Origin of the sequence: Bordetella genomosp. 9, from assembly GCF_002261425.1 — a bacterium.
GTDB lineage: Bacteria > Pseudomonadota > Gammaproteobacteria > Burkholderiales > Burkholderiaceae_B > Bordetella_C.
Window position 1 is genome coordinate 3594725 of record NZ_NEVJ01000003.1, and the last position, 112047, is coordinate 3706771.

Consider the following 112047-nt stretch of genomic DNA (forward strand, 5'->3'; position numbering starts at 1 on the left):
GCGTTGCAGCAATACGGGCAGCCGGTCGGGCGCCGCGGGATCGTCCACCACCAGGGCGTCGAGCGCCCCGTCCCGCGCCATGCCGCGCGTGCGCAGGCCGTTGCCATGCTGGTAGCCCCCCGCCGGCAGTGCAAGCAGCAGCTCGTGGACGTGCTCGCCATCCTGCCAGGCGACGCGGCTGATGCGGCCGCTGTCGTCGTAGGCGTAGGTCAGGTAACCGCCTTCCGGCAGATCGTGCCGGACGACGCGGCCGGCGTCATCCCGCCGATAGCCTTCGCGATACGCGTAGGCGGTATCGCCGGCCCGCAGCGCGGGGCGAAGCACGACGCGCGCGATCAGCCGCCTATTACCGTCGTGCCGCCGCGTCTCTCGCTCGTGGGGATGGACGATGCTGGCCGGTGTCGCGCCACGCCAGGTAATGACCGTGCGCAAGGCGCCCGCCGCCGAACGCATGATGACTTCGACAGGGCGGCCGTCGTCGTCATACGCATAGCGCCAGATGTCGCCGTTCGCATAGCGGCGTTCCGTCACGCGGCCCTGGCCGTCGTGGCGGCGCGTTTCCCGGCCCGTCGCGTCGGAAGACCAGGCGGCCAGGGGCGCGCGCGGATGGGCGGCATCGAAGGCCAGCGACAGCCCCGCCCAGCCCGAACGCGACGCGCGCAGGGTCAGCAGGCCGCCATCCGCGGCACGGATGAAACGCAGGTCGTTGAGCCGGGTCGCGTTTCCATGCGCATCGTATTCGGCATGCAGGCCCGGCGCCGCGCAGCCGGGGCAGCCCGCGCCGTCCACGCGTAGAAGCACCGGCCGCCCGCCACGGATGGCGGTGTGGAAGTCGGTCGCGCCGGCCGGTCCGCGTACGCGTGTCAGGCCGATGGTCCCGCTGGCCGACGGCGCGGCCGCATAGCCGATTTCCACGCGGTCGCGCGCCGACTCCGGCCCGCCGTGCGTCGACAGCACCGCGCGGCCCTGGGCGTCATAGGCCCAGCTGTGCGTGCGCAGCGGCGGCCTGTCCGGCGCCGTGCGCCACGAAATGCCGGTCAGCAGATAGGGCTCGCCGCTTTGCAAGGCAGGTTCATGCGCATATTCCCTGCGCCAGCCGGCGGGATGGTCGACCGCGGCAAGGCGGTACGCGCGGCGTCCGGGCGGAACGTCATGGGTGTAGACGTAGGCGCCATGGCGGCTGTCGATGCGGGCCAGGCGCGCACCCGCGCCGCCGCTTTCGTAAACGAAGCGCAATGCCTCGCCATGCCGATCGACGACCTGCGTGATGAGAGCGTCGTCGCCTTCGGCGCGCACGATGCGAACATGGTCGCCGCCGCGGTCGCCGATGCGCGTCAGCCGTCCGCGGCCGTCGAAGTCCAGCACGTGTCCGTTGGGCCAGTGCCAGCGCCAGGCCGCTGACGTTGGCGTGGACGTGGACGTGGACGTGGGCGTTGGCACGGTCGTTGTCGCTGTCGCGGTCACGTCCGGCGCGCCGCCAGTGCGTTCCAGGCGGCCCGTTCCCGGCGACATCGGCCGGCAGGCCACGGCGCAATCGAAATCGACGCGGCTGCCGTCGGCCTGCGCGATCTGCACCCGCGCGCCGCCGTCGCGCGCATGTAGACGCGTGTCGTAGGACAGCGTCCACCCGCGTCCCAGCGGCCCGCCGCGCGGGTCCATCGCGTTGTAGTGTCGGACGATCTCCAGGCCGATCCCGGCGCCCGCGCCGGGCAGGTCCACTTCACGCTGGTATTTGTTGCCGGAGACCAGGTGGATGGGATTGCCCGCGCCCAGGTTCAACGCCGGCGCGGCGCCGCCCTGGGTGGCCACGCCGCCCGCCGGGCAAGGCTGGCCCAGGCGCGATGCGGCGCACGCCCGCGCGGCGGCATCCGTGCCCGAGGCGAACGAGGCCGTCGGTGCGATCATCGATGCGGCCATCGACATGGTCACGGACGTGCCCATCAACGCGGCCCTTCCGGCAACCATCGACGCGCCCTTCAACGCGGCGATCGCCGCGGTTCCACCTCTACCCATGCCGGCCTCCTGCTGTTTCGGCAGGTCCAAGCATGCGATTGGCAGTCTCGTCGCGTTGGGGTAGTGTACGAATTCGTCTCTCGTATTCGTTCCTTCCGCTAGACCCTGGAATCACATCATGCTCATCTCGTTCCGCTCGAAAGCCGGCTCGGAAGTGCTCATGCTTTCGGACCATGCCGCACCGCTGCTGAAGGCAGCGGGAAAGTCCCTGCCCGATGGGTTCCCGGAGCGTGGCGTGTTCACGCCCGACCAGCTGCAGCTGGCGATCGCCGGCATCGAAAAGGCGGTGGCGCTGGCGCCCAAGAACCCGGAAGACCAGGACAAGGACAGCGATCCCGACGCACCCGCCGCGCATCCGATGTCACGGCCGGTCGGCCTGCAGCAGCGTGCCTATCCCTTGCTGGACCTGCTGAAGAAGGCGGCCGACAAGGGCGTGAACGTCACCTGGGAATCGGCCTCGTCCTGGTAGGCCACGGCACGAACGGCACGAACGGCACGAACGGCACAAGCGGCGCAGTCAAGCCGCACGGTACAAGCGGCACGGCACAAGGAGCCCCCATGCGCGCAGACGTTTCCATCCTCTACGATGCCCGCCGTGCCGTCCACCTGGTCGCCCAGGTGGACCCCACGCCCGAAGCCGCGGCGCGTGCGCGCGCATGGTTCGACGACCAATGGGAAGCCTTGGGCTGCGAACCCTTGCGGCCCAGCGGCAAGGTCCTGCTGCTGGACAAGATACTGGGGGTGGCGGACGCGCTGGGCTATGACCTGCTGGCCGTGGATTCCACGCGCGCCCAGGAATTCGCCCACCATGCGGCGCTGGCGCTGGGCCGACCGCGCATTACCGTCGATCTGCCCGGCCAGGCCGTGGGTTATTGACCCGCCTTGGCGACCCGCCTCAGCCCTGCGGCCGCAGCTTGTCGTGCATCCACTTGGCGATGCACAGCAGGCGGTGATCGTCGCCCTTGCGCCCGATCGCCTGCAAGCCCACGGGCAGCCCGTGCGGCCCCGTGGCGAAAGGCAGGTGCACGCAGGGCAGGCCGAACATGGTCCAGACCCGGCCGAACAGGGGATCGCCCGTGCCCTGGTCGGCAAAGGGCGCTTCGCCCGGCGCGCTGGGCGTGAGCAGCACGTCGAAGCGGTCGAACCACCCGCTGACACGGCCATAAAGATCCCGCGACCGCTGCAGGTTGGCCTGGTGGCGGGCCTCGTCGATCGTATCGCCGCCCTGCAGCAAGGCCAGCAGGCCGGGGCTGATCTGGCTGGCATGGCGCTCGCGTTCCAGGCCCAGCGAACGCGAGGCCTCGTACGTCATGATGTCGGATTGCAGTTGCACCAGCGCACAGCATTCCGGCGGCAGATCCACTTCCTGCACCACGGCGCGAGCGCGCGCCAGCGTTTCCGTGGCTTGCGCCATGGCGTCGCGGGTCTCGGGCAGCGTGTGGCGCCATTGCGGGGTGCGGTAGATGCCGATGCGCGGGGGGCCGTCATAGTCCAGCCGGCGCAATTCCGGTTTGTTCATCAGCACCGAGGCCACCAGCCCCGCGTCGCCCACGGTGCGCGTGAAACAGCCCACGGTATCCAGCGACGGCGCCAGGCTCTTGATGCCGTCGCGCGGAATGCTGCCGAAGGTCGGCTTGAATCCCACCACGCCGCAATAGGCGGCCGGCCGCACGATGGATGCCGCCGTCTGCGTGCCCAGCGCGAAGGGAACCATGTAATCGGCCACCGCGGCCGCCGATCCGCTCGATGAGCCACCGGGCGTATAGGCGGTGTTATGCGGGTTGCGCGTCAGCGGCGCCTGGAAGGTGGCGAATTCGGTGCTGACCGTTTTACCCGCGACCAAGGCGCCCGCCTGGCGGCAAAGCGTGACCGCGGCCGCATCGGCTTCGGGCCGGTGATCCTTGTAGATCGCCGATCCATAGGTGGTGGGGAATTCCTGCGTATCGAAGAGGTCCTTGACGCCGAACGGCAGGCCGTGCAGCGGACCCGTGATGGGGCCGTTGTCCAGCGCCTGCGCATGCTTCAAGGCCGCGTCCTTGTCCAACGCAGCCCATGCATGCACGCTGTCTTCGCGTTGTTCGATGCGCGCGAAGCAGGCGCGCAACAGTTGTACCGCGGACAATTCGCGCCGCTGCAACATGCGGACGGCATCCAGCGCCGTCAATCGATTCAAAACCATAGCCATTCAATAACTTCCTCGGCGCATGCCGTCCTCGCAACGGCGCGGCTGCGCATCCTCGCCCCAGCGCCGCGCCGAGCGACGGCTGTCCTTTCCCAGCAGCCATTGTGCCAGCCCCATGGGGCCAGACCATTCGTGTATTCCCGTGCCGCGGCGTTGAAAAGCGCGGTCGGGACGGGACGGCTTGCGGGAAGCTGAACAACCGCCGCGATCGCGGCGTCGGCCGCGCATGCGGCGCTGCGCTGCAATATGGGTGTCATACGCGGCGCCTAAAGTGAAAACGTTTTCAACAAGCAGAGATCGCCGCCCGTGGCCAGCAAACCCCTGCACCGGCCCTCGATTCTGGATATCGCGCGTGACGCCGGTGTGTCACCGGCGACGGTTTCGCGCGCCTTCAACCGGCCCGAGCTCCTGCGCCCCGATACCCTGCAGCGCATCGAAGAGGTCGCGCGGCAGTTCGGCTTCCGTCCCAACCGCGTGGGCAGCAGCCTGCGTTCGGGCAGCACCCGCACCATAGGCATGGCCTTGCCGACACTGTGCAATCCGGTCTTCGCGGAATGCTTCGAAGGCGCCGAGGCCTGGGCGCACGACAACGGCTACAGCATCATGGTCACGACCACGGGCTACGACGCGGCGCGCGAAGCGGCCGCCGTGCGCAGCCTGCTGGACCACCAGGTGGAAGGCGTGCTGCTGACCGTCACCAATGCCGCGCGCAGCACCATTCTGCGCGAGCTGGCGGAAGACGGCCTGCCCTACGTGCTGGCGTACAACGAATCGCCGTCCCATCCGTGCGTATCGGTGGACAACATGGCCGCGGCGCGCGATATGGTGCGCTGGCTGGCGGACACGGGCCACCGCCGCATCGCGCTGGTGACCGGACCGCTCTCCGCGTCCGACCGCGCGCGGCGGCGCCTGCAGGGCGCGCGAGCCTGCGCCCGCGAGCTGGGGCTGCCGCAGCCCGTCCATCTCTGCATGCCCCTGCATACGGCCGCGGATGCGGCCCTGTTGCGGGACGCCTTGCAGGCGCGTCCCGCGCCCACCGCGCTGTTCTGTTCCAACGACCTGCTGGCCGCCTCTGTCATCGCCGAATTGCGCGGCCTGGGGCTGCGGGTGCCGGAAGACCTGTCGGTATGCGGTTTCGACGGCATGCACTTCGCGGCGCTGATGGTGCCGCCGCTGACCACCGTGGAACAGCCCAGCCGCGATATCGGCGCGCACGCCTGCGCGCAACTGCTGGCGCGCCTGCGCGGCGAATCCGCCGCGTCGCTGCGTCTGCCGCACCGCTTGATTACCGGCCGCACCGTGGCGGCCGCTTCTTCCCGTCCTCCGATCAAGGAATAAAGACATGCCGCAACTGTTGAACAAGGCCTTGCGCGCCGCCGTCCTGGCCATGGGCCTGATGGGCGCCGCCGCGCAGGCGCAGAATGCCGTCTGCTACAACTGCCCGCCCGAATGGGCGGACTGGGGCACGCAGCTCAAGGCCATCAAGGAGAAGACCGGCATCCAGGTGCCCGGCGACAACAAGAACTCCGGCCAGGCGCTGGCGTCCATGGCCGCCGAACGCGCCAATCCGGTGGCCGACGTGGTGTACCTGGGCGTGACCTTCGGCATCCAGGCGGTGAAGGACGCTCTCGTGCAGGGCTACAAGCCCGCGCATTGGGACGACATTCCCGCCGGCATGAAGGACCCGGACGGCAAATGGTTCGCCATCCATTCGGGCACGCTGGGCTTCATGGTCAACGTGGATGCCCTGCGCGGCAAGCCGGTGCCGCAGTCCTGGCAGGACCTGCTCAAGCCGGAGTACCGGGGCATGGTCGGTTACCTGGACCCGGCGTCGGCCTTCGTCGGCTACGTCGGCGCGGTCGCGGTCAACCAGGCCCTGGGCGGCAGCCTGGACAACTTCGGGCCGGCCCTGGACTGGTTCAAGAAGATGCGCGCGAACGAGCCCATCGTGCCCAAGCAGACCGCCTACGCGCGCGTACTGTCGGGCGAGATCCCCATCCTGGTCGACTACGACTTCAACGCCTATCGCGCCAAGTACAAGGACGGCGCCAACGTGCAGTTCGTCATACCCAAGGAAGGCACCATCGCCGTGCCCTACGTGATGAGCCTGGTCGCCAACGCGCCGCACGCCGACAACGGCCGCAAGGTGCTGGATTTCACGCTGTCCGACCAGGGCCAGGCCATCTGGGCCAACGCCTATCTGCGTCCGGTCCGCGCCAGCGCGGTGTCGCCCGAAGCGCAGAAGAAATTCCTGCCCGCGTCGGAATACGCGCGCGCCGGCACCGTGGACTACGGCAAGATGGCCGCGGTGCAACGGGCGTTTTCCGAACGCTATGCCAAGGAAGTGAACTGACATGGCGCGCCGCGGCTGGATGATGTTCGCCGCGCCGGCCGCGGCCTTGTTCCTGGCGTTCTGGCTGCTGCCGATGGCGCGGCTGGCGGCCACCGGGTTCAGCGTGCGCGACGGCGCCAGCGCCTACTGGACCGTCATCACGCATGCGCAGTATTGGCGCAGCCTGTTCAACACGGCCGCGCTGTCGCTGGCGGCGTCGCTGGCCACGCTGGCGGTGGCCTTGCCGGTGGGGCGATTCCTGGCGGCGCATCCGCGCTTCGCGGGCCGCGGCCTGCTCATGGGCATGTTGACCTTCCCGCTGGCCTTTCCGGGCGTGGTGGTGGGCTTCCTGATCATCCTGCTGGCGGGCCGGCAGGGCGTGGCCAGCACCGTGTCGCGCTGGCTCACGGGCGAGCCGCTGGTGTTCGCCTATGGCATGGCCGGCTTGTTCCTGGGCTACCTGTATTTCTCCCTGCCGCGCACCATCGGCATGGTGACGGCGGCGGCGTCGCAGGTCGACCCCGCGATGCTGGAAGCGGCGGGCACGCTGGGCGCCGGCGCGTGGCGCCGGTTCATCGACGTCGAACTGCCCGCCTTGCGGCCCGCGCTGGCGGCCGCCGGCGCGATGTGCTTCGCCACCAGCATGGGGGCCTTCGGCACCGTCTTTACGCTGGGTACGCAGATCGACGTGCTGCCCGTCACCATCTACAACGAGTTCACCAACTACGCCAACATCCCCGTCGCCGCCGCGCTGTCCATCGTGCTGGGCGGCGTGACGTGGGCGATCCTGTACCTGGCGCACAGCCTGTCGGGCGAACGCGCTGGCGCGGCGGCATAGGCCGCGGCCATGGCACGGACCCGCTGCAACGTATCCCCATGAAAATGCACTTTCGCTCCGAGGATGCCCATGCGGCCATCCAAGCTTGAATCCCGCCTGGGGCTGGGCGCGACCCTGGTCGTCGCCGCGTTCCTGATCGGCCCCGTCGTCATGTCGGTGCTGGCCGGCCTGACCCGCAATGGCTTCGTCGGGCTGTCCAGCGGCCTGACGCTGCGCTGGGTGGCGCAGGTCTGGGACCTGTACGCCGACACCGTCTGGCGTTCGCTGGCGGTGGCGGTGGCGACGCTGGCGGTCTGCCTGGTCGTCGGCGTGCCCGCCGCCTGGGCGCTGAGCGCGCATCGCGGCCGCCTGGCGGGCGCTTTCGAAGCGCTGCTGACGCTGCCCGTGGCGGTGCCAGGCCTGGCGACCGCGCTGGCGCTGATCGTTTCCTGGGGCACCTATGGCGCGCTGCGCGGCAGCGTCGCCTTCATCGTGATCGGCCACGTGCTGTTCACGTTGCCTTTCATGGTGCGCGCCGCGCGCGCCAGCATGACGCTGGCCGGCCTGGCCGTGCTGGACGAGGCCGCCGCCACGCTGGGCGCCTCGCGCGCGCAGCGCTTCTTCCACATCGTCGTTCCGAACGCCATGCCCGGCATCCTGACGGGCGCGCTGACCGTGCTCACGCTGTCGGTGGGCGAATTCAACCTGACCTGGCTGCTGCACACGCCGCTGACCAAGACCTTGCCCGTCGGCCTGGCCGACAGCTATGCGTCCATGCGTCTGGAAGTGGGCTCCGCCTACACCCTGGTATTCCTGCTGATGATCATGCCCTTGCTGCTCGGCCTGCAATGGTTCGCCGGACGCGCCGCGTCCGCCGACGGTAAGGCCAGGCGCCGTCCGTCGCGCTTTTTCCCTGCACGCACAACGAAGGAAGCGCCATGACCGCGCCCGTCGCCATCACCCTGCGGCAATGCGCCAAGACCTGGCCCGACGGCACCCGCGCCCTGCATCCCGTCGACCTGGAAGTCCAGGGCGGCACCACGCTGGCGCTGCTCGGGCCTTCCGGCTGCGGCAAGACCACCCTGCTGCGCATGATGTGCGGGCTGGAGTCGCCCGATGCCGGCGGCCGCATCCGCTTCGACGGCGAGGACGTCACCGCCCAGCCGCCGCAGGCGCGCGGCGTCGGCGTGGTCTTCCAGAACTATGCGCTGTTTCCCAACATGACGGTGGCGGACAACGTGGGCTACGGGCTGCGCGTGCGCCGCCTGCCGACGGCCGCGCGCGATGCGCGCGTGCGGCAGATGCTGGACCTGGTGCGCCTGGGCGAATACGCCGGACGCCGCATCGGCCAGTTGTCCGGCGGCCAGCGGCAGCGGGTCGCGCTGGCGCGCGCGCTGGCCATCCAGCCACGCGTGCTGCTGCTGGACGAGCCCTTGACCGCGCTGGACGCCAAGCTGCGCGAACAGCTGCGCGTCGAGCTGGCGCAACTGCTGCGCGAGCTGGCGATCACCACCGTCATCGTCACGCATGACCAGGAAGAAGCCATGATGCTGGGCGACCGCATCGCCGTGATGTCGGCCGGCCGCCTGGAACAGACCGGCACCGCCGAAGCGCTGTACCGAGCGCCCGCCACCGCGTTCGTCGGCGGCTTCCTGGGCACGCTGTGCCGCGTCCGTGCCGGCCTGGACAACGGCCTGCTGGTGCCCGGCAACGCGGACCTTGCCTTCCGCCCGCAGGAAGCCGAACTGCAGGCCATGCGCGACGGCGCACCGGCTGGCGCTCCCGCCGATGCCCCTGCCAACGCCCTGGCCGGCACCATCGTCGCGCGCTTCTTCCTGGGCGCGGCCGTGCGCCTGGAGATCCGCCTGGACGACGGCCAGGCATTTCCCGTCTCGGCGCCCGCCGACAGCCCGCATGCGATCGGCGATCGCGTGGCCGTGCGGCTGCCGCGCCCCATGCAGGCTTGACCCACCGGCCTGACCTTGCCGGCCTGACTTCTTCCATCCCCACGCTACCCAGGACTTGCGTCGTACCGACATGCTCATTGCCCAGCTCAGCGATCTACATATCCGCCTGCCCGGCCAGAAGGCCTACCGCGTGGTGGCGACCGATGCCTATCTGCCGCCCGCCGTCGCCGCCGTCAACGCGCAGCGCCCGCGGCCCGACATCGTGATCATCTCCGGCGACCTGACCGATTTCGGCCGGCCGGCCGAATACGCGCATCTCAAGCACATGCTGGATGCGCTGGAAATGCCCTATCTGCTGCTGCCGGGCAACCACGACGACCGCGACGTGCTGGCCGAGGTCTTCGTCGAACATCCGTCGCTGCGCGGCTGCGACGGTTACGCGCAGTACGTGGTCGACGACTATCCCGTGCGCATCATCGTGCTGGACACGGTGGTGCCCGGCCAGAGCCATGGCGCGCTATGCGCGCGCCGGCTGTCCTGGCTGGCGGGACGCCTGGCCGAAGCGCCCGCGCGTCCGACGGTCGTGGCCATGCACCACCCGCCCTTCGCCACGGGCATCGGGCATATGGACGCCATCGGCTTGCTGCAGGGCGCCGACGAGCTGGCGCGCATCGTCGGCCGGCACGGCAATATCGAACGCATCGTGTGCGGCCACCTGCATCGCAGCATCTACCGCCGTTTCGCCGGCACCATCGCATCGACCTGCCCCAGTCCCGCCCACCAGGTCGCCCTGGACCTGCGGCCGGATGCGCCGTCGGCCTTCGTCATGGAGCCGCCGGCCTTCATGCTGCACGAGTGGCGTGAAGGCGGGCTGGTCAGCCACCTGGCGTACATCGGCGACTACGCCGGACCCTATCCCTTCCATGAGGACGGCGGCCTGATCGACGAATGATGCACACGGACGGCGGCTGAAACCGTCCCGTCATGTTCGCACTGCACAATGAAAAGGATTTCATTCGCAGCCACATTTGCAGTCAAAATAGGCCGGTCGCAGACGAGGACCGAGGGGAAATGGCAGCCATCGTTCTGGAACAGCTGACGAAGCGGTATACCGATACCGCGGCGGTCCGCGACATCGACCTCAATGTGCCCGAAGGCAGCTTCACGGTATTGCTGGGCCCGTCGGGCTGCGGCAAGTCCACGACGCTGCGCATGATTGCCGGCCTGGATACGCCCAGTTCCGGCCGCATCCTGATCGGCGGCCGCGACGTCACCCAGCTGCCGCCGGCGCAGCGGCGCATCGCCATGGTGTTCCAGTCGTATGCGCTGTTTCCGCACCTGAGCGTGCGCGAGAACATCCTGTTCGGACTGAAGGTGCGCAAGGAGCCGCGCGCCGACCACGCGCGCCGCCTGGCTCGCGTGGCGGAGCTGCTGGGCCTGGAAAAACTGCTGGACCGCAAGCCGTCGCAATTGTCCGGCGGCCAGCAGCAGCGCGTCGCGCTGGGCCGCGCGGTGATTTCCGAAGCGCCCGTGTGCCTGATGGACGAGCCCCTGTCGAACCTGGACGCCCAGCTGCGCCACGACATGCGCCGCGAAATCCGTACGCTGCAACGCCAGCTGGGCATCACCATGGTCTACGTCACGCACGACCAGACCGAGGCCATGAGCATGGCCGACCAGATCGTCCTGCTGCGCCACGGCGCGGTCGAACAGTGCGATACGCCCGATGGACTGTATGCGCGCCCCGCCACCGAATTCGCCGCGCGCTTCATCGGCACGCCGCCGATGAATTTGCTGACGCTGGATCGCGTCGGCGGCATGCATGTGGTGGCCGGCACCAACGAACCCGCGGTGCCCGGCGCGCCGGCCGATGCGGTGCGCCTGGGCGTGCGGCCGGAGCACATCCGGCTCGCGGCGCATGCATCGGATACGGTCGACCCGCTTCAGCGCGGCCGTCCGGCCATCGTGCAGGGCGTCGAGTACTTCGGCGCGGATTCCATCGTCACCTGCGCCGTCGGTGCCAATGCCGGCGTCGCCGTGCGCCTGACCGGCCATGCCACCGTCGCCGCCGGCGACCACGTGCACCTGCACTGGGCGCCGGATCGCCAGCATTTCTTCGGCCCCCAGGGCCTTGCCATTTCCTCCTGACCTTTACCCGGAAGCCACTATGCGACGCACCGTATTGAAAAGCCTTGCCGCCGTCATGGCCGGCGCGCTGTTCGCCTTGCCCGTCCACGCCCAGCAGCCCGTGGACGTGGAGTTCTACTATCCCGTCGCCGTCGGCGGTCCCATCACCAAGATCATCGACACCATGGTGGCGGACTTCCACAAGGAAAATCCGGACATCAACATCAAGCCCGTGTACGCGGGCACCTACCAGGATTCCATCGCCAAGGTGCTGACGGCGATGAAGGGCGGCCAGCCGCCCCAGCTGGCGGTGCTGCTGTCCACCGATATGTACACGCTGATCGACGAAGACGCCGTGGTGCCCATCGACGGCCTGGCCAACGATGCCGCCGGCAAAGCCTGGCTGGGCGGCTTCTATGACGCCTTCATGCAGAACAGCCGCACGGGTGGCCACGTGTGGGGCGTGCCCTTCCAGCGCTCCACCATCGTCATGTACTACAACAAGGATCTGTTCAAGGCGGCCGGCCTGGATCCCGAGCATCCCCCCGCCACCTGGCAGGAGCTGGTCGACGCTTCGGTCAAGCTGACCAGGAAGGATGCTTCCGGCAACGTCACGCAGTGGGGCCTGGAAATCCCGTCGGGCGGCGCGTTCGCCTACTGGCTGTTCCAGGCGCTCACCACGCCCAACGGCGCGATCCTGATGAACGAAGCCGGCAACCAGGTCATGCTGGACAAGCCCGCCGTGGTCGAAGCCGCGCAGTTCTGGCGCGACCTGTCGGCCAAGCATGGCGCGATGCCCACCGGCACCATAGACTGGGGCACCACGCCCAAGGATTTCCTGGAAAAGAAAGCCGCCATCGTGTGGACCACGACGGGCAACCTGACCAACATCCGTGCCAACGCCAGCTTTCCTTTCGGCGTCGCGATGATGCCGAAGAAGGTGCGCGGCGGCAGCCCCACCGGCGGCGGCAACTTCTATATCTTCAAGAGCGGCACGCCGGCCCAGCAGAAGGCCGCGCTGAAGTTCGCGCAATGGGCCACGTCGCCCGAGCGCGCGGCGGACTGGAGCATCGCCACCGGCTACGTCGCGGTCACGCCCGCCGCATGGGAAACCGCGAAGATGAAGCAGTATGCGCAACAGGTGCCGGCCGCCGCGGTGGCTCGCGACCAGCTGGCGGTCAGCGTGGCGGAGTTTTCCACGCATGAGAACCAGCGCGTCACCAAGGTGCTGAACGATGCGCTGCAGGCCATCCTCACGGGCGCCAAGCCGGCGCAGCAGGCGCTGAGCGACGCGCAGCGCGAGTCGGACCGCATCCTCAAGCCCTACCGGTGAAATCCGCCGCGCCCTCGATGAAGGCGGTCCACGCCTGGCTGCTCCTGCTGCCGGCGGTGGTGCTGCTGGCCGCCTTCACGCACTTCCCCGCGGTCGCCACCCTTTGGCACAGTTTCTTTTCCACGCCCAAGGGCCGGCGGCCGGCGGTATTCGTCGGCCTGGACAACTACCAGGCCATGCGCGACGACCCGGTGTTCTGGCAGGCCTTGTGGAACAACCTGTGGTACGCCCTGGGCACCGTGCCGGCCGCGATCGCGCTGGCGCTGGCGATGGCGCTGTGGGTGAACGGCAGGCTGCCGGGGCGCGGTTTCCTGCGTTTGTCGTATTTCACGCCCACCGTGCTGCCCATGGTGGCGGTCGCCAATATCTGGCTGTTCTTCTACACCCCGCAATACGGGCTGATCGCGCAGGTCATGCAGGCCTTCGGCCTGCCCGGCGTGAACTGGCTGGGCTCGCGCGAAACCGCCTTGCCCGCGCTGATGATGGTATCGGTGTGGAAGGAAGCGGGCTTTTTCATGATCTTCTACCTGGCCGCGCTGCAAGGCGTGTCGCCGTCGCTGCGCGAGGCCGCCATGCTCGAAGGCGCGTCGCGCTGGCAGTACTTCTGGCGCGTCCTCTGGCCGCTGCTCATGCCGACCACCTTGTTCGTCGCCGTCAACGCCCTGATCAATGCGTTCCGCCTGGTCGACCATGTGCTGGTGATGACGCGCGGCGGTCCCGACAACGCCAGTACCCTGCTGCTTTTCTATATCTACCAGGTCGGCTTCAGTTTCTGGGACACCGCCTACGCGGCGACCTTGACGGTGGTGCTGCTGGGCGTGCTCGGGCTGGCGGCGCTGCTCAAGTTCCGCTGGCTGGACAAGAGGACGCATTACCAATGAAGCGACTGGACACGGCCGGCGCGTGGCTGCTGGGCATCCTGTGGATACTGCCGCTGCTGTACGCCGCGTGGGCGGCCTTCCATCCGCCCGCCTATGCCACCCGCTTCCACCTGATGGCGCCGCTGACGCTGGAAAATTTCGCGCGCGCCTGGGATGCCGCGCCCTTTCCGCGCTACTTCCTGAATACCTTCATGCTGGTGACCATGGTGCTCGCCGCGCAGCTGGTGCTGTCGACCATGGCCGGCTATGCCTTCGCGCGCTTCCAGTTCCGCGGCCGTGACGCCTTGTTCCTGCTGGTGCTGCTGCAGTTGATGGTGATGCCCGACGTGCTGATCGTCGAAAACTACCGCACCATGAGCTGGCTGGGCATACGCGATACCGTCTTCGCCATCGGCCTGCCGTATTTCGCCTCGGCCTTCGGCATCTTCCTGCTGCGCCAGACCTTCAAGACCATCCCGCGCGAGCTCGAAGAAGCCGCCCGCGTGGAAGGCGCGAACGGCTGGCAGATATTGATGAAGGTCTATGTGCCGCTGGCGCGGCCCACGTATATCGCCTACGGCCTGGTGTCGGTCAGCTACCACTGGAACAACTTCCTGTGGCCGCTGATCATCACGAACTCGGTCAATACGCGTCCGCTGACGGTCGGCCTGCAGGTGTTTTCTTCCACCGACCAGGGCATAGACTGGTCGGTGATCACCGCGGCGACGCTGCTGTCCGCGGCGCCCCTGCTGATCGCCTTCCTGCTGTTCCAGCGCCAGTTCGTGCAGTCCTTCCTGCGCGCCGGCATCCGCTGAGCGGGCCGGCGCGCAGGCCGGTTACCGGTCAGGCGTCGGCCGTCTCGGTGACGGGGGCTTCCTCTTCGGCGGCCGCCTTCAGATGGCGGTTCACCGCGCACAGCACGGCCTTGAACGACGCGGTCACGATGTCCCGGTCCACGGCGACGCCGAAGCCGGTCGCCGATTCGCCCACGCGCACTTCGATATAGCTGGCGGCCCGGGTGTCCGACCCGGCGCCGATCGCGTGCTCGTGGTAATCCATCACGCGCGCCGGCATGCCCAGCGCCGCTACGAAGGCGGAAATGGCGCCGTTGCCTTCGCCGGTGATCGTGCGACGCACGCCATCGACCTCGACGTCCGCTTCCACCCGGAAGTGGCGCGATTCGGCGGCCGACGGATCGCCGACGATGCGATGGCCGATCAGCTTCCACGGCGCCTTCTGTTCCAGGTACTCCTGCTTGAAAATGTCGTAGACGTCCGTCGCGGTGACCTCACGGCCGGTCACGTCGGTGACACGCTGGATCGCGCGGCTGAATTCGATCTGCAGGCGGCGCGGCAACACCAGGCCGTGTTCCTGTTCGAGCAGATACGACACGCCGCCCTTGCCGGACTGGCTGTTGACGCGGATCACCGCGTCGTAGCTGCGGCCCAGGTCGGCCGGGTCGATGGGCAGGTAGGGCACTTCCCACACGCCGTCGGGCTGCTGTTGGGCGAGGCCCTTCTTGATGGCGTCCTGGTGCGAACCGGAAAACGCCGTGAACACCAGGTCGCCGGCGTAGGGATGGCGCGGATGCACGGGCAATTGGTTGCAGTACTCCGCGCAGCGGCGCACTTCGTCGATATCGGAAAAATCCAGGCCGGGATGGACGCCCTGCGTGTACAGGTTCAAGGCCAACGTGACCAGGTCGACGTTGCCGGTGCGCTCGCCGCTGCCGAACAGGCAGCCTTCGATGCGGTCCGCGCCCGCCATGACGGCGAACTCGGCGGCGGCCACGGCGGTGCCGCGGTCGTTATGCGGATGCACGCTCAGCACGATGCTGTCGCGGCGCGCCAGGTTCCGGTGCATCCATTCGATCTGGTCCGCATACAGATTGGGCGTGGTCGCCTCGATCGTGGCCGGCAGGTTGACGATCATCTTGTTGGACGGCGTGGGCTGCCATACGGCGCTGACCGCGTCGACCACTTCCAGCGCGAACTCGGGTTCGGTGGTGCTGAAGACTTCGGGCGAGTACTCGTAGCCCCATTGCGTTTCCGGGTGGCGCGCCACCGCCGCCTTCACCATCGCGGTACCGTTGGTGGCGATCTTGCGGATCTCTTCCTTGCTCATGTTGAAGACGATCTTGCGGAAGGCCGGGGCGACCGCGTTGTACAGGTGCACGATGGCGCGACGCGCGCCCGCGGCTGCTTCCGCCGTACGCTGGATCAGGTCTTCGCGCGATTGCGTCAACACGATGATGACCACGTCATCCGGAATGCGCTTTTCGTCGATCAGCTTGCGCACGAAGTCGAAATCCGTCTGCGACGCCGACGGAAAGCCCACTTCGATTTCCTTGAACCCGATCTTCACCAACTGCTCGAAGAAGCGCAGCTTGCGTTCCACGCTCATCGGCTCGATCAGGGACTGGTTGCCGTCGCGCAGGTCGGTGCTCATCCAGATCGGCGGCTGCGTAATGCGGCGGCTGGGCCAGGTGCGTTCGGCAAAGTCCTGCTTGAACGGTGCGAAGGGACGGTATTTCTGTGCGGGGTTGGCAAGCATCATCGGGTGACCTCTGGGCGGTAGCGCGAATCCCGGTGCGCGGCATCGTGCGGCGATATCGCTGCGGTGCCCGTCGGCGACGCCCGCATCGGCGGCGACACACTCGGACAGGCGGCCTGGACAGGCCAGCGGGATTCTTTATTTACGGGGAAAGACGTTGTGGCGCAACGGCTGCCGAACTGCCACGGGACGCTAGGCCCGGCAACCGATCAGTAGTTGTAGCGATAGCGCCAGCGCGCCGACAGTCCCTAGCGTGGAATGCAAACCGCCCATCGGCGCGTCGAAGCGTCCGGTGGTCATCGCGAGAGGGATGCGGTTAGCGGCCATGGGATGTGATGATGGGCAAGCCGTAAGTCAACCACATTTCGGTGGAAGACGCAAATGCGGGGCGCCGGGGGGGCGGAAGAGTCGACGCCCGGAATCAACCCGGGGCTCAACCCGGGCTTAACCTGGGGCTCAACCCGGGCTCAACGCCTATTTGATGGGTCCGATGCGCGGTTCGATGGGGCCATCGGCATCCGCGCCCGCCCGTACCGGCCGGCGGCGGTCGCCCAGCAGTTCCGTCCCCTGGGGCGCGGCGCGGTCCGGGCGGCCCAGGCCGGGACGGCCGTCACGGTCGGCGCGGTCGGCGCGGGTCACGGCATCGCCGCGGTCCAGGCGTCCGGGCACCGCCTGCGGGATGCCCAGCAGGGCTTCCTGCTCGCGTACCATGGCGATCTTGGCGATGCGTCCGTGGCGCACTTCCCACAGGGTGCGTTGCAAATCCCCAACAGTGAAGGGTTCGTCGCGGCTGCCCCAGCTCCAGCGCATGACGCCGAGAACTTCATCGCTGAGCTCGCCCGCCAGTTCCGCGAACGTGTCCGCCGGCACCGTCCGCAGGCGGGCGGCGTCCATGTTGGCGCGCAGCCAGGCCCGCACCGCGAAGAACACGAGCAGCGTCCAGATCAGCGCCACCGCCCACCACAGATAGGGATTGATGCGGTTCAACAGCTCTATCGTGGAGGCGCCCAGGGGGTGCAGGAACTGGTAATCCAGCGTGGCGCCGAAGGCCAGGATGCGCTGGGCCACCAGCAGCCAGATCACCACCGCCACGGCGATGACGACCGCCCGCAGCACCAGTCTGGGGGACGACAGTTTCAGCAGCGTCTGGCGAATCAGGCGGCTGTCCTGGCGGATGCGTTCGGGCGAAGTCAGATTCATCATGCAAAATATTGTACCTATGACTCGTCACGCCTTAGAACTCCGGCCCGGGCAACACCTTGCCCTGACCCCGCAGCTGCAGCAATCCATCCGGATGCTGCAGTTGTCGACGCTCGCCCTGGAAGCGGAGATTTCCCAGGCGCTGGACGAAAACCCGCTGCTGGAACGCGACGAAGAGCCGGCGGTCGAGGACATCGATCCCAACCGCGAGGAATCCGCGCATGACGACGACCCGGCGCCGGAACGCGAAACCGGGGTGGATGAAATGCCGGGCGCCAAGGGCGTCCATTCGGACGACGACGGCGATATGCCGGAGGCCGCGCGTGGCGAAACCCTGCGCGAACACCTGCTGGCGCAACTGGCGCTGACGCGGGCCAGCCACCGCGACGCGGCGCTGGTCGCGCTGCTGATCGACGAACTGGACGACAACGGCTACCTGGGATCGCCCCTGGAGGAAATCCTCAGCTGGCTGCCGGCGGAAATCGAAGCCGACGTCGACGAACTGCGCGCCGCGCTGCGGCTGCTGCAATCCTTCGACCCGCCCGGCATCGGCGCCCGCGACATGGCGGAGTGCCTGGCCCTGCAGCTGCGCGAACCGGACCTGGCCGCCTTGCCGGAAGCCGCCGACCCCGCGGTGCTGGCCTGGGCCCGCACGATATGCGCGGAGCACCTGCAATTGCTGGCGGCCAGCAACCCGGCCCGGCTGCGCGAAGTCCTGCCCTGCGACGACGCCACCGTGCGGGCGGCGCGCGCCCTGATTCTCAAGCTGGATCCCCGGCCCGGCCGCCGCTGGACCATTCCGGTCGCCGACTACGCCATCCCGGACGTCATCGTGCGCAAGACGCGCAAGGGCTGGCGGGTGGTGTTGAACAGCGCCGCCATGCCCCGCCTGCGCATCAACGGCGTCTACGCGCAGATGCTGGGCAACCAGCGGGAGGCCAGCCACGCCGCCCTGCATGCGCAGCTGCAGCAGGCCCGATGGATGATCCGCAACGTCGAACAGCGCTTCGATACCATCCTGCGGGTGGCGCAAGCCATCGTCGATCACCAATCGGCCTTCTTCAGCCAGGGCCCGTCCGCCATGCGGCCGTTGATTCTGAAGGACATCGCCGGCGAACTCGGCTTGCACGAATCCACGATTTCACGCGCCACGACGCAGAAGTACATGCTCACTCCGTTCGGCACGATGGAGCTCAAGGATTTCTTCGGTGCGGGCGTCGCCACCGACAGCGGCGACGCCGCTTCCGCGACGGCGGTGCAGGCCCACATCAAGCGCCTGGTGGCGGAGGAAAACCGCGCCAAGCCGCTTTCAGACAATCAGCTCATGCTGAAACTGGCCGAACAGGGGATCGTCATCGCACGCCGTACCGTGGCCAAATATCGTGAAGCCATGCGCATCGCGCCAGCGTCGGTACGCAAGGCCCAGGCATCACTGCGCTAGCCCGTCTGCCAAGTAGCCGCGTCCCCGCTTTTTGCAGTTGCCGTAATGCGAATAATTTTCGATAATAATTCCATGTACGTTTGTGTCTGCAACGCCATCACCGAACGCCAGGTCCGTGCCGCCGTGGACGGAGGCGCCGCCACGCTCGACGATCTTCAGTTCGAGCTGGGTGTCGCCACGTGCTGCGGAACGTGTGCGGCGACCGCCGCGGAATACCTGCCCGGCGGCCGCTGCTCCAGCGTCTGCGAAGTGCGCGCCCTGACCCATGCTGCGGCGGTTCCCATCGCCGATCAGAGCGGTTCGGCGGCCAATGGCTTTCCCATCCCGGTCGTAGCGGCTGCCTGAGCCGCGGGCAAGGCCGCCGCGCCGCGCTGCCTGTCGCAGAAGCGGCGCAGGATGGCGGCCATGTCATGCGCGCTGTCCGGCGCCTCCGCATGGGCGATCAGGGCCAGTTCCGTCGCGTCGATGGGCGGAAAGGCGTCGTCCAGGCTTGGGCAGGGTGCTTCCCAGCCCGCCATGCCGTGTTCGTCCAGCACCGACACGCCCAATCCCCCACGCAGCGCCGCCTGGATCCCGGGCAGGTTGGGGCTTTCGTACACGATGCGCCAACGCCGTCCGGCGCGCTCCAGGGCGTGGATGGCTCGTTCCCGATACAGGCAGCCCGCCGGCCGCATGACCAGCGGCACCGGATCGTCGCCGGCAGGCAAGGCGGCGCGCTCGCCCACCCAATGCAGCCGTTCCGGCCAGGCCGCGATGCCAGGTCCGCCATCCGGTTCCCGCTTCAGCAGCACCAGGTCCAGGTCGCCCTGGGCCAGGGCGGATCGCAGGCGGAAGCTCAGGTCGCAGCACACCGACAGGCGCACGTCGGGGCGCGAGCGCGCGAATGCGCCGACGATCTCGGTCAGCGCCGGCACCGCCAGGTCGTCGGGCAGCCCCAGGCGCACCGCCTCGGCGCGCGCCCCCTTGCCTACCGTGTCCGTCAGTTCGCTGGACAAGGCCAGGATACGGCGCGCGTAGCCCAGCAGGCGCTCGCCATCCTCGGTCAGCAGGGCCTTGCGGCCTTCACGGCGGAACAGCGCGCAGCCGAGCCTTTCCTCCAGCTTGCGGATCTGCTGGCTGACCGTGGACTGCGTGCGGTGCACGCGTTCGCTGGCCCGCGTGAAACCGCCCGCGTCGACGACCGATACGAAGCTGCGCAGGAGATCGATATCCGGCATGGGATTTTTCCATCGGTTTTTCGAATACTTTTGATGGAAATAAAGAATTTGTCAATGGATGCAGGGCGCAACACAATCCCGTCAACCGTTCCGTAGTCGGGTGACTGATTCGCCCTGGGTTCATGATGAAAACACTACAAGCTGTCTCCCCCGCTCCTCCCGCCTCGGCATCGCCCGTTGCGTGGGGGCCGATCGCCGTCTTCTGCCTACTGTGGAGCTCCGCCTTCGCCGCCGCCAAGATCGCGCTGCGCGACTGTCCGCCATTGACCTTGCTGACAGTGCGGTTCTTCATCGCGGCGGTGCTGATGATAGGGTTGGCCCGCCTCACCGGCGGCATGCAGCGCCTGCCGTGGCGGCAGTGGGCCATGCTGTGCCTGCTCGGCGTCCTCAACAATGCGGTGTACCTGGGGCTGAGCTGGACCGGCATGATGACGGTGTCCTCCGCGTTCGCCGCCGTGATCGTCAGCACCAATCCCTTGCTGATCGGCGCGCTGGCGGGGCCATTGCTGGGCGAGCGCGTGGGCTGGCGCAAGGTGGCCGGCTTGTGCCTGGGCCTGGCGGGCGTGGCGCTGGTGCTGCGTTCGCGCCTGACCGGCGGCCATGAAGACCTGCACGGCACGCTGCTGGTGGTCGCGGCGCTGGGCGCGCTGGTGGCGGGCACGCTGCTCTACAAACGCCATACGCCCGGCAGCAATATCTGGCTCGCCACCGGCGTGCAATCGCTGGCGGGCGGGCTGGCGCTGTTGCCCTTTGCCTGGATCTACGAAGCGCAGCTGCCGATCAACTACACGGCATCCTTGTTCTGGAGCATGGCCTACATGGTGATCGCCATCTCCATGGGCGGATTCGGCCTGTGGTTCCTGATTCTCTCGCGTTCCAGCGCCACGGCGGCCAGCGCATTGCATTTCCTGATGCCGCCGCTGGGGCTGCTGTTCGGCTGGGCGATACTGGCCGAGCCGGTCGCGGTCATGGACCTGGTCGGGATCGTGCCCATCGCGCTTGGAATCTGGATGGCGACGCGGCCGGCCCGGTCGGCCTGAGCGCATGCCGCGGGGGCTGGCGAGGCGCTGAGAGCGCCTTCGCCGCACGTCGATACGGCATGCCTGAACGCCCTACGTACGCCGACTCATTCTCATTGCGTTGCTGTTTCCGCTTACAGATACCGCTTGCAGCCCGATTTACCACATGCGCCTCAGGGGTATGCTGGCGCGCCACTGGATGGTAGTCTGCCGGGATTCAGCAAGGAGTCCATCATGCAAGGCGACAAAACCGTCATCCAATTCTTGAACAAGCAATTGACCAATGAGTTGACGGCCATCAACCAGTACTTCCTTCATGCGCGCATGTTGCGCCACTGGGGGCTGAACAAGCTGGGCAAACATGAATACGAAGAGTCCATCGGCGAAATGAAGCACGCCGACCGGCTCATCGAACGCATCTTCATGCTGGATGGTCTGCCGAACCTGCAAGACCTGCACAAGCTGCTGATCGGCGAAGACGTGCCGGAAATCCTGTCCTGTGACCTGAAGCTGGAGCAGGGCGCCCAGGCGACCGTCAAGGAAGCCATCGCGCATTGCGAGTCCGTGCGCGACTACGTGTCCCGCGATCTATTCCAGGACATCCTGGACGATACCGAGGAACACATCGACTACCTGGAAACGCAGATCGGCCTGGTCGATCAGGTGGGCCTGCAGAACTATCTGCAAAGCCAGATGGAAGTATCGGAGTAAGCCGTCTACGGACGGTGCGGGCATTCGGGGATGCTTCCCCATGCCTGATTCGGCGCGCAGTACTTATTGCGCGCATTCCACGCGCAGGTCGGACGCTCGAAGAAACCGGCGTCCGCGCATTGCGCCAGTTCACGACGCAGGGCATCCTGCCAACCCTTCTGGCCCGCGCCGGCTGACGCCTGCTGCTGCGGGGCCGGCATGTCCACCGATTGCACGATGGGCTGCTGGCTGACGTTGCGTGAGGCCTGGATCTGCGCGTATTGCTGCGCCGATTGTGCCGTCTGCGCCTGCTGGGTGGCCAGGTCCAGCGTCGTGACGTCGCTGCCCCCGGGCGGCAGGGCGGACTGGGTCGCGGCCGCGATCTGGCGCGCCTGGTCCATGGAAATGCTGTCGCGGGAAATCATGACCGATGGGTCTTTCACGGTGTCGAACAGCGACACCGTGGCGACCGTCCAGTTGGTGCCGGTCGGGCGATCAGGCACGCCCAGGGTACCGTCGATGCGGGGCTGCGGCGGCTGCGCCGTGTAGGGGCGGCCGTCCGCGTCCAGTATGGGTTCCTGATTCGAATCGGTTTCGTTGGGCGTACGCGTGGCGGTGGGCGCATGCGCCACCAACCAATCACCGAACTGGATGCCGCCCCACGCGGAAGCGGCCAGGGCCACCAGCAGTGTCGCGAACAATACTCGCCAAGACATTCTCAACCTCTTAAGCCTGGGCCTTGTCGCCGAACACCCGCCCGCCGTGCTCCCGCATCGCGTGGAACTTCACATCCGGATACAGTTCTTCCGCGACACGCAGCTGCGCGGGCGAGCCGATCAGAAACGCGGCCGCGTCCACCACATCATAGGCGATATGGGCTGCATTGGCATCCATGAACTTTCGCAGAGCACGGGGGTCTTCCGACGTAATCCATCGTGCCATGGTGTAACGCGATTGCATGAGCCTGGCGTCGACGCCGTACTCCGTTTTCAGGCGATGCTGCACCACTTCGAACTGCAACTGGCCGACCGCGCCCAGCAGCATCGCGCCGCCGGCCGCGACGGGACGGAACACCTGGATGGCGCCTTCTTCGCCCAGCTGCGCCAGCCCGGTGCGCAACTGCTTGGTGCGCAGGGGATCCTTGACTTCGACGGCCTGGAACAGCTCCGGCGCGAAGAACGGCAGGCCCGTGAACTGCAGGATTTCGCCTTCCGTCAGCACGTCGCCCAGTTGCAGCACGCCGTGGTTGGGGATGCCGATCACGTCGCCGGCATAGGCTTCGTCCAGCAGTTCGCGGCGCTGGGACAGGAAGGACACGACGTTGTTGGGCCGCATTTCCTTGTTGGTGCGGCAGACCTTCAGGCGCATGCCGCGTTCGAAGCGGCCGGAGCTGACGCGCACGAACGCCACGCGGTCGCGGTGCGCCGGGTCCATATTGGCCTGCACCTTGAACACGACGCCGGTAAAGCGCGGTTCGTCGGGCTGCACCACGCGTTGCAGGGCCGGGCGCGGGCCCGGCCGGGGCGCGAGCTCGACCAGCGCGTCCAGGACTTCCTGCACGCCGAAGTTGTTGATGGCAGAGCCGAAGAATACGGGCGTCTGCTTGCCGTCGAGAAAGGCTTGCGCGTCGAAGGCCGGCGCGGCCTCGGTGATCAGGCCGATTTCTTCATGCGCCTTGGCGAAGGCGTCGCCGAAGCGGTCGGCGATCGCCGGATTGTCCAGGCCCTGGATGAATTCGTCGTCGTCGTTGCGCCGTTCCTGGCCCGCACGGAAGATGCGCATGCGGTCCTGGCGGATATCGAAGACGCCGCCGAAGGTCTTGCCCATGCCGACCGGCCAGGAGAACGGCACCGCGTCCATGCCCAGGTGCGACTCGATTTCAGCCAGCAGTTCCAGGGGCTCGCGGACTTCGCGGTCCATCTTGTTGATGAAGGTGATGATGGGCGTGTTGCGCGCACGGCAGACCTGCAGCAGCCGCTTGGTTTGCGGCTCCACGCCGTTGGCGGCGTCGATCACCATCAACGCCGCGTCGACGGCCGTCAGCACGCGATAGGTATCTTCGGAAAAGTCCTGGTGGCCCGGGGTGTCCAGCAGGTTGATGACGCTGTCGCGGTACTCCATCTGCATGACCGACGAAGCGACCGAGATGCCGCGCTGCTTTTCGATTTCCATCCAGTCCGAAGAGGCGTGCCGGCTGGCCTTGCGCGCCTTCACGCTGCCGGCGATCTGGATCGCGCCCGCGAACAGCAGCAGCTTTTCGGTCAGCGTGGTCTTGCCGGCGTCGGGGTGCGAGATGATGGCGAAGGTACGTCGCCGCGCGACTTCTTTCTGGATATTCATATGCGGTGGATTTTACAGGCGCGCCTGGCGCAATGTTCGGTCTGGCCGGTGGTTACGGCGTCCGCCGGAAGCAGGCCAGCAGCAGCCCGGCCGCCATGAACAGGCTGCCGAAGGCGCGGTTCATCCATTTGATATGCGAGGGGTTGCGCAACAGGCGCAGGACCTTGGCGGCCAGCAGCGTGTAGAAGGCCATGGCCACGGTATCGGTCAACGCCATGGTGGCGGCAATCGCCGCGTACTGCGCCCCCATCGGCCGCGCGGCGTCGATGAACTGCGGCACGACCGCCAGCAGGAACACCGTGCCCTTGGGATTGCTCGCGTTGACCAGGAAGCCGCGCACGATCAGCGCGCACCGCGATTCCTGGACAGGCGGGACGCCATCCAGCGTCACCGGCGCCACCTGGGCGCGAAACTGCCGCCAACCCAGGTAGATCAGGTAGGCGACGCCCAGGTACTTGACCACGGCGAAAGCGGTTTCCGAGGTGGCCAGCAAGGTGCCCAGGCCGATGCCGACCACCGCCAGCTGGAACATGATGCCCAGGATCAGCCCGGCGGTATTCCAGTAGCCGCGCGCGAACCCATGGCGCAGCCCGGACGTCATGGCCGACAGCGCGCCGGCGCCGGGCGAAAAGGAAATCGCCAGCGAAGCCAGCAGGAAGGTCAACCAGGTGGATAGCAGCACGGATGTTCCTTTTCGGCGGCGGCGCGGTTGCGGGCCGCGCCGGAAACCCAGTCACCCATTACTTCGACAGCAGGGCCGAGCGGCGGCCGCTGCCCTGGCCCACGGCCGGGCGCGGCGCCGGCGCGCGCGCGGGCTGTCCGCCGGCGGAAGCGCCGGGACGGCCGCCATGCGCGCCACGCGGGCCGTTGCCGGCCGCCTGGCGATCGCCGGACGAGCCATGGCCACCATTGCCGCCGTTGGCGCTGCGCGCGCCGCCGGCCGAGCGATGTTCGCCATTGCCGTTGCCATTGCCGCGGCCCGTGCCGCCATTGCTGGCGCGGCGGTCGCCGTTGCCCGTCGGGCCCGAGGCTGACCGGCTCTGGCCGCTGGCGGCCCTGCCGCCGTCACGGCCACCGGCGTGCGCCTGTCCCGCCGAGCCGGTCGCCGTACGCCGCGCGCCGCCATTGGCGTCCGCGCCGCGTCCGCCGCCATTGCCCGGCCGCGCGCCGTTCCGGCCGCGGCCACCGCCGCGCGGACCGCGCGAATCGCGTTCGTCGTCGTCGTCCTCGGGTTCGCGCACGGCCGTGGGCGAAGGCTTCCAGCCCTGAACCTCAACGCGATCGATCGGCTTGCGGATCAGCTTTTCGATGGCCTTCAGCAGCTTGATTTCGCTCGGGTCGACCAGCGAGATCGCGGCGCCGGTCGCGCCCGCGCGGCCGGTCCGGCCGATGCGGTGCACGTAGTCTTCCGGCACATTGGGCAGTTCGAAATTCACCACCTGCGGCAGCTGGTCGATATCCAGGCCGCGCGCGGCGATGTCGGTGGCCACCAGCACGGCGACCGTGCCCGCCTTGAAGCCGGCCAGCGCGCGCGTGCGCGCCGCCTGGCTCTTGTTGCCATGGATGGCGGCGGCGCTCAGGCCGTCCTTGACGAGCTTTTCGGCCAGGCGGTTGGCGCCATGCTTGGTGCGCGTGAAGACCAGCACCTGGTGCCAGCCGCTTTCGCGGATGATGTGGCTGATCAGGTCGCGCTTGTGGTGCTGTTCCACCAGGTGCATGGTCTGGGTGACCAGCTCCGTGGCGGTGTTGCGGGGCGTGACCGAGACTTCGCCCGGATCGTTCAATACGCCGCGCGCCAGGGTGCGGATTTCCTCGGAGAACGTGGCGGAAAACAGCAGGTTCTGGCGCTGCTTCGGCAGCAGGGCCAGCACCTTGCGGATGTCGCGGATGAAGCCCATGTCCAGCATGCGGTCGGCTTCGTCCAGGACCAGGATTTCCACGCCCGACAGGTCGACGGTCTTCTGTCCCGCGTGATCCAGCAGGCGGCCCGGCGTGGCCACCAGGATGTCGAGCGGCTTTTTCAGCGCGGAGATCTGCGGATTGATGTTGACACCGCCGAACATCACCATGGACGTCAGCGGCGTGTGCTTGCCGTAGGTCTGCACGGATTCCTCGACCTGCGCCGTCAGTTCGCGCGTGGGCGTCAGGATTAGGCAGCGCGGGCGGCCGGGCTTGCGCAGCGCCGGCTTGGTCAGCATCAGGCGGTGCAGGATGGGCAGGGTGAAGCCGGCCGTCTTGCCGGTGCCGGTCTGGGCGGCCGCCAGCAGGTCGCCGCCTTGCAATACCAGCGGAATGGCCTGGGCCTGGATGGGGGTGGGCGCGGTGTAGCCGGTTTCGGCGATCGCGCGCAACAGGGAATCAGCCAACCCGAGGTCGGCGAAAGAGGTGATGACAGTCAAGTACAACTCCAGCGGCAGCCTGTCGCTCAAGTTGAGTGACTCCAATCCAGGCGGACGACAAGGAGGAAAAGGAAGCGGCCCGTGGGACGGTCCCAGGGGCGCAGCACGTCGGCGAATGCCGCATGGCGCGGTGTGCGGATTGGCACTGCACACGGGACGGATTGTACCTTACTCGCAAAATGGGGCCGGTATAGTCCTGTAACGCTTTTTCCGGCCCGGGCTTCGCGCGTGTTGGGGAAAGCCAGGGACGCCTACCTATAATCCCGCCTTTGTCCAGCAGAAGAACCAGCATCATGAAAAAAGCAATCGGCGTGGTCGTGGGCGTGGTGGTCGTGGTGGGCGCCGCCTGGACCGCGGGGGCCTGGTACACCGGCAAGCGTCTGGAAGACATCGCGCGCCAACAGGTTGCCGAAGGCAATACCAAGCTGCAGACGCTGTTCCCCGGCGGCAAGGTCGTGCTGACGCTGGAAAGCCTGGAGCGCCACGTGTTCTCCACCGACACGATGGTGCGCGTGCGGGTCCACAGCGATGCGCACGGCCAGACGCCCGCGCGCGAGGACCTGATCGACATCGCTTCCCACGTGGGGCACGGTCCTTTCCCCCTGCAACGGATCAAGCGCCTGCAATTGGCGCCCGTCATGGCGGCCGGCGAATTCCATCTGCAGGACAACGACACCGTGCACGCCTGGTACGCGCTGACCAAGGGTGTCGCGCCGGTGTCCGGCGACACCGTGGTGTCCTACGACCAGGCGGTATCCGGCACCCTGCGGGTCGAGCCGGTCAAGCTGGCGCGCGACGATGCCACGCTGGACTTCTCCGGCCTGTCCATGAACTACAGCCAGGACGCCGGCAAGCACGTGCGCGCCGACGGCGCCATCGACAGCGTGACCTTCAAGGCGCTGAAGGGCGAGGCGCCCGGCCAGGTCGAGGTCACCGGCGTGACGCTGAATTCGGATATGCGTCCGGGTCCCGCCGACCTGCAGGTGGGCAATACCGCGCTGGGCGTCAAGCGCATCGCGCTGACGCTGGCCGATGAGGCCCCCGTCGTACTGACCGGCTACAGCCAGCGCACCGAGATCGCGGAAGACAAGGGCCTGCTGGGCGTGCATGCGGCCTATGACGTCGCCATGATCAATGTGGGCGGACGGGACATCGGCACCGCCCAGATATCGGCGGGCGCGAAGAACCTGGCGCCGGACGCCATCAAGTCGCTGGCCAACCTGTATGGCCGCCTGTGGTCGCGCGCCATGGACCAGGCCCAGGCCAAGGGCGGTGCCGCCGACGCGCCGGCGCAGCCCGAGCTGAGCACGGAGGAACAGGCGCTGGCGCTGTCGGCGCGCGATGCGCTGCTGGCGGCCAAGCCCAACATCTACATCGATCCCATCCTGCTGAAGGGCGCGCACGGCGAAGCCCGTTTCACCCTGAACCTGGATCTGGCTAAGCCGGAAAAGGCCGATCTGCCCGTCGACGAGCGCATCGCGCAGACCCTGCGCAAGCTGGACGCGCGGCTCTCCGTCGCGCAACCCCTGATCGCCGACCTGCTGGCCGAAAACATGCAGCGCGACGGGATGGACGCGGCCGCCGCCAGCGCGCAGGCGCAGGCCTTGACGGCCATCATGGGCAAGGCGGCGGCGTCGTCCGGCTACGCGACCGTGCAGGGCTCGGACATCGTCTCGACCCTGCATTACGCCGACCGCATGGTCGACCTGAACGGCAACAAGATGCCGCTGGACCAGTTCGCGGGCATGGTGCTGCAGGGCGTGATGGGCATGATGGCGCAACCGGGCGCCGATGATCCCGACCAGGACGATCCCGACGCCGACGAGCCGGACGACGATGCGGCACCCGGCGCGGCCCCCGGCACTGCCATGCCGCGCTGACCCGGCGCACGATCCGGCGCACGATCCGAACGCGCGGTCAGTCCAGGCGTTGCGCCAGCGCGCCGACCACGGCCGCGCGGCGCGCGCTGTCCTGGAAACCCTTGGCGATGCCGCACCATTCGGGGCGGCTGCGCGCTTCCTTGATTTCGTCGGGCAGCGCAGCGTCGCGCCAGGGGTCCTGTTCGGTGCCGGCCAGCCGCACGGGATCGCGCGCGGCGTGGCCGCGCCGTTCCAGGGCGCGCAGCAGCGCGCGCTGCCGCACGGCCAGCAGGCGCAGCACCGCATCGTCGACGCTGAGTTCGCGTTCGCCGCGCAGCCTGCCGCCCAGCCGCTTGCCGAAACGCTCGATGCCTTGCCACATGCCGCCGGCGGCGGCGCCGATCAGCGCCGCCGTGCCCAGGCTGAGCCCGGCCAGCATCAGGTCGACGGCGGCGCCCGCCATCGCGCCGGTCGCCATGCCGATGCCGACCTCGACGCCGGCATCCTGCAGCGCGCGCGGATGGAACAGGTCCATGCCCCAGCGCTGGCCATCCAGCGGCAGCAGATCGCGCGCATAGTCGTCGGCGCGAAAGTTGTACAAGGCCAGCAGGGCATCGACGCAGGCCTGTTCGCGTTGCCGCGCGGTATCGCGCAGGCTGCGCGTGGCCGCTTCCACCGCCGCGTCGCCGGATCCGCAGGTCAGGCGCAGCGACGCGACGTCGACCAGTAATTCGGCGATCAGGCGCAAGGCCGCGGCATGGCGCTCGCGGCGTTCGCGCGCCAGCGTATCGGACAGGCCGTGCAATACATCCGCATGCCGATCGAGCAGCACCGCCAGGCGATCGTAAAGCTGCTGTTCGCCATCCAGCGGCGGCGCGACGGTGTCGAACTCCAGCAAGGCGTGCAGGCCCAGGCGCGCCATGGCGTCGCGCCATTGCGCCGCCCGATGCGCGGGCGCATGCACGAAGTTCAGCACCGGCAGCAAGGGCCGGCCGCAGGCGGCCAGCAGCGCCAATTCATCGCGATGCTTGCCCAGCACCGGATCGCGGGCGTCGATGACGTACAGCGCGGCGTCGCATTCCAGCATCTTTTCCAGCACGCGCGCTTCCTGTTCGAAGCGGCGATGCGCTTCCGGCGAGTCCAGGAACAGCCGTATGCGGTCGGGGCCGTCCAACCGGCGATCGCCGCAAAGGTGCTCGATGTATTCGAGCAGCGCGATGCTGTCTTCCATGCCGGGCGTATCGAACCACGCCAGCACCGCGCGGCCATCCAGCCGCAGCCGGGCGCCCTGCACCTGCCGCGTGGTGCCGGGACTGTCGGCGACGTCGCCGAAGCCCGGGTCGCGCGTCAAGGTACGCAGCAGCGAGGTCTTGCCGGTATTGGTGTGGCCGACGACGGCGATCTGCAACAGGTCAGCCATCCTCGCCTCCGAGCCAGTGCAGGGGCCGGTCGGCGTCGCGCATGATGGCGTCGGCGGACATGCCGGCTTCCAGCAGGCGCGCGCGCCACGTGGCGCCGCGGTCCGCCGGGGTGTCGGCGGCGCCGGGCGACCGCGGGGCCGCCATCAGCCAGATGCGCGTCTCACCCGCTTTGCCGGCGAGTTCCGCGATCAACGCCAGCGTGCCGCGGTCGGGCGTCTGCCGCGCGTCGCAGGCCAGCAGCAGCCGGCGCGCGGGCGCCTGCGTCATGGCGTCCAGCAGCGCGTGCCGTTGCTCGCGGCTATCCAGGTTGCCCGCAACACGCACCGGGTCCGGCAGGTCGGCCGGCGGCCACGGGCTGTCCTCCGGCAGCTCCAGCCCGGCCAGGACGTCGCGTCCGCCGGTGGCCGGCAAGGGCGCGGCGGCGATGCGGCGCGCCGGGATCACGGCCTGGCCGTCCACGGGTGACGGGCCTTCCCGGTCCAGCGTCTCGGCGGGCGGTTGCAGCCGGCCGCGCAGCGCGGCGTAGCCCGGCAGCGTCATATCGACACGCAGGCGGCGCGCGGCGGCCCGCAGGCGCAGCACGCTGACCAGCCAGGCGATGAGCCGCGGCAGGATGCCATAGACGGCCAGCAAGCCGACCAGCCACCAGGCCCATTGCGCCTGCGCCGCCGCCGGCAGCACGTGGGTGCCATCGCTCAGGCGGACGATGTCGGCATCCGGCAGCGCGAATCCCAGCTGGGCCGGCAACCAGCCCAAGGCCCGGGTCAGGTCGACGAAGGTGTCCGGCGCCAGCAGCGTGGTGGCCCAGGCGAAGCGATAGCGCGCGGTCGACAATACGGCCAGGGCGGTGGCCAGGGCCGCGGTCAGGCCGGCCAGCCAGAGCAGATGGCTGATCGCGCCGAACAGCCAGCGCGTCGCCCCGGCGCGCGCCATCAGGGCCATCAAGGCCTGTGGCGGCAGGGCCGCGTCCGGGCCGCGGGCCACTTTACGGGTCAGCCAGAGCCAGGCGCGTCCCAGTCCGCCGCCGGGTGTGGCATGCACGGCGAATGCGCCCAGCCACAACAGGAAAGTGAGCGCATGCAAGCCCAGCAAGGCCGCCGCCGCCCAGATGATGTTGACGACGCGCGTGCCGTCGCCCAGTGCGCTCCATGCCGTGGCCGCGCCGGTCAGCAATGCCAGCACGAGCAGCACGACGGCGGCGATGCCCGCCCCGCGCCGCCATGCGGCAATGCGCGCGTCCAGCTGTTCGCGGCGGGCGATCAGGCGCGCGCGGAGCAGCACGCGTTGTTCGATGGCGCCGTCGGCGCGGCGCGCCTGGCGCACCGGGTCCTGGTCTTCCAGCGGACCCCAATGCTCTTCGCGCAGGCGTACGGTTTCGGCCACCCACAGATCGGTGAACGTGGGCGCGGACTGCGTGGGCCGATCCTGGCCGGACGTGTTCAGTCCCGGCGGATGGACTCCCGGCGGATGGCGATACCCGGCGCGCGACTCTGGCGCCGCCATATCACTCCCGCGGCGCACCGCTCGCCGGGTCGGCGTCGCCGAACCATTGCCGCAGGCGAGCGTCCGCTTGCCGTTTGACGTCGTCGGTGATGTACACGGCGACCGTCGCCAGCGCCGCCGCCATGACGGCCAGGTCGTCCGTGTAGCCGGCCAGCGGCGCCAGATCGGGGATGGCGTCCAGCGGCAGGACGAAATAGCCCAGCGCGCCGTAGATCACCCTTTTTGCCCATTTGGGCGTGCCGGGGGCCTGCAGCGCATAGAACAGCCAAAGGGCTTTTTCCACGGCCTGGCGGCCGGCTCCCTTGGCGTGGCGTGTCAGCTTGCGCCAGAAGCGGGGCGGCGTATAGGCGGATTCGTAAGCGGGCTGCATGTCCACCATGATGTCCTCGGCAAGACGCCGCGGCGCTCCAGGGCGCCACGCGCGGGCCTTCGATTGTAGCCGTCCGCGCTGGCGCGGCCCCCGCGCGCGGGCCTCGCCATAAGATTTGCCGAAGATATTGATTTTTGCCTGAAGATGGCGCATAATTCGAAAGTTGTCGCGAATCGCCGGCTGGATCTCACACCAGTCAAACCCCGGGCAAACCAGAAATAGTACAGCCCCAGGCATTCCGACAGGCAAACCTGAACGGTTGGTACCGCACGGCGGTGGCTCGATTATCGAAGTCCCGCTGGCGCGATCATGCCGCTCGCGCAAACCCACCCCAGCTCGTGTCGTGGCAAGACAGCCACGCCGGTTCGCGCGCCGGGCCCGCTTCTTGCTCCCGGCGACCGCCTCGGTGTCCTCAGCCATCAGGCTGACGTCACCTGAACCAAACGCAGCAATGATTCGGTCATCACATTGGGCCACGATGTCGCTATTGCGAGATCGTACCCATGACCGGCTCAACGCCGCGTGCAGCTCATGCCATTCCAGGGCCGCAAGCCCGGGCGGCTCCGTCCTTGGAGGCATGCTTTTAGTTTTGGAAAATAATCAAAATGACGATTTCTACTCAACCTACTCTTCTGCCTCGCGCCGATCGTGCGCTGGACGGCACTCCCATCCATGTCGGCGACATCGTGCACCTGCGCCTCGCCGACGGTCCCGTCGTGAAGGCGCGCGTCATCTATAACGCGCCCCTCAACGGCGACACGACGTACACCACCGACTTGGTGACGCGCCGGGCGGAAAACGGCCGCACGCTGAAGCTGCGTTTCCGTTTCCGCCACGAACATGTGCATGACGTCGAACCCGTCTGCGGCAAGATCCGCGCGTCGGCCCCCCGGGCCGCGCTGCAAGCTTCCGCGCGATAACATGATGTCCTCCCGCTGCGCGCCGAACGCCCTCGCGCGCAGCGCCGCATAGCGTCTATGCGGTTTGTCGACCGGTCGCTCGATCGGTCCGGCTGTTTGTCCGTCTATCGGTTTGTCTGTTGGTCCGTTAATCCCCGCCCCCAGGAACCGCCCCCACGGCGTCGAGACCGAAGGAACTTGCGCGCGTGGTCCAGGCTGCCGCCGCGCCCTGAATCGTCCGATTCCCCGTGGCGCCGCACGGATACCGCCTTGGCACCGTGACGCCGCGTCCATCAAGACCAGGAGACGCGCACATGCTTCCCGGGCAGGCACATAGACCTTCTTCCACACCTGTCGCAGCCCCGGCGCCGGCCGCGGATCGCAATGTCGGGGTCACCGAAGGCGGACATACCTTCGTTGCCCAGGCCGCGCTCGCGCCGGATGGGTGCGCCGCCGCGCCGCATTCACGCGCCCGCGCGACGCTGGCACGCCGCGACGGCTGGAGCCCCTTTGCATTTGGCCGGCGCCTGCGTGGCCAGCAGGCCGCGCGTGGCGTGGTGCGCCACGCGGCGGGTTTGGGTGCTACCACGCCGGGCGCTACCACGCCAGCGGTGTCGCACGGCGATGCGCCATCTCCGGGATCGGGCGATGCGCCCGCGCCCCGTATGCCGCGCAGGGAGATCCGCCGGGACGCCCAGAAGGAAGCCGCATCGCTGCGCTTCGTTCCGCTGACGCAGGGCGCGCAGCTTCCGTCTTCGGCCTTCCCGCATGGGCGCGCCGGCCATGGCCCGATGATTGCCGCGGTGGCCCGGCACGACCCCCGCGCCGGGCCGTCCGTGGCTTCGTGGCCGCGGCGCCTGCTCTCCACGGTGAAATACCGCATCCGCTACTGGACCGCGCCGGGCGAACATCGCAAGGCATTGCGCATGGCCTATACGCGCGAAAAAGTCGTCGGCGCCACCTATGTGTTCCTCAACGCCATGCTTTCCGACGAGCCGCCAGACCGGCATTTTCTGGAACTGGAAAGACAGGTGCGGCGCCTGGACGGCCGCATGGGCGTGCATCCCGACATCAGCGAGGAAAGCGCGCGCGTGCTGCGCGACGCCGCTGAACGCACGGCCGCCACCCGCCGCAACGTCCGCGGCCGGATGCTGGCGCTGCAGCGCGAAGCATTGCTGCCCGCCGCGGCGGGATGGGTCGAGTACCGCCGCGCCGATGCCATCCTGCTGGCGCTGGAATCGCGCATCGTGATCGCCATTGCCCTGTATGGCGACGCCCTGCGCTGCATCGCCGCCATCGACGTCGACAACGACGCGGTCTGCGACGCCATCGGCGGCATCGTCGAAACCGTGCTCGCCAGGGAAGCGCAAACCGTCTGCCTGCAGCGCAGGCAATGGTTGCGATCGGCCGTCGACCGGCTACCCCAGCGCACGCTGGTGCGGCTGCAAACCGTGCTGTCCGGGCATGCCTGCGGCGGGGCCTACCAGGACTTCCGGGATGATCTGATGCAGTTCGTCGAAGCCAGGACGAGCGATTGTCGTCCAGTGGCTGGTGCCGGCTAGAGGAATCGAACCCCCGACCTTCGCATTACAAGTGCGCTGCTCTACCAACTGAGCTAAGCCGGCCCTGCGTCATGCCGTGGCGGTGCATGGCATGGCGCGAAGACGTGCATTGTATACGTGGCGCCAGGCGCCGTCAGAGCGCGCCGGCGCCCGCTTATTTGACGATGGTCAGATGCGGCCGGGGCGGCGGGGTATCGTCGTCCTTGCCGTCGGATTTGTCGCCCTGCGCGCCTTGCGCCGCGGCGCCTTCGATGGTGTCCGGACTGCCTTCGCGGCCAGGGCGTGGCGTGGCCGTGTCGTCGTCGTCCTGTACTTCGAACCCCATGCCGGCGCCGGTTTCGCGCGCATAGATGGCGCTGACCGCGCCCACCGGTACGGACACCATTTCGACCACGCCGTTGAACCGGGCCTGGAATTCGATGTACTCGTTGCCCAGCAACAGCTTGTTCGTCGCCAGGTTGCCGATGTTCAGCGTGATCTGCCCGTCCCGCACATGGGCGGGCGGCACCATGGTGCGGTCGTTGACCTGCACCACGACGTAGGGCGTGTAGCCGTTATCCGTGCACCACTCGTGCAGTGCGCGGATCAGATACGGTTTGGTCGATGATTCACCCATTGATGCCATCCTAGCGACGCATCACCTTCTCGGAAGGCGTGAGCGCTTCGATATAGGCCGGGCGCGAGAAGATGCGTTCCGCGTACTTCTGCAGCGGCGCGGCATTCTTCGGCAGCTCGATGCCGTAATGGTCCAGGCGCCACAGCAGGGGCGCGACGGCGACGTCCAGCATGGAGAACTCGTCGCCCAGCATGTACTTGTTCTTCAGCAGCATCGGCGCGAGCTGGGCCAGGCGATCGCGGATGTTCTGGCGGGCACGGTCCAGGCGCTTTTCGTCGGGCTTGGCGTTGCGGTCTTCCAGCACCGACACGTGGACGAACAGTTCCTTTTCGAAGTTGTACAGGAACAGGCGGGTACGCGCGCGCATCACCGGATCGGCGGGCATCAGCTGCGGATGCGGGAAGCGTTCGTCGATGTATTCGTTGATGATGTTCGACTCGTACAGCACCAGGTCGCGTTCGACCAGGATAGGCACCTGGCCGTAGGGGTTCATGACCGAAATGTCTTCCGGCTTGTTGTACAGGTCGATGTCCCGGATTTCAAAGTCCATGCCCTTTTCGAACAATACAAAACGGCAGCGCTGCGAAAACGGGCACGTGGTTCCGGAATAAAGCACCATCATGGCGGTAAGTCCTTGTATGAAAAGCGAAAGGCCAGCGCCGCCAATCTAGCAGGCGCTGGCCCCAATTGCCAGGGGGGGCGTCATGCCGGGGCATGCGCGGCCCGGCCCCTGTGGGGTTGTGCCGATTACCTCACGTGTTTCCAATAGGAAGCGTTCAGCCGCAGCGCCACGACCAGGAACAGGCCCAGGAAGAGCAGGACCCAGACGCCGAGTTCCTTGCGGAACTGGGCCACGGGTTCGGACATCCAGCCCAGGAAGGCGGTCAGGTCGGCGACGTCGTTGTCGAACTGTGCGGATTGCGCAGCGTTCGCAGCCTTGAAGGTGGCCGTGAAGCTTTCACCGCCGTGATAGCTCGCGACTTCATCCTTCTTGACCGTCGCATAGCCCTGGGGGTCGTACACGGTGGTAACGCGTTCCCAGCCGCCTTCCTCGCCCTTGCCTTCGGCACGGTGCATGGCGACGGTGGTCAGCTCGCGCGGACCCTGGCGTTCCCAGAGGACGTGAGGCATGCCCACATTGGGAAATACCAGGTTGTTCCAGCCCGTGGGCCGGCTTGTGTCGCGGTAGAACGAACGCAGGTAGGTGTAAATGTAGTCGATTCCGGGAGCGCCTGCAGTCTGGGACTTGGCACGGGCGATCACGGACAGGTCCGGCGGGGTCACGCCGAACCACTTCTTGGCGTCCTTGGGCGACATGGCGATGGTCATCAGGTCGCCTACTTTCTGGCCGGTGAACAGCAGGTTCTTCTTGATCTGCTCATCGGTCAGGCCGATGTCTGTCAACTTGTTGTACCGCATCGACCCGGCGGCATGGCAGTTCAGGCAATAGTTGACGAACAGCTTGGCGCCATTCTGCAGCGAAGCCACGTCGTTGACGCGGTTCGGCGCGGTTTCCAGGGGGTATCCGCCTTCCGAGGCCAAGGCGGTGGCGCACGTGAGCATCAACGCCACGGCACCCATCAGCTTCTTGATCATGGTCATTCCGTTATCTGTGCGGGGCTCAATGGGCGTGAAAGACGACGCGGTCGGGCACGGGCTTGAAACTGCCCAGCCGGCTCCATACGGGCATCAGGAAGAAGAATGCCAGGTAATAGAGCGTACCGATCTGCGAGGTCAGGTTCAGCGCCGGCGTGGGCGCCTGCGTGCCGACGTAGCCCAGGATCAGGAAGTCGACCATGAAGATGCCGTAGACCACCTTGTGCCAGCCCGGCCGGTAACGGATGGACTTGACCGGAGACTGGTCCAGCCACGGCAGGAAGAACAGGATCACCACCGTGCCGCCCATGGTCACCACGCCCCAGAACTTGGCGTCCAGCACGCGCAGCAGCACGGCCACGATGACCAGGATGACCGGCAGCACGATGCGGGCGATGCCGCGGCCGCGGCCCTTCAGGAATAGCGCCAGGGCGCCCAGCACCGCGGCGCCGGACAGCACCCAGGTGAAGTCGTCGGTGGTGGCCCGCAGCATGGAGTAGAACGGCGTGAAGTACCAGACCGGCGCGATGTGCGGCGGCGTCTTCAGCGAATCCGCGGGGATGAAGTTGTTGTACTCCAGGAAGAACCCGCCCATCTCGGGACCGAAGAACACGATGGCCGCGAAGACGATCAGGAAGCCAGCCACCCCGACGACGTCATGCACCGTGTAGTACGGGTGGAAAGGCACGCCGTCCAGCGGGCGGCCGTAGCGGTCTTTCGGGCCCTTCTTGATTTCCACGCCGTCCGGGTTGTTGGAGCCGACTTCGTGCAGCGCCACCAGGTGCGCCGCGACCAGCCCGATCAGGACCAGCGGGATCGCGATCACGTGGAAGGCGAAGAAGCGGTTCAGGGTGGCGTCGGACACCACGTAGTCGCCGCGGATCCAGATCGCCAGGTCAGGCCCGATGAACGGAATGGCGGAGAAAAGGTTCACGATGACCTGCGCGCCCCAGTACGACATCTGGCCCCAGGGCAGCAGATAGCCGAAGAAGGCTTCGCCCATCAGACAGAGGAAGATCGCCACGCCGAAGATCCACACCAGTTCGCGCGGCTTGCGATAGGACCCGTAGAGCAGCCCCCGCAGCATGTGCAGGTAGACCACCACGAAGAACATCGAGGCGCCGGTCGAGTGCATGTAGCGGATCAGCCAGCCGCCGGGCACTTCCCGCATGATGTATTCCACCGACTGGAACGCGCGTTCGGCGTCGGGCTTGTAGTGCATCACCAGGAAAATACCGGTCAGGATCTGCAGCACGAGCACCAGCAGGGCCAGCGATCCGAAGAAGTACCAGAAGTTGAAATTCTTGGGCGCGTAATACTCGGAGACGTGGGCTTTCCACGTTGCCGTAGCCGGAAAGCGCCGATCCACCCAACCCATGAAACCGGTCGATTCGACCGTCTTGTCGCCATCCATGAAGCAGCTCCTTTGCTAGTCGTGGCGTGTCTGTCTGATGCGTGCGCGCGGCGACGCCCTGTCAGGCCTTGTTGTCTTCATCAACCCCGACGATGATGCGGGTGTCCGATTGGTATTGGTATGGCGGCACTTCCAGGTTGTCGGGCGCGGGTACGTTCTTGAACACGCGGCCCGCCAGGTCGAAGCGGGAGCCATGGCAGGGGCAGAGGAAGCCGTCCACGCCCGGGGCGACATTATTCTGGCGATTGGGCGAGCATCCCAGATGGGTGCAGATGCCGACGCAGACGAACAGGTCTTCCTTGCGGGACCGGTAGCCGTTTTCGGCAAACTTGGGGGTATAGCCGGGCCGCTTGGAATCGGGATCGGCGAGCAGGCCGGGGTCTTTTTTGAGTTCTTCCAGCTGCTCGGGGGTGCGGCGCAGGATCCAGACAGGCTTGCCGCGCCATTCCACGGTCATCATCTGGCCGGGCTGCAGCTGGCTGATGTCCGCTTCGACCGGGGCGCCGGCGGCCCGGGCCTTGGCGGAGGGCGCGAACGTGCCCACGAACGGTACGGCGGTTGCTACACCGGCCACGCCACCCAGGGCACAGGCCGTAGTCACCCAAAATCGACGCGATGGGTCAGGGGGCAGGTTGACTGGTGCTGCGCCTTCGTCATCGTGATACATCGTAGTCTGACTCATCTTCCATCCTTGTTATGCCACTACTGCGGGTCTTGCCTGGGCCGTGTAGCGTCCCCCTCCAGGGGATGTGGAATAAGCAGTGGCCCTGTACCTGGCCTTGTTGCTCCCCGGCAAGCCGGGGTGTCTTGCTACCTCCGGCGGACCGGAGTGGTGATACTTGATGATACGTAACGTCTTCGCAACCGCGTATTATAGCCTTAGCCCAATCGGGGGCACATTCACAGAGGAGCGTGTATGAGTTTTCTGAAAGATTTCCGTGCCTTCGCCGTCAAGGGCAACGCCGTTGATCTTGCCGTCGGCGTAATCATCGGGGCGGCCTTCGGAAGAATCGTGGATTCTCTCGTGAAGGACATCGTGATGCCGATCATCAACTTCATCCTGGGAGGGGCGGTTGATTTTTCCAACAAGTTCATCGTGCTGTCGATGCCGCCGAACTACAACGGTCCGATGACGTATGCCGACCTGACCAAGGCCGGCGCCAATGTTTTCGCCTGGGGCAATTTCGTCACCATCGTCATCAACTTCGTCCTGCTGGCGTTCATCATCTTCTGGATGGTGAAGGCGGTGGCGCGTGCCCGCGCGAGCATGGAAACCAAGCACGAGCCCGCCGTGGCGGCCGCGGCGCCGGCCGACGTGCAGCTGCTGCAGGAAATACGCGACATCCTGAAACAGCAGCGCGGTCCGGTTGCCTGATCGCCGGCGGCCGGCCGGCCGGCGCCCGGTGCCGCGACGCGGCCGGACGCCGGCGACGGTTTCAGACAGGATTGTCTATATCGACGAAGTCCACCCGGATGCCGAAGCGGCTGGCGATGGCCTGGCCCAGCGCCTGGACGCCGTAGCGCTCCGTGGCGTGGTGGCCGGCGGCAAGGAAGGCGACGCCGGTTTCCCGCGCAAGGTGCACCGTCGGTTCGGAGATCTCACCCGTGATGTAGGCATCGGCGCCGGCGTCCGCGGCATCGGCCAGCATGCCCTGGGCGGCGCCCGTGCACCAGGCGACGCGGCGGATGGGGCGTGCCGGATCGCCGACGGCCTGCGGGTGGCGGCCCAGGCGCGCACCGACCTGCGCGGCCAGGTCGCCGAAGTTCGCGATGCCCGGCGCGCTGCCCAGCCAGACCAGGTTGTCCGGTCCGCAGGTGCGCGGCAGGCCATTCGCGTCGGCGTCCGGCGCCAGCCCCAGTACCCGCGCCAGCTGGGCGTTGTTGCCCAATTGCGGATGGGCGTCCAGCGGCAGGTGGAAGGCGAACAGATTCAGGTCATGCGCCAGGGCCAACGCCAGCCGCGTGCGGCGCGGCCCGCGTACGCGCGGGTCTTCGTTCTTCCAGAACCATCCGTGATGGACCAGCACGGTATCGGCGCCGCGTTCGATGGCGGCGCGCAACAAGGCCTCGGAGGCCGTGACCCCGGCGATAATATGGCGGATCGACGCCTTGCCTTCCACTTGCAGCCCGTTGGGACTGTAGTCGCGGAACCGGCCCGGCTGCAGGGTCTGGTCCAGCCAGGCGGCCAGTTCGCGGGAATCGATACTGTTCATTGCTTTACCCAAGAAAAATCATGCGTCGACTCTGGCTGATATTCGCCCAGGCCGTGACGGTCAGTCTTGCCATTCTATTCGTGGTCAGCACGCTGCGGCCCGACTGGCTGCGCCTGTCCGGACCCGATACGCGGCCGTCCTCCGCGCAGCGTCCGCAAGCCGGCGGCGACCGCGATACCGGACTGGCGGCCACGCCGCGCGCCGGCGATCTGACCTTCGCGCCGGCGGTGGTGCGGGCGGCCCCGGCCGTGGTGAACGTCTACACCGCCAAGCACGTCGACGTGCCCTTGATCCCCTTGCCCGACGACCCGGTCATCCGTGAGCTGCTGGGGCAACTGCCGGGGGTCAACCGCCGCCACGAATCGACCAGCCTGGGGTCCGGCGTGATCGTGCAGGACCGCTACGTACTGACCAACTACCACGTGGTCGAGGCCGCGGACGCCATCGAGATCGCGCTGGCCGACGGCCGCGAGGCGCGTGCCCAGGTGGTGGGCGCCGATCCCGAGACGGACCTGGCCGTGCTGAAGCTGCCCGACAGCATCGGCGCGGTGCCGGTGGCGACCTTGGGCAGCGACGCGCCCCTGAAAGTGGGCGATGTGGTGCTGGCCATCGGCAACCCCTTCGGCGTGGGCCAGACCACCACGCAGGGCATCGTATCGGCGCTCGGGCGCAGCAGCCTGGGCCTGAATACCTACGAGAACTTCATCCAGACCGACGCCGCGATCAACCCGGGCAATTCGGGCGGCGCGCTGATCGACCAGCATGGCAACGTGGTGGGCATCAACACGGCCATCTATTCGCAGTCCGGCGGATCGCTGGGCATAGGGTTCGCCGTTCCCATCGATACGGCGCGCTCGGTGATGGAAGAGATCATTCGTACCGGCTATGTCCGGCGCGGCTGGCTGGGCGTCGAGCCGCAGGACCTGACGCCGGACCTGGCGCGCGCCTTCAAGCTGACCAGTCCGCGCGGCGTGATCATCGCCGGCGTCATGCGCGACGGTCCGGCGGGCAAGGGGGGATTGCGCGTGGGCGACATCGTCCTGAGCATAGACGGCAACGATGTCCGCAATACGTCGTCGATGCTGGCCATGATCGCCCTGCTCCCGCCGGGCCAGGACGTCACCCTGGCGGTGCTGCGCGGCGGCCGGCAGCTGGATCTCAAGGTCACGATCGGCGTGCGTCCCCAGCGCCCCAGGTAGGACGGTCCGCCAGCAGGCGGACCAGGGCGACGACATGGCGCCGTTCGGTTTCCGAAAGCCTGGCCATCAGCATATGCAGTTCGGCGGCGTCGCCGCCGCATTCGGGGTGGTAATGATGCATGCCCGCACCGTCGCGCAGCCGCGGGCGGTCGGCCGCCGGCGCAAGGGCCAGGGGCGCCTGGTCGCCTTCGCTGAGCCAGACCATGGTGGTGTCCAGCGCACGGGCCAGGCGCGCGAGCGTGCCGAGGGCGGGCATGTAGCCCGTGTCGCGCGTCAGGATGCGATGGATGGAGGTTTGCGGTACGCCGGACAAGCGTGCCAGTTGCCGCTGGCTGCGGATCCCGCGCCAACGCATGAGGGTACGCAAGCGGTCAGCCATGGTCATCCGTGCAATGTACGATTGCAGTTCGGATGGCTCAAGGTGAATCGGTCCTGTTTCTGGCCCGTTTCTATTGGCGGGTCGTGGGCTGGCCCGGGTTGCGTTCCGCGATCGCGTTTTCGCTTTCGGGGTCGGCGGGGCTGTTCTTGGTGATCAGGCGTGCGCAGATCAGGCCCAGCTCGAACAGCAGGCACAGGGGCACGGCCAGCATGAACTGGCTGACCACGTCCGGCGGCGTGACCACCGCGGCGATGATGAAGGCGGCAACCACGACATAGCCGCGCGCGCTGCTGAGCTTCTTGACGTCGACAATGCCGGCCTTGACCAGCAGGACCACGGCGACAGGCACTTCGAACGTGACGCCGAAGGCCAGGAACATGGTCATCACGAAGCTGAGATAGGCTTCGATATCCGGCGCCGGCGTGATGGACTGCGGGGCGAAGGTGGTGATGAAGTGGAAGACCGTCCGGAACACGACGAAATAGCAGAACGCCATCCCGGCCAGGAACAGGAAGGTGCTGGAAATGATCAGCGGCAGCGCCAGACGCTTTTCGTGGCGGTACAGGCCGGGCGCGACGAAGGCCCAGGCCTGCCACAGCACCACGGGCAGCGCCAGGACGAACGCGGCCATCAGGGTGACCTTGACGGGCACCATGAAAGGCGTGATCACGCCGGTGGCGATCATGCGCGTGCCTTCGGGCAGGGCGCGCAACATGGGCTGCGCGAGCAGATCGTAGATCTTGGCGGCGCCGGGGAAAAAAAACAGGACGACGAAGATGACGCCGATGACGGCCACGGCACGCAGCAGCCGCGTGCGCAGCTCGACCAGGTGCGACATGAAGCTGTCTTCCTGCAGCTCTTCTTCTTGCGGTAGTTCCTGGCTCACGTTGTGCTACCGGTGGGCGATGTTGGGGACTTGGGCGCGCCGCCGGCGGCGGGCGTGCTGGATTCCTGCGGATGCGGCGCCGCGGCCGGCGCTGTCGCGACGGCGGGTGGCGTCGCCACAGGTGCCGTCGACGTGCTTGCCGGCGGCGGTGCGTCGGTGGCCGCGGCGGCGGCTGCATCGCTTGGCGTGGCGACGGCCGCAGCCGGTGTCGCGGGCGACGGGACCGCTGGCGGGGCGGCCGACGGGGTGACCGGCAGGCCGGCGACCGGCGTCGTGCCGGCGTGGTCCGGCAAGGCGGCAGGCGATTCGGCCGGCGTTCCGGTCGGCGTTTCGGTCGGCGATGCGGCCGCGGCGGCCCCGGGCTGCATGGACACGGCGCTGGTGGCGGCCTTGGCGGCTTCGTCCAGTTCCTGGCGCAGGGCCTGGGCCGGTTCGCGCAGCGACGATTCGGCATCGCGCAGGGAGGTATGCACCGACTGCGCGGCGGTTTCCATGTCGGTCTTGAACTTGCGCAGTTCGTCCAGCTCGATCTCGCGCCGGATATCGCTTTTCACGTCGTTGACGTAACGCTGCGCGCGGCCCAGCAGATGTCCTACCGTGCGTGCGACCTTGGGAAGGCGTTCCGGTCCGATGACGATCAGCGCAATCACGCCGATCACCATCAGTTCTGAGAAACTGACATCAAACATACGACGGCCATGAAAAAGAGAGGAGGCCTCTTGCGTCCGCCAACGGCACGCTGGCGCAAGACGGGCGTCGGACACGGCGGCGGATGGTCGAGCATCCAGGCGGCACCGCGCCGCCATGCCGCCAGCCGGGATCAGGAATGGGTTTTTTCCTTGGCCTGCACGTCGATGGTGTCGCCGGAAACGCGCTGCTGATGAGCGGGCTCGGCCGGGCTGCGGTCAGCCGGGTCGATCGGGTCGCCGTTGGCGTCCCGCATGCCTTCCTTGAAGCCCTTGACGGCGCCACCCAGGTCGCTGCCGAAGTTGCGCAGCTTCTTGGTACCGAATATCAAGGCCACGATGACCAGAACGATCAGCCAATGCCAGATGCTAAAACTGCCCATGACGGTTCTCCGTGTTCAAGCGTTCGGGGCTACGCGGCCTTTCCAGGGACGCGAACCGCCAATGATATGGAAATGCAGGTGCGGAACTTCCTGGCCGCCTTCCGCGCCGGAATTGGCGAGCAGGCGGAACCCGCCTTGCGCGCCCGGGTTGCAGCCGTTTTCGAGCGCCAGCCGCGGGGCCAATGCCATCATTCTACCCAACCAGCCGGCATCGTCCGCCGAGACGTCCTGCATGGACTCGATATGGCGTCGAGTGATGAGCAGCAGATGTACCGGCGCGGCGGGATTGATGTCGTGGAAAGCGACGAATTCGTCGTCTTCGTAGACCTTTTTCGCCGGGATTTCGCCGCGGCTGATTTTGCAGAAGATGCAGTTATCGCTCATGTATCTCGCTCCGTGTGCCGCAGGGCTGCTGTCAGTCGGCGGGCCGTGCGGCTTTTTCGGCCAGCCCCGACAGGCCTTCGCGGCGCGCGAGTTCCTGCAGGACATCCTCCGGCCGCAGATTGTAATGAGTCAACGCGACAAGGCAATGAAACCAGAGATCCGCGGTTTCGCTGACGATGCGGTCGGGTACCCCGTCCTTGGCGGCCATGACCAGCTCGGTGGCTTCTTCGCCGATCTTCTTCAGGAAGGCGTCGGGCGCCTTGGCCAGCAGTTTGGCGGCGTAGGAGGTCGACGGATCGCCGCCGCGGTCGGGCCGGCGGGTTTCCAGGGTGTCGGCGATGCGCGCCAGGACGGCGCCGCCGCGCGGGTCGATGTCGCTCATTTGTAGATCAGCTCCGGGTCCTTCAGGACCGGGTCGGTGGTTTCCCACCGGCGTTCGCCGCCCTGCTCGTCCAGGCGGCGGAAGAAGCAGCTGGCGCGGCCGGTGTGGCAGGCGATGCCGCCCTGCTGGTCGACCTTGAGCAGCACCACGTCGCCATCGCAGTCCAGGCGCAGTTCCTTGACCTGCTGGGCGTGGCCGGATTCCTCGCCCTTGCGCCACAGGCGCTTGCGCGAGCGCGACCAGTACACGGCACGGCCGGTGGCCGCGGTTTCGGCCAGCGCGTCACGGTTCATCCACGCCACCATCAGGATCTGGCCGGTTTCGGCGTCCTGCGCGATGGCGGGAATCAGGCCGTGCGCGTCGAAAGCGACGTCGCCCAGCCAGGCAGGTTCGTTGTTCGTATCAGTCATAGCGGCACCGCTTCGGGGGGAATCACAACCTTACTTCAATCCCGCGGTCGGACATGTATCGCTTGCATTCTCCCACGGTGTGCTCGCCGTAGTGGAAGATGCTGGCGGCGAGGACCGCGCTGGCGCGGCCCACGGTGACGCCGTCGGCCAGGTGCTGCAGCGTGCCCACGCCCCCCGAGGCGATGACCGGTACCGGCACCGCATCCGACACCGCGCGCGTGAGCGCCAGGTCGAAGCCGGATTTCGTGCCGTCCTTGTCCATGCTGGTCAACAGGATTTCGCCGGCGCCGTAGGCGGCCATGCGACGCGCCCATTCGATGGCGTCCAGGCCGGTGGCCTTGCGGCCGCCGTGGGTAAAGACTTCCCAGCGATCGCTGCCGTCTTCCGCCTTGACGCGGCGCGCGTCGATGGCGACCACGATGCATTGCGAGCCGTGGTAATCCGCGGCCGCGCGGACCAGTTCCGGATTGGCCACCGCCGCGCTGTTGATGCTGATCTTGTCGGCGCCCGCGTTCAGCAGCCGCTGGATGTCCGACACCTGCCGCACGCCGCCGCCGACGGTCAGCGGGATGAACACCTGCGAGGCCACCTGTTCGATGATGGGCAGGATCAGGTCGCGGCCGTCGCTGGTGGCGGTGATGTCCAGGAAGGTCAGTTCGTCGGCGCCCTGGTCGTCATAGCGGCGGGCGATCTCCACGGGGTCGCCCGCGTCGATCAGGTTGACGAAATTGACGCCCTTGACCACGCGGCCGGCGGTGACGTCCAGGCAGGGGATGATGCGCCGCGTCAGCGCATTGGGCCCGGCGCCGCCGGTCGGGGTAATACCATTCATGACTTGGCCAATTCGTCCGCGCGGGTCTGCGCGGCCTGGAAATTCAGGGCGCCTTCATAGATGCTGCGGCCCAGGATGGCGCCTTCCACGCCTTCTTCCTCGACGGCGCACAAGGCTTCGATATCCTGGATGCCGGCGATGCCGCCGGACGCGAAAATCGGGATGCGCACATGCTGCGCCAGGCGCACGGTGGCGTCGACGTTCACGCCCGACAGCATGCCGTCGCGGCCGATGTCGGTGTAGATGATGGCTTCGCAGCCGTAGTCCTCGAACTTGCTGGCCAGGTCCAGCACGTCGTGCCGGGTCAGCTTGCTCCAGCCGTCGGTGGCCACCTTGCCATCGCGGGCGTCCAGGCCCACGATGATGCTGCCCGGAAAGGCGCCACAGGCGTCATGCAGGAAGCCCGGGTTCTTGACCGCGGCGGTGCCGATGATGACGTAGGAAATGCCGTTGTCCAGGTAACGCTCGATGGTGTCCAGGTCGCGGATGCCGCCGCCGATCTGCACGGGGATTTCATCGCCGACCGCATCGACGATGGCGCGGATGCTGGCTTCGTTGCGGGGCTTGCCGGCCACCGCGCCGTTCAGGTCGACCAGATGCAGGCGCCGCGCGCCCTGTTCCAGCCAATGCGCGGCCATGGCCGCCGGGTCTTCGGAGAACACCGTTGCATCGTCCAGGTCACCCTGGCGCAGGCGGACGCAGCGTCCGTCTTTGAGGTCGATGGCGGGGATCAGCAGCATAGTGATAACGCGCGTAAAGGAATCGGTTGTTGGAAGGGCGAATCGGCGTGGGCGGGATCGCGCCGGCAGGCGGCGTCAGGGGCGCCAGTCGACGAAATTCCGGTACAGGCGCAGGCCGTGCTCGGCGCTTTTTTCTGGGTGGAACTGCACCGCGAAAATGTTAGCCGCCGCCACCGCGCAGGTAAAGGAACCGCCGTAATCGGTTTCCCCAACGGTCAGGGAGGGGTCCGCCGGTACGGCGTAATAACTATGAACGAAATAAAAATGGGTGCCGTCCGGAATACCTGCCCAGATTGGATGAGAGCGCGTTTGGCGCACTTTGTTCCAACCCATGTGCGGCACTTTCAGCCGTTCGTCGACGGCGGCGTCCTCGACCGGATCTTCGTAGGCGCCGATGGGCGACGCGTATTGCGGTCCGCTGAACCGATGCACCACACCGGGAAAGATGCCCAGGCAGATGGTCGGGCCTTCCTCGCTGGTGTCGAACAGCATCTGTTCGCCCACGCACACGCCCAACAGGGGTTTGCTGCGCGCGGCGCGCACGACGGCTTCGCGCAGGCCCGATTCGTTCAGGGTGCGCATGCAGTCCGCCATGGCGCCCTGGCCGGGGAAGACGACGCGGTCGGCCGCGTCGATGTCCGCCACGGTGTTGGAGATACGGATGTCGGCATCCGGGGCGGCGGCGGCGAGCGCCCGCGCCACGGAGTGGAAATTCCCCATGCCGTAGTCGACGATAGCGATGGAAGTCACGAGATTCTGCCTGCGGATGCGTAGTGATCGCGGGATTACAGCACGCCCTTGGTGGACGGGACGACGCCCTGGCTGCGCGGATCGCGCTCCATCGCCATGCGCAGGGCCCGGCCACAGGCCTTGAATACCGTTTCGCACTGGTGGTGGGCGTTCTTGCCGCGCAGATTGTCGATGTGCAGCGTGATCAGGGCATGGTTGACCAGCCCCTGGAAGAATTCGCGGGTCAGGTCGACGTCGAACTCGCCGATGCGCGCGCGGGTGAAGGGCACGTTGAACTCCAGGCCAGGCCGGCCGGAGAAGTCCACCACCACGCGCGAGAGCGCTTCATCCAGCGGCACGTAGGCATGGCCGTAGCGCAGGATGCCTTTCTTGTCGCCGATCGCGGCGGCAATGGCCTGGCCCAGCGTGATGCCGACGTCTTCCACCGTGTGGTGCGCATCGATGTGCAGGTCGCCATCGGCCTTGATGTCCAGGTCGATCAGGCCATGGCGGGCGATCTGGTCCAACATGTGGTCCAGGAAGGGAACGCCGGTATCGATGGTCTGGCGGCCGGTGCCGTCCAGGTTGACCGCCACACGGATGCGGGTTTCGTTGGTGTTGCGGGTAATGTCTGCGGTGCGCATGGTGATCGGTTTTCGCGTCGTGCTTGGCGGGATGGCGGAGTGCGGCGCGGTGGCTGTGGATCGTGGGAAAAGCGGAAAGTCGGGACGGACGTCAGGCAAGTATGTCGCGCAGGGCTGCCATCAGCGCGGCGTGCTCGTCGGGCGTGCCCAGCGAGATGCGCAGGCAATCGGCCAATGCCGGATCGCCGCCGCTGAAATCGCGAACCCGTATTCTGCGCGTTTTCAGGGCTTGATGCACGGCGTTGGCGCCCATCTTGCCGGAAAAGCGCACCAGAAGAAAGTTGGCGGACGAGGGATACACGGTTGTGCCGGGCAGGCTGGCCAGTTCCCGGGCCAGGTCGTCGCGCGACGCGCGCAGGCGGGCCGCCTGCTGATCCAGTACCGTTTTGTGGCGCAGGACCGCCAGCAGGACCGCTTCGGTCAGGACGTCGATGTTGTAGGGCGGCCGCAGCTTGTCGATCTGCGCGATCCAGGGCGCCGGGCCCGCCAGATAGCCGAAACGCAGGCCGGCCAGGCCGATCTTGGAGACCGTGCGCAGGACCACCGCGTTGGCCAGCGTGGCGGCGCGCGGCATCCAGGTGCCGTCGGCATAGGGCTGGTAGGCCTCGTCGATGACCACCAGCCCGGGCGCGGCGGCCAGGATCGCCTCGACGGCGGCGTCGGACCAGCGGCCGCCGGTGGGGTTGTTCGGGACCGCCAGGAAGACGACCTTCGGCTGCCGGGCCTGGATGGCGGCCAGCATGGCCGGCAGGTCCAGCTGGAAATCGGGCGTGAGCGGGACGCCGGCGAAGCGGGCGTGGTGAAAGCGCGCCGACAATTCGAACATCACGAAGGACGGCACCGGCGACAGCACCACGTCGCCCGGCTCGCAGCAGGCCTGCACGATCAGGCTGATCAGCTCGTCGGACCCGTTGCCGAACAGCAGCGCGGCGTCGTCCGGCACGCCGAAGGCCGCGCGCACCGCGGCGTCCAGCGCGTCATGGCCCGCGGCCGGATAGCGGTTCAGCGGCGTGGCGCGGGCGGCGGCGGCGACCGCGTCGCGCACCTGGTCGGGCAGGCCGTACGGGTTTTCCATCGCGTCCAGCTTGATGGCGTCTTCCGCGTGGCCCACGGCATAGGCGGACAGCGCCTGGATATCGGGCCGGATGGTGGTGGCGGCCCGCCCGGCGGCATTCATGCCTTGTCGAGCCGGTATTCGGCGCTGGCGGCGTGCGCCTGCAGGCCTTCGCCATAGGCCAGGTCGGCCGCGATCCGGCCCAGCGTCTGCGCGCCCTGGCGCGATACCTGGATCAGGCTGGAGCGCTTCTGGAAATCGTAGACGCCCAGCGGGGACGAAAAACGCGCCGTGCGCGAGGTCGGCAGCACGTGATTGGGGCCGGCGCAGTAATCGCCCAGCGATTCCGAGGCGTAGCGGCCCATGAAGATGGCGCCCGCGTGGCGGATCCGCTCCACCCACTTTTCCGGATCGTCGGTGGAGATTTCCAGGTGCTCGGGGGCGATGTCGTTGGCGATGTCGCAGGCTTCTTCCAGGTTGCGCACGTGGATCAGCGCGCCGCGCTTGCCCAGGCTTTCGCGCAGGATGGCCGCGCGCGGCATGGCGGGCAGCTGGCGGTCGATGGAGGCGGCGACTTCGTCCAGGTAGGCGGCGTCCGGGCACAGCAGGATGGCCTGGGCCAGCTCATCGTGCTCGGCCTGGGAAAACAGGTCCATGGCGATCCAGTCGGCGGGCGTCTTGCCGTCGCAGATGACCAGGATTTCGCTGGGGCCGGCGATCATGTCGATGCCGACCGTACCGAATACGCGGCGCTTGGCGGCGGCGACGTAGGCATTGCCCGGCCCGACGATCTTGTCCACGGCGGGGATGGTGGCGGTGCCGTAGGCCAGCGCGCCCACGGCCTGCGCGCCGCCGATGGCGAAGGCGCGATCGACGCCGGCGATGGCGGCGGCCGCCAGCACCATGGGATTGCGCAGGCCGTCGGGCGTGGGCGTGACCATGATCAGCTCAGGGACGCCGGCCACCTTGGCCGGGATGGCGTTCATCAGCACTGACGACGGGTAGGCGGCCTTGCCGCCGGGGACGTAAAGGCCGACGCGGTCCAGCGGCGTGATCTTCTGGCCCAGCATCGTGCCGTCGGCTTCGGTGTAGGTCCAGGTCTCGCCGCGCTGTTTCTCATGATAGGCGCGCACCCGCCGCGCGGCGGCTTCAAGCCCTTGGCGCTGGGCGGCCGGCAGCGACTGCAGCGCGGCCTGCCAGCTGTCGCGGGGAATTTCCAGCGCGGCCACGCCGTCGGCCTGCACGCGGTCGAAACGGCGCGTGTATTCCAGCAGCGCCGCATCGCCGCGATGCCGGACGTCCGCCAGGATGTCGGCCGCGGCGCGGTCGATGGATTCGTCCTGCGAGGCTTCGAAGGCCAGCAGCGCGGATAGGGCGGCTGCGAAACCGGAATCGCGGGAATCGAGGCGGTTGATGGTGCTCATGGCGTACCCCCTTCGAGGCGTATGGGTGCGGTGCTGGCGCGTTCGAAGGCGTCCAGCAGCGGCTGCAGGCGCGCGCCGCGCGTTTTCAGGGCCGCCTGGTTGACGACCAGCCGCGAGGAAATCGGCATGATGTCCTCCACGGCGACCAGGTTGTTGGCGCGCAGCGTGCCGCCGGAGGAGACCAGGTCGACGATGGCGTCGGCCAGGCCGACCAGGGGCGCCAGTTCCATCGAGCCGTACAGCTTGATCAGGTCCACGTAGACGCCCTTGGCGGCGAAGTGTTCGCGCGCCGCCTGGACATATTTTGTCGCCACGCGCAGGCGGCCGCCCTGCCGTACCGCGCTCTGGTAGTCGAAGCCGGCGCGCACCGCCACGCACAGGCGGCATTTGGCGATGTTCAGGTCGATCGGCTGGTAGATGCCGCCGGGGTGGGCCGCGGCGTGCTCGATCAGCACGTCCTTGCCGGCGATGCCGAAGTCCGCCGCGCCGTACTGCACATAGGTCGGCACGTCGGAGGCGCGCACGATGATCAGGCGCAGCCCGGGATCGCTGGTGGGGATGATCAGCTTGCGGGAATGCTCGGGGTTTTCCGCGACCTCGATGCCGGCTTCCGCCAGCAGGGGCAGGGTTTCCTCGAAAATGCGGCCCTTGGACAGCGCCAGCGTGAGCGGCGCGGAATCGGCGGACGGGCGGATGTCTGGCTGGTTCATTCGGAGGTCCTCAGGGCGCGGCGCGGCCCGGCACGCGTTCTATCTGGGCGCCCAGTTGCCGCAGCTTGCGTTCCATCTGCTGGTAGCCGCGGTCGAGATGATAAATGCGGTCGATCACGGTTTCGCCATCGGCCACAAGGCCGCCGATGACCAGGCTGGCCGAAGCGCGCAGGTCGGTGGCCATGACGGCGGCGCCGGACAGGCGCGGCACGCCGCGCACCACGGCGGTGTGGCCGTCGATGTCGATGTCCGCGCCCATGCGGATCAGTTCCTGCACGTGCATGTAGCGGTTTTCGAAGATGTTCTCGACGATGACGCCGGTGCCTTCGGCCACCGTGTCCAGCACCATGAACTGCGCCTGCATGTCGGTGGGGAAGCCGGGGTATTCATGCGTGCGCACGCTGACGGCCTTGGGGCGGCCCCGCGCCGTGGCGCGGATCCAGTCGGCGCCGCTTTCCATCGCCAGGCCGGCTTCCGACAGTTTGTCCAGGATGGCGCCCATGTGCGAGGCATCGGTGTGGCGCAGCGTGATCTCGCCGCCGGTGGCCGCGACGGCGCACAGGAAGGTGCCTGCTTCGATGCGGTCCGGGATGACGCTGTGCGACGCGCCGTGCAGGCGGTCGACGCCGTCGATCACGATGCGGTCGGTGCCGTGTCCCTGGATGCGCGCGCCCATCTTGATCAGCAGCTCGGCCAGGTCCACGACTTCGGGCTCGCGGGCGGCGTTTTCCAGTACGGTGCGGCCTTCCGCCAGCGTGGCGGCCATCAGCAGGTTTTCGGTGCCGGTGACGGTGACCATGTCGGTGCGGACGGACGCGCCCTTCAGCCGCTTGGCGCGGGCCACCACGAAGCCGTGCTCCAGCGCGATGTCGGCGCCCAGCGCGGCCAGGCCCTTGATGTGCTGGTCCACCGGCCGCTGGCCGATGGAGCAGCCGCCCGGCAGGCTGACCCGCGCTTCGCCGAAGCGGGCCAGCAAGGGGCCCAGCACCAGGATGGATGCGCGCATGGTCTTGACCAGCTCGTAGGGCGCTTCCAGTTTGTCGACCTGGTCGGCCTGCAGGGTGACGATGCCGTCGGACTGGCGTTCGGCGCGCACGCCGACCTGGCCCAGCAGGCGCAGCATGGTGGATATGTCGTTCAGTTCCGGCACGTTGCGCAGGGTCAGCGCGTCGGCCGTCAGCAGTCCGGCGCACAGGATGGGCAACGCCGCGTTCTTGGCGCCGGAGACGTCGACTTCGCCGTGCAGGGGCGCGCCGCCGGTGATGCGTAGCTTGTCCATTACTGCGCCGCCTTGTATTCGGTGGGCGTGAGGGTGCGCATGGACAGCGCATGGATTTCGGCTTTCATGCGGTCGCCCAGCGCGGCGTAGACCAGCTGATGCCGGGCGATCGGCCGCTTGCCTTCGAAGGCCGCGCTGACGATGACCGCGTCGAAATGCGAACCGTCGCCCTGCACTTCGATGTGTTCACAGGGCAGTCCGTCGACGATGTATTGGCGAACCTGCTCGGGTGTGGGCAACATGGGCTCAGTTCCTTAGTTTGTAGCCGCTGGCGAGCAGTCGGATTGCGTAGGTCGCCAGGGCCAGGAAGACGCAGCTGACCACCGCCAGGCTGCGCCAGGGCGACACGTCGGACACCGAGAAGAAGCCGTAGCGGAAGCCATCGATGGTATAGAAGATGGGATTCCAATGCGATACGCCCTGCCAGAACGGCGGCAGCGTATGGATCGAATAGAAAACGCCGGACAGGAAGGTCGCCGGCATGATCAGGAAGTTCTGAAAGGCCGCGAGCTGGTCGAATTTTTCCGAGAACAGGCCGGCGATCACGCCCAGGCTGCCCATGATGCCGCAGGCCAGCACCGCGAACACCAGCACCCACAGCGGATGGACCGGGGTCAAGGGGATGAAGCACAGCGCCACCAGCCATACGCACAGCCCGACGGCGATGCCGCGCGTGATGGCCGCGATCACGTAGGCGAAATAGATGTCCCGGTGCGATAGCGGCGGCAGCAGGATGAACACCAGGTTGCCGGTGATGCGGCTCTGGATCAGCGAGGACGACGGGTTGGCGAAGCCGTTCTGCAGCATGCTCATCATCATCAATCCCGGGATCAGGAAGGATGTGTAGGGCACGGTGCCGTAGACGTGCACGCGGTCCTGCAGCACCTGGGCGAATACCAGCAGATACAGCAGCGCCGTGATGACGGGCGCGGCGATGGTCTGGAAGCTGACCTTCCAGAAGCGCATGAGCTCCTTGCGCAGTAGCGTGGGGAAGCCCGAACCGGCCGGCGCGCCGGCGTCCAGCATGGGCGTACCCATGGAACCCAGGGGAGCGGGCGCGTTCACGATACGACCTCCGTCAGCTGGGCGTCGTCTTCGCTGTGCATGATGCGCACGAAGGCGTCTTCCAGGTCCACGCCGCCCACGCGGGCCAGCAGCGCCGGCGTGGTGTCCAGCGCGACGATGCGGCCCGCCTTCAGCATGGCGATGCGGCCGCACAGGGCTTCGGCTTCTTCCAGGTAATGGGTGGTCAGCATGATGGTGTGGCCGGCCTTGTTCAGGCGCGAGATGAATTCCCACAGCGTGCGGCGCAGGTCGACGTCGACCCCGGCGGTCGGCTCGTCCAGGACGATGACCGGCGGCCGGTGCACCAGCGCCTGCGCGACCAGCACGCGGCGCTTCATTCCGCCGGACAGGGCGCGCATGTTCGCTTCCGCCTTGTCCGACAGGCCCAGGTTGAAGAGGATTTCGTCTATCCAGTCGTCGTTGTTGCGCAGGCCGAAATAGCCCGACTGGATGCGCAAGGTTTCGCGGACGGTGAAGAAAGGGTCGTAGACCAGTTCCTGCGGGACCACGCCCAGGGCGCGCCGCGCCTGCCGGTAGTCGGCCTGCACGTCATGGCCGCACACGCTGGCGCTGCCTTCGTTGGGACGGGCGAGTCCGGCCAGGACGGAAATCAGCGTGGTCTTGCCCGCGCCGTTGGGGCCCAGCAGGCCGAAGAATTCGCCAGGCTGGATGTCGAGGCTGACGTTCTTCAGCGCCTGGAAGCCCGGGGCCGCGGGGCGGCCCAGCCATTTCTTCCAAGCCGGGTGGCGGGGGGCGTAGGTTTTGGAGACGTTCTGGAGGCGGACGGCGGACATGATGCGGGGAACACCCCGGAAAAGAGCCAATCCGCCATTATAAGACCGCGCCCGGGTTTTCCCGGGGCATGGCCCCGGCCCGCGCAGGGTCGTCCCGAGCGGCCGGCCGGCGCGGCCGGCCACCCCGGCGTCCTTACTGCGCGTTGCGCTGGTTCAGCGCCTTGATCAGCCCGTCGATGCCGTTCTGGTTGATTTCCTGCGCGAACTGGTTGCGATAGTTCTGGATCAGCCAGATGCCTTCGACGTTCAGGTCGTAGATCTTCCAGCCGTTGGCCGTCTGCTCGAGCCGGTAGTCCACGCCCACCGACTGGCCGTTCGACTGGTTGATCGTGCTGCGCACGACCGCGTCCGTGCCGTCGATGTTCGAACCGGTCACCTTGATGTTGGTGCCGTTGTCCACGCGAGACAGCGCGCCGCTGTAGGTGCGCACCAGCGTGCCCTTGAAGGCCTCGGCCAGCGCGGTACGCTGCTGCGGCGTCGCCTGGCGCCAGTAGCGGCCGGCCGCCAGGCGGGTGGTCTTTTCGAAGTCCACGTAGGGCAGGATGTACTGGTTCACGACCTCGTTGACCCGGCCCAGGTTGCCATTCCTGACGCCGCCGTCGGTCTTCAGCACCTGCAGGGTCTGGTTGGCGGTTTCCTGCACCAGCTTTTCGGGCGGGTCCTTCGGATTCGGCGCGGACTGCGCCTGGCCGGCCAGGGCCAGGCCCAGCAGGCCGAACAAGCCGGTCACGCAAAGGCGTTGCAACAGGGAAAGGGGGTAAAACCGCATGCTTGCTCCTTCAGAGTTCGGGAAAGGAAGGCCGGGAAAGCGCCGGGGGCGCGGGCCTGCCGGCCCTGCCCGTCCGTCGCAAGATCCGCGCCCTTCTTACTGGCGCTTGGGCGCCGGGGCCGGCGTGGTGCTGCCCGCACCCGCACCGCCTATGCCCGGGGCGGCGGGCGCCGGCGTGGCGCCTGCCCCGGCGGGAGCGGCGCCGTCGTCTTCGTCATCGTAATTGGGCAGGTTGCTGTCGCTGTTCGCCTTGCGCCCGAGCACCATCGCGGCGCGCCGTTGCAGATAGGCATCGCGGACGAAGCTGTAGGGATCCAGGGCGACGCGGTCCACCGTGTCGGTTGCGTCCAGCAGGCTGGCGCGGCGGTCGACCACCCACAGGCCGTACAGCGAGTTGCGCACGGGGACGTTGTCGATGGCGCCGACGCTGGTCCATTGGTTGCCGACGAAGTCGCCCGCCAGGCCGGCGGTGTCGCGGATGGTGCTGGAGCCCCAGAACGGCAGCACCATGTAGGGTCCCTGGCCGATGCCCCAGACGCCCAGCGTGGTGCCGAAGTCGTTGGGAATGCGCTTGGCGCCGTTGGCCGTGGCGACGTCGAAGCAGCCGCCCACGCCCATGGTGGTGTTGAACAGGAAGCGGCCGAAGGTATTGATGGCATCGGTGCCGCGGCCCTGCAGCATGCTGTTGGCCGCCGCCCAGATATCGGCGACGTTATTGAAGATGTTGTGGATGCAGCTCTGCACCGGCTGCGGCGTGACCGTCGTATAGCCCACGGCGATGGGGCGCAGTACGGCACGGTCGACCTTGTCGTTGAAGGTATAGACGCCCCGGTTGAAGCCTTCCCACGGATCCCGCGGATCCGGGTTCTGCACGGTGGCGCAGCCTGCCAGGCCCGCGCCTGCGGCGGCCATGGCGAAAATGCGGGTCAGGGTGTTCTTTTTCATTTGATCGTCTTTTTGCTGGGACAGCCTGTCGGCCGATCGCGTCCGTTCGTGCAGCGCCTCCCCTCTTCCCCTGGGCGCAGGCCTTTACGGTCGCATCGGTGCAAGAAAAATTCGCGTCAATGGGATTGCGGTTGAGCCTGCGGTTGCGCCGGCGGCGCGGATCCCCCTCCAGCGGGCGCGGATCCCTGCTTTTCCGCCGTTCCGTAAAGGAACTGGCTGATCAGGTTTTCCAGAACGACCGCGCTCTGGGTATAACGGATTTTGTCGCCGTTCGCAAAGTCCGCGTCGTCGCCGCCCGCGGTCAGCCCGATGTATTGCTCGCCCAGGAGGCCCGCCGTCAGGATGGCCGCCGATGAATCCTTGGGGAATTTGAAATCCGAATCCAGGCTCAGGGTGACTACCGCCTGGAAGTTCTTGTCGTCGAAACGGATGTGGCTGACGCGGCCGACCACGACGCCGGCGCTCTTGACCGCCGCGCGTTCCTTCAGGCCGCCGATATTGTCGAACTGCGCCGTCACATCGTAGGTGGGCGCGAAGGAAAAAGCGCTGAGGTTGCCGGCGCGCAACGCCAGGAAGACCAGGGCCGCGGCGCCGAGCAGCACGAACAGGCCTACCCAGAAATCGGTTTTTTGACGTGACATGAGAAATCCGTATCAGTTGCCGAACATCAAGGCGGTGAGGAGGAAGTCCAGCGCCAGCACCGCCAGCGAACCTACCACCACGGTGCGGGTGGTGGCGCGTGCCACGCCTTCCGGCGTCGGCCTTGCCTGCCACCCTTCGTAGAGCGCCACCAGCGTCACCGCCACGCCGAAGACGATGCTTTTCAGCACGCCGTTGGCGACATCGTTCCATACGTCGACGCCGCCCTGCATCTGCGACCAGAACGCGCCGGCATCGACCCCTATCATGACCACGCCGACCAGCCAGCCGCCCATGATGCCCACCATCGAGAATACGGCGGCCAGGATGGGCATGGCGATGATGCCGCCCCACAGGCGCGGCACCAGCACGCGGCGCATGGGGTCGACGGCCATGACTTCCATCGCGGCCAGCTGTTCGCCGGCCTTCATCAGGCCGATTTCCGCCGTCAGCGAGGTCCCGGCGCGGCCGGCGAACAGCAGCGCCGTCACCACCGGACCCAGTTCGCGGACCAGCGACAGGGCCACCAGCAGGCCGAGCGATTCTTCCGAGCCATAGCGCCGCAGGGTGTAGTAGCCCTGCAGGCCCAGCACGAAGCCGACGAACATGCCGGAGACGGCGATGATGACCAGCGAATAATTGCCGATGAAGTGCACCTGCTGCGACACCAGCCGCGGGCGGCGCAGCGCGATGCCGCTCTTGGCCAGCAGCGCGCCGAAAAACCGGGTGAAGTAGCCGATGCCGCCGATCAGGTCGATGACCCAGCCGCCCAGGCGGCTGACCGGATTGGCGGAGCCGGCGCTGGAATCGCTCATGGCTTGCGTCCTTCTTGTCGGGCGAGCCAGCGGTCGAAGGCCGGCGTGTCCGGATAGTGGAAAGCCACCGGGCCGTCAGGCTCGCCGCCCAGGAACTGCCGGACGTAGGGATCGGTGGATGCCGACAAGGCGTCGGGCGTGCCGGAGGCCACCAGGCGGCCCTGTCCGACCAGGTACACCTGGTCGGCGATGCTGAAGGATTCCTGCACGTCGTGCGTGATCAGCACGGACGCGCATTTCAGGCGATCGGACAGGTCGCGGATCAGCCGCGCCGTGATGCCCATGGAAATGGGGTCGAGTCCGGCAAAGGGCTCGTCATACAGGATCAGCTCGGGTTCCAGCACGATGGCGCGCGCCAGGGCGACGCGCCGGGCCATGCCGCCCGAGATTTCCGATACCTTCAGGTGCGCGGCGGCGCGCAGGCCGACGGCATGCAGTTTGTCCAGGACGCGTTCGAGGATTTCCGCTTCGCCGTAGCGGGTGTGCTCGCGCAGCGGGAAGGCGACGTTTTCGAAGACGTCCAGGTCGGTGAACAGCGCGCCCTGCTGGAACAGCACGCCCATGCGCTTGCGCAGGCCTTCCAGTTCCGCCGGCGAGACCTGGCTCATGTCCTGCCCGAACACGCGAACGGTGCCCGCGCGCGCCAGCAATTGGCCGGTGGCGGCCCGCAGCATGGTGGTCTTGCCCGAGCCGGAACCGCCCATGACCGCGACCACCTGCCCGGCGGTGACGCTCATGGAGATGCCCTGCAGTACCGTGAAGTCCCCATATCCCAGGGAAACGTCGGTGAACTGCAAGGCGGAGCCGCGGCGGGTATCTGAGTCGGTCGGCATACGGTGGCAGGCTGGGAGAGGGACGGTCCGTCCCCGCGAGCCGTGCATTGTAGCCTGCCGCTACTGGTGCTTTCCCTGGTAACGGTGTGGTCTTTCGCCGCCGGTCAACGCAGCGCCACCAGAAAGACCAGCGCGCCGCCGCCCAGCAGCACGAACGGGCTGACCCGGGTGCGCAGCAGCAGCAGGGTCGACGCGATGGCGACGGCCCAGGCCCAGGCGCCCCCTTCCGCCGCCCGCAGGATGGTGCAGGAGGCGGCCAGGATCATGCCGGCGGCGACCGGGGCCAGGCCGGTCTCGATGGCGCGGATCCAGACGCGGCCCTTGTAGCGCTGCCACACGTGGGCCAGGGCATAGATGAGCAGGGTGCTGGGCACGAAGATGGCGAACGACGCCACCAGCGCGCCCAGGAGGCCTTGGACCTGCCACCCGACCAGGGTGACCAGGAGCGAGCCGGGGCCAGGCGTGATGCGCGACAGCGCGAACAGGTCCAGGAACTGGGCGTCGTTCATCCAGGCATAGGCCTGCACCGCCTGGCGATGGATGTCGGCCACCACGCTCTGCCCGCCCCCCACGGTCAGGAAGGACAGGGGCGCGAACACGGTGAACAGGTCCCAGAGCGCGGCGCCGCCGGTCATGATTCCGCCCCGGCGCGGCGCAGCCTGAGATACGCGAGCAGGATGGACAGGGGCGCGGCCGCGCCCACCACCCACAGGAGCGGCAGGCCGGCCAGGAAGATCGCGCCGAACACGCCGGCCATGATCAGGATGGGCACGGCGCCGGTGGCGGCCCGGTAGGCCGCGCGCAGGCCCATCTGCAGGGACAGGCCGACCGCGGCGGCGGCGATGCCGGCCAGCACCACGTGCACGGTGGAGGAACGGGAAAGCTCGGCGAACAGCGCGGCCAGGATGATGGCCACGGCCATGGGCGGGACGATCATGCCCAGCGCCGCCAGGAAGGCGCCGCGGCCGCCCCGCAGGCGAAAGCCTATCCATATGGAGAGGTTCACCACGTTGACCCCGGGGAAGGCCTGGGCCAGCGCCAGGCCGCTCAGGAATTCCGTCTCCGACAGCCAGCGGCGCGCCTGCACGAATTCCCGCAGCATCCAGCCGCTCAGCCCGCCGCCGAAGCTGGTCAGGCCGATCTTGGCGAAAGCTGTGAAAATCTGGGCCAGGGTCGGCGCCTGGGCCGGCGCGGCGATGTCGGGGGGAGCGGCGGGCGGGCGCACGATGCGGAGGTCGGAGAAGATTGAGCCGCAATCTTACCCGCGGCCAGTTGTCTTCCTACTTAACGGCAGGCGAGCGCCCGAATAAATCCCGACCCGAATCCCTACCCGCCGCGTCCGGTCCCGTCCAGGCTAGAACCGATAACCGACGCCGACCGTGGCGACCCAGGGATTGATGCGCGCGGTGCCGATGCGCTCGCCGTCCAGCTTTACCTTGGACGAGATGTCGATATAGCGGACGTCGGCGGTCATGAACCAGCGTTCGCTGAACTTCACGTCCACGCCCAGTTGCGCGGCGACGCCCCAGGAATCCTGCAGCTTCAGGTCGGAGCCGCTGATGGCGCCTTCGCTCTTGGTGTCGAAGAAGTGGGTGTAATTCACCCCGATGCCGACATAGGGCTGAATGGTGCTGTCCGGCAGGAAGTGCCATTGCAGGCTCAGCGTGGGCGGCAGCTGCTTGGTGGAGCCGATCTTGCCCAGTCCGCCGCTGCCGCGGATGTCGTGCTCGAAGGGCCAGGCGCCCAGCAGCTCGACGCCGATGTTGCGCGTGGCCATATAGGTCAGCGTGAAGCTGGGACGCACGCTGTTGTTGACGTCCAGGTCGACACTGTCGTTCAGGACGCTGCCGTTGTCGGACTTGGGGCGTACCTGCGTCACGCCGACCTTGAACAGCACGTCGCCGGCTTCGTGCGCGTACGTGGGCAGGGCGCAGGCGGCGGCAAGCAGGGCGGCAAGGGCGGCGGCGCGCGGGTGCGCGATCAGGCGGGACATGACGATTCTCCATAATGTGTCATTTGGTGAATCGTCAGGTTCGCCGAGGGCCCATCGCGCCCGCTTGATCTGGGTCAACCAGCGGATGAGCAGCCCTACCGTTGACCCAGGTCAACACGTGGCGCCGGAAACCCGCCTGCGGTCCCAGTGGCCCCGGCGGGACTGCGATAGTCCACGACCTCCGGGTATGGTTTCTTGCCACCTCGCGGCCAAGATGCGTCACCATAACGGTCCTCCATATCCTTGGATCGTCCCGAGCCTGGCCATGTCACAGAAATCGGCGGATAGCGAAGCCCAGCGTCAGTCCGCTCCCCTGGTAAATCCCGCGTCGGCGCAACTCGATACCCCGCTCCTGATGGCGATGGCGGTCGCCTGCGGCGTCTTCGTCGCGAACGTGTACTTCAACCAGCCGATACTCGAGCTGCTGCAGCGAGCCTTCCCGCGCTCCGTCGCCCTGGTGAATCTGGTCCCGACCGCGACCCAGCTGGGTTTCGCGTGCGGCCTGTTCTTCCTGGTCCCCTTGGGAGACCGGGTCGATCGGCGCAAATTGATCCTCGGTCAGGCCGCCTTGCTGATCGTGGCCCTGGTCTGTGTGGCGACGGCGCCGAATGTCTGGGCGCTGGTCGCCGCGTCGGCGGTGGTGGGCCTTTCGGCATCGGTCGCCCAGCAGATCGTCCCGTTCGCGGCCGAACTGGCGACCCCCGGGCGCCGTGGCCAGGTCGTCGGGACGGTGATGAGCGGCGTGCTTTGCGGGATGCTCCTGGGCCGGGCCTTCGGCGGCTTTGCCGGCGACCATTGGGGCTGGCGCGCGACCTTCTGGCTGGGCGCGATCACCACCGCCCTGGCCTGGCTGATGCTGCTGGCCAGGCTCCCCCACAGCGCGCCGAAGACGGACCACGGCTACATTCGGCTGATGAAGTCGCTGATCGTGCTGTGGCGCGAAGAGCCCCTGTTGCGCCGGGCGACGTGCATCCAGGCCGCGTTGTTTGGCTCCTTCATCGGGCTATGGACCATCCTGGCCTTGCGGCTGCACCAGGCCTTCGGCCTGGGCGCCGATGTGGCGGGCCTCATGGGCGTGGTGGGCGCGGCGGGCATCCTGATCGCCCCGCTGGCCGGCCGCGTCGCCGACCGCCGCGGACCGCACGCGGTGATCGGGCTCGGCTGCCTGATCATGCTGGTGTCGTACGCCGTGCTCGGCTTCTGGGGCAGCCTCGTCGGCCTGGTCGTCGGCATCGTCCTGCTGGATTTCGGCGAGCAGGCGGCGCTCATCTCCAACCAGCACGTGATCTACGCCCTGCGTCCCGAAGCCAGGAGCCGGCTCAACACCCTGTTCATGAGCGGCATGTTCGTCGGCGGTGCCGCCGGCTCTTGGGGAGCGGGCCTCAGCTGGCGGCTGGGCGGCTGGCCCGCCGCCAGCCTGTTCGGCGGCGCCCTGGTCCTGCTGGCCTTCGTTCTCCACTTTTCCGGCCGGCTGGCCGCCAGGGGAAAGGCCGGGGCCTGACGCGCCCGGCCGAATTATCTTCGCGGCGCTATGGCCGTCGGCCGAACAGGCCTGCCAGGCCGTAGCGCAGCCGCGCCCACATCGCCTTCGCGCCGATACTCAGCATGTTGAGTTCCGCGGCCGGCGCGGCCCCGCCCGCCGCGCGCTGGCGCCCTTGCACCATCAGCGACTGCGCGAGCGCCAGCACGGCCTGCGCCTGACTGAGTACGGCCTGCGCCTGCAGCAGGACCGCCTGGGCATCGACGCCCTGGGCGGGAACAGAACCGGTATGGGGATTCGGCGTCACGGCGGGGCCGCCGGCGCTTGCGGTTGCGTTGGCGCGCGGGGCCGTGGCAGCCGGCGCGGAAGCACCGCCCTCGCCCGTCATTGCCGTCATCGCCGGCGCGGCGGCATCCGCCATGACGCCATCGTCCAGCGCCAGGGACTGCGCCAGATTTCGTTCGAACTGGCCCAGTATCTGCGCCGCGACCTCGGCGATCATGCCGCTTCCGCGCCCATACTGCGCCACCGACCCCGACAAGGCCAGCTGCGTCGTCACCGTCACCTGCGTGCCGTCCGCCGCCGGCGTCAGCGCGAAACTGAACTCGGAACGCGCCGAGCCGCGCCCCTTGGCATCGGTGCCCGATCCCTCCAGCCACGCGATATGGCGGGCCTCGTCCCGGCGCACCAGCGCCGCCTCTCCATCGAACGACAGCCTGATGGGACCCAGCCGCACCGATACCGAGCCCTTGTACCGGTCGTCGCCCAGGACTTCCGTCAGGCGGGCGCCGGGCAGGCAGGGCAGGATGCGCGGCACGTCCAGCATCAGCTGCCAGGCTTCTTCCAGCGGCAATGGCACGTGGAAGGTGTTGGTGAACTCCATGGCGGTTCCTGAAAGGTTGAAAGACTACGGGCCTTCGATCGCGGAAGAAGCCTCGCGAGGTCCCGCGCCGGACCCGTCGGCGCCGGCGCCCTGTCCGGCGCCCTGTCCGGCGGCCATGTCCAGGCATTCGAGCAGGCGCACGGGCGTCAACGGAAACTCGAACAGGCGCACGCCCTGGTCCGCCAGCGCATGTTCGACCGCGCCGATGACCGCGGCGGCGACCGGGATGGTCGCGCATTCTCCGACGCCCTTGACGCCCAGCGGATTCAGCGGCGTGAGCGAAGGCTGGAATATCACTTCCACGTCCGGCACCTCCGGCGCGGTCGGCAGCAGGTATTCCGCGAAGGTCGTCGTCAGCGGCTGCCCGCTGTCGTCGTATCCCATCCATTCGAACAGGGCATTGCCGATGCCGTGCACGACGCCGCCATGGACCTGGCCTTCGGCCAGCATGGGGTTGATGATGCGTCCGCTGTCCTGTACGGCCACATAGCGGACGATGGCGACCGCGCCGGTCAGGGCGTCCACTTCGACTTCACAGGCATGCGATGCGCCCGCGTATGCCTGCGCGTCGCAATGGAAATGTTCGACTTCGTCCAGGCCGGGGTCGCCGGGTACCGGCAGCGCATAGCCGGGAACGCCTTTGAGCAGCATGGCCAGCCGCGCCAGCGCGACGGAGTCGCCTGTACCCGTTCGCGGCACGACTTCGCCGTCACGCAGGGTCAAGTCATCCGGCAAGGTGTTCAGCACCACCGCGGCCGCGTCGAGGATCCTGCGCCGCAGGCGCGCCGAGGCCTGGTCTACCGCGGACCCCGCCATGATCGCCTGGCGGCTGGCGAATCCGCCCATGCCATAGCTGACGAATGCGGTGTCACCGGCGATCACGTGCACGGCTTCGGGGGCGACCCCCAGATGGCCTGCGCAGATCTGCGCCAGCGTGGTCTTGATTCCCTGCCCCATGGCCAGCGCGCCGGTATATACCGTGATCTGGCCGGAAGGCTGCACCCTGACGCGCGCCGATTCGAAGGGCCCGCGGCCCGTGGGCTTGACGCTGTTGGCCAGGCCGATTCCGCGGTGCAGCCCTTTGTCGAGCGACGCCAGCCTGCGCGCTTCGAAACCGTCGTAGTCGATGGCCTCCAGCGCGCGCGCCTGCAAGGCCGGGAAGTCGCCGCTGTCTATGGTCAAGGGCACGCCGGCGCGCGACTTCAGCGGCTTGGTGTAGGGAATCTTTTCCGCCGGGATCAGGTTGCGCCGGCGGCACTCGGCGCGATCGATGCCCAGTTCGGCGCTGATGCGGTCGAGCAGGCGCTCCATCACGAACGCCGCCTGCGGGTAGCCGGCCCCGCGCACCGTGGCGACGGGAACCTTGTTGGTATAGGCCACCGAGACGTCCAGGTGATAGGCCGGGACGATATACGGACCCGTCATGGATGACGCGGCGTTGTACGGGACATTGGTGCCCTGCGGCGTGTAAGCGCCATGATCGTGCACCATGCGTCCTCGCAGGCCGAGCAGGCGCCCGCGTTCGTCGACCGCGACCGCCATCGACCAATACTGGTCGCGTTCCTGGATCGCGCTGACGAAATTCTCGCGGCGATCCTCCACCCACTTGACCGGCCGGCCGAGCTTGCGGGCCGCCGCCGGCACGGCGATTTCTTCCGGATAGATCATGAACTTGGCGCCGAAGCCGCCGCCGACGTCCGGCGTCACCACGCGCAGCAGGTCCTCCGGGTGACCCAGCATCAGCGCGATCGTGTAGTGCAGTTCATGCGCCATCTGCGTGGAGGACCAGACGGTCAGCTCGCCAGACGACGGGTCCGGCCGTGCCAGCACGCCGCGGCCCTCCATCGGATGGGCGCAGCCGCGATGCACATGGAATTCTTCTTCCAGCACCCGGTGCGCGGCGGCGAAGGCCGCATCGCAATCACCGTATGACAAGACGTACTGCTGCAGGACGTTGGAGGCGACTTCGGTACGCACGCGCGGGGCCGACGGCGCGAGCGCATCGCGGCAATCCGACACCGCCGGCAGGACCTCGTAGTCGACGGCGACCGCCGCGGCGGCGTCCTCGGCCACATGGCGCGACGACGCGACGACGATCGCCACCGCTTCGCCCACGAAGGCCGTCTCGCGCGGCGCCAGCACGAACGGCGTCGTATCGGCGGGCAGGTTGGCCAGCGGGAATCCCAGCGGCATACGCCACTCGGTCAGCTCGCCGAACAGGTCTTGCGCCGCGTACACCGCCGCCACGCCCGGCATGGCGCGGGCCGCGGTGGCGTCGATGGAAAGTATGCGCGCATGCGCGTGCGGACTGCGCACGAAGCAGGCATGCAGCGTCCCATCGACGGCGATGTCGTCCAGGAAGCGGGCGGTACCCGTCAACAGCGATTCGTCCTCGATGCGCAGCGCGGACTGGCCGATACCTGGATTGGCGTGACTCGCGACGCGCGCTTCGGCGTTCGCGGTATCCGCGCGTGGTTCGCGTTCAAACGATACGTCCATCGCCCTGTCCTTCGCGCAGTCTCCGGGCCGCGCGCAGGGCGGCGGCCACGATGTTCTGGTAGCCCGTGCAACGGCACAGATGCCCGGACAGCACGTCCCGCACGGCGTCCTCGTCGGGATCCGGCTGGTCCCGCAGCAGTTCCACCAGGGACATGAGGATGCCCGGCGTGCAGTAGCCGCATTGCAGCGCGTGCAGTTCATGAAAAGCCGCCTGCAAGGCATGCGGCGTCCCGTCGCTGGCCGCCAGGCCTTCGATGGTCTCCACCTGGCAGTCCTCGGCCTGCACCGCCAGCATCAGGCAGGCGCGGGCGGAATGGCCATCGACGAGCACGGTGCAGGCGCCGCATACGCCATGCTCGCAGCCCACGTGCGTGCCGGTGAGTTTCAATTCCCCGCGCAGGAAGTCCGCGAGGTGCACGCGCGGCTCGGCCGTGCCCTGACGGGTTTCTCCGTTGACGACCAGCCGTATCGGCTTGGGCGCGGCGTCCATGGCATCCTCGTTCATGGCGATGCGGTCTCCTCGCTGGCGATGGCCCGCCGGACGGCCTGATCCAGGGCCCGGCGCGCCAGCACCGCGGCCAGCCTGCGGCGATACCATGCGGGCACGTAGCTGTCCCCGCTGGCATCGACCTGCCCGCACAAGGCGGCGGCGTCCGCCAGCGTATCCGCGTCCGGTGCGCGGCCCAACAGCGCCTGTTCGGCTTCACGCATGCGCAACGGCGCGATCGCCACGCCCCCCAGCGTCAGCGAAGCCCGCGCGATGCGGCGCCGGTCGTCCAGCGCGACCATTGCCGCACAGGAGACGATGGCGAAATCGCCGTGGCGACGCGCGAACTCGACGAAGGCATGGCCATGGCGGCGCGGCCAGGCCGGCACCCGCACCGCGGTCACCATCTCGTCGGGCTCCATCGCGGGGGTCATGTAGGCGGCCGGGAAGTCCGCGATGGCGATCTGACGCGTGCCGCGCCGGCTGCGCACCACGACGGCCGCGTCCATCGCCATGGCCACGGTGGGAATCTCCGCGGACGGGTCCAGTTGGCAGAGGCTGCCGCCTACGGTGCCGCGGTTGCGCGTCTGCCGGTGGCCGACGTGCAGTACGGCCTCGCGCCACAACGGCAGGCGCTCGGCCACCAGCGGCGAGAACTCGACGTCGCGCTGCCGCGTCATCGCACCGATCTCTATCCAGTCGCCCGTATCGTCTGCGCGGATATAGGCCAGCTCGGGGATGCGGTTGATGTCCACCAGGCAATCCGGAAACGCGAAGCGCATGTTCAGCATGGCGACCAGCGACTGGCCGCCTGCCAGGATGCGCGCGTTCTCCGTATCGCCCAGCATGCGCAAGGCTTCGTCCACCGTGCGCGGCGCCAGATAGCGCAGGACCGGGGCTTTCATCGGCGTCCGTCAGATCTTGGAAAGGTCCAGCGCCGCTTTGGCGAACAGCTCCTCGGGCGCGACCTTCCGCTTCGACAACCCCTGTTCGAAGTGGTAGCGGGCGAAGGTTTCGATGTTGTGGCGGTTCGCTTCCAGCCCGTAGGGCCAGTAGTCGTCGCCCATGATCGAGCGCGCCTCGTTGTAGTGATGCACCATCCACGGCAGCGTGACCGCCAGGTGGCAGATTTCGTTCAGCTCCTTGACCGCCAGCGCCTTCGCCTTCAGGAAGGCCTTGTAGACGCTGACCGGCAGCCACGGGTTCTCTTCCACCAGGGACTTGCGGATGCCCACCATGTGCATGATGGGGAAGATCTTCGTGCGACGGTAATAGTCCTTCTCGGCCTCGATGTAATCGCCGAACAGGCGGCCGACGTTGGGCGCGCCACGCAGGAAGCAGGACGGCGCGCGCGCGCCGATATAGCCGTCGATTTCGCCGGCCTCCAGCATGCCGGACAGGGTCTTGTCGTCCGGGATCTGCTGAAGATCGATATCCTTGCCCAGGTCGATGGGCGCCCGCTCGCCGCGGCCCGCTTCCTCGATGCCGCCGCGGCGCCATTTGATGTCGCTGGGCTTGACGCCGTATTCGTCTTCCAGGATGCCGCGTATCCACACGTTGGCGGTGATCTGGTATTCCGGCACGCCGATGACCTTGCCGCGCAGGTCCTGCGGCGTGTTGATGCCGCGGTCGGTGCGGACGTAGATGCCCGACTGGCGGAACACGCGGGAGATGAAGGCCGGCACCGCGACGTATTCATTGTCGCCACGGGCGGTGGTCATCATGTGGCTGCTCATGGAGATCTCGGTGACGTCGAACTCCTGATAGCGGAACGCCCGGTGGAACGCTTCCTCCGGCTCGATCGGTACGGCGGCGACCTCGCACCCCTCGATCGGCGCGCGGCCGTCGAACAATGCCTGGGTCCGGTCGTACGACCCGCAAGCCAGGCTGATTCTCAACTTGTTGCTCATTGCATGCTCCTTGTATCGTGCCATGTAGTGCGTGGGGGAGCCGTCCGGCGGTCAGTCCGCGGACAAGCCTATCTTCTGCGCCAGCGCGGTGAATTTATCGATATCGCTGGCCACCATCTTCTGGAATACCGCCGGCCCGTCTGATGCGGTGTCGTATCCCAGGTCCGCGAGTCTCTGCTGCACTTCGGGGCGCCGCATGATCCTGGCGACACCGTCATAGAGCTTCTGCTTGATATCGTCGGGCGTGCCGGCGGGCACGAGCAGGCCATGCCACTGCGTCAGTTCGTAACCCGGATAGCCCTGTTCCGCCACCGTGGGCACGTCGGGCATCAGCTTGGAGCGTTCCTTGGACGTCACCGCCAATGCCCGCAGCTTGCCCGCCTTGATGAACGGCAGCGCGCTGGACGCGGTGATCACCGCCAGGCCGATCTGCCCGCCCACCACGTCGTTCAGCGCCGGCCCGCAACCCTTGTAGGGCACGTGCACCATGTTGACCTTGGCCTGCAGCTTGAACAGCTCGCCGGCCAGGTGCTGCGGCGTGCCGTTGCCGCAGGAGCCGAACGACACGTCATTGCTCTTGGTCGCCGCGGCCGTCACGTCGGCCAGCTTCTGGTAGGCCGAGTTGGCCGGCACCACGAGCACCGACGGCACATACGCGATGTTGATGATCGCGTCGAAATCCTTCTTGGGATCGAAGGGCAGCGTCTTGAATACGCCCGGGTTCACGGCAAAGGAACTGTTGACCATCAACAGGGAATAGCCGTCCGGCGCGCGCTCCTTGACCACGCGCGCGCCGACGTTGCCGCTCGCGCCCGGGCGGTTTTCGACGATCGCGCTTTTCCCAAGCGTTTCGGGAATGTAGTTGGCGATGAGCCGCGCCAGCATGTCCGTGCCGCCCCCTGGGGGGAACGTCACGATGATGTCCAGGTTCTTGTCAGGAAAGGAGGCGGCGCCTTGCGCGACGGCGGCGCTCGCGCCCGCCTGCAATACGGCCGCCATCGCGGCCCCCAGAAATAACTTCCGTAGCTTCATGGCTTGTTTACCCCTTGTGTATAGGCGCTCATTGGCGGCGCCGGTGTCGTGGCTAATTTAATCAGCCTACTGAGCTTTTACTCATAATACTGAATATTTTTTGGATGGCATCTAGGGGAAGTACTTAGCCGCCGGCGCCGCGCTTTGGGGGCCGGATGTCCATGAGGGGGAAGGGCTTAAGCCGCGCGGGCGGCAGGCAGGAGGGCCCGGCCCAGTTCGCGGTGGGCGGCCAGCAGAAACGGTTTGATGAACCGGCCGCGTCGGGGGTGACGCGGATATCCCGGGTGTCCGGGCTTCATCGCGGGCGGGGCCGCGGTATTGCCGGAATGCACGGACATGCCGTGCGCCGCGCCGCGCGGCACCCCAGTGGAGGCGTGCCGCGCGGCGGGCAGGAGGGTCAACGCGGCAGGTCGCTGTCGCCCATCAGGAAGGCATCGACCGCGCGCGCGCATTGGCGGCCTTCGCGGATCGCCCAGACGACCAGCGACTGGCCGCGCCGCATATCGCCGGCGGCGAAGACTTTCTCCACGCTGGTGCGGTAGTCGTCCGTGTTGGCGCGCACGTTGCCGCGCGCGTCGCGATCGACGCCGAAGGATTCCAGCACCTGCTGGCGCGGCGCGACGAAGCCCATGGCCAGCAGCACCAGGTCGGCCTTGACCTCGAACTCCGAGCCTTCGACTTCGCGCATCTTCATCTGGCCGGTGGCTTCGTCCTTCACCCATTCCACCCGGGCCGCGATCAGCTTGCGCACCACGCCTTTTTCGCCCACCAGCGACTTGGTCGTCACGGCCCAGTCGCGGTCGCAGCCTTCTTCATGCGACGAGGACGTGCGCAGCTTGGCGGGCCAGTACGGCCAGGTCATCGGCTTGTTTTCCGATTCCGGGGGCTGCGGCATCAGTTCGAACTGGGTGACCGACACGGCGCCATGCCGGTTGCTGGTGCCCACGCAATCGGAGCCCGTATCGCCGCCGCCGATCACCACCACGTGCTTGCCCTTGGCCAGCGTCTGGTCGGTCAGGCGATCGCCCGCCACGGCCTTGTTCTGCTGGCGCAGGAAATCCATGGCGTAGTACACGCCCTGCAGTTCGCGGCCGGGCACCGGCAGGTCGCGCGGGGTTTCCGAACCGCCGGCCATCACGACCGCGTCGAATTCCTCGCGCAGCGATTCGGGCGTGCGCGCCGTCAGGCCGTCGGCCGCCGGATCGGCGGGGTTGCCGATGTAGGTCGACGGGCTGAATTCCACGCCTTCCGCTTCCATCTGCGAGATGCGGCGGTCGATCTGCGATTTTTCCAGCTTGAAATCCGGGATGCCGTAGCGCAGCAGGCCGCCGATGCGGTCGCTCTTCTCGAACACCGTCACGGCATGGCCGGCGCGGGCCAGCTGCTGCGCGCAGGCCAGGCCGGCGGGGCCGGAGCCAACCACCGCGACCTTCTTGCCCGTCTTGCGCGACGGCGGCTGCGGTACGACCCAGCCTTCTTCCCAGCCCTTGTCGATGATGGCGTGCTCGATCGACTTGATGCCCACCGCATCGTTGTTGATGTTGAGGGTACAGGCGGCCTCGCAGGGCGCCGGGCAGATGCGGCCGGTGAACTCCGGGAAGTTGTTGGTGGAGTGCAGCACGTCCAGCGCCTTGCGCCATTCCTGCCGGTACACCAGGTCGTTCCAGTCCGGGATGATGTTGTTGACCGGGCAGCCGTTGTTGCAGAACGGGATGCCGCAATCCATGCAGCGCGCCGCCTGCACCTTGGACGCTTCGTCGTCCAGGCGCACGACGAATTCGCGCCAGGTCTTCAGGCGCGCGGACGGGGCCTCATGCGCCTCGTGCAGGCGCTGGTATTCGAGAAATCCGGTGATTTTTCCCATGGTCTATCCTTAAGCGGCCATTTTCTGCGGGTTGGCCGCGCGCCACATTTCGCCCAATGCGCGGCGGTAATCGGTCGGCATGACCTTGACGAATTTGCCGCGCGCGGCTTCCCAGTTGCCCAGGATGTCCCGCGCCTGGAAGCTGCCGGTGTAGCGGAAGTGGTCTTCGATCAGGCGGCGCAGGATGGCTTCGTCGGTTTCCCGTTCGCCGCCGCGCTGCGCGCTGTGCCAGACGTCGATGTTGTTCAGGCTTTGCTGCTCGGCGTGCGGCAGCACGGATTCCAGCTCCACCATGGACAGGTTGCAACGGTTGCGGAAGCTGCCGTCCGGATCCCAGACGTAGGCCACGCCGCCGGACATGCCGGCGGCGAAGTTGCGCCCGGTGCCGCCCAGCACGACCACCGTGCCGCCCGTCATGTATTCGCAGCCATGGTCGCCCGTGCCTTCCACCACCGTGGCCGCGCCGGAATTGCGCACCGCGAAGCGTTCGCCCGCGACGCCGTTGAAGTAAGCCTCGCCCGCCAGCGCGCCGTACAGGACGGTGTTGCCGGCGATGATGTGGTCCGGGCCGAAGCCGCGGAAGTCGTTGGGCGAGCGCACCACGATGCGGCCGCCGGACAGGCCCTTGCCGACGTAGTCGTTGGCTTCGCCGACCAGGTCCAGGGTGATGCCGTGCGCCAGGAAGGCGCCGAAGCTCTGGCCGGCCGTGCCGTTGCACTGGATGTGGATGGTGTCGTCGGGCAGGCCCTCATGGCCGTAGCGCGTCGCCACCGCGCCGGACAGCATGGCGCCGATGGTGCGGTTGCGGTTGCGCACCGGCACGATGAACGACACCTTTTCGCCCCGCTCCAGCGCCGGCTTGCTGCGTTCGATCAGTTGATGATCCAGCGCGCCGGCCAGGCCGTGGTCCTGCGTTTCGGTCTGGCGCACCGGGCCGTCGGACGGCGCCTGGTAGAACACGCGGGTGAAGTCCAGGCCGCCGGCTTTCCAGTGTTCGATGCCGACGCGGGTGTCCAGCAGGTCGCTGCGGCCGATCAGTTCGTCGAACTTGCGGATGCCCAGCTGCGCCATGATTTCGCGCACTTCCTCGGCGACGAAGAAGAAGTAATTGACGACGTGCTCGGGCTTGCCCTGGAATTTCTTGCGCAGCACCGGATCCTGCGTGGCCACGCCCACCGGGCAGGTGTTCAGGTGGCACTTGCGCATCATGATGCAGCCTTCGACGACCAGCGGCGCGGTGGCGAAGCCGAATTCGTCGGCGCCCAGCAGCGCGCCGATCACGACGTCGCGGCCGGTCTTCATCTGGCCGTCGGCCTGCACGCGGATGCGGCTGCGCAGGCGGTTCAGCACCAGGGTCTGCTGGGTTTCGGCCAGGCCCAGTTCCCACGGCGTGCCGACCTGCTTGATCGACGACACCGGGGAAGCCCCCGTGCCGCCGTCATGCCCGGCGATCACGACGTGATCGGCCTTGGCCTTGGCGACGCCCGCGGCGACCGTGCCCACGCCCACTTCGGACACCAGCTTGACCGAGATCGACGAACGCGAATTGACGTTCTTCAGGTCGTGGATCAGCTGCGCCAGGTCTTCGATGGAATAGATGTCGTGGTGCGGCGGCGGCGAAATCAGGCCCACGCCGGGCACCGAATAACGCAGCTTGGCGATGTACTCGGACACCTTGTGGCCGGGCAGCTGGCCGCCTTCGCCGGGCTTGGCGCCCTGCGCCATCTTGATCTGGATCTGGTCGGCGCTGCTCAGGTACTCGGCGCTGACGCCGAAGCGGCCCGAGGCCACCTGCTTGATCTTGGAGCGCAGCGAATCGCCGGCCTTCAGCGCGACGTCGGCTTCGACGCGGTCGCCGCCCAGCACGGACGCCAGCGTATCGCCGTCCTTGACGCCGCTCTTGCCGTCGCGCAGTTCGGCGCGGTAGCGCAGTTCGTCCTCGCCGCCTTCACCGGTGTTGGACTTGCCGCCGATGCGGTTCATGGCCACGGCCAGCACCGAGTGCGCTTCGGTGGAGATCGAACCCAGCGACATCGCGCCGGTGGCGAAGCGCTTGACGATGTCCTTGGCGGGCTCGACTTCCTCCAGCGGAATCGCGCGCGTCGGATCGAAGCGGAACTCGAACAGGCCGCGCAGCGTCATGTGGCGGCGGCTCTGGTCGTTGATGATCTGCGCGTATTCCTTGTAGGTGCGGTAGTTGTTGGCGCGCGTGGCGTGCTGCAGCTTGGCGATGGAGTCCGGCGTCCACATGTGTTCTTCGCCACGCACGCGATAGGCGTATTCGCCGCCCGCGTCCAGGTCGCCGGCCAGTACCGGATCCTGGCTGAAGGCCGCGCGATGCAGGCGCAGGGCTTCTTCCGCCACTTCGAAGATGCCGATGCCTTCCACCGTGCTGGCCGTGCCGGTGAAGTACTTTTCCACCAGCGTGCTCTGCAGGCCGACGGCTTCGAAGATCTGCGCGCCGGTGTAGGACATATAGGTCGAGATGCCCATCTTGGACATGACCTTGTTCAGGCCCTTGCCGATGGCCTTGATGTAGTTCTTGACCGCCTTGTCCGGGTCGGCCATCTTTTCCAGCGATTCCAGCGCCAGGTAGGGATGGATGGCTTCGGCGCCATACCCGCCCAGCAGGGCGAAGTGGTGCACTTCGCGCGCGGAGCCGGTTTCGACGACCAGGCCGGTATTGGTGCGCAGGCCGGCGCGGATCAGGTGCTGGTGGATGGCCGACGTGGCCAGCAGCGCCGGAATGGCGACGCGCTCGCCGTCCACGCGCCGGTCCGACACGATCAGGATGTTGAAGCCGCTGCGCACCGCGTCGACGGCGCGCGCGCACAGGGCCGCCACACGGGCCTCGATGCCTTCACGGCCCCAGGCGGCGGGATAGGTGATGTCCAGTTCCAGGCTGCGGAACTTGAGGCCCGTCACCTGTTCGATGTCGCGGATCTGCGCCATGGCGGCGAAATCCAGCACCGGTTGCGCGACTTCCAGGCGCAAGGGCGGATTGACGTTGTTGATGTCCAGCAGATTGGGCTTGGGCCCGATGAAGGACACGAGCGACATCACCAGCTGTTCGCGGATCGGGTCGATCGGCGGATTGGTGACCTGCGCGAACAGCTGGCGGAAGTAGTTGTAGAACGGCTTGGGGCGGTTCGACAGCACGGCCAGCGGCGCATCGTTGCCCATGGAACCGATGGCTTCCTCGCCGGTCGTGGCCATGGGCTCGAGGATGAACTTGTAGTCTTCCTGGGTCCAGCCGAAGGCCTGCTGGCGGTCCAGCAGCGACGCGGCGGGCGCCGGCAGGTCGGCGGGCTGCTTGGGCGCGGGCAGTGTTTCCAGCTTGACGCGCAGGCGCTCGATCCACTGGCGATAAGGGCGCGAGTTGGCCAGCTGCGACTTGATTTCGACGTCGTCGATGATGCGGCCCTGCTCCAGGTCGATCAGGAACATCTTGCCGGGCTGCAAGCGCCATTTCTTGACGATGCGGTTTTCCGGGATGGGCAGGGTGCCGGCTTCGGACGCCATGATGACCATGTCGTCGTCGGTGACCAGGTAGCGCGCCGGACGCAGGCCGTTGCGGTCCAGCGTGGCGCCGATCTGGCGGCCATCGGTGAACGCCACGGCGGCCGGGCCGTCCCACGGCTCCATCATGGCGGCGTGGTATTCATAGAAAGCGCGGCGGCTTTCGTCCATCTGCGTGTGCTGCTCCCAGGCTTCCGGGATCATCATCATCATCGCGTGGGCCAGGGAATAGCCGGAATTCACCAGCAGTTCCAGGCAGTTGTCGAAGGTCGCGGTATCCGACTGGCCTTCGTACACGATGGGGTAGAGCTTGGGCAGGTCGTCGCCCAGCACGGCGGACTGCATCATGCCTTCGCGCGCGCGCAGCCAGTTGAAGTTGCCCTTGACCGTATTGATTTCGCCGTTGTGCGCGATCATGCGGTACGGGTGGGCCAGCGGCCAGGCCGGGAAGGTGTTGGTCGAGAAACGCTGGTGCACCAGCGCCAGGGCCGAGATCGTGCGCGTATCCGCCAGGTCGCGGTAGTAGCGGCCGACCTGGTCGGCCAGCAGCAGGCCCTTGTAGACCACCGTGCGCACCGAGGCCGACGGCACGAAGTATTCCTTGCCGTGCGCCAGGCGCATGTTCTGGATGGCGTGGCTGGCGGTCTTGCGGATGACGTACAGCTTGCGCTCCAGCGCGTCGGGCACCATCACGTCGGCGCCGCGGCCGATGAACAACTGGCGGATCACCGGTTCCAGTTCGCGCACGGCGGGCGACATGGGCATGTCGACGTCCACCGGCACGTCGCGCCAGCCCAGCACGACCTGGCCTTCGGCGCGGACGGCGCGTTCCAGTTCCTGCTCACAGGCCAGGCGGGAGGCGGTTTCCTTGGGCAGGAACACCATCGCCACGCCGTATTCGCCGGGGGGCGGCAGGGTCACGCCGCCCTGGGCCAGCTCTTCGCGATACAGGGCGTCGGGGATCTGGATGAGGATGCCGGCGCCGTCGCCCATCAGCTTGTCCGCGCCGACCGCGCCGCGGTGATCCAGGTTTTCCAGGATCTTCAGGCCTTGCTGGATGATGGCGTGGCTTTTCCGGCCCTTGATGTGGGCGACGAAGCCCACGCCGCAGGCGTCATGTTCGTGACGCGGGTCGTAGAGACCTTGGGCGGCCGGCAAGCCGATGCGCGTGGCGTCGATGGGGCGCGCCGGCGCGGGGCGACAGGCGTCGGAAGGGGTCGGTACGGTCATGATGCGCTCCAGGACGGGGGCGGCTGCAGGAAAGGGACGGCCGCAATTTGTTGCGGCGCAAACCGCGACGATACTAGGGAAGCGCTTTGCACAGCAAGAAAAACAAAAGGGGTTTGTCCCTAATTTATCCCCGACTTTCCGCAGTCGGAATTAAATTGGTGACGCATTGAAGCGGAACGCAGCTGGCCCGTCGGCGGGCGATAGGCGCCCAGATATCAGGACTCGGACGATCCGGCTTCGGCTGCCGGGGTCACCGGCTTCTTGCGCGGCCGCCCCCGCTGGCCCGGGGTGACCCGGCGGCTGGCGGTGTGGGCCAGCATGGCGATGAACTCGCTGCCGCCCAGCGCCCATTGCCCCTGCACGGCCTGGTCGATGCGCTGGATCTGGTCGCGCGTCAGCCCTTCCTGCAGGCGCTTGCGGTAATTGGCCTGGCGGTCGAAGGGGGTATTGCCGCAGGACCAGTAATCGGCGTGATCGGACATCCAGGCCGCCTGGGGCTGGCCGGAGCCGGTGTGCCCCGCCGCCGACGACCATGGCCACAGTTCGGGATCATGGGTGGCGCCGCTGCGCACGGGGTAGGTTTCCAGCCACACCAGGGCGGGCAGGACCCAGGCCCCAGGCTCCACCAGCGCGGAACGGTAGCGGCCCGCGAAGACGCGGCCGCCGCGCAACCGGGCCGCCAGGTTGCGTCCCAGCGTCTGCATCAGCCGAGGCAGGCCCTCCCCATCCACGGGGGTCGCCAGCAACAGGATGCGGTCCGTCGCCAGCACCCATCCGTGCAGCGCCACGCGGTTGCGCGTCGCGGTTTCCCCCAGCCAGGCCGCCACCTGGTTCAGCGTGTCGGCCGGCGCGGGTTGCGAGGGCGCCGCCAGGGGATTGATGAAGTTGGCCTGCACGAGTTGCGGCAGTCCGGGAGCGTACAGTCGGGGCAGGCGAGCCATAGGGATGTCAGGACCGAGACATGCAAGGGACGGGGCGTCCGCGCAGGAAAATAAATGGTACCGCGTAAACGCCCCCACGCAACAGTAAGGTTACCCCGGTAAACGCGCCGCGTTAACATTCCGCATCCCCGTTCAGCCTGGAGCCACCCATGAAGACCAAAGCCGCCATTGCCTGGAAAGCCGGCGCCCCCCTGACCATCGAGGACGTCGACCTGGAAGGCCCCAAGGCGGGCGAGGTCCTGGTCGAGATCAAGGCCACGGGCATCTGCCATACCGACTACTACACCCTGTCCGGCGCCGACCCGGAAGGCCTGTTCCCCGCCATCCTCGGCCACGAGGGCGCGGGCGTGGTGCTGGAAACCGGCCCCGGCGTGACCAGCCTGAGGGCCGGCGACCACGTGATTCCCCTGTACACGCCGGAATGCCGGCAGTGCAAGTTCTGCCTGTCCCGCAAGACCAACCTGTGCCAGGCCATCCGGTCGACCCAGGGCAAGGGCCTGATGCCGGACGGCACGTCGCGCTTTTCGCTGGGCGGCAAGCCCATCCATCACTATATGGGCACGTCGACCTTCGCCAACCACATCGTGGTGCCGGAGATCGCGCTCGCCAAAATCCGCGACGACGCACCCTTCGACAAGGTCTGCTATATCGGCTGCGGCGTCACCACCGGCGTGGGCGCCGTGGTCTACACCGCGAAGGTGGAAGCCGGCGCGAACGTCGTGGTCTTCGGCCTGGGCGGGATCGGCCTGAACGTCATCCAGGGCGCAAAGATGGTGGGTGCGGACAAGATCATCGGCGTCGACCTCAACCCCCGCCGCGAAGCGCTGGCGCGCAAGTTCGGCATGACGCACTTCGTCAACCCGTCCGAAGTCGAAAACGTCGTCGATCACCTGATCCAGCTGACCGATGGCGGCGCCGACTATTCCTTCGAGTGCGTGGGCAACACCAAGCTGATGCGCCAGGCGCTGGAGTGCTGCCACAAGGGCTGGGGCAAATCCATCATCATCGGCGTCGCGGCGGCCGGCGAGGAAATCGCCACCCGGCCGTTCCAACTGGTCACGGGCCGCGAATGGAAGGGCTCCGCCTTCGGCGGTGCCCGCGGCCGCACCGACGTGCCCAAGATCGTCGACTGGTACATGGAAGGCAAGCTCAATATCGACGACCTGATCACCCACACCCTGCCGCTGGACAAGATCAACGACGGCTTCGACCTGATGAAGCGCGGCGAATCCATCCGCTCCGTGGTGCTCTACTGATGGCCGACCTCGAACTCCTGTCGCAGCAGCGCTGCTTCGACGGCTGGCAGCGCGTCTACCAGCACGCATCCGCCGTAATCGGCCTGCCGATGCGCTTTTCCGTCTACGCGCCGCCGCAGGCGGAACGCGGCCCGGTGCCCGCCCTGTTCTTCCTGGCCGGGCTGGAGTGCAACGAAGAGACCTTCATGATCAAGGCGGGCGCCCAGCGCTGGGCGGCGCGCCATGGCGTCATGCTGATCGCGCCGGACACCAGCCCGCGCGGCGCCGGCGTGCCCGGCGAAGACCAGGATTGGGACCTGGGCACCGGCGCGGGCTTCTACCTGGACGCGACCCAGGCGCCCTGGCGCGAACGCTATCGGATGGAAAGCTACGTCACCCAGGAGCTGTATGGCCTGGCGACCGGCCAACTCGGCGCGGCGCCGGGGCGGATCGGCATCTTTGGCCACTCCATGGGCGGCCACGGGGCCCTGGTGCTGGCCTTGCGCCATCCCGGCCTGTTCCGCTCGGTGTCGGCCTTTGCGCCCATCGCCGCGCCCAGCCGCTGTCCGTGGGGCGAGAAGGCGTTCTCCAATTATTTGGGGGCGGATAAAGCGGAGTGGGCGCGCCATGACGCGACGGCGCTCATGGCGACGCTGCGCACGCCCTATCCCGATGGCATCCTGGTCGACCAGGGCCTGGCCGACCGCTTCCTGGCGCAGCAGCTGTATCCGGAGGCTTTCGAAGCGGCGTGCGCCCAGGCCGCCCAGCCCTTGCGCCTGCGCCGGCACGAGCATTACGACCACGGCTACTGGTTCATCCAGAGCTTCATGGAAGACCATGTCCGCTTCCATGCCGAGCAGTTGGCCGTCGGGGCCTGACGTCTTCCAAGTTGGGACTTGACGCCTTCTATATACTGGAACTGTGTCCGAGTTTCCCCGAGGATCGTTTTGATCGAAGGCGTCGCCCCATCCGTCTGGATCGCCGTGGTCACCATCGCCGCGTTGCTGCTCGGCTTTGGCTTGTTCCTGGGCAAGGGCGGCCCGCGCGATGCGCGGGGCAGACGCCAGTTTCGGCTGAGGCCGGTACGGCGGGTGTTCGGCCTGCTGCTGTTGGCCCTGGCCTGCGTGTCGGGGATATTGGCGGCCACGCTCTACCAGTTCCTGCGCCTGACGTCCGACGAACCGGTGGCGGTGTTGACGTTGCGTGAGCAGGCGCCCCGCCAGTTCGTGGCGACCGCGGAACTGCAGGGCAGGCCCGCCGAGGACTTCGTCCTGCGTGGCGACGAGTGGCAGATCGACGCCCGCATGGTGCGCTGGCGCCTGCCGGCCTTGCTGGCGGGCGTCCCGCCGCTGTACCGGCTGGAGCGCCTGTCGGGCCGCTACACCGATCCGGCGGCGGAGCAGTCCGAGCCGCGCACGGTTTATGCGCTCGGTCCCGCGGGCACGCCGGATCTGGGCAAGCTGAAGCAGCGGTTTCCGGACTGGCTGCCCTTCGTGGACGTGCAGTACGGCAGCGCCGCCTATATGCCCATGTTCGATGGCGCCCGTTTCCGGGTTTTCGTCGACCCCAGGGGCGCGCTGTTCATCCGTCCCGACAATCCCGCCACCGCGGACGCGCTGAAGCAGCGCGGGTGGTAGCCGGAAAGCCCGTGAAGGAAGGGCCGTGACGGAAGGCCCGTGACGGGCGTGGCGGGCAAGGAATGACTGAACTTCCCGGGCCATTGCAGGTCGAATTAGCACTCTCCTTTTCAGAGTGCTAAGATCACCCGATGCGTTCTACCCATAGCCGTTTCCTGGAGCACAACACCATGAAACAACAGAATTCTTCGTTGGCCGTACCCGCCAACGCCCTTACGCTGGCCATCGCCAATCCGGGCGCGCTGGGGACGATCGACGCATATATCTCCGCCGTGAACCGCCTGCCGGTGCTGACGGCGGATCAGGAAGGTGCGCTCGGCCGCCGCCTGCGCGACGACGGCGATCTGGACGCCGCGCGCGAGCTGGTGCTGTCGCACCTGCGCCTGGTCGTGTCCATCGCGCGCCAGTACCTGGGATACGGTCTGCCGCATGCGGACCTGATCCAGGAAGGCAACGTCGGACTCATGAAGGCCGTCAAGCGCTTCGATCCCGAGCGCGGCGTCCGGCTGGTCTCGTTCGCCGTGCACTGGATCAAGGCGGAAATCCATGAGTACATCGTGCGCAACTGGCGCCTGGTGAAGGTCGCCACCACCAAGGCGCAACGCAAGCTGTTCTTCAATCTGCGCAGCATGCGTCCGGACGGCAAGACGCTGGATACCGAGCAGGTGGACGAGATCGCCCGTCAGCTCAACGTCCGGCCGGAAGACGTCAGCGAGATGGAAGTCCGCCTGTCGGGTCGCGATATGGCCCTGGAAGCCCAGGACGACGACGATGAAAGCTTCGCGCCGATCGCCTACCTGTCCGACGAAGGCCGCCAGGAACCGACGCGCGTGCTGGAGCGCAAGGCGCACGACGAGCTGCAGAGCACGGGCCTGAATGACGCGCTGGAAGCGCTGGACCCCCGCTCGCGCCACATCGTGCAGGCGCGCTGGCTGCAGGACGACGGCGGCGCCACGCTGCACGAGCTGGCGCAGGAATACGGCATTTCCGCCGAGCGCGTCCGCCAGATCGAGGCCGCCGCCCTGAAGAAGATGCGCGGCAGCCTGCAAGCTGCCTGATGTAAGACGCTGGATCATGGCGCGCTGGTGACAGCGCGCCATTCTTTTACGGCTCAGAAGTTACATTTAGATTCATGTCGCCGCGGGAAATCCCGAATGCGGGCGAAACTTTCTCATGTCGCCCCAGCCTAACCCCATGTAGACCACGTGCCTGGAGCTTTCCAGGTTTGTAGTCTTCTCACCTGTCTCGGCTTCTCCTCTTTCCCCTCCCCTATGAGACAGGTGTTTAGCGGGGCACCCCACGTGGTGCCCCGTTTTTTATTGGCCCCGCGTCATTCGCCCCACTTGCGTCAGGCGCCGCCCACGATGTCGGCCGCCGTGGCCGCCGTGTCGGGGGCCGCCTCGCAGGGCACCGGCACAGACGCTTCCTCGGGCTCGTTCCATTCCTGCAGCAGCGCGCGCCAGAGCGCGGCGTCCAGCCGCCGCACGCCGGTGGCGATCGAGCCGTCGGGATATAGCTTCATCCAGCGGTAGCCGGGCGGCTGCGGATCCAGCCTGTGCCGGCCATCGCGGATGGTGAACTGGAAGCAGGTGGACGGCGTGGCCAGCATCCGCACGTTGCCGCGCCGGCGATCGAAGTCCTGGTGGACGTGGCCCCACAGCAGGATGCGGGCATTGCCCCAGCGCGTCAGGTGGCGGAACAGCTCGGCGGCGTTGTCCAGCATCATGGAATCGCGCCAATCGGCGCTGATCTGCACCGCGTTGTGATGCATGGCGACCAGCGCCGGGCGGCCCTGTGCCGTGCCCAGAGCATGGTCGAGCAGTTCGAACTGATCCCTTTCCAGATGGCCGGCGTTGGAACCGGCGACATGCGAGTCCAGCATGACGACGCGCCAGGGGCCGATGTCGCTGACCGGTTCGGTCCAGGCGCCCAAAGCGCGCTTGAGCGCGGCCGGCGTGTCATGGTTGCCGGCCAGGCAGCGCACCGGCATGCCCAGCGGGGCGACCGCTTCGGCGAAACGGTGATAGGACATCTCGCTGCCGTCCTGCGACAGGTCGCCGGTCGCCAGCAGCAGGTCGGCGTCGCCATGGTCGCGCCGGATGGCCGCGACCACCGCCCGCAGGCTGGCGTCGGTGTTGACGCCCAGCATGACCGCGGGCGCGGCATAGAGATGGGGATCGGTGAGCTGCACCACCAGGGTGGGCGCGCCATCGGCGCGTTCCGTGCCGGCGGCCTGGGCGGCCTTGGCGGCTGTGGGGGCCTTCGGGGCTCTGGCGGCGCGCGCCGGCGACGCGGCGGAAAGCTTGGGAATAGTGTGCAACGGCGGCTCCGAAGTATGCGCATCCCTCTCGTGCCGGGCGCGGCAAGCGGCGCACGGACGGCGGATGCGCGCCGCGACGACGCGGACCTTGCCACGTTATCGAAAATACGCGGCGCCGGGCATCCACCAAATCGTGCGGGCCGTAACGAAACGTGCGCCCGGATAAAACCAGCTATCCTTTCCCGTTGAAGACATACTCGCCCGGGGAAAAAAATTAGATGGATGTAGGTCTGCTGGTATTCGGCCTGGCCGCGCTGTTGACGCTGGTCTGTTTCATGCCACCGCTGGCGGGGCGGCTCAAGCTGCCGTACTCGGTGCTGCTGGCGATCGTCGGTTGCCTGCTCGGCATCGTGATCCACATCCATGGCTGGGCGCCGCCGGTATTGGCCGGCATGCTCGACTCCCTGGAAAAGTTCGAGATTTCCTCGGAAACTTTCCTTACCGTTTTCCTTCCCGTGCTGCTGTTCGAAACGGCGCTGTCGATGAACGTCAGGCGCCTGATGGACGATATCGGGCCCATCCTGATGATGGCCATCGTCGCGGTCTTCCTGTCGACGATCGTGGTCGGCTTCACGCTGAACAGCCTGTCTTCCTATGGCCTGGTGGTGTGCCTGCTGCTGGGCGCCATCGTCGCGACCACGGATCCGGCCGCGGTCGTCGGCATCTTCCGCGAGGTGGGCGCGCCCAAGCGCCTGACCACCCTGGTGGAAGGCGAAAGCCTGTTCAACGACGCGGCGTCCATCGCCTTGTACGCCGTGCTGGTCGGCGTGCTGGCCGGCCATAGCGAGATGTCGGCGGGCCGGGTGCTGCTGGACTTCCTCGTCAGCTTCCTGGGCGGGGGCCTGGCCGGCTATGCCATGGGACGGGTGGCCTGCATGTTGTTCGCCGCGCTGCGCGGTTTCCCCACGGCGGAAATCACCCTGACGCTGACGCTGGCCTACCTGACCTTTTTCGTCAGCGACCACTATCTGCACGTGTCGGGCGTGGTCGCCACCGTGATCGCCGGCCTGGTCGTCGGATCGACGGGCCGCACGCGCATGGCGCCGACCACCTTCGAACATTTGACCAGCGCCTGGGAACAGTTCGGCTTCTGGGCCAATTCGCTGATCTTCCTGTTCGCCGCCATGCTGATCCCCCGCCTGATGGCCGATGCCACCCTGGGGGATGTCGCCTTGATCCTGGTGCTGTTCGTGACGGCGCTGGGCGCCCGCGCGGTCGCCGTATTCGGCCTGCTGCCCTTGCTGCGCCTGACCCGCTTCGGCACGCGCGTGAACCGCGCCTACAAGACGGTGATGCTGTGGGGCGGCCTGCGCGGCGCGGTGTCGCTGGCGCTGGCCCTGGCGGTGACCGAACGCAGCGATGTGCCTTACGATGCGCGGCAGTTCGTGGCGGTCGCCACGACGGGTTTCGTGCTGATGACCTTGTTCATCAACGGCATCAGCCTGCGGCCGCTGATACGCATGCTGCGCCTGAACGAGCTGTCGCGCCACGAGGCGACCCTGCGCGACCAGGCGCTGGCCGTGGCGCTGGGCGATCTGCAGGAGAAGACCGACGAGGTCGCCACGACCGAGCACATCGGGCCGGAGGTGCGCGAGCGCATCCACGCGGTGTTCGACCGCACCTTGGAACAGCTGCGCGACGCCGAAGTGCGCCACATGAGCGTGGCCGAGCGCGTGGATATCGGCCTGGCCACCATCGCCCGGCGCGAAGAGGAAATGTTCTTCGACATCCTGAAGGCGCAGATCGTCGACTGGCGCATGGCGGAGTCGCTGCTGGCGCGTGCCGAACGGCTGGAAGACGCCGTGCGCGCCGGCGGCGTCAGCGGTTTCGAGAACGCCATCGCCGCCGACGTCCGCTATTCCCGCTCGTTCCGCGCGGCGTTACGGCTGCATTATCTGTTCGGCTTCCAGCGCTGGCTGGCGAACGAGCTGGCGCAGCGGTTCGCGGCCCTGATGTGCAAGCGTTCCGTGGCCCAGCGGGTGATCCTGTTCGCGGGACAGCAATTGAAAGTGATGCTGGGCGAGGAAGCGACCCAGCGCATCGTCGTCGCGCACCAGCGGCGCCTGGACGCCATCGAAAACGCGCTGCAGGCGCTCAACCTGCAATATCCGTCCTATGCCTTGTGGCTGCAGGAAAGCTATCTGGGACGTGTGGCCCGCCAGCTCGAACGCATGCGCTATCGCGACATGCTGGACCAGTTCCTGATCAGCGGCGAAGTCTACGCCGACCTGACACACCAGCTGGAACGGCGCTGGGCGCACATCGACAAGCATCCGCCGCTGGATATCGAATTGAGCGCCGCGGAACTGATCAAGCGGGTGCCGCTGTTCGAGAACCTGAGCGCGGATTCGCTGCGGGCGATTTCGCGCCTGCTGCGGCCGCGCCTGGCGCTGCCCGACCAGCATGTGCTGAAGGACCGCGCCGGCGAGGAAATGTGTTTCGTCGCGTCGGGCGCGGTGGCGGTGCATCTGCCGGACAACACGACGATCGAGCTGGGCAGCGGCGAGTTCTTCGGCGAGCTGGCCTTGCTGGGCGAACAGGCGCTGGTGCCCGACGTGACCTCGCTGGGCTACAGCAAGCTGCTGATGATGTCGGCGCGGGATTTCCGCGCCTTGCTCGCGCACGACGCGGATCTGCGCGAGCGTATCGAAAAAGTGGCCCGGCAGCGGCTGCGGGCGATCGAGGTGTGGAAGCAGTTTTCCGCCTCGCCGCCGCCGACCGCTACTTGAATACCGAATCCGGGCCCGAACCGAACCCTGGCCCTGGCCCGGGTCCAACCCGAGCCCTGGCCTGCGGGCCGCTCAGGTGGTTTCGCGGCGCACCAGGCGGAAACCCAGGTCCAAGTGCCGCTCCGGATTGGGCTTGCCTTCCAGTGCGTTCATCAGCAGCGTCGCCGCCGAGCGGCCGATCTCGTAGCGCGGCGTGGCGATCGTCGACAGCGGCGGCGTGGTCCAGGCGGTGCCGGTCAGGTCGTGGAAGCCGATCAGCCCCATCCGCCCCGGCACATCGACGCCCAGGCGGCCGCATTGGAACACCGCGCCCTGCGCCAGGTCGTCATTGCAGAAGAAGATCCCGTCGCATTCCGGGTGTTCGCGCAGCATGGTTTCGAGCAGCTCGGCGCCCAGCGCCAGTGAGGACTTGCTGGGCGTCATGATTTCCAGCGCGGGATCGTAGCGGCCCGCATCGCGCAGCGCCTGCCGGCATCCTTCGCAGCGGCGCAGCGAGCGCGGATCGAGCTGCGCGCCGATGATCCCGATATGGCGGTAGCCGCGCTCCACCAGGTGCCGTCCCGCCGCATAGCCCGACTCGAACTGCGAAAACCCCACGCTGAGCCCGCGTTCGCCGTCCAGGGTCTCGATCGTATGGACGGTGGGGATCTTCAGCGACTCCAGCAATTTCCACACCCCGGGCCGATGGTCCACGCCCGTCAGGATCAGGCCGTCGGGCGAATGCTGCAGATAGGTACGCAGCAGGGCTTCTTCCGCCTCGGCCGAATAGCCGGTCAGGCCGATGTGCATATGGTGGGCATGCGCGTCCAGGACTTCCTTGATGCCCACCAGGATGTCGACGAACACCACATTGCTCAGGGAAGGAATCAGCACCACGACCGTGCGCGAACGCGCCGACGCCAGCGCGCTGGCGGCATGGTTCGGCACGTAGCCCAGCCGGTCGCAGGCTTCCTGGATCCTGGCCCGCAGCGCCGGCTGCACCTTGTCCGGCGTGCGCAGGGCGCGCGACACGGTGATCGCGCTGACGCCCGCGGCGCGCGCGACGTCCGCCATGGTGACGCCGTGCTGGCGCGAGCTGCGGGACTTGCGGACCGTCATGGCTGGGGCTGTCGCAAAAAGTCCGTAGTCTGACCCAAAGGCTGGCTCGGTACAAACCCGGACAGGGGTGGCAAAGGGTTGGCAGGCTGGTCATGATAGCGCTAACATTCACGTCCGCATCGATAGCAACGCGAAAAAATTCCAGGAGACAACGATGCAGACCGCCCCTCCGGCGGGGCGGGCGCGCAGCCCGCTCAACCGAGCCCTCGATCTCGTATTCCGCATCCAGCGCGCCATCATGGTGGCCTGCCTGGTGGTCATGGTGGTGCTGCTGTTCGGCAACGTCGCCCTGCGGTACCTGTTCAATTCCGGCATCAACGTTTCCGACGAGCTGTCGCGCCTGGCCTTCGTCTGGCTGATCTTCATCGGCTCGGTGCTGGCGATGCGCGAACACACGCACATGGGCGTGACCATGCTGGTGGAACGCTTCGGCCGCGGCGCGCGTCGCGCCACCCACCTGTTCTGCCAGGTCCTGGTGCTGGCGGTGCTGTGCATGTTGATCAAGGGCAGCTGGGACCAGACCCTGATCGGCATGGCGACGCGGCTGCCCGTGACCGGCCTGCCGGCCGGCATTTTCAATGTGGCCTGCCTGTATGCGGCGGTCGCCATGGCCTTGCTGACGCTGGCCGACGTCGTCCTGACGCTGGGCGGCGCCGAACCGGGGCTGGACGCCAGCGCCGTCGATCCGCTCAGTTGATCCATTTCCTGCTTCCGATGCCATGATTCTCACCGTATTCCTGATCGTGCTGCTGGGCCTGCTCGCGCTGGGCATGCCGATCGCGTTCGCGCTGTTGATCAGCGCCGTGCCGATGATGTTCCAGCTGGATTTCGTCGATCCGCAGATCCTGGCGCAGAACATGCTCGGCGGCGCCAACAGTTTCACCCTGATGGCTGTGCCGCTGTTCATGCTGGCCGGCGAACTCATGAACGAAGGCGGCATATCGCGCCGCATCGTGAACCTGGCCACCATGTTCGTCGGGCATATCCGCGGCGGATTGGGCTACGTCGCCATCTTCGCCAGCGTGCTGCTGGCGGCCTTGTCCGGATCGGCGGTGGCGGACGCCGCCGCGCTGGGTTCGCTGCTGATCCCCATGCTGCGGGAAAAGGGCTACGAAGCCGGCGATGCCGCGGGCCTGATTTCGGCGGGCGGCATCATCGCCCCGATCATCCCGCCGTCGATCTCCTTCATCATCTATGGCGTGGCGACCAATGTGTCGATCACCAAGCTGTTCTTCGCCGGCATCGCACCTGGCCTGCTGATGGCGCTGACGCTGGTGGCGGTGTGGTCCTGGACGGCGCGCCGCAGCGGCGCCAGGGTGCAGCCGACGCCGCGCCAGCCCTGGCGTGCACGCATGCGCGCGCTGCGCGAATCGATATGGGCGCTGTTCCTGCCCGTGATCATCATCGGCGGCCTGCGCGGCGGCATCTTCACACCCACCGAGGCGGCGGTGGTGGCGGCCGTCTACGCGCTGCTGATCAGCCTGTTCGTGTATCGCGAAATCCGCTTCAAGGATCTGGGACCGCTGTTCGCACGCGCGGCCAGCACCACCGCCATCGTCATGTTCCTGGTGGCCGCGGCAATGGTGTCCTCCTACATGATCACCCTGGCCGACATGCCGCAGGACCTGGTCGCGCTGCTGGAACCCCTGCTCGAGCATCCCAAGTGGCTGATGTTCGCGATGCTCATCGTGCTGACGCTGGTCGGCACCGCGATGGACCTGACGCCCACCATCCTGATACTGGCGCCGGTGCTGATGCCGGTCGTCACCAAGGCCGGCATCGATCCTGTCTACTTCGGCGTGATGTTCGTCATGGTCGGCTGCGTCGGCCTGTTGACCCCGCCGGTCGGCACTGTCCTGAACGTCGTGGCCGGCGTCGCCCGCATCCGCATGGAAACGATCATCCGTGGCGCATGGCGCTACGTGGTCGCCTATACCTTGCTGCTTCTGTTGATGGTGATCTTTCCGGAACTGATCACCGTGCCGGCGAAGTGGATTCATTAGAGGCCCGCCAATGCCGACGGGCCCGCAACCAGGAAGTGACAACCCTCGGGAGACAACCATGTTCACCACCATGAAAAAACTGGCCGTCGCGCTGGCCGCCGTCTCGCTGTGCGGCGCCGCGGGCGTGGCCCAGGCGCAGGAAGTGAAGACGCGCATCATCCGCTTCGGCTACGGCCTGAACGAAGAGAGCGTGCAGGGACGCGCGGCGCGCTATCTGGCCGAGGAATTGGGCAAGATCAGCGGCGGCAAGCTGAAGATGCGCACCTACGGTTCGGCCAACCTGGGTTCGGACGAGCAGATGCAGGCCGCGCTGGTGGGCGGCGCGCAGGAAATGATGGTCGGGTCCACCGCGCCGCTGGCCACCATGGTCAAGGAGTTCGGCGTCTACGACCTGCCCTTCCTGTTCAATGATGAAAAGGAAGCGGACGCGGTCCTGGACGGTCCCTTCGGCGAGAAACTGCTGAAGATGCTGGACGCCAAGGGCCTGGTCGGCCTGGTGTACTGGGAAAACGGCTTCCGCAACGTGACGAACTCCAAGCATCCCATCGCCAAGGCGGAGGATATGCAGGGGATCAAGCTGCGCGTGATGCAGAACCAGATTGCGCTGGGCGTGTTCGGCGCGCTGGGCGCCAATGCGGTGCCCATGCCGTTCTCCGAGTTGTTCACCGCGCTGGAAACGAAAACGGTGGACGGGCAGGAGAACCCCGTCACCACCATCCAGAGCAGCAAGTTCTACGAGGTGCAGCCCTACCTGAGCATGACGCGGCACGTCTATACGCCCTGGGTGCTGATGGCATCCAAGAAGTGGTGGGACACGCTGTCGCCGGACGAGCAGAAGCTGATCCGCCAGGCTGCCGCGTCGTCGCGCGACTTCGAACGCAAGGACAGCCGCGCCGATTCCAATAAGGCGATGACCGTGCTGAAGGACTCCGGCATGAAGATCAACACCGTTTCCCCGGAAGAACTGCAGCGGCTGCGTGAGAAAGCCCAGCCGGTGGTCGACAAGTACACGCAGGACCTGGGGCCCGATCTGGTCAAGCAGCTGCAGGACGAGATCAACAAGGTCCGCAAGGGCTGAAGCCTGTAGACAGGCCGGGTTCCATCCCCGGACCCGGCCGCCAGCATTACCGCCACGAGAAACATCATGTCCGAAGCTCCCCGCCGCCTGCGCAGCCAGAAATGGTTCGACGATCCCACCCACGCCGACATGACGGCGATCTATGTGGAGCGTTACCTGAACTATGGGCTGACGCGCGCCGAACTGCAGTCCGGCCGTCCCATCATCGGCATCGCGCAGACCGGCAACGATCTGGCGCCCTGCAACCGGCATCATCTGGAACTGTCACAGCGCACCAAGGCGGCGATCCGGGATGCCGGCGGCATTCCCATGGAGTTTCCCGTGCATCCGCTGGCCGAGCAGGGCCGACGTCCGACGGCCGCGCTGGACCGCAACCTGGCCTATCTGGGCCTGGTGGAAATCCTGCACGGATATCCGCTGGACGGCGTGGTGCTGACCACGGGTTGCGACAAGACCACGCCGGCCTGCCTGATGGCCGCGGCGACGGTGGATATCCCCGCCATCGTGCTGTCCGGCGGCCCCATGCTCGATGGCTGGCACGAAGGCAAGCGCGTGGGCTCTGGCACCGTGATCTGGCATGCCCGCAACCTGATGGCCGCCGGCAAGATCGACTACGAAGGCTTCATGGCGCTGGCGACGGCGTCGTCGCCGTCGGTGGGCCACTGCAACACCATGGGCACGGCCCTGTCCATGAATTCGCTGGCCGAAGCGCTGGGCATGTCGCTGCCGACCTGCGCCAGCATCCCGGCGCCGTACCGCGAGCGCGGCCAGATGGCCTATGCCACCGGCCTGCGCATCGTCGACATGGTGCGCGAAGACCTGCGGCCGTCGCGCATCCTGACGCGGCAGGCCTTCGAGAACGCCATCGTGGTGGCGTCGGCCCTGGGGGCGTCGAGCAACTGCCCGCCGCACCTGATCGCCATCGCGCGCCATATGGGCGTCGAGCTGTCGCTGGACGATTGGCAGCGGCTGGGCGAAGACGTGCCGCTGCTGGTCAATTGCGTGCCGGCCGGAGAATACCTGGGCGAGAACTTCCACCGTGCGGGCGGCGTGCCGGCCGTGCAGCATGAACTGCTGGCGGCGGGCCGGCTGCATGGCGATTGCCTGACCGTTTCCGGCAGGACGGTGGGCCAGATCGCCGGCGCGGCCGTCACCGGCGATCGCGACGTCATCCGCAGCTGCGACACGCCGCTCAAGCAGCGCGCGGGTTTCATCGTGCTGTCGGGCAACTTCTTCGACAGCGCCATCATGAAAATGTCGGTGGTCGGCGAAGACTTCCGCAAGGCTTACCTGTCCAAGCCCGGCGACGAAAACGCCTTCGAAACGCGCGCCATCGTCTTCGACGGTCCCGAGGACTACCACGCGCGCATCGACGATCCGGACCTGAAGATCGACGAGCACTGCATGCTGGTCATACGCGGCGCCGGGCCGATCGGCTATCCCGGCGGCGCGGAGGTCGTGAACATGGCGCCGCCGGCAAGCCTGATCCAGCAAGGCATCGAGTCGCTGCCCTGCATGGGGGATGGCCGCCAGAGCGGTACGTCGGCCAGCCCGTCCATCCTGAACATGTCGCCCGAGGCGGCGGCCGGCGGCGGCCTGGCGTTGCTGCGCACCGGCGACCGCATCCGCGTCGACCTGAATGCCCGCACGGTCACGCTGCAGGTCGATGCCGCCGAACTGGAAGCGCGCCGCGCCGAAGAACCGGCCTTCCGGATCCCGCCGGCGCAGACGCCCTGGCAGGAGATCTTCCGCGGCATGACCGGGCAGTTGTCCACCGGCATGTGCCTGGAACCGGCCACCCTGTACCTGAAGGTGGTGGAGCAGCGCGGCGATCCCCGCCATTCACACTAGGCATGGCCAGCGGGCCGGCGGACGCCGTGGCCGCGGGCATGGCCGGCATCCCGCCGCCCGGGAGGCAATCCCGCGCCTACGCGGCGGCCTGCCGGGCGATGTCGTCCACCACCACCAGGGCCGCTTCCAGCGTGAATTCGCCGTGGGCGGCCATGTCGACCGCCTGCGCCGGCGTCACCGTGGCGAACTCCATGACTTCGCCGTCGCGGTTGGCCGGCGTGACGCCCGCGTCCAGGACGCAGCGGCTGACCAGCAGTTCTTCCACTTGATAGCCTTCCGGCAGGCGCCGATGCATGCGCAGGACGCTGCGCAGCGGCTCGCGGCCGCGCACCTCGTGCGGCGCCAGGCCGGCTTCTTCATGGCATTCGCGGATCAGCGCGACGTCGAGCGATTCGCCGCTGGCCACCAGGCCGCCGACCAGCGTGTCCCACATCCCGGGATCGGTGGCCTTGTTCAAGGCGCGCCGCGCCACCCAGAGCCGGCCGTCCGGCGTCCAGGCGTTCAGGTGCACGGCCTGCGTCAGTATGCCCAGGGGCCGTACCGCCGCGCGCTCGATGGCGCCCAGCCGCCGGCCTTCGACGTCGTGGACGTCCAGCAATTCGTCGCGCCAGCCCCGCAGGCAGTCGGCTTCGCGCAAGGTGCGTGCGACCGTGGCCAGCAGGGCGTCCAGCGCCGGGCCGCCCGCCAGGCCGTCGGCCAGCCGCAGGCTGTCGGCATCGGCGCTGACGCCCGCCAGGCCGCGCAAGGCGTCGCAGGCGGCCAGGGTGGCATGGCCGCAGCGGTGGCCGGCGATATACAGGACGCGCGACGACGACGGCATGGGTTCCTGGGCGCGCGCGCGCAAGGCGGCGTACAGGTCGTCGGACGGCGATGGGCAAGGCGATGGCAGAGGGCTGTGCTGCATGGCGGGATTTTAGGGGCTTATTGGATCGCCCGGGGAGTTGCGGCCGGGGGTGCGGCCGGGGTGCGTACGGGGCCTTGGCCGGGTCTCGGCCGGGGTCGCCGGGCGGGTCGCGGGGGCGTTGGGCAGGGCGCTTGCGCCAGCGCCGCGCGGCGCGCCGGCAAGCCGCTTCGGCATCTTCCGCCGGCCCGTCCATACCAGGGGAGGCGGCCTCCGCTATAATCCGGCGGTTTCTTTGTGATTCGAGCAGAACCGATGTGCGTAGGCAGTAGTGATATGCCCGTCTCGTAATCTGCCGTCCAACAATCGCGCGTTACCGTGTAGGTACCGGCAGCACCCTGCCACATCGGCACGGCCCTGACGCGTCATGATAGAGGGTCAGCATGAAGAAGTGGAGAGGGATACTGGGTGCGTGCGCAATGCTGGCAAGCGGCATTGCCTGTGCTCAGGTCAAGGACATGCCGGGCGGCCCCAGGGTCGACCAGTTGAACCTGCACGAAGGCGTTACGCAGATCGCCCATGACGTGATGTGGCTGCACTGGCTGATGCTCAGCATCTGTCTGGTCATCTTCCTCGGCGTCTTTGGCGTGATGTTCTATTCGATCTGGGCGCACCGCAAATCGCGCGGGCATCAGCCGGCCACTTTCCACGAGCACGTCGGCGTGGAAGTTGCCTGGACAGTCATCCCATTCTTCATCGTTATCGCCATGGCCCTGCCGGCCACCAAAGCGGTGGTCGCCATGAAGGACACTTCCAGCCCCGACCTGACCGTCAAGGTCACCGGGTACCAGTGGAAGTGGGGCTACGAATACATCGACGGCCCCGCCAGCGGCGTCAAGTTCCTGTCCACGCTCTCCACGCCGCGCGCGCAGATCGAAGGCAGGGAGCCGAAGGGCGAGTTCTACCTGATGGAAGTCGACAACCCGCTGGTCGTGCCCGTGGACCAGAAGGTGCGCATCGTGCTGACCGCCGGCGACGTCATCCATTCCTGGATGGTGCCGGATTTCGGCATCAAGCAGGACGCCATTCCGGGCTTCCTGCGCGACACCTGGTTCCGCGCCGAAAAGGTCGGCACCTACCGCGGCCAATGCGCGGAACTGTGCGGCAAGGACCACGCTTTCATGCCCATCGTGGTGGAAGTGAAGTCCAAGGACGACTACGCCAAGTGGGCGGACGAGCAGAAAAAGAAGCTCGCCTCGGCCGCCGACGATCCCAACAAGCAATGGACCGAAGCCGAGCTGCTCGCACGCGGCGAAAAGGTCTACGGCGCCAACTGCGTGGTCTGCCACCAGGCCACCGGCAAGGGCGTACCGGGTTCCTTCCCGGCCCTGGACGGCGACAAGGTCGTGCTGGGTCCGCAGGCGGAACAGATCAAGACCGTGCTGCACGGCCGCCCCGGCACGCCCATGCCGGCCTTCATGAACCAGCTCAACGACGTGGAAGTCGCCGCGGTCATCACCTATACCCGCCATGCCTGGAGCAACGCGGGCAAGGGCCAGGATCCGACCGTCCAGCCATCCACCGTCAAGTCGTCGCCGCACTAACACGCCGCGTCCGGGCCCGGCCCGGACCGCTTGCGTTCGTCAGATACCGAATACCTCAGCCCGGCCTTGAAACGGCCGGGCAACATGCAGGAAGGAGTTGAGACTATGAGCAGCGTCACTGTAGACCACGTCGAGCCGGGCCATGGGCACGGACACGGTCACGATGACCACCATCACGCCATCCCCACGGGGTGGCGGCGCTGGCTGTTCGCCACCAACCACAAGGATATCGGGACGATGTATCTCATCTTCTCGTTCCTGATGTTGCTGGAAGGCGGCACGCTGGCCCTGCTGCTGCGCACGGAGCTGTTCGAGCCGGGCCTGCAGTTCTTCCGTCCCGAACTGTTCAACCAGTTCACCACCATGCACGGCCTGGTCATGGTGTTCGGCGCGATCATGCCGGCCTTCGTGGGTTTCGCGAACTGGATGATCCCGATGCAGATCGGCGCGTCGGACATGGCGTTCGCGCGGATGAACAACTTCAGCTTCTGGATCCTGCCCATGGCGGCGATCCTGCTGACGGCGTCGTTCTTCGTGCCGGGCGGCGCCACCGCGGCCGGCTGGACGCTGTATGCGCCGCTGTCGCTGCAGATGGGCCCGGGCATGGACCTGGCCATCTTCGCCATGCACATCATGGGTGCGTCGTCCATCATGGGCGCGATCAACGTGATCGTGACCATCCTGAACATGCGCGCCCCCGGCATGACGCTGATGAAGATGCCGCTGTTCTGCTGGACCTGGCTGATCACCGCCTTCCTGCTGATCGCCGTGATGCCGGTGCTGGCCGCCGCCATCACCATGGTGCTGACGGATCGCCATTTCGGCACGGACTTCTTCAACGCGGCCGCCGGCGGCGACCCGGTGCTGTACCAGCACGTGTTCTGGTTCTTCGGGCACCCCGAGGTCTACATCATGATCCTGCCCGCCTTCGGCATCGTGTCCGCCGTCGTGCCGGCCTTCGCCCGCAAGCCGCTGTTCGGCTATGCGTCCATGGTGTACGCCACGGCGGCCATCGCGGTGCTGTCCTTCATCGTGTGGGCGCACCACATGTTCACCACCGGGATGCCGGTCACGGGGCAGCTGTACTTCATGTACGCGACCATGCTGATCTCCATTCCCACGGGGGTGAAGGTGTTCAACTGGGTGGCCACGATGTGGCGCGGTTCGATGACCTTCGAAACGCCCATGCTGTTCGCCATCGGCTTCATCTTCGTGTTCACCATGGGCGGCTTCACCGGCCTGATCCTGTCGGTGGCGCCCATCGACATCCAGGTGCACGACACCTACTACGTGGTGGCGCACTTCCACTACGTGCTGGTCGCCGGTTCGCTGTTCGGGCTGTTCTCGGGCGCCTACTACTGGGTGCCGAAGTGGAGCGGCCGCATGTACAGCGAAAAGCTGGGCAAGCTGCACTTCTGGTCGTCGCTGATTTCCTTCAACGTGACCTTCTTCCCCATGCACTTCCTGGGGCTGGCCGGCATGCCGCGCCGCTATGCGGACTACGCGGCGCAGTTCACGACCTTCCACCAGATCGCCACCATCGGCGCGTTCTGGTTCGGCCTGTCGCAGCTGATCTTCCTGTACGCGATGATCCGCTGCTACATGGGCAAGGGCGAACCGGCGCCGGCCAAGCCGTGGGACGGCGCCGAAGGCCTGGAATGGACGGTGCCGTCGCCGGCGCCCTTCCATACCTTCGAAACGCCGCCCGAAGTGAAATAAACGCAGCCCGCCACGCCGACAGGACCCGCCATGACGCCCGAACAACGCCGCCGCAACCGCATCGCCGGACTGGTGCTGCTGGTTTTCGTCGTGGCGATCTTCGCCTGGGCCATCTTCAAGGGCAGCCATCTGTTCCCCGGCGGCGTGGCATAAGGACGCAACCATGGCCGACACGCCGGATACCCCGCGACCCAGGTCCAGCTTTCTGCAGACGCTGAAAGCCGTGGCCTGGGGCATGCTGGGCATCCGCAAGGGCTCCGGCTACCAGGAAGACGCCCGGTTGAACCCGGTCCACCTGATCATCGCCGGCGTGCTGGCCGGCGTGATCTTCGTGGTCGTCCTGGTTTCCATCGTGCGCTGGGTCGTGGCCAGCCATGGCTGACTAAACAAACTATTCGACGTATCAGTACCAGGGAGAAGACCATGAGTGCAGGACACTCGGTTCAAGCGAAAGAGGCGCCCTACTACTATGTGCCCGCCGACTCCGGCCACCCGGTGCGCAGCGCGATTTCGCTGCTGATCATCGCGTCTGGCGCGGCGTGCTGGGTCAACGATGTCTGGGTGGGCAAGTGGCTGGTGCTGCTGGGCCTGCTGTGCCTGATCGCCGTGCTGTTCCGCTGGTTCGCCGACGCGATCGGCGAATCCGAACGCGGCATGAACAGCAAGCGGGTGGACGTGTCCTACCGCTGGGGCATGAGCTGGTTCATCTTTTCCGAAGTCATGTTCTTCGGCGGCTTCTTCGGCGCGCTGTGGTACGTGCGCACCATCACCACGCCGTGGCTGGGCGACCTGGACCACAAGCTGCTGCTGTGGCCGGACTTCTCCGCCGTGTGGCCCAACTTCGGTCCGGCCGGTGTGGTGGAGCATTTCGCCACCGTCGGCCCGTTCTGGCTGCCCACGATCAACACCGCGCTGTTGCTGAGCTCCGGCGTCACGCTGACCATCTCGCACCACGCGCTGCGGGCCGATCATCGCGGCAAGGCCATCTTCTGGCTGGCGGCGACGGTGATACTGGGCGCCATCTTCGTGGCCTGCCAGGCCGCCGAATACCACCATGCGTATACCGAACTGAACCTGAAGTTCAGCTCCGGCGCCTATGGGTCGCTGTTCTTCATGCTGACGGGCTTCCACGGATTCCACGTCATCATGGGCGCGACCATGCTGACCGTCATCCTGATCCGCCTGATGCGCGGCCATTTCACGCCCAGCCATCATTTCGGCTTCGAAGGCGCGGCGTGGTACTGGCACTTCGTGGACGTGGTCTGGCTGGGCCTGTACCTGTTCGTCTACTGGTTCTGAAGCCCTGGGCCGGCGGCGCTCGAGGCCGCCGGTCGTCCAACCGCGGGGAACCCGCGGCTTGCGCCCTTATCTAATCCCGGTGCTTTCGATCCAGCCGAAGTAATGGGCGACGAGCACGAACAGGAACAGGGCGACCGACAACCCGATGCGCACCGTCAGGGCGTTGACCGTCCTGTTGGTGGTTCCTTTATCCCTCATCAGGTAAACCAGGGCCGAGCCCAGGCTGGCCAGAATGCCGACGAAGGCCAGGACAACTAGGACGCGCATGGCGGTCTCCGGGTGTAAACCAGAATTATTGCAGACATGGCACGCGCGCATCGAACTTTGATCGCCCTGGTGCTGCTGGCCGTCATGGCGGTGCTGCTGGCGTCGCTGGGCCGCTGGCAGCTGCGCCGCGCCGACGAACGGCGCGCCATTCTCGCCGCCATCGAGAACGGCCGGCGCCAACCGCCGCTGCTCCTGACGCCGGCGACCCCCACCGACGACCTGCGGCCCTGGCGGCCGGTATCGGCGCAGGGGCGCTGGCGAGGCGCCATGACGGTGCTGCTGGACAATCGCAACCAGGACGGCCGGCCCGGCTATTGGGTCGCCACGCCCCTGATGCTGGAAGAAGGCTCGAACACCGCGGTGCTGGTGCTGCGCGGATGGCTGCCGCGCGCGCTGCCGGGCCAGCCGGCGGCGGTTCCGCCGTCCCTGCCGGATGGCACGCGCACGATCAGCGGAGAACTCGTGCAGCGGGTGCCGCGCCTGTTCGAGCTGTGGAACCCGGGCGGCGCGCCCAGCGATGCCTTGCCGGCCACCTGGCCCGCCGCCGCGATGCCCACGGTGCAGAACCTGGACCTGGACACCTATGCCAAGGCCACCGGCCTGAGCCTGCTGCCCACGGTGGTCGAGCAGCTCGCGCCCTCCGGCGATGGCCTGGTGCGCGTATGGCCGCAGCCGTCGGTGGATTTCAACCAGAACATCGGCTATGCCATGCAGTGGTTCGGTTTCGCGAGTATCGCCGGCATCGCCTTCTTGGTGGTGGCGGTCCGCGCCGCGCGATCGGCGCGCGCCATGCGCCGCGGCCGCGGCCCCTGAAAGCCGGGGCGCGCGGCGCCCGCCGCCTGTCGGGCATCGCCCGTCGCCCACCGCCATCCCGAACTACTATCGCTGGAACGCCTGATTTTGCCTACGCCCGCCATGACTTCCGCTCCCGAGCGACCGCGCGCCGCGCCGCGCCGCGGCCGGTCCGTCCTTATTACGATCTTCCTGATCACGCTCGCCCCCATCCTGGGCGCCGTGATCATGTACCTGAACCCGCAGTGGTGGCCCGAGGACAGCAGCAACTACGGCACGCTGGTCCAGCCGCAGCGCGATCTGCCCAAGCCGGGCGACCTGCCGCTGGCGACGCTGGACGGGCAGGCGTTCGACCTGACCAGCCTGAAAGGCAAGTGGCTGCTGATGGCCGCCGACGGCGGCGCATGCCCCGAATCCTGCGCGCGCAAGCTGTTCATCATCCGCAATACCCACGCCAGCCAGGGCAAGAATGTCGACCGCGTCACGCGCGTGTGGTTCATCACGGACGACGCGCCCGTGCCGGACAAGGTGCTGGAGGCCTACCGCGGAACCGTGATGGTGCGCGGGCGGCTCGAGCAGCTGGCGCCCTTCCTCTTGGGCGGGGCGGCCGGCGCCGCCGCGCTGGCGGGGCCGATCTGGATGGTCGATCCGCTGGGCCACCTGATGCTGCAGTTTCCCGCCGACGCCGATCCGGTGAAGGTGCGCAAGGACGTCAGCAAGCTGATCTACAACTCGCGCATTGGCTGACTCATGGACACCGTCATCCTCCGCTACCGCAAACTGGTTTTCTTCACCTGGTTTCTGACGCTGGACCTGATCATGTTCGGCGCCTTCGTGCGGCTGACCGATTCGGGCCTGGGCTGCCCCGATTGGCCGGGCTGCTATGGCAGCGTCACACCGCTGGGTTCGCTGCAGGACATCCATGCCGCCAACAGCGCCATGCCGTTCGGCGCGGTGTCGCTGTCCAAGGCCTGGATCGAGATGGTGCACCGCTATGCCGGCTCCATCCTGGGCATGTTGATCATCGCCATCGTGTACATGGCCTGGCGTTATCGCAGCCGGCTGGGGCACACGCCGTGCCTGGCGACGGCGACGCTGGTCATCGTGTGCGTACAGGGCGCGTTCGGGGCGTGGACGGTCACCCATCAGCTGATGCCCGTGGTGGTGACGGCCCATCTGCTGTTCGGCATGCTGACGCTCGCCGTCATGACCTGGCTGGCCGCGCGCGAGCGGCCCTATCCGCCCTTGAGCGCCGGCGCGGCGCGCTGGCGCCCCTGGATGGCGGGCGGTATCGCGCTGCTGGTGGTGCAGATCGCCCTGGGCGGCTGGGTCAGTACCAATTACGCGGCGCTGGCCTGCATGGATTTCCCCATGTGCCAGGGGCAGTGGCTGCCCCCGATGGACTTCGCGGGCGGCTATTCCATCATCCGCGCGCTGGGCGAACTGCCTTCCGGCGAAATGATCTCGCAGTACGCGTTGACCGCCATCCACTGGGTGCACCGCAATTTCGCCTTCGTGGTGTTCATCTACCTGGGCACCCTGGCGTTCCGGATGCGGGCTGAGCCCGGGCTGCGGGGGCCCGCCAGGCTGATGCTGGCCCTGCTGCTGGCGCAGCTGCTGACGGGCCTGACCACCATCTTTTTCGAATGGCCGCTGCTGATCGCCGTCCTGCACAACGGGGGCGCGGCGGGGCTGGTGCTGGCGGCGGTCACGCTGCAGGTGCGGCTGTCCACCGCCGGACGCCGTGCGTTTCGGCCGTTGAACGGCGCCGCGCTCGCTGCTGACAGTCCCTGACGCCACGGCGGGTTTAAAATACCGTCCATCATGACCAGTTTCGTCGCTTCTGATTCCGGATTGCTCCGCCAGTACCTGGTGCTCACCAAGCCCCGCGTGACACAGCTCGCGGTGTTTTGCGCCGTCATCGGCATGTTCCTGGCGGCGCCCGGCATGCCGGATCTGAAGCGCGTGGCGTACGCCACGCTGGGCATCTGGCTGCTGGCGGCGGCCGCTTTCGCGATCAACTGCCTGATCGAACAGGAAGTGGACGCCCGCATGCTGCGCACGGCGCGGCGGCCGACGGCGCGCGGCAGCATCCTGCCGCAACAGGTCATCGCGCTGTCCGGCCTGCTGGGCGGCGCTGGCATGCTGGTGCTCTACAACCTGGTGAACCCGCTGACCATGTGGCTGACCTTCGCCACCTTCGTCGGCTACGCGGTCATCTATACCGTCATACTCAAGCCCCGCACGCCGCAGAACATCGTCATCGGCGGGCTGTCCGGGGCCATGCCGCCGGCGCTGGGCTGGGCCGCCATCGCCAACGGCACGCCGGCGCAGGCCTGGGTGCTGGTGCTGATCATCTTCATCTGGACACCGCCGCATTTCTGGGCGCTGGCGCTGTACCGCATGAACGATTACGCCAAGTCCGGGCTGCCCATGCTGCCCGTGACGCACGGGCAGAAGTTCACCCGACTGCATATCCTGCTTTACAGCATCGCGCTGTTCGCCACGACCCTGCTGCCCTACGCGATCCGCATGAGCGGCATGGTCTACCTGGCCAGCGCGGTGGTGCTGGGGGGCATCTTCGTGGCCTATGCCTGGCGCCTGTTCCGCAGCTATTCGGATGCCCTGGCCCGCAAGCTGTTCCGTTATTCCATCGTGTACCTGTCGCTGCTGTTCGGCGCCCTGCTGATCGATCACTGGGTCCAACTGCTCGCCTGATTCGCCGCGAGACTTCTCCATGCCCGATATCGCCGTTCCGCGCCGCGCCCTGCTGCGGGTCTTCGCCGCCGCGCCCATCGCCAGCCTGCTGGCGGCCTGCGGCCAGGATGCGCCTTCCTTCAAGGGCAGCGACATCACCGGCACCCATCTGGGCAAGAACCTGTCCATGGTCGACCAGGACGGCCGCCCGCGCACGCTGGCGGACTATGCGGGCAAGGTGATGGTGGTTTTCTTCGGCTATACCCAGTGCCCGGACGTCTGCCCGACGGCGCTGGCCGAGCTGTCCCAGGTGATGCAGGCCCTGGGCGATTCGGCGTCGCGCGTCCAGGTCATCATGGTCACGGTCGACCCGGAGCGCGATACGCCCGAGGTGCTGAAACAGTACGTGCAGACCTTCAATCCGTCTTTCGTCGGCCTGACGGGCACGCCGGAACAGGTCAAGCAGGCCGCCTCGTCATTCAAGGTCTATTACGCCAAGGTGCCGGCCAAGAACGGCAAGGACTACAGCATGGACCACAGCGCGGCGTTCTATCTGCTGGATACCAAGGGCGAAGCGCGCGTGCTGGCGGGGAACGGGTCGGACGTCGATTCCCTGGCCCACGACATCAAGGCGCTGTTGGCCTGATCCAGGGCGATCTAGGGCGTGGCCTTGCCGGCCGCCGTCAGCCAGGCGGCGAAGGCGTCCCGGGCGCGCTCGTCGAGTTCCGCCAGGGGGATATCCCGGCGTCCCTCCAGAATCATCAAAGCATAGGGCGTGGCCAGCGCGGAGGCTTCGGCGCACAGGCGCGATTCCTCGCCGGTGGCGGGCACGCGGTTGCGCCAGTAGTTGATCGCATCTTCGAGCCGTGTGATCGGAATGACGGTGTCCATCGGCCCATTGTCCCAGAACGCGGCGTGATGTCACGCCGCAACGCGGGCGGAAACCACGTTCCGACCGGCACGGTTTCAACGTTACGGGCGCAAACCCGTTCCGGCCTTGCAAAACTTTCAAACGGTCACTTTGGCAATACGCTGAAAATAGGACCGGGTGCTATACATCGGGCCGTGTTTTCCCGAAGGAGACCCGTTATGAATGCTCCAGCACCTTTACATGGCATGGCCGCGCGTCGCGGCCTGCATCCCCTGGTCGCCATCGCGTCCGTTTGCGTGATCGCGCTTTGCGCGGTGGCCACCGCCGCCATCATGGGCTGGCTGCCCACGCCCAAGGCCCAGCAGGACGGCCGGGAGCCGACCGCCAGCGTCGCGCAGGGCCCGGAAGATGCCAACCTGGCGCCGTTGCCGCCCGGGCAGGGCCAGCCGGCCGCCCAAGCCGCGCCCGCCGCGCCCACGGCGCCTGCGCGTGCCGCGGCCACTACGACGCCGCAGCGCGTGGCCCAGGCGCCCGCCACGCAGCCGCCGTCGTCGCAGCAGCAGGCGGCCGCCGCGTGCCCGCAATGCGGGGTGGTGGTGTCGATCAATACGGTCCAGGTGCCGGCCCAGAACAATGGCGAACCCATCGTCGGCACGGTGGCCGGGGGTGTGGTCGGTGGCGTGGTCGGCAACCAGTTCGGCGGCGGCCACGGCAGGACGGCGCTGACCGTGCTGGGCGCCGTGGGCGGCGCTTTGGCAGGCCGTGAAATCGAGCGTAATATCAAGCAGCAACAGACCGTGACACGATATCAGCTGGTGGCGCGCACCAACGACGGCCGCACCCACACTTTCCATAGCGCGACGCCTTTCCAGTATTCGCCCGGGCAAGCGATCCGCGTGGAAAACAATCAGCTGCTGCCGGGTTGAATCCCTGGGCGGGCGCGAGGACGAAATGACAGATCACAGCGGCAATCCCTTCGTTCTGCCCGGCATGGGCCAAGGCGCGGGCGACGCGTCCAGCAACCCCTTGCTCGCCAGCATGGAGATGATGCGGCAGGCCTGGGCCGGCTTGACCGGCCCGGGCGGCCTGGCCCAGGTCATGCCCATGACCCCGCCCATGAATCTGCAGGACCTGGAACGGCGCATCGCCGAACTGCGCACGGTCGAAAGCTGGCTGCGCATGAATCTTTCGATGTTGAGCAGCACCATCCAGGGCCTGGAAGTGCAGCGGTCCACGATCGCCACCTTGCGTTCCTTCGTCGACAACCTGGGCGCGTACGGCCAGGAAGCAGGCGGGGGCGATGGCCCTTCGCCGCTGGAAATCGTCCTGGGGCTGAAGCCGGCGCCCGCGTCCGCGGGCGGCACCGGTCCGCAGGCCTGGTCCGGTGACGCCGTGGGAAAGAAGGCCGCCCGTGCGGCGGCCGATGCCCCAGCGCCTGAGCGCGCCGGGCAGGCGTCCGCGAGCCCGGACGCAAGCCGGACCGAAGCGCCGCGGGACGACGCGGGCGATGCGCGCGATGGGGACGATGGAGGCGCGACGGCGGCCGGACCAGGAACGGGTTCATCGGCCGGCTCGGCCCAGTCGATCAACCAGGCGGCGCAATCGGCGTCGGAAGCCTGGTGGGGCATGCTGCAGCAGCAGTTCAACCAACTGGCCGCCGCGACCGCCGCAAGCATGCCCGGCATGCCCACGCCGGGCGCCGGGCCATCCGGCAATGCCACGCCCGGCGCGATGCCGGGGAGCGCCGCGCCAGGTGCCGCCAAAGGCACGCCAAGTGGCAAAACCGCTTCCGCCGGCGCGAAACCGCGAGCGGGCGGCGCCCCGGCCGCGGCTCGCCGCGCCGCCGGCAAGACCGCGCAGCCCGGCCGTGCCGCGCCCCGTAAAACGGCGGCCAAAAAAAACAAAATACAATCGGACCCAGACCAGTCATAGTCTTCCTTCCAGCCATGCGCCGCCCAAGAGGCGGCGCATTCTCATCGAAACTCCATGCTTAACGTCGTCATCCTCGCTGCCGGATTGGGCAAGCGCATGCAATCCGATCTGCCCAAGGTGCTGCACACGCTGGCCGGGCGGCCCATGCTGCGGCACGTCGTGGACAGCGCCCGCGCGCTGAACCCGGCGCGCATCGTGGTCGTGGTCGGACATGGCGCGGACCGCGTCCAGGCCGCGTTCAAGGATCAGCCGGATCTTTCCTTCGCGCTGCAGCAGCCGCAGCACGGCACCGGCCATGCGGTGGCGCAGGCCGTCCCGCAATTGGGCGAAGGCGACGCCGACGACGCCACGCTGGTGCTGTATGGCGACGTGCCGCTGGTGCAGCCCGATACGCTGCGCCGCCTGCTGGCGGCGCGCGGCGACGGTATGGCGGTGCTGACGGAAACCCTGCCCGATCCCACGGGTTACGGACGCATCGTGCGCGACGAAAAGGGCGATATCCGTCGCATCGTCGAGCACAAGGACGCGTCGGAAGCCGAGCGCGCCATCACCGAGGTGAATACCGGCATCCTGGCCGCGCCGACCGCGCGCCTGAAAGACTGGCTGACGCGCATCGACAACCGCAATGCGCAGGGCGAGTATTACCTGACCGACGTCGTGGGCCTGGCGGTGCGGGACGGCGTCGCCGTCGGCAGCGCGCAGCCGGCTGCGCATTGGGAGACGCTGGGCGTCAACAGCCGCGTGCAGCAGGCGGAGCTGGAACGCACCTGGCAAGCCGAACAGGCGCGCCGCCTGCTCGAGGCCGGTGCATCCATCGCCGATCCCGCGCGCTTCGACCTGCGCGGCGCCATGCGGATCGGCCGCGACGTGTTCATCGACGTCGGCTGCGTCTTCGAAGGCGATATCGAGCTGGGCGACGGCGTGCGCGTCGGCCCGCACTGCGTGCTGCGCGACGTGAAAGTGGGCGCCGGCACCTTCGTCGAAGCCTATAGCCATCTGCAGGACGCGACGATAGGCCAGGACGCCCGCATCGGACCCTATGCGCGCCTGCGGCCGGGGACGTCGCTGGCGGACCGCGCGCACATCGGCAACTTCGTGGAAGTGAAGAACAGCAAGGTCGGCGAGGACAGCAAGGCGAACCATCTGGCGTATATCGGCGATGCCGACGTGGGCGCGCGGGTGAACGTCGGCGCCGGCGCCATCACCTGCAACTACGATGGCGCGAACAAGCACCGCACCGTCATCGAGGACGACGCCTTCATCGGCTCCGATACCCAGCTGGTCGCGCCGGTGCGCGTCGGGCAGGGCGCCACGCTGGGCGCCGGCACCACGCTGACGCGCGACGCGCCGGCCGGCAAGCTGACGGTCTCGCGCGCCCGGCAGGCCACCATCGAGGCCTGGCAACGACCGGTCAAGAAATCGTGAAGGACCAGAGCAGCACCCCCGCCAACGAATCGTCCGGCGCTTCCCCGCAGGGACCGGACGCCGGCGGCGCCAAGCCCGTGTTCGAAGGCCTGCCCACGCCGCGCCGCTACTGGGCGGCCGGCGTCGTCATGCTGGGCATGACGCTGGCCGTGCTCGACGCCACCATCGCCAACGTCGCCTTGCCGACGATATCGGCGGACCTGAACATCGCTCCGGCAAGCGCCGTGTGGATCGTCAACGCCTACAGCGTGTCGGTGGTCATCATGCTGCTGCCCCTGTCGGCGCTGGCCGAACGGGTGGGGTTCCGGCGCATGTTCGGGCTGGGGCTGGCCCTGTTCACCCTGGCGTCGCTGGGGTGCGCGATGGCCAGTTCGCTGACGACGCTGATCATGGCGCGCATGTTCCAGGGCGTGGGCGCGGCATCGCTGATGTGCATGTTCGGCGGGCTGGTGCGCAATATCTATCCGCTGGCCAAGCTGGGCCGCGGCATCAGCCTGAACGCCACGCTGGTGGCGGTGATGTCGGTGCTGGGGCCGACGCTGGGGTCCCTCATCTTGTCCGTGGCCGACTGGCCGTGGATCTTCGCGGTCAACGTGCCCATCGGGATTTTCGGCCTGTTCCTGGTCCGCTTCCTGCCGGACCCGCCGCGCAACACGGCGCCCTTCGACGTGATCAGCGCCCTGCTTTGCATGGTGGTGCTGGGCGTGTTCATCACCGGGGTCGACAACCTGCATGAGGATCTGGTCCGCGGGCTGGGCATGGTGGCGATTTCGGTGCTGGCCGGCATCCTGCTGGTCCGGCGGGCCAGCCGCCAGACGGCGCCGCTGGTGCCGGTGGACCTGCTGCGCATCCAGCCGGTCGCCTATGCGGTGGCCGCGTCGGGCTGCACCTTCGCCGCGCAGATGAGCGCCTATGTGTCGCTGCCCTTCTATTTCCAATCGGTGCTGGGACGGCCGCACCTGGAAGTCGGCATGCTGCTGGCCGCCTGGCCGGTGGGTACCGCGGTGGTCGCGCCGCTGGCGGGACGCCTGTCCGATCGCTATTCGGTGGCCATGCTGAGCGGCGCCGGCGCCGGATGCATGATGCTGGGCCTGATCTGGCTGGCGGTGCTGCCGCACAGCGCGTCCAATCCCTGGATCATTGCCGGCATGTTCATGTGCGGCCTGGGTTTCGGATTCTTCCAGACCCCCAACAACCGTTCGATGATTTCCTCGGCGCCCCGCACGCGCAGCGGCGCGATCGGCGGCGTGCAGGCGACCACGCGGGTGTTCGGGCAAAGCTTCGGTACGGCGCTCGTTGCGACCGCCTTCGGCCTATTCCCCAGCAAGGGGCCGCTGGTGGCCATCAGCCTGGGCGCGCTATGCGCCGGCATGGCGGTGCTGGTCAATACGGTGCGGTTCTCGCGCGTGCCGGCGCCGCAGCGTAAGGGCTAGATGACGCCGCGGTGATCGGCGCCCCGCGATCGGTCCCCTCGGTTTCCCCGCATCTGGCCCCCTGGTTCGGCCCCCGCGCTTGGCCCCCTTTTCGGGGGCCGGTTTATTTTCGGGGCCGGGCAGCCGTTAACCGGTTGCGGGCGGCGCTTCGCTGCCCCAGCATGGCCCGCTCCTATAATGCGGCCATGGCCGCGCGTTGCGCGCGGATGAATCGATGAAGGGCGTTTATCAATGAAGATCACCGTGGTGGGTACGGGATATGTCGGCCTGGTTTCCGGGGCGTGCCTGGCGGAAATGGGTAACGACGTCATGTGCCTGGACGTCGACGCCACGAAGGTCGAGCGCCTGAAGCGGAACGACATACCGATCTACGAGCCGGGCCTGGAAGAGCTCGTCCGCCGCAATGCGGCGGGCGGCCGCCTGCATTTCACCACCGACGTCGCCGAAAGCGTGCGCCATGGCGACGTCCAGTTCATCGCCGTCGGGACGCCGCCGGGCGAAGACGGCTCGGCCGACCTGCAATACGTGCTGGAAGCCGCGCGCAACATCGCCCGCCACATGAGCGGCCGCAAGATCATCGTCGACAAGTCCACCGTGCCGGTAGGCACCGCCGACAAGGTGCGCGAGGCCGTGGCGCAGGTGCTGGCGGAGCGCGGGGTCGATTTTCCCTTCAGCGTGGCCTCGAATCCCGAGTTCCTGAAAGAAGGCGCGGCGATCCAGGATTTCATGAGCCCGGACCGCGTGGTCGTGGGTGCCGACGACGAACACACCATCGGCGTGATGCGGCGTATCTACGAGCCGTTCCAGCGCACGCACGACCGGCTCATGGTCATGGACGTGCGCTCGGCCGAGCTGGCCAAGTACGCCGCCAACGCCATGCTGGCCACCCGCATTTCATTCATGAACGAAATGGCCAACCTGGCGGAGATCCTGGGCGCCGACATCGAGCAGGTTCGCCGCGGTATCGGCGCTGATCCGCGCATCGGCTACCAGTTCCTGTATCCGGGCGCCGGCTATGGCGGTTCTTGTTTTCCGAAGGATGTGCAGGCATTGGAGCGCACGGCGAAGCAGCACGGACTGCAGATGCGCGTCATCCAGGCGGTGGAAGCCGCCAATGACGCCCAGAAGTTCCGCCTGTCCGAGAAAGTGACGCGGCGCTATGGCGAGAACCTGGCTGGTCGCACCTTCGCCCTCTGGGGACTGGCCTTCAAGCCGAATACCGACGATATGCGCGAAGCGCCCAGCCTGACCGTCATCCAGGAGCTTGCGCAGCGCGGCGCGCGCATCCGCGCCTACGATCCGGTCGCCATGGACGAGGCGCGCAAGGTCGTTTCGCGCATGCCCGGCGCGCAGGACAAGGTGGAATTCGTGGCCGACATGTACCAGGCGCTGGATGGCGCCGACGGGCTGCTGCTGGTCACCGAATGGAAGGCGTTCCGCGCGCCCGATTTCGAGCGCATCCTGGCGCTGCTGAAGTCGCCGCTGATCCTGGACGGCCGCAACCAGTACAACGCCGCCGAGCTCAAAGCCATGGGCTTCGACTACGAGGGCATCGGCCGCGCATGAAGATCCTGCAGCTCAACTTCGAGAAAGGCTGGCGTGGCGGGGAAAGGCAAACCCTGTACTGCATGATGGCCTTTCGCGATGCGGGGCACGAGGTCGAGCTGATGGCGCGCGCCGGCGGTCCGCTGGCGCAGCGCGCCGCCGAGCAGGGCTTCAAGGTGCACGGCGTCAAGCACGTGCCCGGGCAGATTGCATTCCTGGCCACGCGCGGAAGGCGCTACGACATCATCCACGCCCAGACCGCCAACACGGTCACCTGGGCGGTGCTGACCAAGGCGCTGCATGGCCGGCCGGTGGTTTTCTCGCGGCGCACGTCCTTCGTGGTCGAACCCGGGCAGGAATGGAAGACCGGCGGCAAATGGCGCCGGGTAGACCTGCTGGTGGCCATCAGCGACATGGCGGCCGCCGAGCCGCGCCGCCTGGGCATCGAGCCCGTCATCATCCGCAGCGCGGTGTTGCCGGCACCCGTCGATACCGACAACCTGGCCAGGCTGTCTTCCGAATTCAAGCTGCCCGGCAAGAAGATCATCGCGACATCGGCCGCGCTGATCCACGACAAGGATCCGCTGACGATGATCCGCGCGGTCGGCGAACTGGCCGAGACCCGGCTGGATTTCATCTTCGTCCACTTCGGCGCCGGCGGGAACAACGAAGCGCAGGCGCGCGCGCTGGTGGACGAGCTCGGATTGCAGTCCGTCTACCTGTTCGCGGGGTTTCGCAAGGGTGTGGAGGACTTCTACGCCGCCATGGACGTCTTCGCCATGAGTTCGCGCGAAGAGGCATTGGGCAGCAGCGTGTTCGATGCCTTCCTGCGCCGCGTGCCGGTGGTGTCGACCGATGCCGGCGGCTTGAAGGAAAGCCTGGCGGACGGGCGCGGCATCCTCTGCCCGGTGGAGGACCATCGCGCCCTGGCGGCGGGCATGGGGCGTCTGCTGGACGATGCGCAATTGCGCGAGCAGGTCGTGCAGCGGGCGTACGACTACGTGCGCGCGGAGCACGACGTGCGCGGCATGGGCGATCGTTACCTGGCCCAGTTCGAACGCCTGCTGCGCGAGCGCGGCGAGGCGCGGCGGATCGAGGCGTCCTGAGCGCGCGCTATACGACCAGGCGCGTGTCGAACTTGGCGCGATGCACCGAGAAGAACGTCCGCACGTTGCGTACGTTCGCCTGCGCGGTGAATGCGCGGTGCGCCAGCGCGTGATACGCAGGCATGTCCCTGACTTGCGCGATCAACAGAAAATCCGGCCCGGGCGAGACGCGGTAGCACTGCAGCACCGCCGGTTCGTCGCGCATGCGGGCTTCGAATTCGTCCATCCGTTCGGCTGCCTGGACGTCCAGGGTGACCTCCACCAGCGCCGTCAGGCTGCTGCCCAGCCGGGCGGGATCCAGGATGACGACCTGCTTTTCGATGATGCCCAGCTCGCGCAGGCGGCGCACCCGCCGCAGGCAGGTGGGCGGCGACGCGTGGACTTTTTCGGCGAGCTCCTGGTTGGTCAGGGCGGCGTCGGCTTGCAACTGGTCCAGGATCCGGCGATCCAGGTCGTCCAGTTCGGGTAGTGCATCTGGCGTGTTCATGGCTGATGTTCGCGGGTTCGGAGGAAGGTAAGGCTGGTCGTCTGGAATTTATGGATTGTATTTGCTGACGAAATTTTCGTAAATTTCATGGCCAGTATGAGATTTCCGGAAATTTCATATTTCCCGGAATTGAGAAATCCGATTTCTTTGGTGTCGCCGCACAATCCTCGCATTGCATCAATCACCCCTGGAGCTCTCCATGTGCGGAATCGTCGGCGCGGTCGCCCAACGCGACATCACCCCCATCCTGGTCGAGGGCCTGCGGCGCCTGGAGTACCGGGGGTATGACTCCTGCGGCGTGGCGGTCTACGCGGACGGCGAACTGCGCCGCACGCGCAGCACCGAGCGCGTTTCCGAACTCAGCGAGCAGATTGCCCGCGACCACCTGAGCGGCTACACGGGGATCTCCCACACCCGCTGGGCGACCCACGGCGCGCCGGCCACGCACAACGCCCACCCGCACTTTTCCAGCTTCGGCAAGGATGCGGCGCGCATCGCGCTGGTCCACAACGGCATCATCGAAAACCACGACGAACTGCGCGCCGAGCTGCAGGCCGCCGGCTATGTGTTCGAAAGCCAGACCGACACCGAAGTCATCGCCCACCTGGTCAACCACCTGTATGCGGGCGACCTGTTCGAAGCCGTGCAGCAGGCCGTGCGCCGCCTGCATGGCGCCTACGCCATCGCCGTGTTCTGCCGCGACGAACCGCACCGCGTGGTGGGCGCGCGCCAGGGCTCGCCGCTGGTGGTCGGCATCGGCGAAAACGAAAACTTCCTGGCCTCCGACGCGCTGGCGCTGGCCGGCACCACAGATCAGATCATCTACCTGGAAGACGGCGACGTGGTGGACCTGCAGCTGTCGCGCGTGTGGATCGTCGACGACCAGGGCCGGCCGGTCGAGCGCCAAGTGAATACCGTGCAGGTGCACACCGGCGCCGCGGAGCTGGGCCCCTACCGGCACTTCATGCAGAAGGAAATCTTCGAGCAGCCGCGCGCGGTGGGCGACACCTTGCAGGACATCGAGACCATCACGCCGGAGCTGTTCGGTGACGGCGCCTATCGCGTATTCAAGGACACGGATTCGGTATTGATCCTGGCGTGCGGCACGAGTTACTACGCGGGCTTGACCGCGAAGTACTGGATCGAATCGCTGGCCAAGCTGCCCGTGGCGGTGGAGATCGCCAGCGAATACCGCTATCGCGACAGCGTGCCGAATCCGCGCGCGCTGGTGGTCACCATTTCGCAGTCGGGCGAAACCGCCGACACCCTGGCGGCGTTGAAACACGCGCGCAGCCTGGGCATGGAAAACACGCTGACCATCTGCAACGTCGCCACCAGCGCGATGGTGCGCGAATGCAAACTGAACTTCATCACGCGCGCCGGCGTCGAGATCGGCGTGGCGTCCACCAAGGCCTTCACCACGCAGCTGACCGCCCTGTTCATGCTGACGCTGGCGCTGGCGCAGACGCACGGCCGGCTGACGGATGAAGAGGAGGCCGAGCATATCAAGGCGCTGCGCCATCTGCCGGTGGCGATTGGGTCGGTGCTGGCGCTGGAGCCGCAGATCATAGGTTGGGCGGCGCGCTTCGCCACCAAGGAAAACGCGCTATTCCTGGGGCGTGGGCTGCACTATCCCATCGCCCTGGAAGGCGCCTTGAAGCTGAAGGAAATCAGCTACATCCATGCCGAGGCCTATCCCGCCGGCGAACTCAAGCACGGCCCGCTGGCGCTGGTGACCGAGCAGATGCCCGTCGTCACCATCGCGCCGAACGATGCGCTGCTGGAGAAGCTGAAGTCGAACATGCAGGAAGTGCGCGCGCGCGGCGGGGAGCTGTACGTGTTCGCGGATGCGGATAGTCGGATCACCAGCGGGAATGGCACTCATGTGATTCGCATGCCGGAGCACTATGGCAAGTTGTCGCCTATCTTGCATACGATTCCGTTGCAGTTGTTGGCGTATCACACGGCTTGCGCGCGTGGGACGGATGTGGATAAGCCGAGGAATTTGGCTAAGAGTGTGACGGTGGAGTGAGGCGGAGCCGGCGCTGACAGTCGAATCTTCGATAGCGTGTTCGCATTCGCAGGTAGTATTGCGCCGCCAAACCACCCCCACCGTGAGTGCTGTGCGCAATCTCGAAGGCCGCTTTTGCGGCCTTCTTCTAATAGTTGAGACCTCGGACCTGGCTTGCAGCACGTTGCGGCTCCAACTGCCGTTACGCTTCAAGCTTTTGATATTCAAATGTAGGCCCCATACTTGATGCCTGGTTAGAGGTCAATGCCGCGTATGGGGTTGTCCCCTCTCGACCCATGGAAGTCGGACGCCCGATTCGATCGCTGCGACGGCCTTCAAGGTATAACCGGCCGTTCGCATAGCTGGCACGGTCAGGTGGTTACAGGCTTCGTAGTCCTCAACGATGCACCGGTGGATGTGTGAGAACAGACGGATTCTCGAGTAGTGCCGTGACGACGCGTCGCGTGATTGGAATTAGCGTTCCCCAAAGCAGATTTTCGTCGATCGCATTTCCTTTATGAAACAATCTGTTCCGCACTTGTATTAGTTCTTTGATGGTGCTCGGTGTCACTGGAACGGCCGGTTGCCCCGCCAAACACTGGAATTGCGATATCCCAAGCTTGTGCAAAATGCCGCTAAGCTTTACGTGGCGAGGGTCGTCGGTTTGTGACAGTGCGCGGAGAATGACTGCGGTCTTCCTTTGATCGCCCAGCTTATAAGCTGCATCTCGAATCAGTAGCTTATCGTTCTCCGTAAAGAGTGTCCCATCCGCGTACATCGACCGTCCCAACGGAGAAGCTTCGAGCGCTTCCAGAATCAGGAAAAGATTGAAATATTTCGCTTTTACGTTGTTCGACTGCATGCCGAGGAAAAAAAAGTGAACTAGTTCGTGAAGTTCGGGGACGTTCAGGGGGAGCCGATCGATTTCGAATCTGCGTGTGACCCTCAGCTCGAGATGATCTCTAAGGCCGTCGCCGTTGTCGCGGTAGAACTCCCCGTAGGCAACGTCGATGAAGGGCGATCCGTATAAATGATTCTGATTAAAGGACAATAGATACGTTGTAAAGCTCGCAAAGCTTTCAACGAAAGACGCCGCATCGTGGATATCGATCTCTTCGCTCATCGCTACGCACACTTGGTAACGCCCATCGACGGTGTCGATCGAGGCCCTTGTGACGTTGTAGCCGAAGCATTGGGCGTGCTCGAAAAACTCGCCGCTGGGAATCTCCGTGATATCCGACCCTGAATAATCGGGCTCTACCGCGGAATGCGAGGAGGTAATTGAAAAATTGAATCGAAACTCTTTCATGTTTGGAGCACAGGTCATTATCGCCGTTGTGGGGAAGAGCGCATTGACCCAACATATGCCCTTCGGCAGCCGAGCAACTGTATCTCGCTGGCAGCACCACCCAAGGCTGGTCCGGGCAGATTGCGAATTTATATCCGCCATCGGAGTCGCAAGTTTACGTTCCGAAGAACCGAGAGCAGATAGCCGGCTAGCGACCGCTCGCCGGGCGGAATGCATCAAAACTCTGTTTGTTCAGCCATCTCAAGAGCCTCGTCGACCTCGATGCCAAGGTAGCGAACTGTGCCTATAGCTTCGTATACCCGAGCAGCAACTGTACAGCCCGAAGGTTCTTCGTCCGGCGGTAAATCAGCGAGGCTTTTGTACGGCCCATAGTGTGGGTTCCATATGCGGTATCGCGAGGCCAATCGATGCGCCCCAGCGATGCACAATCCGGGCGTATTGCCGCGCCGACAGATGCGGCGACGAATGCAAGCGGCTCGGAAACAGCAAATCCGCCGCCTTTAGTCCTTGCGCTTCGATCCATGCTTCAACGCTCTCACGGGTTTGCTCCGTTGTCTCAAATTGAACCGGACGCTGGGTCTTTTGTTGCATGACGGTGGCTCTCGCGGCCACATGGCTTCCGTGACGGATGTCCTGCACCTGCAATCGCGTGAGATCGCACGCTCGAAGCTTGCTATCGATTGCGAGATTGAACATTGCGAGTTCCCGGACGTTCGACGCCATCTGCAGTCTCGTTCGGATTGCCCAAATTTCTCCTAGCTTTAGAGGTGGCTTCTGCCCGGTGAGTTTGCCCTTGTTCCATGGCACACGTCGGCCAGCGGTGACATTCTCGGATTCCATGACAATCTCCTTTCGCGTAAAGGGAGATTCCGTGTGCTCCTACGGGCGGTCGCTATCCGGCCCTGAGCCGACCTTTGCCTAGCCCGATAGCAGTCTTTCAAGACGCGTGCTGGCCGGCTTGCTCAGACGTCAAACGACGCGTTCGCCCCCTCCGTGTCGAAGCTAATCTCGAACTCTTCGCATTCGAGTTCGTCGGGCGACTCCCAAAGCTTGCTC

The 112047-nt window shown here is 67.1% G+C and carries 108 protein-coding genes, 1 tRNA gene and 1 pseudogene (1 of these 110 running past the window's edge); 48 read left to right on the forward strand and 62 right to left on the reverse strand.

The features are described from left to right. Positions 1 to 2013, reverse strand: the 5' portion of a protein-coding gene (locus tag CAL26_RS27430; protein WP_143277509.1) for a DUF6531 domain-containing protein. Its footprint begins 1965 nt before the window's first position; 2013 of the gene's 3978 nt are visible here — the first part of the coding sequence; its start codon is at positions 2011 to 2013; the stop codon falls past the left edge of the window. Between the two features lie 118 nt (positions 2014 to 2131). Here CAL26_RS27430 and CAL26_RS27435 point away from each other — a divergent pair, with 118 nt between their 5' ends. Together CAL26_RS27435 and CAL26_RS27440 are read left to right on the forward strand one after the other, a co-directional pair. Continuing rightward, positions 2132 to 2482, forward strand: coding sequence for a DUF1840 domain-containing protein (locus CAL26_RS27435; protein ID WP_094849728.1), 351 nt, complete (start codon positions 2132 to 2134; stop codon positions 2480 to 2482). An 89-nt stretch (positions 2483 to 2571) separates the two neighbouring features. Continuing rightward, the gene (locus CAL26_RS27440) at positions 2572 to 2889 is read left to right on the forward strand and encodes a hypothetical protein (RefSeq protein WP_094849729.1); all 318 of its coding nucleotides are present in this window, start codon (positions 2572 to 2574) and stop codon (positions 2887 to 2889) included. A 19-nt stretch (positions 2890 to 2908) separates the two neighbouring features. Here CAL26_RS27440 and CAL26_RS27445 read toward each other — a convergent pair whose 3' ends face one another. Next, the gene (locus CAL26_RS27445; RefSeq protein WP_179283534.1) at positions 2909 to 4192 is read right to left on the reverse strand and encodes an amidase; all 1284 of its coding nucleotides are present in this window, start codon (positions 4190 to 4192) and stop codon (positions 2909 to 2911) included. 309 nt (positions 4193 to 4501) lie between these two features. On the opposite strand from CAL26_RS27445, the gene CAL26_RS27450 reads away from it, so the two are divergent. The 10 genes from CAL26_RS27450 (at position 4502) to CAL26_RS27495 (ending at position 14386) form a co-directional block, all read left to right on the forward strand. Then, positions 4502 to 5533 carry a LacI family DNA-binding transcriptional regulator gene (locus CAL26_RS27450; RefSeq protein WP_094849731.1) on the forward strand — a complete coding sequence of 344 codons (1032 nt, stop codon included), beginning with the start codon at positions 4502 to 4504 and terminating at the stop codon, positions 5531 to 5533. 49 nt (positions 5534 to 5582) lie between these two features. Beyond that, positions 5583 to 6548: an ABC transporter substrate-binding protein gene (locus tag CAL26_RS27455; RefSeq protein WP_373454528.1), complete on the forward strand. Its 966-nt coding sequence runs from the start codon at positions 5583 to 5585 to the stop codon at positions 6546 to 6548. Position 6549: 1 nt separating this feature from the next. Continuing rightward, positions 6550 to 7365: an ABC transporter permease gene (locus CAL26_RS27460; protein WP_094849733.1), complete on the forward strand. Its 816-nt coding sequence runs from the start codon at positions 6550 to 6552 to the stop codon at positions 7363 to 7365. Between the two features lie 69 nt (positions 7366 to 7434). Then, the gene (locus CAL26_RS27465) at positions 7435 to 8286 is read left to right on the forward strand and encodes an ABC transporter permease (protein ID WP_179283501.1); all 852 of its coding nucleotides are present in this window, start codon (positions 7435 to 7437) and stop codon (positions 8284 to 8286) included. Next, complete coding sequence (locus tag CAL26_RS27470) at positions 8283 to 9311, forward strand: ABC transporter ATP-binding protein (RefSeq protein WP_094849735.1); 1029 nt, start codon at positions 8283 to 8285, stop codon at positions 9309 to 9311. The genes CAL26_RS27465 and CAL26_RS27470 overlap by 4 nt, the downstream gene beginning before the upstream one ends. A 70-nt stretch (positions 9312 to 9381) precedes the next feature. Continuing rightward, positions 9382 to 10203 carry a phosphodiesterase gene (locus tag CAL26_RS27475; RefSeq protein ID WP_094849736.1) on the forward strand — a complete coding sequence of 274 codons (822 nt, stop codon included), beginning with the start codon at positions 9382 to 9384 and terminating at the stop codon, positions 10201 to 10203. 119 nt (positions 10204 to 10322) lie between these two features. After that, positions 10323 to 11399, forward strand: coding sequence for an ABC transporter ATP-binding protein (locus tag CAL26_RS27480; protein ID WP_094849737.1), 1077 nt, complete (start codon positions 10323 to 10325; stop codon positions 11397 to 11399). A 19-nt stretch (positions 11400 to 11418) separates the two neighbouring features. Continuing rightward, on the forward strand, positions 11419 to 12711 hold the full coding sequence (locus CAL26_RS27485; RefSeq protein ID WP_094849738.1) for an ABC transporter substrate-binding protein: 1293 nt from the start codon (positions 11419 to 11421) through the stop codon (positions 12709 to 12711). A gap of 17 nt (positions 12712 to 12728) precedes the next feature. After that, a complete protein-coding gene (locus CAL26_RS27490) occupies positions 12729 to 13592 on the forward strand; it encodes a carbohydrate ABC transporter permease (RefSeq protein ID WP_094849739.1) in 864 nt (287 codons plus the stop codon). Continuing rightward, positions 13589 to 14386, forward strand: a complete 798-nt coding sequence (locus CAL26_RS27495; protein ID WP_094849740.1) for a carbohydrate ABC transporter permease — start codon at positions 13589 to 13591, stop codon at positions 14384 to 14386. Before CAL26_RS27490 ends, CAL26_RS27495 begins: the two co-directional genes overlap by 4 nt. Before the next feature lie 28 nt (positions 14387 to 14414). On the opposite strand, the gene leuA is transcribed toward CAL26_RS27495, so the two are convergent. Further along, the gene (gene leuA, locus CAL26_RS27500) at positions 14415 to 16127 is read right to left on the reverse strand and encodes a 2-isopropylmalate synthase (protein WP_094849741.1); all 1713 of its coding nucleotides are present in this window, start codon (positions 16125 to 16127) and stop codon (positions 14415 to 14417) included. A 471-nt stretch (positions 16128 to 16598) separates the two neighbouring features. After that, positions 16599 to 17327 (reverse strand): hypothetical protein, encoded by a 729-nt coding sequence (locus tag CAL26_RS27505; protein ID WP_143277510.1) that lies wholly within the window; start codon positions 17325 to 17327, stop codon positions 16599 to 16601. 16 nt (positions 17328 to 17343) lie between these two features. On the opposite strand from CAL26_RS27505, the gene rpoN reads away from it, so the two are divergent. Then, a complete protein-coding gene (gene rpoN / locus CAL26_RS27510; protein WP_444876513.1) occupies positions 17344 to 18765 on the forward strand; it encodes an RNA polymerase factor sigma-54 in 1422 nt (473 codons plus the stop codon). Between the two features lie 72 nt (positions 18766 to 18837). Next, positions 18838 to 19110 carry a (2Fe-2S)-binding protein gene (locus tag CAL26_RS27515; RefSeq protein WP_094849744.1) on the forward strand — a complete coding sequence of 91 codons (273 nt, stop codon included), beginning with the start codon at positions 18838 to 18840 and terminating at the stop codon, positions 19108 to 19110. Here the strand turns inward: CAL26_RS27515 and CAL26_RS27520 are convergent. Beyond that, positions 19056 to 19982: a LysR family transcriptional regulator gene (locus tag CAL26_RS27520; RefSeq protein WP_143277511.1), complete on the reverse strand. Its 927-nt coding sequence runs from the start codon at positions 19980 to 19982 to the stop codon at positions 19056 to 19058. The genes CAL26_RS27515 and CAL26_RS27520 overlap by 55 nt on opposite strands. A gap of 125 nt (positions 19983 to 20107) precedes the next feature. Between CAL26_RS27520 and CAL26_RS27525 the strand changes: the two genes are divergently transcribed. Together CAL26_RS27525 and bfr are read left to right on the forward strand one after the other, a co-directional pair. After that, on the forward strand, positions 20108 to 21022 hold the full coding sequence (locus CAL26_RS27525; protein ID WP_094850119.1) for a DMT family transporter: 915 nt from the start codon (positions 20108 to 20110) through the stop codon (positions 21020 to 21022). A 213-nt stretch (positions 21023 to 21235) separates the two neighbouring features. Beyond that, complete coding sequence (bfr, locus tag CAL26_RS27530) at positions 21236 to 21712, forward strand: bacterioferritin (protein ID WP_094849745.1); 477 nt, start codon at positions 21236 to 21238, stop codon at positions 21710 to 21712. A gap of 5 nt (positions 21713 to 21717) precedes the next feature. Here bfr and CAL26_RS27535 read toward each other — a convergent pair whose 3' ends face one another. Genes CAL26_RS27535 through CAL26_RS27550 form a run of 4 tightly spaced genes read right to left on the reverse strand, consistent with a single transcriptional unit; the run spans position 21718 to position 26430 of the window. Beyond that, entirely contained in the window at positions 21718 to 22407 is a 690-nt protein-coding gene (locus tag CAL26_RS27535; RefSeq protein WP_094849746.1) for a hypothetical protein, read from the reverse strand. Positions 22408 to 22417: 10 nt separating this feature from the next. Continuing rightward, the gene (locus CAL26_RS27540) at positions 22418 to 24031 is read right to left on the reverse strand and encodes a peptide chain release factor 3 (RefSeq protein WP_094849747.1); all 1614 of its coding nucleotides are present in this window, start codon (positions 24029 to 24031) and stop codon (positions 22418 to 22420) included. 52 nt (positions 24032 to 24083) lie between these two features. After that, on the reverse strand, positions 24084 to 24713 hold the full coding sequence (locus tag CAL26_RS27545) for a LysE family transporter (protein WP_094849748.1): 630 nt from the start codon (positions 24711 to 24713) through the stop codon (positions 24084 to 24086). A gap of 58 nt (positions 24714 to 24771) precedes the next feature. Then, complete coding sequence (locus tag CAL26_RS27550; protein WP_179283502.1) at positions 24772 to 26430, reverse strand: DEAD/DEAH box helicase; 1659 nt, start codon at positions 26428 to 26430, stop codon at positions 24772 to 24774. Positions 26431 to 26723: 293 nt separating this feature from the next. Here CAL26_RS27550 and CAL26_RS27555 point away from each other — a divergent pair, with 293 nt between their 5' ends. After that, positions 26724 to 28310: a YdgA family protein gene (locus CAL26_RS27555; protein WP_094849749.1), complete on the forward strand. Its 1587-nt coding sequence runs from the start codon at positions 26724 to 26726 to the stop codon at positions 28308 to 28310. 37 nt (positions 28311 to 28347) lie between these two features. On the opposite strand, the gene CAL26_RS27560 is transcribed toward CAL26_RS27555, so the two are convergent. The 3 genes from CAL26_RS27560 to CAL26_RS27570 are packed head-to-tail and all read right to left on the reverse strand — an operon-like array spanning position 28348 to position 31592. After that, positions 28348 to 29709, reverse strand: a complete 1362-nt coding sequence (locus CAL26_RS27560; RefSeq protein ID WP_094849750.1) for a GTPase/DUF3482 domain-containing protein — start codon at positions 29707 to 29709, stop codon at positions 28348 to 28350. Beyond that, positions 29702 to 31213: a DUF2868 domain-containing protein gene (locus CAL26_RS27565; protein WP_094849751.1), complete on the reverse strand. Its 1512-nt coding sequence runs from the start codon at positions 31211 to 31213 to the stop codon at positions 29702 to 29704. Before CAL26_RS27565 ends, CAL26_RS27560 begins: the two co-directional genes overlap by 8 nt. 1 nt (position 31214) lies before the next feature. Next, positions 31215 to 31592 (reverse strand): YkvA family protein, encoded by a 378-nt coding sequence (locus tag CAL26_RS27570; RefSeq protein WP_094849752.1) that lies wholly within the window; start codon positions 31590 to 31592, stop codon positions 31215 to 31217. Positions 31593 to 32188: 596 nt separating this feature from the next. Between CAL26_RS27570 and CAL26_RS27575 the strand changes: the two genes are divergently transcribed. After that, positions 32189 to 32503 (forward strand): hypothetical protein, encoded by a 315-nt coding sequence (locus CAL26_RS27575; protein ID WP_094849753.1) that lies wholly within the window; start codon positions 32189 to 32191, stop codon positions 32501 to 32503. Positions 32504 to 32796: 293 nt separating this feature from the next. Continuing rightward, the gene (locus tag CAL26_RS27580) at positions 32797 to 34044 is read left to right on the forward strand and encodes a hypothetical protein (RefSeq protein ID WP_143277512.1); all 1248 of its coding nucleotides are present in this window, start codon (positions 32797 to 32799) and stop codon (positions 34042 to 34044) included. On the opposite strand, the gene CAL26_RS27585 is transcribed toward CAL26_RS27580, so the two are convergent. The 6 genes from CAL26_RS27585 to petA form a co-directional block, all read right to left on the reverse strand. Next, positions 34032 to 34107, reverse strand: a tRNA-Thr gene (locus CAL26_RS27585). The genes CAL26_RS27580 and CAL26_RS27585 overlap by 13 nt on opposite strands. 91 nt (positions 34108 to 34198) lie before the next feature. After that, positions 34199 to 34660: a ClpXP protease specificity-enhancing factor gene (locus tag CAL26_RS27590; protein WP_094849755.1), complete on the reverse strand. Its 462-nt coding sequence runs from the start codon at positions 34658 to 34660 to the stop codon at positions 34199 to 34201. Positions 34661 to 34670: 10 nt separating this feature from the next. Continuing rightward, positions 34671 to 35282, reverse strand: coding sequence for a glutathione S-transferase N-terminal domain-containing protein (locus tag CAL26_RS27595; RefSeq protein WP_066342981.1), 612 nt, complete (start codon positions 35280 to 35282; stop codon positions 34671 to 34673). Between the two features lie 125 nt (positions 35283 to 35407). Next, entirely contained in the window at positions 35408 to 36262 is an 855-nt protein-coding gene (locus CAL26_RS27600; protein ID WP_094849756.1) for a cytochrome c1, read from the reverse strand. A gap of 19 nt (positions 36263 to 36281) precedes the next feature. Further along, complete coding sequence (locus CAL26_RS27605) at positions 36282 to 37670, reverse strand: cytochrome b (protein WP_094849757.1); 1389 nt, start codon at positions 37668 to 37670, stop codon at positions 36282 to 36284. Positions 37671 to 37731: 61 nt separating this feature from the next. Then, positions 37732 to 38352 (reverse strand): ubiquinol-cytochrome c reductase iron-sulfur subunit, encoded by a 621-nt coding sequence (gene petA, locus CAL26_RS27610; protein WP_094849758.1) that lies wholly within the window; start codon positions 38350 to 38352, stop codon positions 37732 to 37734. Positions 38353 to 38586: 234 nt separating this feature from the next. Between petA and mscL the strand changes: the two genes are divergently transcribed. Then, complete coding sequence (mscL, locus tag CAL26_RS27615) at positions 38587 to 39045, forward strand: large conductance mechanosensitive channel protein MscL (RefSeq protein WP_094849759.1); 459 nt, start codon at positions 38587 to 38589, stop codon at positions 39043 to 39045. A gap of 61 nt (positions 39046 to 39106) precedes the next feature. Here the strand turns inward: mscL and CAL26_RS27620 are convergent, their stop codons facing one another. Further along, the gene (locus CAL26_RS27620; protein ID WP_094849760.1) at positions 39107 to 39883 is read right to left on the reverse strand and encodes a Nif3-like dinuclear metal center hexameric protein; all 777 of its coding nucleotides are present in this window, start codon (positions 39881 to 39883) and stop codon (positions 39107 to 39109) included. Positions 39884 to 39903: 20 nt separating this feature from the next. On the opposite strand from CAL26_RS27620, the gene CAL26_RS27625 reads away from it, so the two are divergent. Beyond that, the gene (locus tag CAL26_RS27625; protein WP_094849761.1) at positions 39904 to 41082 is read left to right on the forward strand and encodes a S1C family serine protease; all 1179 of its coding nucleotides are present in this window, start codon (positions 39904 to 39906) and stop codon (positions 41080 to 41082) included. Here the strand turns inward: CAL26_RS27625 and CAL26_RS27630 are convergent. The 26 genes from CAL26_RS27630 to CAL26_RS27755 all read right to left on the reverse strand — a co-directional run bounded on the left by CAL26_RS27630 (position 41048) and on the right by CAL26_RS27755 (position 59857). Next, complete coding sequence (locus CAL26_RS27630; RefSeq protein ID WP_094849762.1) at positions 41048 to 41467, reverse strand: helix-turn-helix domain-containing protein; 420 nt, start codon at positions 41465 to 41467, stop codon at positions 41048 to 41050. The genes CAL26_RS27625 and CAL26_RS27630 overlap by 35 nt on opposite strands. A 64-nt stretch (positions 41468 to 41531) precedes the next feature. Continuing rightward, positions 41532 to 42299 carry a twin-arginine translocase subunit TatC gene (gene tatC, locus CAL26_RS27635; RefSeq protein WP_373454529.1) on the reverse strand — a complete coding sequence of 256 codons (768 nt, stop codon included), beginning with the start codon at positions 42297 to 42299 and terminating at the stop codon, positions 41532 to 41534. Positions 42300 to 42343: 44 nt separating this feature from the next. Then, the gene (gene tatB, locus CAL26_RS27640; RefSeq protein ID WP_094849764.1) at positions 42344 to 43036 is read right to left on the reverse strand and encodes a Sec-independent protein translocase protein TatB; all 693 of its coding nucleotides are present in this window, start codon (positions 43034 to 43036) and stop codon (positions 42344 to 42346) included. A 131-nt stretch (positions 43037 to 43167) separates the two neighbouring features. Continuing rightward, entirely contained in the window at positions 43168 to 43416 is a 249-nt protein-coding gene (gene tatA / locus CAL26_RS27645) for a Sec-independent protein translocase subunit TatA (RefSeq protein WP_094849765.1), read from the reverse strand. Between the two features lie 15 nt (positions 43417 to 43431). Continuing rightward, positions 43432 to 43800, reverse strand: coding sequence for a histidine triad nucleotide-binding protein (locus CAL26_RS27650; protein WP_094849766.1), 369 nt, complete (start codon positions 43798 to 43800; stop codon positions 43432 to 43434). A 31-nt stretch (positions 43801 to 43831) separates the two neighbouring features. Continuing rightward, on the reverse strand, positions 43832 to 44182 hold the full coding sequence (locus CAL26_RS27655; protein ID WP_094849767.1) for a phosphoribosyl-ATP diphosphatase: 351 nt from the start codon (positions 44180 to 44182) through the stop codon (positions 43832 to 43834). Continuing rightward, positions 44179 to 44592, reverse strand: a complete 414-nt coding sequence (hisI, locus tag CAL26_RS27660; protein ID WP_094849768.1) for a phosphoribosyl-AMP cyclohydrolase — start codon at positions 44590 to 44592, stop codon at positions 44179 to 44181. The genes CAL26_RS27655 and hisI overlap by 4 nt, the downstream gene beginning before the upstream one ends. A 22-nt stretch (positions 44593 to 44614) precedes the next feature. Then, complete coding sequence (gene hisF / locus CAL26_RS27665) at positions 44615 to 45424, reverse strand: imidazole glycerol phosphate synthase subunit HisF (protein ID WP_094849769.1); 810 nt, start codon at positions 45422 to 45424, stop codon at positions 44615 to 44617. Beyond that, positions 45421 to 46164 (reverse strand): 1-(5-phosphoribosyl)-5-[(5-phosphoribosylamino)methylideneamino]imidazole-4-carboxamide isomerase, encoded by a 744-nt coding sequence (hisA, locus tag CAL26_RS27670; RefSeq protein ID WP_094849770.1) that lies wholly within the window; start codon positions 46162 to 46164, stop codon positions 45421 to 45423. Before hisA ends, hisF begins: the two co-directional genes overlap by 4 nt. A 75-nt stretch (positions 46165 to 46239) precedes the next feature. Then, positions 46240 to 46914 carry an imidazole glycerol phosphate synthase subunit HisH gene (hisH, locus tag CAL26_RS27675; RefSeq protein WP_094849771.1) on the reverse strand — a complete coding sequence of 225 codons (675 nt, stop codon included), beginning with the start codon at positions 46912 to 46914 and terminating at the stop codon, positions 46240 to 46242. A gap of 35 nt (positions 46915 to 46949) precedes the next feature. Beyond that, entirely contained in the window at positions 46950 to 47537 is a 588-nt protein-coding gene (gene hisB / locus CAL26_RS27680; RefSeq protein WP_086062743.1) for an imidazoleglycerol-phosphate dehydratase HisB, read from the reverse strand. 91 nt (positions 47538 to 47628) lie between these two features. Further along, positions 47629 to 48714 carry a histidinol-phosphate transaminase gene (hisC, locus tag CAL26_RS27685; protein WP_094849772.1) on the reverse strand — a complete coding sequence of 362 codons (1086 nt, stop codon included), beginning with the start codon at positions 48712 to 48714 and terminating at the stop codon, positions 47629 to 47631. Further along, the gene (gene hisD / locus CAL26_RS27690; RefSeq protein ID WP_094849773.1) at positions 48711 to 50015 is read right to left on the reverse strand and encodes a histidinol dehydrogenase; all 1305 of its coding nucleotides are present in this window, start codon (positions 50013 to 50015) and stop codon (positions 48711 to 48713) included. Before hisD ends, hisC begins: the two co-directional genes overlap by 4 nt. Next, positions 50012 to 50725 (reverse strand): ATP phosphoribosyltransferase, encoded by a 714-nt coding sequence (gene hisG / locus CAL26_RS27695; RefSeq protein ID WP_094849774.1) that lies wholly within the window; start codon positions 50723 to 50725, stop codon positions 50012 to 50014. The genes hisD and hisG overlap by 4 nt, the downstream gene beginning before the upstream one ends. Positions 50726 to 50735: 10 nt before the next feature. After that, the gene (murA, locus tag CAL26_RS27700; protein WP_094849775.1) at positions 50736 to 52004 is read right to left on the reverse strand and encodes a UDP-N-acetylglucosamine 1-carboxyvinyltransferase; all 1269 of its coding nucleotides are present in this window, start codon (positions 52002 to 52004) and stop codon (positions 50736 to 50738) included. Beyond that, the gene (locus CAL26_RS27705) at positions 52004 to 52246 is read right to left on the reverse strand and encodes a BolA family protein (protein WP_094849776.1); all 243 of its coding nucleotides are present in this window, start codon (positions 52244 to 52246) and stop codon (positions 52004 to 52006) included. Before CAL26_RS27705 ends, murA begins: the two co-directional genes overlap by 1 nt. Positions 52247 to 52250: 4 nt before the next feature. After that, a complete protein-coding gene (locus CAL26_RS27710; protein ID WP_094849777.1) occupies positions 52251 to 53042 on the reverse strand; it encodes an ABC transporter permease in 792 nt (263 codons plus the stop codon). A gap of 23 nt (positions 53043 to 53065) precedes the next feature. Beyond that, entirely contained in the window at positions 53066 to 53863 is a 798-nt protein-coding gene (locus tag CAL26_RS27715; RefSeq protein WP_094849778.1) for an ABC transporter ATP-binding protein, read from the reverse strand. 133 nt (positions 53864 to 53996) lie between these two features. Further along, a complete protein-coding gene (locus CAL26_RS27720) occupies positions 53997 to 54632 on the reverse strand; it encodes an MlaC/ttg2D family ABC transporter substrate-binding protein (RefSeq protein WP_094849779.1) in 636 nt (211 codons plus the stop codon). 96 nt (positions 54633 to 54728) lie between these two features. After that, the gene (locus tag CAL26_RS27725; protein ID WP_094849780.1) at positions 54729 to 55577 is read right to left on the reverse strand and encodes an MlaA family lipoprotein; all 849 of its coding nucleotides are present in this window, start codon (positions 55575 to 55577) and stop codon (positions 54729 to 54731) included. Between the two features lie 116 nt (positions 55578 to 55693). Beyond that, complete coding sequence (gene mlaD / locus CAL26_RS27730) at positions 55694 to 56218, reverse strand: outer membrane lipid asymmetry maintenance protein MlaD (protein ID WP_094849781.1); 525 nt, start codon at positions 56216 to 56218, stop codon at positions 55694 to 55696. Between the two features lie 12 nt (positions 56219 to 56230). Continuing rightward, a complete protein-coding gene (gene mlaE / locus CAL26_RS27735) occupies positions 56231 to 57031 on the reverse strand; it encodes a lipid asymmetry maintenance ABC transporter permease subunit MlaE (protein ID WP_086062753.1) in 801 nt (266 codons plus the stop codon). Continuing rightward, complete coding sequence (locus CAL26_RS27740) at positions 57028 to 57864, reverse strand: ABC transporter ATP-binding protein (protein ID WP_094849782.1); 837 nt, start codon at positions 57862 to 57864, stop codon at positions 57028 to 57030. The genes mlaE and CAL26_RS27740 overlap by 4 nt, the downstream gene beginning before the upstream one ends. Before the next feature lie 104 nt (positions 57865 to 57968). Then, positions 57969 to 58499: a chromate transporter gene (locus CAL26_RS27745; RefSeq protein WP_094849783.1), complete on the reverse strand. Its 531-nt coding sequence runs from the start codon at positions 58497 to 58499 to the stop codon at positions 57969 to 57971. Further along, positions 58496 to 59092 (reverse strand): chromate transporter, encoded by a 597-nt coding sequence (locus CAL26_RS27750; RefSeq protein ID WP_373454530.1) that lies wholly within the window; start codon positions 59090 to 59092, stop codon positions 58496 to 58498. Before CAL26_RS27750 ends, CAL26_RS27745 begins: the two co-directional genes overlap by 4 nt. Before the next feature lie 126 nt (positions 59093 to 59218). Further along, a complete protein-coding gene (locus CAL26_RS27755; protein ID WP_094849784.1) occupies positions 59219 to 59857 on the reverse strand; it encodes an OmpW/AlkL family protein in 639 nt (212 codons plus the stop codon). Positions 59858 to 60122: 265 nt separating this feature from the next. Here CAL26_RS27755 and CAL26_RS27760 point away from each other — a divergent pair, with 265 nt between their 5' ends. Continuing rightward, positions 60123 to 61358 carry an MFS transporter gene (locus tag CAL26_RS27760; RefSeq protein ID WP_094849785.1) on the forward strand — a complete coding sequence of 412 codons (1236 nt, stop codon included), beginning with the start codon at positions 60123 to 60125 and terminating at the stop codon, positions 61356 to 61358. A 28-nt stretch (positions 61359 to 61386) separates the two neighbouring features. Here CAL26_RS27760 and CAL26_RS27765 read toward each other — a convergent pair whose 3' ends face one another. The 9 genes from CAL26_RS27765 to CAL26_RS27805 form a co-directional block, all read right to left on the reverse strand. Beyond that, on the reverse strand, positions 61387 to 62220 hold the full coding sequence (locus CAL26_RS27765) for an SRPBCC family protein (RefSeq protein WP_094849786.1): 834 nt from the start codon (positions 62218 to 62220) through the stop codon (positions 61387 to 61389). Positions 62221 to 62244: 24 nt separating this feature from the next. After that, positions 62245 to 64719: a xanthine dehydrogenase family protein molybdopterin-binding subunit gene (locus CAL26_RS27770; RefSeq protein ID WP_094849787.1), complete on the reverse strand. Its 2475-nt coding sequence runs from the start codon at positions 64717 to 64719 to the stop codon at positions 62245 to 62247. After that, positions 64703 to 65224 carry a (2Fe-2S)-binding protein gene (locus tag CAL26_RS27775; RefSeq protein ID WP_373454510.1) on the reverse strand — a complete coding sequence of 174 codons (522 nt, stop codon included), beginning with the start codon at positions 65222 to 65224 and terminating at the stop codon, positions 64703 to 64705. The genes CAL26_RS27770 and CAL26_RS27775 overlap by 17 nt, the downstream gene beginning before the upstream one ends. After that, complete coding sequence (locus CAL26_RS27780; protein WP_094849788.1) at positions 65221 to 66111, reverse strand: FAD binding domain-containing protein; 891 nt, start codon at positions 66109 to 66111, stop codon at positions 65221 to 65223. Before CAL26_RS27780 ends, CAL26_RS27775 begins: the two co-directional genes overlap by 4 nt. Positions 66112 to 66120: 9 nt before the next feature. Then, a complete protein-coding gene (locus CAL26_RS27785) occupies positions 66121 to 67116 on the reverse strand; it encodes an ABC transporter substrate-binding protein (protein ID WP_094849789.1) in 996 nt (331 codons plus the stop codon). 51 nt (positions 67117 to 67167) lie between these two features. Next, positions 67168 to 68115 (reverse strand): tripartite tricarboxylate transporter substrate binding protein, encoded by a 948-nt coding sequence (locus tag CAL26_RS27790; protein WP_094849790.1) that lies wholly within the window; start codon positions 68113 to 68115, stop codon positions 67168 to 67170. Positions 68116 to 68545: 430 nt separating this feature from the next. Further along, on the reverse strand, positions 68546 to 70012 hold the full coding sequence (locus tag CAL26_RS27795) for a glutamate synthase subunit beta (protein ID WP_086062758.1): 1467 nt from the start codon (positions 70010 to 70012) through the stop codon (positions 68546 to 68548). 9 nt (positions 70013 to 70021) lie between these two features. Next, on the reverse strand, positions 70022 to 74761 hold the full coding sequence (locus tag CAL26_RS27800) for a glutamate synthase-related protein (RefSeq protein ID WP_094849791.1): 4740 nt from the start codon (positions 74759 to 74761) through the stop codon (positions 70022 to 70024). Between the two features lie 215 nt (positions 74762 to 74976). Next, positions 74977 to 75702 (reverse strand): hypothetical protein, encoded by a 726-nt coding sequence (locus tag CAL26_RS27805; RefSeq protein ID WP_094849792.1) that lies wholly within the window; start codon positions 75700 to 75702, stop codon positions 74977 to 74979. A gap of 149 nt (positions 75703 to 75851) precedes the next feature. Between CAL26_RS27805 and CAL26_RS27810 the strand changes: the two genes are divergently transcribed. The 4 genes from CAL26_RS27810 to rpoH all read left to right on the forward strand — a co-directional run bounded on the left by CAL26_RS27810 (position 75852) and on the right by rpoH (position 79632). Then, complete coding sequence (locus CAL26_RS27810) at positions 75852 to 76958, forward strand: S-(hydroxymethyl)glutathione dehydrogenase/class III alcohol dehydrogenase (RefSeq protein ID WP_094849793.1); 1107 nt, start codon at positions 75852 to 75854, stop codon at positions 76956 to 76958. Further along, a complete protein-coding gene (fghA, locus tag CAL26_RS27815; protein WP_094849794.1) occupies positions 76958 to 77815 on the forward strand; it encodes an S-formylglutathione hydrolase in 858 nt (285 codons plus the stop codon). Before CAL26_RS27810 ends, fghA begins: the two co-directional genes overlap by 1 nt. Positions 77816 to 77884: 69 nt before the next feature. Further along, positions 77885 to 78574, forward strand: coding sequence for a hypothetical protein (locus CAL26_RS27820; RefSeq protein ID WP_094849795.1), 690 nt, complete (start codon positions 77885 to 77887; stop codon positions 78572 to 78574). 170 nt (positions 78575 to 78744) lie between these two features. Then, complete coding sequence (gene rpoH / locus CAL26_RS27825; RefSeq protein WP_094849796.1) at positions 78745 to 79632, forward strand: RNA polymerase sigma factor RpoH; 888 nt, start codon at positions 78745 to 78747, stop codon at positions 79630 to 79632. A gap of 290 nt (positions 79633 to 79922) precedes the next feature. On the opposite strand, the gene CAL26_RS27830 is transcribed toward rpoH, so the two are convergent. Then, positions 79923 to 80771: a phosphodiesterase gene (locus CAL26_RS27830; RefSeq protein ID WP_256988698.1), complete on the reverse strand. Its 849-nt coding sequence runs from the start codon at positions 80769 to 80771 to the stop codon at positions 79923 to 79925. 341 nt (positions 80772 to 81112) lie between these two features. Here CAL26_RS27830 and CAL26_RS27835 point away from each other — a divergent pair, with 341 nt between their 5' ends. After that, positions 81113 to 83623, forward strand: coding sequence for a cation:proton antiporter (locus CAL26_RS27835; RefSeq protein ID WP_094849797.1), 2511 nt, complete (start codon positions 81113 to 81115; stop codon positions 83621 to 83623). Between the two features lie 72 nt (positions 83624 to 83695). Here the strand turns inward: CAL26_RS27835 and CAL26_RS27840 are convergent, their stop codons facing one another. Beyond that, positions 83696 to 84721, reverse strand: a complete 1026-nt coding sequence (locus CAL26_RS27840) for a LacI family DNA-binding transcriptional regulator (protein ID WP_094849798.1) — start codon at positions 84719 to 84721, stop codon at positions 83696 to 83698. A 154-nt stretch (positions 84722 to 84875) separates the two neighbouring features. On the opposite strand from CAL26_RS27840, the gene CAL26_RS27845 reads away from it, so the two are divergent. From CAL26_RS27845 to CAL26_RS27860, 4 genes are all read left to right on the forward strand, one after another. After that, complete coding sequence (locus CAL26_RS27845) at positions 84876 to 85418, forward strand: TRAP transporter small permease (protein ID WP_256988613.1); 543 nt, start codon at positions 84876 to 84878, stop codon at positions 85416 to 85418. A gap of 22 nt (positions 85419 to 85440) precedes the next feature. Next, positions 85441 to 86724, forward strand: coding sequence for a TRAP transporter large permease (locus CAL26_RS27850; RefSeq protein WP_094849799.1), 1284 nt, complete (start codon positions 85441 to 85443; stop codon positions 86722 to 86724). A 58-nt stretch (positions 86725 to 86782) separates the two neighbouring features. After that, positions 86783 to 87802: a TRAP transporter substrate-binding protein gene (locus CAL26_RS27855; RefSeq protein ID WP_094849800.1), complete on the forward strand. Its 1020-nt coding sequence runs from the start codon at positions 86783 to 86785 to the stop codon at positions 87800 to 87802. Between the two features lie 66 nt (positions 87803 to 87868). Beyond that, on the forward strand, positions 87869 to 89653 hold the full coding sequence (locus tag CAL26_RS27860; RefSeq protein ID WP_094849801.1) for an IlvD/Edd family dehydratase: 1785 nt from the start codon (positions 87869 to 87871) through the stop codon (positions 89651 to 89653). A 76-nt stretch (positions 89654 to 89729) separates the two neighbouring features. Here CAL26_RS27860 and CAL26_RS27865 read toward each other — a convergent pair whose 3' ends face one another. Further along, positions 89730 to 90557, reverse strand: coding sequence for an NUDIX hydrolase (locus CAL26_RS27865; RefSeq protein WP_094849802.1), 828 nt, complete (start codon positions 90555 to 90557; stop codon positions 89730 to 89732). 380 nt (positions 90558 to 90937) lie between these two features. Between CAL26_RS27865 and coxB the strand changes: the two genes are divergently transcribed. The 5 genes from coxB (at position 90938) to CAL26_RS27885 (ending at position 95116) form a co-directional block, all read left to right on the forward strand. Beyond that, on the forward strand, positions 90938 to 92098 hold the full coding sequence (gene coxB, locus CAL26_RS27870) for a cytochrome c oxidase subunit II (RefSeq protein WP_094849803.1): 1161 nt from the start codon (positions 90938 to 90940) through the stop codon (positions 92096 to 92098). Between the two features lie 105 nt (positions 92099 to 92203). Then, positions 92204 to 93817, forward strand: coding sequence for a cytochrome c oxidase subunit I (gene ctaD / locus CAL26_RS27875; RefSeq protein ID WP_094849804.1), 1614 nt, complete (start codon positions 92204 to 92206; stop codon positions 93815 to 93817). A gap of 30 nt (positions 93818 to 93847) precedes the next feature. After that, positions 93848 to 93970, forward strand: a complete 123-nt coding sequence (locus CAL26_RS28500; RefSeq protein WP_218831584.1) for a cytochrome oxidase small assembly protein — start codon at positions 93848 to 93850, stop codon at positions 93968 to 93970. Positions 93971 to 93980: 10 nt separating this feature from the next. Further along, a complete protein-coding gene (locus tag CAL26_RS27880; RefSeq protein WP_094849805.1) occupies positions 93981 to 94199 on the forward strand; it encodes a DUF2970 domain-containing protein in 219 nt (72 codons plus the stop codon). Positions 94200 to 94240: 41 nt separating this feature from the next. Next, complete coding sequence (locus tag CAL26_RS27885; RefSeq protein ID WP_086062775.1) at positions 94241 to 95116, forward strand: cytochrome c oxidase subunit 3; 876 nt, start codon at positions 94241 to 94243, stop codon at positions 95114 to 95116. Between the two features lie 66 nt (positions 95117 to 95182). Here CAL26_RS27885 and CAL26_RS27890 read toward each other — a convergent pair whose 3' ends face one another. Then, positions 95183 to 95383 (reverse strand): twin transmembrane helix small protein, encoded by a 201-nt coding sequence (locus CAL26_RS27890; protein ID WP_094849806.1) that lies wholly within the window; start codon positions 95381 to 95383, stop codon positions 95183 to 95185. Positions 95384 to 95419: 36 nt separating this feature from the next. On the opposite strand from CAL26_RS27890, the gene CAL26_RS27895 reads away from it, so the two are divergent. From CAL26_RS27895 to CAL26_RS27915, 5 genes are all read left to right on the forward strand, one after another. Next, positions 95420 to 96196 (forward strand): SURF1 family protein, encoded by a 777-nt coding sequence (locus tag CAL26_RS27895; RefSeq protein WP_094849807.1) that lies wholly within the window; start codon positions 95420 to 95422, stop codon positions 96194 to 96196. A 102-nt stretch (positions 96197 to 96298) separates the two neighbouring features. After that, a complete protein-coding gene (locus CAL26_RS27900; protein ID WP_094849808.1) occupies positions 96299 to 96922 on the forward strand; it encodes an SCO family protein in 624 nt (207 codons plus the stop codon). A gap of 3 nt (positions 96923 to 96925) precedes the next feature. Continuing rightward, complete coding sequence (locus CAL26_RS27905; RefSeq protein ID WP_094849809.1) at positions 96926 to 97969, forward strand: COX15/CtaA family protein; 1044 nt, start codon at positions 96926 to 96928, stop codon at positions 97967 to 97969. Between the two features lie 30 nt (positions 97970 to 97999). Then, positions 98000 to 98893: a heme o synthase gene (gene cyoE / locus CAL26_RS27910; protein ID WP_086062780.1), complete on the forward strand. Its 894-nt coding sequence runs from the start codon at positions 98000 to 98002 to the stop codon at positions 98891 to 98893. A gap of 19 nt (positions 98894 to 98912) precedes the next feature. After that, positions 98913 to 99518: an SCO family protein gene (locus tag CAL26_RS27915; RefSeq protein ID WP_094849810.1), complete on the forward strand. Its 606-nt coding sequence runs from the start codon at positions 98913 to 98915 to the stop codon at positions 99516 to 99518. An 11-nt stretch (positions 99519 to 99529) separates the two neighbouring features. Here CAL26_RS27915 and CAL26_RS27920 read toward each other — a convergent pair whose 3' ends face one another. Next, on the reverse strand, positions 99530 to 99763 hold the full coding sequence (locus CAL26_RS27920) for a DUF3717 domain-containing protein (protein WP_094849811.1): 234 nt from the start codon (positions 99761 to 99763) through the stop codon (positions 99530 to 99532). 198 nt (positions 99764 to 99961) lie between these two features. Here CAL26_RS27920 and CAL26_RS27925 point away from each other — a divergent pair, with 198 nt between their 5' ends. The 6 genes from CAL26_RS27925 to CAL26_RS27950 all read left to right on the forward strand — a co-directional run bounded on the left by CAL26_RS27925 (position 99962) and on the right by CAL26_RS27950 (position 107184). Beyond that, the gene (locus CAL26_RS27925) at positions 99962 to 100669 is read left to right on the forward strand and encodes a glycine zipper 2TM domain-containing protein (RefSeq protein ID WP_094849812.1); all 708 of its coding nucleotides are present in this window, start codon (positions 99962 to 99964) and stop codon (positions 100667 to 100669) included. 25 nt (positions 100670 to 100694) lie between these two features. Next, positions 100695 to 101675, forward strand: coding sequence for a PhaM family polyhydroxyalkanoate granule multifunctional regulatory protein (locus tag CAL26_RS27930; RefSeq protein ID WP_094849813.1), 981 nt, complete (start codon positions 100695 to 100697; stop codon positions 101673 to 101675). Between the two features lie 54 nt (positions 101676 to 101729). Further along, positions 101730 to 103100: a bifunctional UDP-N-acetylglucosamine diphosphorylase/glucosamine-1-phosphate N-acetyltransferase GlmU gene (gene glmU, locus CAL26_RS27935; protein ID WP_094849814.1), complete on the forward strand. Its 1371-nt coding sequence runs from the start codon at positions 101730 to 101732 to the stop codon at positions 103098 to 103100. 77 nt (positions 103101 to 103177) lie between these two features. Continuing rightward, positions 103178 to 104533 (forward strand): MFS transporter, encoded by a 1356-nt coding sequence (locus tag CAL26_RS27940; protein WP_256988699.1) that lies wholly within the window; start codon positions 103178 to 103180, stop codon positions 104531 to 104533. A gap of 231 nt (positions 104534 to 104764) precedes the next feature. Next, positions 104765 to 106099, forward strand: a complete 1335-nt coding sequence (locus CAL26_RS27945; protein WP_094849815.1) for a UDP-glucose dehydrogenase family protein — start codon at positions 104765 to 104767, stop codon at positions 106097 to 106099. Then, the gene (locus CAL26_RS27950; protein WP_094849816.1) at positions 106096 to 107184 is read left to right on the forward strand and encodes a glycosyltransferase family 4 protein; all 1089 of its coding nucleotides are present in this window, start codon (positions 106096 to 106098) and stop codon (positions 107182 to 107184) included. Before CAL26_RS27945 ends, CAL26_RS27950 begins: the two co-directional genes overlap by 4 nt. Before the next feature lie 7 nt (positions 107185 to 107191). Here CAL26_RS27950 and CAL26_RS27955 read toward each other — a convergent pair whose 3' ends face one another. Further along, positions 107192 to 107671, reverse strand: coding sequence for an Lrp/AsnC family transcriptional regulator (locus CAL26_RS27955; protein ID WP_094849817.1), 480 nt, complete (start codon positions 107669 to 107671; stop codon positions 107192 to 107194). 199 nt (positions 107672 to 107870) lie between these two features. Here CAL26_RS27955 and glmS point away from each other — a divergent pair, with 199 nt between their 5' ends. Further along, complete coding sequence (glmS, locus tag CAL26_RS27960) at positions 107871 to 109703, forward strand: glutamine--fructose-6-phosphate transaminase (isomerizing) (protein WP_094849818.1); 1833 nt, start codon at positions 107871 to 107873, stop codon at positions 109701 to 109703. Positions 109704 to 110079: 376 nt separating this feature from the next. Here glmS and CAL26_RS27965 read toward each other — a convergent pair whose 3' ends face one another. Together CAL26_RS27965 and CAL26_RS27970 are read right to left on the reverse strand one after the other, a co-directional pair. Next, positions 110080 to 110991, reverse strand: coding sequence for a hypothetical protein (locus CAL26_RS27965; protein ID WP_094849819.1), 912 nt, complete (start codon positions 110989 to 110991; stop codon positions 110080 to 110082). Positions 110992 to 111206: 215 nt separating this feature from the next. Next, a pseudogene (locus tag CAL26_RS27970) lies at positions 111207 to 111831 on the reverse strand (tyrosine-type recombinase/integrase). Between the last annotated feature and the right edge of the window lie 216 nt (positions 111832 to 112047).

Excerpts from the sequence above, each read along its gene's own strand:
- CAL26_RS27435 (WP_094849728.1), top strand. The coding sequence starts at position 2,132 with ATGCTCATCTCGTTCCGCTCGAAAGCCGGCTCGGAAGTGCTCATGCTT.
- CAL26_RS27440 (WP_094849729.1), top strand. The coding sequence starts at position 2,572 with ATGCGCGCAGACGTTTCCATCCTCTACGATGCCCGCCGTGCCGTCCAC.
- CAL26_RS27445 (WP_179283534.1), bottom strand. The coding sequence starts at position 4,192 with ATGGTTTTGAATCGATTGACGGCGCTGGATGCCGTCCGCATGTTGCAG.
- CAL26_RS27455 (WP_373454528.1), top strand. The coding sequence starts at position 5,583 with ATGGGCCTGATGGGCGCCGCCGCGCAGGCGCAGAATGCCGTCTGCTAC.
- CAL26_RS27460 (WP_094849733.1), top strand. The coding sequence starts at position 6,550 with ATGGCGCGCCGCGGCTGGATGATGTTCGCCGCGCCGGCCGCGGCCTTG.
- CAL26_RS27465 (WP_179283501.1), top strand. The coding sequence starts at position 7,435 with ATGCGGCCATCCAAGCTTGAATCCCGCCTGGGGCTGGGCGCGACCCTG.
- CAL26_RS27470 (WP_094849735.1), top strand. The coding sequence starts at position 8,283 with ATGACCGCGCCCGTCGCCATCACCCTGCGGCAATGCGCCAAGACCTGG.
- CAL26_RS27475 (WP_094849736.1), top strand. The coding sequence starts at position 9,382 with ATGCTCATTGCCCAGCTCAGCGATCTACATATCCGCCTGCCCGGCCAG.
- CAL26_RS27480 (WP_094849737.1), top strand. The coding sequence starts at position 10,323 with ATGGCAGCCATCGTTCTGGAACAGCTGACGAAGCGGTATACCGATACC.
- CAL26_RS27485 (WP_094849738.1), top strand. The coding sequence starts at position 11,419 with ATGCGACGCACCGTATTGAAAAGCCTTGCCGCCGTCATGGCCGGCGCG.
- CAL26_RS27490 (WP_094849739.1), top strand. The coding sequence starts at position 12,729 with ATGAAGGCGGTCCACGCCTGGCTGCTCCTGCTGCCGGCGGTGGTGCTG.
- CAL26_RS27495 (WP_094849740.1), top strand. The coding sequence starts at position 13,589 with ATGAAGCGACTGGACACGGCCGGCGCGTGGCTGCTGGGCATCCTGTGG.
- leuA (WP_094849741.1), bottom strand. The coding sequence starts at position 16,127 with ATGATGCTTGCCAACCCCGCACAGAAATACCGTCCCTTCGCACCGTTC.
- CAL26_RS27505 (WP_143277510.1), bottom strand. The coding sequence starts at position 17,327 with ATGATGAATCTGACTTCGCCCGAACGCATCCGCCAGGACAGCCGCCTG.
- rpoN (WP_444876513.1), top strand. The coding sequence starts at position 17,344 with ATGACTCGTCACGCCTTAGAACTCCGGCCCGGGCAACACCTTGCCCTG.
- CAL26_RS27515 (WP_094849744.1), top strand. The coding sequence starts at position 18,838 with ATGTACGTTTGTGTCTGCAACGCCATCACCGAACGCCAGGTCCGTGCC.
- CAL26_RS27520 (WP_143277511.1), bottom strand. The coding sequence starts at position 19,982 with ATGCCGGATATCGATCTCCTGCGCAGCTTCGTATCGGTCGTCGACGCG.
- CAL26_RS27525 (WP_094850119.1), top strand. The coding sequence starts at position 20,108 with ATGAAAACACTACAAGCTGTCTCCCCCGCTCCTCCCGCCTCGGCATCG.
- bfr (WP_094849745.1), top strand. The coding sequence starts at position 21,236 with ATGCAAGGCGACAAAACCGTCATCCAATTCTTGAACAAGCAATTGACC.
- CAL26_RS27535 (WP_094849746.1), bottom strand. The coding sequence starts at position 22,407 with ATGTCTTGGCGAGTATTGTTCGCGACACTGCTGGTGGCCCTGGCCGCT.
- CAL26_RS27540 (WP_094849747.1), bottom strand. The coding sequence starts at position 24,031 with ATGAATATCCAGAAAGAAGTCGCGCGGCGACGTACCTTCGCCATCATC.
- CAL26_RS27555 (WP_094849749.1), top strand. The coding sequence starts at position 26,724 with ATGAAAAAAGCAATCGGCGTGGTCGTGGGCGTGGTGGTCGTGGTGGGC.
- CAL26_RS27560 (WP_094849750.1), bottom strand. The coding sequence starts at position 29,709 with ATGGCTGACCTGTTGCAGATCGCCGTCGTCGGCCACACCAATACCGGC.
- CAL26_RS27565 (WP_094849751.1), bottom strand. The coding sequence starts at position 31,213 with ATGGCGGCGCCAGAGTCGCGCGCCGGGTATCGCCATCCGCCGGGAGTC.
- CAL26_RS27570 (WP_094849752.1), bottom strand. The coding sequence starts at position 31,592 with ATGGTGGACATGCAGCCCGCTTACGAATCCGCCTATACGCCGCCCCGC.
- CAL26_RS27575 (WP_094849753.1), top strand. The coding sequence starts at position 32,189 with ATGACGATTTCTACTCAACCTACTCTTCTGCCTCGCGCCGATCGTGCG.
- CAL26_RS27580 (WP_143277512.1), top strand. The coding sequence starts at position 32,797 with ATGCTTCCCGGGCAGGCACATAGACCTTCTTCCACACCTGTCGCAGCC.
- CAL26_RS27590 (WP_094849755.1), bottom strand. The coding sequence starts at position 34,660 with ATGGGTGAATCATCGACCAAACCGTATCTGATCCGCGCACTGCACGAG.
- CAL26_RS27595 (WP_066342981.1), bottom strand. The coding sequence starts at position 35,282 with ATGATGGTGCTTTATTCCGGAACCACGTGCCCGTTTTCGCAGCGCTGC.
- CAL26_RS27600 (WP_094849756.1), bottom strand. The coding sequence starts at position 36,262 with ATGACCATGATCAAGAAGCTGATGGGTGCCGTGGCGTTGATGCTCACG.
- CAL26_RS27605 (WP_094849757.1), bottom strand. The coding sequence starts at position 37,670 with ATGGATGGCGACAAGACGGTCGAATCGACCGGTTTCATGGGTTGGGTG.
- petA (WP_094849758.1), bottom strand. The coding sequence starts at position 38,352 with ATGAGTCAGACTACGATGTATCACGATGACGAAGGCGCAGCACCAGTC.
- mscL (WP_094849759.1), top strand. The coding sequence starts at position 38,587 with ATGAGTTTTCTGAAAGATTTCCGTGCCTTCGCCGTCAAGGGCAACGCC.
- CAL26_RS27620 (WP_094849760.1), bottom strand. The coding sequence starts at position 39,883 with ATGAACAGTATCGATTCCCGCGAACTGGCCGCCTGGCTGGACCAGACC.
- CAL26_RS27625 (WP_094849761.1), top strand. The coding sequence starts at position 39,904 with ATGCGTCGACTCTGGCTGATATTCGCCCAGGCCGTGACGGTCAGTCTT.
- CAL26_RS27630 (WP_094849762.1), bottom strand. The coding sequence starts at position 41,467 with ATGACCATGGCTGACCGCTTGCGTACCCTCATGCGTTGGCGCGGGATC.
- tatC (WP_373454529.1), bottom strand. The coding sequence starts at position 42,299 with ATGTCGCACCTGGTCGAGCTGCGCACGCGGCTGCTGCGTGCCGTGGCC.
- tatB (WP_094849764.1), bottom strand. The coding sequence starts at position 43,036 with ATGTTTGATGTCAGTTTCTCAGAACTGATGGTGATCGGCGTGATTGCG.
- tatA (WP_094849765.1), bottom strand. The coding sequence starts at position 43,416 with ATGGGCAGTTTTAGCATCTGGCATTGGCTGATCGTTCTGGTCATCGTG.
- CAL26_RS27650 (WP_094849766.1), bottom strand. The coding sequence starts at position 43,800 with ATGAGCGATAACTGCATCTTCTGCAAAATCAGCCGCGGCGAAATCCCG.
- CAL26_RS27655 (WP_094849767.1), bottom strand. The coding sequence starts at position 44,182 with ATGAGCGACATCGACCCGCGCGGCGGCGCCGTCCTGGCGCGCATCGCC.
- hisI (WP_094849768.1), bottom strand. The coding sequence starts at position 44,592 with ATGACTGATACGAACAACGAACCTGCCTGGCTGGGCGACGTCGCTTTC.
- hisF (WP_094849769.1), bottom strand. The coding sequence starts at position 45,424 with ATGAATGGTATTACCCCGACCGGCGGCGCCGGGCCCAATGCGCTGACG.
- hisA (WP_094849770.1), bottom strand. The coding sequence starts at position 46,164 with ATGCTGCTGATCCCCGCCATCGACCTCAAAGACGGACGCTGCGTCCGC.
- hisB (WP_086062743.1), bottom strand. The coding sequence starts at position 47,537 with ATGCGCACCGCAGACATTACCCGCAACACCAACGAAACCCGCATCCGT.
- hisC (WP_094849772.1), bottom strand. The coding sequence starts at position 48,714 with ATGAATGCCGCCGGGCGGGCCGCCACCACCATCCGGCCCGATATCCAG.
- hisD (WP_094849773.1), bottom strand. The coding sequence starts at position 50,015 with ATGAGCACCATCAACCGCCTCGATTCCCGCGATTCCGGTTTCGCAGCC.
- hisG (WP_094849774.1), bottom strand. The coding sequence starts at position 50,725 with ATGAACCAGCCAGACATCCGCCCGTCCGCCGATTCCGCGCCGCTCACG.
- murA (WP_094849775.1), bottom strand. The coding sequence starts at position 52,004 with ATGGACAAGCTACGCATCACCGGCGGCGCGCCCCTGCACGGCGAAGTC.
- CAL26_RS27705 (WP_094849776.1), bottom strand. The coding sequence starts at position 52,246 with ATGTTGCCCACACCCGAGCAGGTTCGCCAATACATCGTCGACGGACTG.
- CAL26_RS27710 (WP_094849777.1), bottom strand. The coding sequence starts at position 53,042 with ATGGGTACGCCCATGCTGGACGCCGGCGCGCCGGCCGGTTCGGGCTTC.
- CAL26_RS27715 (WP_094849778.1), bottom strand. The coding sequence starts at position 53,863 with ATGTCCGCCGTCCGCCTCCAGAACGTCTCCAAAACCTACGCCCCCCGC.
- CAL26_RS27720 (WP_094849779.1), bottom strand. The coding sequence starts at position 54,632 with ATGCGGTTTTACCCCCTTTCCCTGTTGCAACGCCTTTGCGTGACCGGC.
- CAL26_RS27725 (WP_094849780.1), bottom strand. The coding sequence starts at position 55,577 with ATGAAAAAGAACACCCTGACCCGCATTTTCGCCATGGCCGCCGCAGGC.
- mlaD (WP_094849781.1), bottom strand. The coding sequence starts at position 56,218 with ATGTCACGTCAAAAAACCGATTTCTGGGTAGGCCTGTTCGTGCTGCTC.
- mlaE (WP_086062753.1), bottom strand. The coding sequence starts at position 57,031 with ATGAGCGATTCCAGCGCCGGCTCCGCCAATCCGGTCAGCCGCCTGGGC.
- CAL26_RS27740 (WP_094849782.1), bottom strand. The coding sequence starts at position 57,864 with ATGCCGACCGACTCAGATACCCGCCGCGGCTCCGCCTTGCAGTTCACC.
- CAL26_RS27745 (WP_094849783.1), bottom strand. The coding sequence starts at position 58,499 with ATGACCGGCGGCGCCGCGCTCTGGGACCTGTTCACCGTGTTCGCGCCC.
- CAL26_RS27755 (WP_094849784.1), bottom strand. The coding sequence starts at position 59,857 with ATGTCCCGCCTGATCGCGCACCCGCGCGCCGCCGCCCTTGCCGCCCTG.
- CAL26_RS27760 (WP_094849785.1), top strand. The coding sequence starts at position 60,123 with ATGTCACAGAAATCGGCGGATAGCGAAGCCCAGCGTCAGTCCGCTCCC.
- CAL26_RS27765 (WP_094849786.1), bottom strand. The coding sequence starts at position 62,220 with ATGGAGTTCACCAACACCTTCCACGTGCCATTGCCGCTGGAAGAAGCC.
- CAL26_RS27770 (WP_094849787.1), bottom strand. The coding sequence starts at position 64,719 with ATGGACGTATCGTTTGAACGCGAACCACGCGCGGATACCGCGAACGCC.
- CAL26_RS27775 (WP_373454510.1), bottom strand. The coding sequence starts at position 65,224 with ATGAACGAGGATGCCATGGACGCCGCGCCCAAGCCGATACGGCTGGTC.
- CAL26_RS27780 (WP_094849788.1), bottom strand. The coding sequence starts at position 66,111 with ATGAAAGCCCCGGTCCTGCGCTATCTGGCGCCGCGCACGGTGGACGAA.
- CAL26_RS27785 (WP_094849789.1), bottom strand. The coding sequence starts at position 67,116 with ATGAGCAACAAGTTGAGAATCAGCCTGGCTTGCGGGTCGTACGACCGG.
- CAL26_RS27790 (WP_094849790.1), bottom strand. The coding sequence starts at position 68,115 with ATGGCGGCCGTATTGCAGGCGGGCGCGAGCGCCGCCGTCGCGCAAGGC.
- CAL26_RS27795 (WP_086062758.1), bottom strand. The coding sequence starts at position 70,012 with ATGGGAAAAATCACCGGATTTCTCGAATACCAGCGCCTGCACGAGGCG.
- CAL26_RS27800 (WP_094849791.1), bottom strand. The coding sequence starts at position 74,761 with ATGACCGTACCGACCCCTTCCGACGCCTGTCGCCCCGCGCCGGCGCGC.
- CAL26_RS27805 (WP_094849792.1), bottom strand. The coding sequence starts at position 75,702 with ATGGCTCGCCTGCCCCGACTGTACGCTCCCGGACTGCCGCAACTCGTG.
- CAL26_RS27810 (WP_094849793.1), top strand. The coding sequence starts at position 75,852 with ATGAAGACCAAAGCCGCCATTGCCTGGAAAGCCGGCGCCCCCCTGACC.
- fghA (WP_094849794.1), top strand. The coding sequence starts at position 76,958 with ATGGCCGACCTCGAACTCCTGTCGCAGCAGCGCTGCTTCGACGGCTGG.
- rpoH (WP_094849796.1), top strand. The coding sequence starts at position 78,745 with ATGAAACAACAGAATTCTTCGTTGGCCGTACCCGCCAACGCCCTTACG.
- CAL26_RS27835 (WP_094849797.1), top strand. The coding sequence starts at position 81,113 with ATGGATGTAGGTCTGCTGGTATTCGGCCTGGCCGCGCTGTTGACGCTG.
- CAL26_RS27840 (WP_094849798.1), bottom strand. The coding sequence starts at position 84,721 with ATGACGGTCCGCAAGTCCCGCAGCTCGCGCCAGCACGGCGTCACCATG.
- CAL26_RS27845 (WP_256988613.1), top strand. The coding sequence starts at position 84,876 with ATGCAGACCGCCCCTCCGGCGGGGCGGGCGCGCAGCCCGCTCAACCGA.
- CAL26_RS27850 (WP_094849799.1), top strand. The coding sequence starts at position 85,441 with ATGATTCTCACCGTATTCCTGATCGTGCTGCTGGGCCTGCTCGCGCTG.
- CAL26_RS27855 (WP_094849800.1), top strand. The coding sequence starts at position 86,783 with ATGTTCACCACCATGAAAAAACTGGCCGTCGCGCTGGCCGCCGTCTCG.
- CAL26_RS27860 (WP_094849801.1), top strand. The coding sequence starts at position 87,869 with ATGTCCGAAGCTCCCCGCCGCCTGCGCAGCCAGAAATGGTTCGACGAT.
- CAL26_RS27865 (WP_094849802.1), bottom strand. The coding sequence starts at position 90,557 with ATGCAGCACAGCCCTCTGCCATCGCCTTGCCCATCGCCGTCCGACGAC.
- coxB (WP_094849803.1), top strand. The coding sequence starts at position 90,938 with ATGAAGAAGTGGAGAGGGATACTGGGTGCGTGCGCAATGCTGGCAAGC.
- ctaD (WP_094849804.1), top strand. The coding sequence starts at position 92,204 with ATGAGCAGCGTCACTGTAGACCACGTCGAGCCGGGCCATGGGCACGGA.
- CAL26_RS28500 (WP_218831584.1), top strand. The coding sequence starts at position 93,848 with ATGACGCCCGAACAACGCCGCCGCAACCGCATCGCCGGACTGGTGCTG.
- CAL26_RS27880 (WP_094849805.1), top strand. The coding sequence starts at position 93,981 with ATGGCCGACACGCCGGATACCCCGCGACCCAGGTCCAGCTTTCTGCAG.
- CAL26_RS27885 (WP_086062775.1), top strand. The coding sequence starts at position 94,241 with ATGAGTGCAGGACACTCGGTTCAAGCGAAAGAGGCGCCCTACTACTAT.
- CAL26_RS27890 (WP_094849806.1), bottom strand. The coding sequence starts at position 95,383 with ATGCGCGTCCTAGTTGTCCTGGCCTTCGTCGGCATTCTGGCCAGCCTG.
- CAL26_RS27895 (WP_094849807.1), top strand. The coding sequence starts at position 95,420 with ATGGCACGCGCGCATCGAACTTTGATCGCCCTGGTGCTGCTGGCCGTC.
- CAL26_RS27900 (WP_094849808.1), top strand. The coding sequence starts at position 96,299 with ATGACTTCCGCTCCCGAGCGACCGCGCGCCGCGCCGCGCCGCGGCCGG.
- CAL26_RS27905 (WP_094849809.1), top strand. The coding sequence starts at position 96,926 with ATGGACACCGTCATCCTCCGCTACCGCAAACTGGTTTTCTTCACCTGG.
- cyoE (WP_086062780.1), top strand. The coding sequence starts at position 98,000 with ATGACCAGTTTCGTCGCTTCTGATTCCGGATTGCTCCGCCAGTACCTG.
- CAL26_RS27915 (WP_094849810.1), top strand. The coding sequence starts at position 98,913 with ATGCCCGATATCGCCGTTCCGCGCCGCGCCCTGCTGCGGGTCTTCGCC.
- CAL26_RS27920 (WP_094849811.1), bottom strand. The coding sequence starts at position 99,763 with ATGGACACCGTCATTCCGATCACACGGCTCGAAGATGCGATCAACTAC.
- CAL26_RS27925 (WP_094849812.1), top strand. The coding sequence starts at position 99,962 with ATGAATGCTCCAGCACCTTTACATGGCATGGCCGCGCGTCGCGGCCTG.
- CAL26_RS27930 (WP_094849813.1), top strand. The coding sequence starts at position 100,695 with ATGACAGATCACAGCGGCAATCCCTTCGTTCTGCCCGGCATGGGCCAA.
- glmU (WP_094849814.1), top strand. The coding sequence starts at position 101,730 with ATGCTTAACGTCGTCATCCTCGCTGCCGGATTGGGCAAGCGCATGCAA.
- CAL26_RS27945 (WP_094849815.1), top strand. The coding sequence starts at position 104,765 with ATGAAGATCACCGTGGTGGGTACGGGATATGTCGGCCTGGTTTCCGGG.
- CAL26_RS27950 (WP_094849816.1), top strand. The coding sequence starts at position 106,096 with ATGAAGATCCTGCAGCTCAACTTCGAGAAAGGCTGGCGTGGCGGGGAA.
- CAL26_RS27955 (WP_094849817.1), bottom strand. The coding sequence starts at position 107,671 with ATGAACACGCCAGATGCACTACCCGAACTGGACGACCTGGATCGCCGG.
- glmS (WP_094849818.1), top strand. The coding sequence starts at position 107,871 with ATGTGCGGAATCGTCGGCGCGGTCGCCCAACGCGACATCACCCCCATC.
- CAL26_RS27965 (WP_094849819.1), bottom strand. The coding sequence starts at position 110,991 with ATGAAAGAGTTTCGATTCAATTTTTCAATTACCTCCTCGCATTCCGCG.